Origin of the sequence: Streptomyces inhibens, from assembly GCF_022221585.1 — a bacterium.
Lineage (GTDB): Bacteria > Actinomycetota > Actinomycetes > Streptomycetales > Streptomycetaceae > Streptomyces > Streptomyces inhibens.
The window spans coordinates 402668-516380 of sequence record NZ_CP084681.1 but is presented as its reverse complement, the minus strand read 5'-3'; the positions used below and the strand labels follow the sequence as shown (position 1 = coordinate 516380).

The following is a 113713-nucleotide window of genomic DNA, read 5'->3' as shown; positions in this document are numbered from 1 at the left end:
CTTCCGGCGAGCCGGTCATGGGCTCGTCCGGCCCTGACTTGGCACGCTGGCCGTGGCCGCGGTGGGGCAGGCTGGTACGCTCCGGGACGCGTTCGGTCGGCCGTTGCGGCCAGGCATGGCTATCGGCGGACGCCGTTCGCGGTTGCCGGTTCGTTGAGCGTCAAAGGTGGGCCGATGTCCTGGCCGGTTGTCACAGTGGTTGATGCGTGCGTGCGGCGCGACGGCCGGGGCGGTAGCCCCACGGCCGTCACCGACGACGACCCGGCGGCGACGGACGCGGACCGGCGTGCGGTCGCTGCTGCGGCCAGCACCTCGCACGCGGCGTTCCTAGGCCCAGGGCGGACGCCGGACGGTGGCTGGCCGGTCCGGTTCTTCACCGCCACCGCCGAACTGTCCGGCTGCGGCCACGGCACCGTTGCCGCGCAGGCCGTTCGGTTGACCCGCACCGCGCTGGGCGAGCTGAACGACCGCCAACACACCGGCGGGCGCACGTTCGACACCGTCGCGATCCGCCGTCCCGCCGGCATCGAGGTGTGGTTCGACCAGGGCCTCGTCGCGCTGCGTCACCCGGCACCGGACGAGCGCGCCGCGATCGTCGCCGCGCTCGGGCTCACCGCGGACGATCCGCATCCGACCGACGCGCCACGGATCGCCGCGCCCGGCGCACCACGCATGCTGGTACCGGTCCACGACCGGTCGGCGCTGCTCCGAGTCCGCCCACACCTCGGCAGGCTGACAGCGGCGTGCCAGCGGTACGGGCTCCTCGGCTGCTTCGTGTACGTACCGCCGGTGGGCGACCGACCGGGTGCGGCGCGGATGTTCGCGCCGGCGATCGGTGTCGACGAGGACGTCGCCAACGCCAACAGCACCGGCTGCCTGGCCGCCCACCTGCTCGACACGACAGGGGCGCAGACGGTCGCGATCGAGGTGGAGCAGGGCGACACCCTCGGTCGACCGGCCAGCGTGCTCGCTTCGGCCCGACGCGGGCCGGCGGGCATCACGACCCGGGTCGGCGGGTTAGCGGTGGTCCGCGACGGACACTGAGGCGACGACTAGGTGGGGAATGGAGCCCGCATCGCCGGCGGCCGGATCCGGGGCACGGAAGGTGCGACGGTACGCCGACGGGGCGACTCCGGCCTCCGCCGCGAGGTGCCGCCGCAGCGAGGTGGCGGTGGCGAATCCGACCTCGTGGGCGACGCGTTCCACCGGCAGATCGCTGGACTCCAGCAGGTGCCGTGCCCGCCGCAGCCGCTGCGAGGTCAGCCAGCGGCCGGGGCTCAGACCGGTCTCCTCCTTGAAGCGCCGGGCGAAGGTACGGGTGCTCATCGCCGCGTGCGCGGCCAATTCGTCCAGCGACAGCGGCAGTTCAAGCCGCTGCAATGCCCAGTCGCGGGTCGGCCCGGTGCCGGTTGCGCCCGTCGGCGGCAGTGGCCGCTCGATGTACTGTGCCTGCCCGCCGTCCCGGTACGGCGGCATGACGCAGAAGCGGGCGACCTGGTTGGCGACCTCGGTGCCGTGGTCCTGGCGCAGCAGGTGCAGGCAGACGTCGAAGCCGCTGGCCGCCCCCGCTGAGGTCAACACGTCACCGTGGTCGACGAAAAGAACGCCGGCGTCGAGCTCGACCCGGGGGAACAGTTCCCGGAAGCGGTCGCTGAGCGCCCAGTGGGTGGTGGCCCGACGCCCATCGAGGAGACCGGTGCCGGCCAGCAGGAAGGCACCGCTGCAGATCGACACCAGACGGGTGCCGGGCCGGACCCTGGAAAGCGCGTCCAGGGCCTTCGAGTCCGTGGCGGCGGCCGGGGCCTGGGTGATGGCGTACCCAGGGATGATCACGGTGTCCGCCTCGGCCAGCACCTCAGGGCCGTGCCCGGGGGTGACGGTCAGGTCCGAGACGGTGCGCACGGGCTTCCCGTCCACGCCCGCGGTCACCACCTCGTAGCGGCCACCGGCGGAGCCCAGGACGTGTTGAGGTATGCCGAGTTCGAAGGGGTAGATCCCGTCGACTACGAGGACGACCACCTTGTGGGCGGCGGGCCGCGGTTCTGGGCGCATCGCGCGATCCGGTTCGGCGGTGCGACCGGCTAGGTCGCGGGCGCCGGGAGTACCGGGGGCGGCATGGTGGACGGGCATGGCGAGAATGTATCGGAGGCTGACCTTTCTGCCATGGCCGAGGCCGGCTCGAACGGCAAGGATCGAGGCATGACCTCGACGGAGGCATTTGAGAACCTCGCCCCGGGCCGTCGTCGGGATCGAGCAATCTGAGTGTCAATTCGAAGTCGGACGTGTCCGGCCGAGCACAGGAGGTTTCCATGGCCAAGGGCTACTGGGTCAGTGTCTACCCCGCCATTTCCGACCCTGAGGGGCTGACTGACTACAACGAGCTGGCGGGTCTGGCTGTCCGGGCTGGGGGCGGGCGCGTCCTGTCCAATTTCGGTCGAGTCGTCGCCCACGAGGCCGGAATCACCGAACGCGTCGTTCTGATCGAGTTCGACGGCTTTGAACAGGCGGTCGCGGCATACGAGAGCGAGGCATACCAGAAGGCGCTGGTGGCCCTCCCCGACGGCTTCGAGCGCGACTTCCGCATCGTCGAAGGCATCGACTGACCGGCGGGCCCAGCCATCGCTGGGCATCCGTCACCTGATACGCCCACGGTGCTCAACGACGACTCACGAGACGAGGTCCGGGCCGGCTGGACTGTCTCGCTGACCTTGTCGACGAAACTCACGCTCGCCCGAAGCGAACCGCGAACCGCTTCTCACACGACAGAACGGTCCAGCGAACACACGGCTTCGATGACCAGGGGCGCATCCTGCATCCATCTGGGCTGTAACCGCCCGAAGGCGTCCGGGCCATCACCGCAGAGCGGGCTGACCCGACCGGCTCGCGACCGTGTGGCACAGGTTGAAGATCAAGGCGAGGCGCAGCGGGTCAGCGACCGCGGATGACACAGGCGCAGCCTGGGAAAGCCCAGGTCAGTCCAGGGCCCCGTCGTCCTCGTCCAGCTCGGGCGCATCCGGGTCGCGCAGCGGGCGCAGGTCCCGGCAGGGGCTGCTGGCCTTGTCGACCGCCTGGGCCTCCAGCTGGCGCACCACCGCCGTCAGCAGCGCGGTGCGCCGCGGTTGCGGCGCCCGCTCGATCGTCTGCGCCTTGCTCAACTGCCCGTAGCGGGCCAGCGCCGAGACCCCGGGCAGCAGCCCCCGGTTCTTGCGCAGCCACGTCACCGCGTGGTTGAACAGCGCCACCGGCCCCTCGGCGTGCGTCCACGCCCGCCCGTACAGGAAGCTCCGGAACTCCCGGCCCCACTTCCGGTCGGTAAAGTCCCGGTACTTGAACCGCTCCTGGATCTCATCCGCGTGCTCGTACACCGTCGACCTGCGCTCGGGGTACCGCTTCACGCACGAGGAGTCCTCGATGCCGAGCTGCCCGGCGAGGTGCTCCACGACCTCCCACGGCACCGCGAGCGGATCCTCGCCCAGGAACCGGCCGATGTATCGGACCGTGCAGATCTGCACCGCCATACCCAGACGGTGCGCATCCGTACGACGCCGCGCGATCAGATCGCGGTCGCCATCGTCGAGGAAGAAGAACCGCTCCAGCTCCGGACGCGTGGGCACCGCGGTGAACGTCCCGTACGCCTCGGCCTGCTCGTCAGTCAGAATCTCCACCGGCACGAGCCGGACCGTAGCCAGCGGCGACGAGCAACCGGCGGCTTTCCGTGAACCCCAGCAGCAGCCGCATCCGGTGTGCTAGGGCCTGTGTGATGTCGTGATCAATCTTGCGATCCGGATCCGCCCGGAAGGCGGATCCGGTAGGAAGACGGTCGTGACGCGTAGCCACAGCCGAGCTGCCACGCCATCGCGACGGCCGAGTGTGGGGTGGTCAACCGGCGCCGTAGGGGAGCGGCCAACAGTAGCCCAACTCGACTAATCCCTGGCCAGCTTGAGCAAGCCACCTCCACGAAACTCTGGTGCTCCAGCCGTAGATAGCGATCGTGCTGGGTGATGGCCGGTGCGGAGATCGATGCCGGGTGGATGGGTGAGTTCGCCGCTTGGTATCGGACTCGCCGACGGTGGTGGTTCCCCTGTCAGTCTTGCTGTGGTGGTTCCTCGATGGGGAACAGGATCGGGCTCAGCAGATGAAGGCGGCGGTCCGGTGCGGGGGTGTTGTCGATCCTGGAAGCGATGACGCTGCGCACCTCGCGGATGAGATCAGCGAGTTCCTCTTGGTTGAGCCAGAGCGGGATCTGGCGGTAGCCCACTGAGTCGGCGGTCGGGTCTGCGTGATCCCGATCGAGGTAGGCGTTGAACTCGGCGTGCAGGGCGGCCATGGCTGCTGTGAACCCGTGGCGGTGGTCTTCGAGTGACATCGACGCGGCTGCGTCGGCGTCGATTGTCGCCCGCTCGCGGCGCAGGTGGTAGTGGCGTTCGACGGCGCCGTGCACCCGCTGTTCGCCGACGACTTCCAGTAGCCCTGCCTCGGCCAGCAGCCCGACATGCCGGTACAGGGTCGTCTTGGGGATGTCGGGCAGGCTCGCGCACAGGTCGGAGGTGGTGCGCGTGCGCCCGCCGGAGAAGGCGTGCACGATGCGCACCCGCACTGGGTGCAGGAGCAGGTCAAGCGTGTCCACCAGGCCACGATCCCACATCTGGTACTGTTCCCAAAATTGGGAATGCAGCCGATGTGAGGAGTCAGCGATGCAGGACCGACCGTCCGGGAGGCGCTCCGGTGCGACGACGACCGAGGAAGTGCCACCCCTGGGGGAGTACTACGAGGTGGAAGGCCGGCGGTTGTTCCTGCACCGCCTGGGCAGCGGGAGCCCGTCGGTGGTGTTCCTGCCCGGTGGCGGCACGGCCGGTCTGGACTACTGGAACGTCCAGGCGCGGGCCGCCGAGCTCACCACGAGCGTGGTCTACGACCGGGCCGGAACAGGGTGGAGTGATCAGGTCGAGCTGCCGCGCAGCTTGGCCGAGGTGACCGACGAGCTACGCCGGCTGCTGCGGATTGCCGATGTTCCCGCCCCCTACCTGATGGTCGGCCACTCCCTCGGCGGCCTGTATGCGCGCCACTACGCGCAGCGATTCCCGGAGGAGGTGTCCGGCCTGCTCCTGCTGGACCCCGCACACGAGGACTACAACGCCTACATGCCCAAGGAACTGGTCGAGCAGTGGGAGTCATGGGACCCTGACCAGTCGCTTCCGGACGAGTTGCCCGACGAACTTGTGCAGCTCTACCGTGGCCTGCTCGCGCAGGAGATGGCCGACTGGCCGGAGGAGATCCGCGCGCCGCTCATCGAGCGCCACGTCAGTCCGCAATGGCTGCGTACCGGTTTCCAGGAGGCGAAGAACGTCGATCAGCTCTATGACGAGCTACGGCATGCGGGCCCGCTTCCCGATGTGCAGCTCATCGTCCTCGCCGCTATGGACATCGATGCCTTCAAGAAGGCGGTGTCGGTGGGCGAGTCCGAATCCCTCCTGCACGAGGAGATCGATGGCAAAGCGCGGCTCTATGCGGCGTTTGCCGGATCAGCCCCACGTGGCGAATGCCGTCTCATCGACGGCGCCGGACACGTCACCCTCCACTGGCGTCGCCCCGACGCCGTGCTGCAAGCGATCCAGGACCTGCTGGACAGGTGACGACCGAAAGGCCGGTGCCACGTCAGGCGAGGTGGATGGTAGCCATCTCGCCTGACAGACAGGCCGGATAAGGCGCGGCCAAGTGGGACGCCGACCAGGTGCCTGACGACGTGCGCGCATACGTGGCGGACCACCTGCACGACGAGCAGGCGGTGCTGGTGGTCGACGCGACAGGACACGTGACAAAGGGCACCGACACGGTCGGCGTCCAGCGCCAATTCACCGGCACCGCGGGCGGGATCGAGAACGCCCAGGTCGCCGTCTGCCTGGTCTACGCCGGCCGACGCGGGCCTGCGGCAGTGGACCGGGAACTGTACGTCCCGCGCTCGTGGACGTCCGACCCCGCCCGCTGCCGGGCCGCGGGGCTCGGCGAGGACATCGCCTTCGCGACCAAGCCGGAGTTGGCTACCCGCAAGAAACCGATTCTTGGACGCCGGCCATCACGCATCATGGGTCACGGGCGACGAGGTCTGCGGCGGCAATCCGACGCTACGGGCCGCGCTGGGGGAGCGCGGCATCGGCTACATACGTGCCGCCGCCTGCTCCCATGAAGCGACCACCCCGGCCGGGAAACTCCGGGCGGACGCCCTGGCCAACATGCTCCCCAAGCGGGCCTGGCAGAAGTTGTCCGCTGGAGCGGTGGTAAAGGGGCATCGCTTCTATGACTGGGCGGTCATCGACCTCGCCCACTCCGCTCCCGGCAGCCGCCAGTCGCTGATCCGCCGCAACCGCACCACCGGCAAGCTCGCCTACTACCGTTGCTACTCACTTCAACCCGCGCCCCTGGCAACCCTGGTGAGGGTCGCCGGATCAAGGTAGAGAGTGGACGCACCGACCGGACGCTGCCCCGTAACTCCTTGACGATCTCGGTACTGCCCGCCCCTGGACGAACATATCGACCGCTTCCATCCGGATCCGCTCACGGAACGCTTGCCTCTCCGCGGTAGGCCCCTGCCGTGCGAATACCTCATACATCCGGCATACCTCCATGAACTCCAACCGTCTGCACCTATGACAACCCGCCTGCAAACTGAGTAACCGGCCACGCCGCATACACCGAGTTAAGAATGTCTCGTGGAGATGTTCTCCCCGTCCTGTTCGGCTAAATTGCTTGGAGAAGTTGATCTAGGTCTATGGCCCAGTTGGCGCACGACGCGGACGGCATCACTGGGGGATGATTGATGAGTGCGGGGGGCAGCGGTATGCAGATTGAGGATCCAGTTTCACTGCGCGCGGCCGGCACGGGTGCTCTGGAAATGGCGGGGGAACTGCACGCCAAAGGCAATCACGGCTCCGAGGCGACGTCATGCGCCGTCGCATGGTTCCTCGATCCGTTCTGGTTCGGCGAGTTAGGCGGTGCCCTACTGGATGTCTCGGAGAGATGGGAGGAGCAGACCAAAGTGCTGGTCGGACTGTGCCGCGACGTTCACGCCAATTGCACCGAGACAGCCAACAATTACACTAAGGCTGAATCGGCCAATACGGAGACAATGAAGTCGGTGGCCCCGCTGCACACCCCATTCGGCTGAGGCGAGAGTTTCGATGATTGATTACGAGTCACTTTTCAATCTTCATCTGGGCGATCTGCGGGCCGCGGTCGAAGCCTGGGACAAACAGATCCGGATCCTCCAGAGCATGGATACCGAATACACCGACCGGGTCTTCAGGCCATTCGACAAGGCGGGCTGGTCGAGTACGGACTTCACCTCGACCGTGGCTCGGATGCGTGTCGCCGGCGTCAACAAGGAGTTCAACGACGCGGTACGGGAAGCCCAGGGCATACGTGGCATCCTCTGTGACACCCACGACAAGCTGAGGCAACACAAGGAAGAGCTGCATCGCATCGTCGAGGAGGACGCGCGGAAGTCGGGGCTGGCGGTCGGCACCAACAGCGGTGGGTACGTCAAGGTCACCCCACGTCAGGACGCAGCCACGGACCCCGACATCCACGACGAGGGGGAACGGGACAAGGCCGTAGCCGACCAGCAGGCGGGGATCGATGATGTGGTGGCACGTATCGAGAAGGTCCTCAGGGACGCCACCGACACCGAGGAGTCAGCAGCCGCGGCGCTGCGCCGCAACCTCGGCAAGAAGTCCGAAGGCTTCAACGACAAGGTGTCGACGTCCCTTGCGGCCGACGAGACCGCTCGCGGCAAGCGTGCGTCACACCTGCTGAAGAAGCTCGACAGCCAGGACGGTCTGTCGCAATCCGAGCTCAAGGAGCTCGAGCGGCTGATGGACGAGGGCAAGCATTCGGAGAAGTTCAGCCAGAAGGTCCTCAAGGATCTGGGCCCGGAAGGGACGCTGAAACTCGCCGACAAGCTGGACCAGATCCAGCATGCGAAGTCCGACTACGACAAGGGCGAGCGGAACTCCTATGCCTCTCTCGAGCGTGACCTGGCCGACAACATCGGCACTGCCAACCAGGACGAGGCGTTCTCCGAGCAGTGGCGCAAGGACATGCGCGAGCTCGGCGCCGAGCCGGTCGACGGCAACCGCCTGCCCTCTGCGGACCGACCCCCGCTCGGCTACCAGGCATTGTCCAACCTTCTCAAGCATGGCAGCGACTACCCGCCGCACATGATGACCGGCCTGACCGACGACATGATCGAGGCCGAGAAGAAGGACCCGAACCTGTGGGACAGCAGCCGCCACCTCACCCGCGGGATGGAAGACAAGGTCCCGGTCCCCAAGGTCAAGGACCCGGTGGACGACATGCTCGGCATCATGAGCCGCGACGATCCCCACACGGCCACGCAGTACCTCGACCCGGAATCCGAAACCGGTAAAGGCCATCTCCAATACCTCCTCAAGGAACGGGACTGGCCCAACGTCAACGACGACATCACGTCAACAGGCGAGGACCACCACACCGAGGAGACCGAGGCCCCTAACAACCGCCGCGGCTTCGGCGACGCACTGCGCGCCGCCACCACCGGTGACGAACCCTCCGTGAAGGTGATCGACCCGGACGGCAAGCACACGGCGGCGCAGGCGCGCATCATGCGCGATGTCATCAATAACTTCGACGGCGGTCCGAACCACGAGGAAGTAACGGAAAATCTGAGACAGCCGCTGGCCAAGGCGTTGGCCGGCTACACCGGCGACACTCACGAGATCCTCACCAACGACAATGACGAATTCTCCCGGCAAGAGCAGATTCGCGACAAGCACGGGAAGTTCCACGGCGACGGCCTCTTCAGCAACGCCGAAGGGTCACATGTCTCGCCGGACCGTGGCTCGCTCATCCGGTTCATGCGAGGACTCTCCGAAGAACCAGACGCCTACGGGACGATACGCAAGGCGGAGACGGCACACATCGCCGAGCAGATGGATGCCGTTCACGGCCGGACAGCGCACGACATCCGGGAACCTGCCGAGAGAGGCGCATCCGTGCTGGGCACATACGACGCCATCCGCGACGACACGATCCGCGACAAGGGCGACGACGCCAATGCCAAGACCGACTGGGATGCCAAGGTTCTGTACCACGTCATCGGTGCACCGGTGACTCCGATCAAATGGGCGGGAGACGGTGCACAGCGCCTGGTCGACATGTGGACAACCGACATGGCAAACGAAGCCAAGGGCGAGATGAACGACGAGGTCGCGGCCGAAATCGCCAGGAGGAACCTGGATGCGGAGCGGGAAATGCAGCGTCACGTAGCTGACTGGGCGGATACGAAAGGCCCCGGCGCGGACGACGACGACATCAACAAGCTGCAACGGACGATGGACGGCGCTCGCTATACACAGAAACAGTTCGCAAACGAGCAGCTGGGGCGCTAGTGACGAAGAAAACTCGCCGCATCTTCATCGCCTCGCTCGCCATTCTGGGGTGCGTGGGCGTCACCGCCGGCGCCCTCTGTTACGGCGGCGTGTACGACAACTGGCGTGACGACCAAGCCATGTCACGCGCATGCGACGGCGTTCTGCCGCAGGGTGAGATCAAGCAGCTGCTGGGCTCGGAACATCTCCGTGAAGATGCACGTCCGAAATCGGCTGAAGAACTGCTCACGTCTTGCCGGCTCAGGGTGTCGGACGACAAGGACCCCTACGGGACGATCAGCGTGACGGTCGGCTGGAGCGGTGGAGCATCCGACCTGCTGCTCCATCTCGACCGGCAGGTCACCTACAGCGGCACCTCCATGCTCTCCCCCATAGGTAACGGCTGGCGGGGGGTCCTCAATGCGACCACCCCCGCCAACCCCAAGGCCACCGTCGTGCTGAGCTGTGACAACAAGAAGAACGACAGCCTCGTCGTGCAGGCTGACGCCTTCTCCGTCGACTCGTACGGAATGAGCAAACCGGACCAGCAAGCCCGGTTCGCTCGTTTCACCACGGGGACAGCCAAGGCAGCAGCCGCTAAATGGGGATGCAAGACTGCGTTGGGCAGGAAGGTGAGGAACCTGCCCATGCCTCTGCCCACGCGCCGCGCCGAACCCCTTCCCGCCCGTCAGGCGAAAGGAACGTGCGCGGGCCTGGCCCCGGACACCCCGGTCGTCGAAACGGGCACCTCGCCGGACGCCCCTGTTGAAGACTGCTTCGTCAACAAGAGACGGGACGAACTTGCGAGACCCGGCAACGATCACGGCAGTCGGCAGTACCGACTCGCCGCCTACTACGGCCCGTTCGTGAACGCCGCCCTGACGGAGACCTCCAACAGCGACCGCATCAACGGCCCCAGCGGCAGCTCAGACGGCGTCCGCTGGATCACCGTCGACTGCCCGACCCGACAGGGGGGCACAGCGCTGTTCACCATCGAATCGATCGCGGATGTGAAGCGGTCCCCGAGCCTGAACATCAAACACGAGCGCGCCGCTCTCAAAGCATTCGCGACGAAGTCCGCCGCGCGGCACGGTTGTCAACAGCCGCAATACTGAGGTTTGCAGTTCGGGTTGGCGTCATGACGGGGCCGGGATCAGAGCACCGGGGGACGGGCGTAGCGGTGGCAGCGGGGCAGGCAAGTGGTGGGTGCCGAGCAGGCGTGGGCTCGCTATCGTGGCGCTGGCGCTCGCGCTCGTCGCAGGTGGTGGCTAATCGACCGAGCCGCTGTGGCAGCCCTGGTGGGACGCAGCGGCGCTGTGCGGTGGTCAGCGTTCCCACGTCTTGCAGTCGTTGCGGTTGCCCGGCCAGGGCGCGGCCGACGGCGATGACGAGCCGTGTATCGGCGTCGGTGACGACCTGGTGGTCGGTAGAACGGGGCGTCCTCGAAGTCTGGGTTCGTCCGCGCGATTTCTCCGTAGCGCCGGGCGAGCATCCCGACGCCGCTGTGGGGAGCCATGACGCTGTGGACCGTGACGATTGGGCGTTGGAACAGGAAGGAAGGGCTCTGGGCAGGTTCTTTCCTGGGAGTCGTAGCGGCTTGGCAAGGGGGCCAGTCGGCCGTCTTTCGTCTGCTGGCGGACGATTTGTGCAATGGCGGGGAAGAGGGCGGGCGACATCGGGATGACGCGCTCGCGGTTCTTTCCGCGGCCCCCACGCCATCAGCGCCGAAAATGCGTGTCTGGGCCTCGCCTGCTCTACCTGGCGCCACCCACGACATCACAGCCGCCCGCACCCACCGCGTCATCGACGCACTGGCCGAGGCAGGCATCAAGCGCTTTGCGGACAAGGGATATCAGGGTGCGGGAGGTACCGTGGTCGTCCCCTTCCGCGGCAAGCACCGGAACCGCCGGCAAGCAGGCGGTCAGGGCGCCATGGTGAGGTTGGCGGCCACCACGCCGTCGCCGCCCAGTGCCGTGCACTCCGCCGTCATTCGCGCGAGGGCCGCATGCCGTGCTGCGAGTGCCTCGGCCGTACGCGCCGCCGCCACCGGTGGCAGCCCCCCTGATATCCCCCCGCTCATGGACACCCACTCCGTTCCCCCGGGCCGAGCCCTGAGTGAGCGAGTTTAGGGTGCGGGGCTGACAACACCCCGCGCGGGAGGGCTACTTCAGCTCGAGTTTGCGTACCCGCCCGCCTGGAGGATCTGACGGTTTGTGAACAGCGCCGCGCCCGCTACGGGTCCCGTTTCACGGGCCGTCACATCAAAGAGACGTCAAGACGCCTGGTGGCGGCTTGGCGTGTCCCCGGCGGTGAGGTTGGCTCGGGATCCGGGGGGCGGGAATGGCGCGTTGGGAGCAGTCGGTAGTGACCGGGCGTCACCGAGTAGGCGGGACGCGCCTTGTGCGGCCTCGCCAGAGCTGGGTGCGGCCGGGCGGCCCCGGTACCCCGGTCCGTCGGCTGGTCGTCCTGCTGCTGATTCCGCCGTCCGCGCTCACCCTGCTCGTCGCCGGGGCGCTGGCGCCGTTCGGTCGGATGATGATGCTCACGATCGTCCTGACGGCGGTTGCCGTCACCGGTCTGGCCGCGGCGGTGTTCTGGGCGTTCCCGTCGACGGTTCCGGACCCGCCAGGGGTGCTGCTGTGGCCGGCATTCGGCTTGGTGCTCGCCCCTGTGGTGCTGGCCGCGCTGGCGACACACGCGTATGTGCTGGAGGTGCGCGGGGTGACGCGGCCAGCCGTAGTCGCGCGGGTCGTCGAGCACCACGGGAAGTCCACCTCGTACGAGTGCATCATGCGTTACGGGGGTGGGGCCCAAGGGCCGGTGAGCATCTCCTGCGAGAACAATGACCGGGCCGGCGATGAAGTGCGGGTGGTCTGGGATCCGGAGGGGGCAGTCAAACCGGAATTCGAGCGGGATGTGGGGGACGCGTCGTGCTATGCGGACTTCGCCATGGCCGCAGACGTGCTGGTGATGTGCTTGGCCGATGGGGTGGCAGCCGTGGGATTCGTCAGACGGCACACCGAAGCCCGCCGCCGTGCCGTGGCAACTCCCGGCGGCATCGGAGCCGTTGCCCGTACACCACAACTCGCACCGGATGGGTCGGCGGACGATCCGGACCGCTCTGTGCGATGCGGATGCGTTCCATGACCCTCCAGCTGCGCGCAGTCGTTGACGGTCCCGTCGGTCACCGCAAACGCCAGCGGCAGCCTGTGCCCGTCATAGGCCAGATGGACCATTGTGGTCAGTCCGCCGTGGGACCGTCCGAGCACTCTTCACCGCCCCACGCCCCTTTTCTCGCGCACCGGCCGCCTGATCACGAGCCCACACGATGGTGGAGTCAACGCACACGATCAACCAGCCGGCCTCGCCTACCGCGCATCCGACGGCTGCTGGACATGGCCCAAGAGCCGGTCCCACTTGGCATCGGCCGGTCATCGGCGGGGAACCGCTCATAGACCGTCTTCCGCGGCCCATAGCGCTAGGGATGGTCCCGCTGTGACCCCCGTGGACAACTCGCCGCTGGTTCCGGACCAGGCAGCCCATCCGCGGCGGAGCCAACGACGACCGAGGAGGCCGGTTCGGAGTGAACGGACCGCGACGGCACCCTCACTTTGACAAGCATGACCTAATAGCTCGACTTCATGAGGTGAGCGGAGAGTTGCGTCCGGGGCGGGGGAACTTCGCTCCCTGGGTGCCTGTCTCTCGGGGGCCAGCGCTTCCCGAAAGTTGCCAGACTATGAGAGACCGATCCAGTGCTACCGTGCTCGCCACAGTCATGGTGTGGGGCGGTGTTGCCGCCTTCGAAGCGTGCCTGCTGTTGCGCTTCGCGGGCCCCCGCACCTCGTGGGGACTTGCTGATGTGTGTGGCGGTTTCCATGGCTGGAGTGTTGCTGGGATGGGTCCGTGTGGACGCCCTTCGGCGGAATATTGTGAACCTCCCTCATGTGCCGGCACCACCACGCCCTTCCGGCATGCGTACGAGGGGTACATGGTGGCCGGATCGAAGCCTGCGAGCGGGCTTGGGCGCGTTTGCAGCGGTGATTCTCCCTCTCCAGTTGCTCTATATCTGGGTGCTTGACGGTTCCGCGATGCTGCCGGGTCGGCTTAGTGAGAAGGGGCACCACCTCACCGTTCCGGTGGTGCTGGTCCTGGTGGCGGTATACGCGGTGCACATCGCCGTGTGGGTTCTGCCCCTCCGGCGGTTTCGACGGTACCCAGTCGACGGTGATGAGACGAAAATCGCGGAAATCGTGGAAAACGCGGTGTGCGAGGGTGCGGCGCGTGCGCTGCCGGTCGTTGTCAGCGGTGCAGGGGCCGGCGTACACGCACCCCAGCCGTCCAGTCACACACCTGCGAACCGGCGGCGTCCGCAATACTCCTCCATGCTTCGCCTGTGGGCTTACGGGGGTGAGCGGGAGCTGTTCATCGACCGGCCCGTCGACGTCGAGCCTCTCGGGGCCGCGCTGCATGGGCGGCAGGGCTGGCTCTACTGGGCCCCGACAGGCCTGGAACGTCCCGGATGGACGGTACCGGCCTTCCTCGTCCTGGGGGACGGACGCTTCATCAGGGGATGGACACACGGCGCTCTCAACGCTCCCGTGCCGCAGGGCGAACAATTCCATGACCCGGACCCGCAACACTGGCCGGAGGTACGACCGATGGAGCCTGCCGTGCTGCGTCCACAGCCGGTCCTGGCCGGGACGTTGTGCTTTGGCCTGGCGCTGCTGGGGGTGTGCGCAGTGTCGGTGGGCGCTGTCGCCGGTGTCGATGCGGGGCTTCAACTCGCGATCGTTCACGGGGCTCCGCTGTTGATCCCAATGGGACTCCTTCTCAACTGGGTGGTGCGGGCTGAGCGGCTCAAGGGGTTCGCTCCGCCGATGGCACTGCGAATGTTTGCTGCCGGCGCTTCCCAGGCTGCGGGGAATCGTTCGACCGCGGCGGCCGGTTACACTCCACCGCCCCCTCCAGCTCTTCCGCCGCAGCTGCGTACACCACCCACAGGCAATGACCGGGAAGATGGCGATAGGACATCCTGATCTAGAGGCCCGCCAGGCATCCCCGGGACACCGCAGCCGGCATCGTTGGCGTCGGCCGCTCGGCCGTCAGGACCTGGGCGAAACGCCACGTGAACTTCCCGATAATCGAGCTGCTGAGGGGAATCGGCGACAGGAGTATGAAGTACGTCCCGCCCTCCGAGTTCCTGGACCTCGCTCACAGCAGCCGAACAAGTAACGCGACGGAACCCGCCCCGCAATATCTCGTCGCCCCGTGGTCCTCCTACGAGTGGACGATCGGTGATCTGGCGACGCTGTGACGGGGGATACGGAGCGGGGGTGGGGGCGTGGATAGGGTCCGTGTTCATGACATTTGCGGGATCCGGCAATGACCAGGGAAGCCTGCTCGGGCGAGGCGGCGGTCCGGCCGCTCGCCGCCGGGGCGGTCCGGGCGGGTACGCACTCGGGGCCCTCGGCTTCCTTCTGGCCTTCGCCTTTTGCTACTACGGCGCGACCAACGCGGTCGTCGCCGCCGGGCTCGCGGGCACCCACGGCACGCTGACCGTGAGCGCGTGCCAGCAGCATTCGGGCGGAGCCCACTCCGGTCCGTCGCGAGACTGCGAGGGGATCTTCCGACCGGACGGTGACCGAGGGCCGGACGGCGACCGGGCTGGCGATCAGCGGGGTGGCGAGGACGGCGGCGGACGGGACTCGCGGGCGCATATCGCGTCATGGACGGCGCGGCCGGGCGAGGTGATCGAGGTCCGGCAGGGCACCGGCGAGTATCTGCGCCCCGGCCACAGCTCGCCCTGGGGGTTTCTCGCCTTCGCCTTCGCAGGGCTGCTGCTGGCCTCCGTCATGCTGCCCGTCGCCGTCCGTGGAACCGGGCCGCGGCGGGCGCTCAAGGAGGGCCGCAGTCTCCTGATCGAGGTGCGCGGGACGTGGACCGGCAGAATCTCGAAGTGGCTGGCGATCAGCGGCGCCGTCGGCTTGGCGGTTGACATCCTTCTTGCCCTTATCCTCCCATAAGACGTATCAAGCGGAATCATCATGTGTCGGCCGTGGCGAGGGAGTTGGGCGCCATGATGAGGCCTCGGGCACTGGCAGACTGGCCCGGCGGATCAAGCTTGGCGAGCCTGGGAAAGAAGCACCATCAGTCGTCGCCACGCTGGTGAAGTGGCGGTGATGTTGGCGTTCATGAGGGAGAGCGTTCCGGCGCTGGGCTGTTGGTGATCTGGCTGCTGCGCCTTCCAGGTCGCCATGGCAATAGCAAGGTCGGGCAGTCTGGGGTCGTCGGGTTCCCAGTCCATCGCTTCGTCACAGGCCAGATAGAGACGCCGGAACTCTGGGTCGGCGAGCGCCCTGTCCTTCGCAGCAACCCAGTCCGGCACTGATTCCGGTGCCAGCGCCACCAGCATGATCCAGGAGTCACGTTCGATGCGCACCGTCCGCTCGCTGACGCCGAGGGTGCGCATCCGGTCGAGGATGTCGATGACCTCGGAGGGCAGGAAGAGGTGGTCTCCCGCGGCCAGTTCCGCGATGCGGCGCCGATGGCGGGTGAGCTCGCGGATCTTCACTTCCAGCGTCTGGTCGATCTCGGTGATGGCCTCGGCGAATTCCTCGGGCTGGGCGGCGAGGAGTTCGTCGATGCGGGCCAGGGGCACACCGGCGTCGGCCAGGGTCTTGATGCGGATCAGGTCCACCACGGCTTGGGCGTCGTAGCGCCGGTAGCCGGAGGCGTCCCGCTCGGGTTCGGCGAGCAGGCCGCGCTGGTGGTAGTGGCGTACGGCCCGCACCGTGACCCCGGCGCGGGCCGCCAGCCGGCCGATGGTGAGCATCGGCGCTCCTTTCAACACACCCGTTGCCACAGATCGCGGACGGCCTGGGTTACGGCGTCCGGGCAGTCCGTGGTGATCGTACTGTGGCGGGCTGCGCTCAGAATGCGGTGCTCGCCGTGCGCCACGGACGCGGCGAGGGCGTCGTAAAGTCGCCGCTTGCCCGCGTACACCTGCCGCAGCTTCTTCGGAGACATGAGCAGACGCATGCCGGGATCGACGCCCATTGCGGTGAGCGCGATCAGCGGCGTGTCAGGCGCTGGGCCGCCGGCCTTGAGCTCGTCGAGCCATTCCGGCTGGTTGCTGCGCTCCAGGGCACCCGCCCGCTGCGCCGCCATGGTGAGGTGGTGCGCAACCAGGGGCTCGCGTATTTCGCGTGGCCACGATGTGAACATCCGCCGGTACATGCCCCGCGACAGTAGGGAGACCAGCCGCAGCGCCGCCGTGCCCGAGACCTTCTGAGGGCGCAGCTGCGGCATGTAGGTCTCCCAGTCCTCGACGATGCCGTCGAGATAGACCACGCCCGCTGCCTCCTCAGGGAACAACTGCACGAAGCGGCGGGCGTAGGCGCAGCCGAGAGAGTGCGCGACGAGCACGTAAGGGGCCGGCACATCTGCGGCGCGCAGCAGTTCCCTCAGTTCGACGGAGACCTCGGCCAGGGTGCGTGGCAGATCGGCAGGGTCGCTCCATCCCGTGCCGCCACGGTCGTAGAGCACGGAGGTGGTGAATTGGCTGATCCTGTCGTGGATGTTGAGGTAGTCCAGGCCGATCGCGCTGGCACCGGGCAGGAAGACCACGGCCGGGCCGCCGCTGCCCGAGCGGTGAAGGAAAAGGCTGCGTCCGTTGATGTCGTAGAAGTGTCCCAGCGGGGCCTGACGCGCAGGGCGTGTGGTGGTGTTCATGGAGCGATGGTCCAACCCTGACGCAGGGGCAAGGTCAAGCCGCCCGCAAAACCCGATGCTGCGCGCCAGGCCGGCCGAAGGCTTAAGTTGCGGGCACCGGCGCAGACCTGCACAGGAGCCGGCGTCCAACAGCGTGACCAGCCTTGACGGGTGGGCCTGGGTGATATCGGCTCAGCTTCCCGGCAAGGTGGGATTGCACAACAAAAAACGTCGTCCGTTGCCGTTCGTGATGACCATGGACTTCACCGCGTACCTTCTGCCCGGCTTGCCGGAGGTGAGCTGCACTCGTTCCTTGCGGCCTGTGGCCGGGCGGCGCACCCGGTGGCGCAGGTGAACCAGACTGTCCAGCAGCCGGTCGACGAAGGCCGGCTGGTGTTTGGCTCCGGTCCCGATCGCGTGATGACGAGGCCATGCCGTGAGCGCGATACCTGACTTCTGCCGGTGTCCAACCAGCCTATGTTGGCGACGAGTTCGGCAATCACCGCAGGGGTTGTCTTCGTCAGCTGTCGACATTGGATCACCGCTGCACGTGCCCGGTGCCCACCACGCAAGGCCAGCTTGGCCGTATGGGGCTCTCGCCGACCTGCCGTCACATCAGATTGCGTTCGGGGTTGCCGACTGGCGGCGGAGCGGGAGGAGGGACAGGGAACTGTGCGGCTTGCTGCTGGCGGAAGCGTACGAGCAGCTCCTGGTTCCTCCGGTGCCAGTTCTTGAGGTAGCGGGGCCCGATGACGGCTGCTACGAGACACACGAGTCCACCCGTGATCGCCAGCACAGTGAGTGCCAGGGAGCCGCGGGCAATCCAGGCGAACGCGAAGAGGGCGGCGGCGGCGAGGCAGCAGCTGATGATGAGCTGGGATGGGTGCCAGCCCTCGCATGCCTTGAGGTTTCTGCGAACCCGCGCGGCGCGCTCTGGATGGATGTATGCAGGATCGTAGGGCATCGTCGCAACCCAAGGGGGCGCGTAGGGAAGCCAGCTGCCTGTGGACTGCATCCGTGCCAGTGTGGCCATGGCTCGACGCCTTGCCGGTGGGCTGTCGTCGCGGGTCAGAGTCAAACGGAAGTCGCCGCCACGTCCGTAAGACTCGTAGCTGTCGAGTTCGTATCCGAGCTCTGAGCCGATCCACATGGCGCGGTCGGCCCGGGAGGTCTGGAAGCCGGTAAAGGTCAGTTTCACTGTGGGTCGGCCGTCGAAACGAGCGACTATGTCGGCGTCTTGCATATGTGACCGTCCTCCTCCTGCAGGAGCGCCGCTTTCGTCGCTCCCGGTGCCCACCCCGCAGCAGTTCTGACGCGCCGGTGACCCGTATCGCGTGAGCAGACGGGCCGTGCTGCCCCTGTCTCGTAAATTGCGCCGATGATGCCGGCGACTGAGAAGTTACCGTTCTCCCCGGCCTCGCAGGCACGTGCGGATCGACACCGGTGACCGGCAGCAACACGAGTCACGCCTGTCAAGTCAATTGGCGACGCCGTTCGCAGCGAAGTCAACCCCCGGTTTCGCCAGTGCCGCCGCATCCACTAACGACTCATTTTCTGGCATGGGTACCCTCCTCCTGCTGTAATGAGCGGCGATCGTGTGGCGCTGAAATGGCCGTGTCATGGGATTCTAGAAGTGCAGTGATCTTGAAGACGGTGGCCCTGGGCGTTCTTGTCGGAACCTTTATGTCGAGAGTGCTGCTACGACCGGGTCCAGTCGTCGGAGCGGGAGGAAGATGGTGTTCCCCCGTCACGGCGAGGTGAGGGGTGGCCCGTTCGGGCCAGGTTGCAATCTGGAAGCGGTCGACGCAGCCGGGGTGCCCGAACGGCTCCTGCCAGGTCACCGCGTACGCTTCCGGTGGGGCCTACTCCGCGCTCGTCCGTAGCGCGCACCGTAATGCGCGCGTGGCGCGAAGGGGCCCACATGCTGCTCCATGAGCACCATCATCACCACCGCGAAGGGCACGCTGATCACGATCAGGGCAAGTCCCACGGGGTGGTTGGGGTTGTAGACATACCGGTGCGTTCCCAACTTGCTCTTCTTGAAGACCGGCTCATCGTCTTGATTCATGGTTCGGATCCTCACCAACTGGTGAATCGCTGCTTCGCAGTTCCGCGGACGAGTACGACCAATGTCCAGAGGACCTCCGATCGGTCCCCAAGCCGCTGGCCACAGGGGCGATCGGCATCGAGAATCTTGCAAGTGACCGACAACCGCGACGACGCAGACCGCATATTCATCTACAGCAAGTGGGGAGGGCGCTACGTCTACAACTGGAACAACCCCATCGGCCTCGCTCTCATCGTCGGCTCGCTGCTGTTCGCCATCGGCGGCCTGTACGTGCTCTACCACCCGGGTCTTCTCAACGGCTCCAGCACCTGGGACGGCGGTGAACTGCGGTCCGCCGTGAAAGCGGCGAGCTCCGAGCTGTCGAGCGAGGCCAAGTTCGGTCCCGGGACCATCAACTACGAGGACATCCTGCGGGCCTCCATCGCGGAGCACGGCCACAGCTCCGAGGACGCGCTGACCATCACGCTCGCTTCCGAGCCGGCGCAGGACGCCATGTTCTACGGGGGAGTGGAAAAGGCCGACTACACCGTCACCGCAGACGGCACGGACACCGCCTTCTGCCTCAACGCCTACGCCGTGAAGCGCAAGCGGGCGATGGACTACGACTACATCACCATCTCCGTCGGCGACGGCGCGTGCCCTGCCCGCTGATGTCAGTGTGCACTGCTTCGACGCGGGCCGGCTTCTGGTGAGTCTCGCCCGGCCATCTTCGGCTTCTCGTCCTTTTGCCGCTACCGACGGAGTCGATCGCGCATCGCGACCAGTCCAGCTCTCCGTGGGCGCCGAGAACCACTCGCCGGAACTGCACCGCTATCTCGTCCGGCACCAGCCGCTCCACCGGGTCTTCCACAGGTTGGTCAGCGAACGCCATAAGAATCGAGGTCAGGGCGACATCAGGCATGGCGAACGGCGCACTCCGGGTACCTGGTGGCGAGCGGTTGTCTGTTCGCGGGGCTGGGCCCGGGCGGTGCTGACCATGCTGATGCCGCATGTGCCTGCGGCTCTGACGTGGGCCACCGCTGTGCTCCGCCTCCTCAGCCTCATGGTTTCGGTACTGCCGATGGGCCGGGTGAAGGGGCCAGCCGTGTTGGCGCACCGTCCCCGGCTCCGCCGTACCGTCACGGGGCGTGGGGGCCGAACGCGGCGACACGATCACTGTTGTGGCGGACCCCGGGGAGCGAGTCGCGCCCCGTCTCTGCCCGGCGGATGTTGACGAAACCATGCGAACCGTTGTGTTCTGCGCCTTGTCGCTGCTGTCCATGGTGAGCGTCATGGTGCTGGCTGTCCGTCATCGAGGACATCACCCCGGAGCAGGCCGCCGGTGAACCAGAGGCAGCCCGACCGGTGGACGCCCGAGCACGCACGACGCCGCAAACGGGACGGCGAAGTCAATCCTGCCTTGCCGCTCAACTCCCCTCCGTATAAAGAACCCAACAAGAACGCGACAAGAAAGGTTCCGGCCACCCTTTTGATGATCATCTCTCCTTAAGCTCGATTGGTGCGACGGTTCCTCAGTGTCATGAGGGAACTAAAGCAGCGTCATGCCGTCGGTCGTTTCAGGAACAGTCAGGGGGGCTCATGTCCAAGAATGAGTCGTTAGTGGATGCGGCGGCTCTCGCTAGCCTGTCGAAGAGCTTCGAGAGCCACGGGTCGGACCTGGAGAGCTATATCAAGGAATTCCAGGGGAAGACCGACGCCGAGGTCATTCATGACGGATTCGGCGTTCTCACCGAATCCGAGGAGGTCACCTCGGCATATATCGAGATGTCCGCCGACATGGTGGAGACGCTGAACGAGCTGCGCAAGCACCTCGACCAGATCAGTGAGGGGCTGCGCCAGGTCCAGCAGAACGCCACGGCGACGGACGAGTCCCTGTCGACCGGTTTCAACCAGGGGCGTCACGCATGAGCGGTGACGAGTCCGTAGCGGAGCAGGTCTTCGAGGCCGGCCTGGAGATCGTCAATCCCGGCGGTGATCCGGACACCCTCCGCTCGGCCGCCAAGGGCTGGCGGGACCTCCACGACAACCTCCAGAGCATGTTCCAGGCGCTGGACCGCGATGTCCAGCGGACCCTGGATTCCGGGTGGCGGGGCCCGGCGGCCGACTCCTTCGCGGAGCACTGGAAAAACCTCAATGCGGGGATGGACAAGTCCCTGCCGCAGTTGCCGCAGGCGGCAAAGGGCCTCGACGACGCCGCGGACGCCATCGAGGAGATCAACAGCGAGATCCACGAGATCTACCTGGAAATCGGTATCTCGATCGGCGTCTCGGTCGGCATGTCCTTTCTCACCATGGGCTTCTCGGCGGCCGCGGGGGCCGCCCGAGCGGCCCAGCTGGCGACCAAAGCCGCCAAACTCGCCAAAACGCTTGGCACGCTCCTGAGGAAGGTCAGCCAGCTGTTCAAGTGGCTCTCCCGGATGGGGAAGGAGCACCGCTTTTTGAAGAACGTTCTGGTCAACTGGGCCAGCAACACCGGCGGCACCGTCATCACCAACGCCCTTACCGGGCAGAAGACCGACGTGGGCGACGCGGTGTGGCAAGGCGGCCTGGCCTCGCTCGTCGGCACGGGGCCGGGACTGGGTGCCGCCCGCGGCATGGCCGCTCTGGGCAGAATGGCTGGGGAAGCGGAGGGCACAGCCGCCAAAGCGTTCAGTCGATTCGCTGGGTCCGGGTGGACCCAAGATGTGGTGGGAGGCGGTGTCGGCAGCATCGCCGGTGGTCTGGCCGTGGACGGCGTCAAAAAAGCCAACGGCGAGGACGTCGAGTTCGGCTGGGATGCCGCCGTCAACGGCGTTACAGGCGGCGCGGGCGGCGCCGCCGTCCACGGCGTGAACACGCAGGTGCCATCCGGTCGGGGCCCGCACTTCCCGATTGAGGGTATTGCCCAAGGAGTCAGCTACGGCGTCGGCGGAGCCATCGCCAAGCCAGTGCACGACGCCATTTGGCCGCCTGATGAGAAGCCGGACGACGCGAAGGGAAAAGCCGCCGACACGCCGCAGGGCCCGAAGAAGGGGTCAGTGAAGGACGTTTTCGGGTGAGAGAGCGGGACCTTGGAACCGCTGCGGCGTCGGTGCTGGCATGGGCCGGTGCTGCGGCATTCCTGATCTGTCTGCTGGTGCGGAAGATCGCGCCGTATCCGCGCTGGGATCTGCTGGCCTGTTTGGCGTTCTCCGCAGTGGCGTTCCTGGCCTGGTGGCTGCGAGCAACCGGACGATGGCGTTCCCGGCTGGGGAGGGTCGTACCCGCGGCGCTCGGCCTGGAGATGGGCCGACAGTGGTGGCCACCGCTGCGCCTCGTCTATACGACCGTCGCGGCTTGCGCCTTGCTCGTCCCCTTCTTTCTGCTGAGTTTTTCGACGGAGCAAAACTCCCCCCAACTGGCCGCCATCACCCAGCGCGACTACCGCTATGCGCCCGTCACGATCACGAAAATCCATCACACACACCAGAATTCATCCAAGACCGGCACGACGTACACCTCGGTGGTCACCGTCGAGGCGCCGGGAGACGGCAAGCACGGCAAGGCACTGCGTTTGAAAGGGAAGACGACAGCCTATGGCCGGTTGACAACCGGTGACCGGATAGGTGGGCTCTACGCCCCGGATGTACCGTCCCTGGGAATCATCCTGACCCCCCGTCGGCACCTCGCCTCCCTCCTGGGAGGCCCGGCGTCACCAGGCGAGATGACTCTCCTGGCCATCTACAGCGCCATCCCCATCGGCCTGTTCCTTATATGCGCCAAGCCCAGGGCGAAACCGATGACTCCAGAGTCGGTGCTCGGAGGCACACCGGGGCGCAGGCTACGAGTGCACATCGCGGGAGCGAACGCCGGGCAACGCCTCACATCGCCCGATCCCAAGAAGGACTCCCGCGACCCTGATATACGGCTGTCCCCCGCGTTGCGCCTTTCGTCGTCCGAAGGCTGCCGTGACCTGTTCATCGACCGGTGCCTGGACCCTCATGCCCTTGCAGGAGCCCTCGAAGGCCGGGCCGGGTGGCTCTACTGGGCGCCGAAGGCGGAGCATCCTCCGGACTGGTGCGTCGCGGCTCTGCTCGTCCTTGATGACGACCGGTACGTCTGCGGATTGACCCCTCAAGGAAGTGCGGACCTTCCTGAGGGTGCGTCGGTGGACCTGCCCCTCCCGGATGCCCGTCCGTTGCGTGCGGTGGGGCCGTATGCGCTGTGGCAGCCGGCCGTGCACGGACCGGGGATGTGCGGGTTCGGCCTCGGCTTCCTCGCCGTATGCCTGATTGTCGCGGGGGTCGACTACGACGGCGGGCCGCTGTTGAGCATGTGCTTTATCACCGCCGTGGGAGGACCGATGACGGGACTCCTGCTGATCCACCGTCGGCGCACGGCCTACTTGCGGCGGCTGGCACGCGGGCCTGACGAGGCGGATGAACGCGCCCCGGCCCACGATAACCACGGTAAGCAGTAAGCACTGTGCCAGATGTGAAGGATGTATTCGGGTGAGGGAACGAGACCGCATGGTGGCGGCCGCCTCGGTAGTTGCCTGGACAGGCGTTGCCGCGTTTCTGGTTTGCCTGGTGGTGCGCAAGGTGGCCCCGTATCCCCGCTGGGATCTGCTGGCCTGTCTGACGGTGTCGGCGGGAGCGGTCCTGGCGTGGTGGCTGCGGGCGAGCGGACGACCGGTAGACACGGAGCGTGTGGCGGCGGCCTTGGGACAGTCCGCCCCGGCGGGGCGGCGTCGGACCAGGTGGTGGCCCGAGAGCCGGTTCCAGCTCGTCCTGCTCGCCTTGGTGGCGCTGACGCTGCCGCTCGTCATGCTGTTCCTCTCGACGAAGGCCAGCACACCGCAGCTGGCCGCGATCAGCGCCCACGGCCCGCGCATCGCGGAGGTGACCATCACTCAGGTTCACCGCTCCGTCCTGAAGACCGGTAAGAGCTCCAGCCATTACGAGTCCGAGGTCACGGCGACGGCGGTGGGCGGCGGCCGGTCCGGGAAGGAGAGTCTGCGGCTCGAGGGCACCCTGAAGACCCCTGAGCCGCCGCACCCGGGCGACCGGTCCCCGGGCCTGTACGCTCCGGACGACCCCGCTGCCGGGGTCATCATGGACAGCCGCGCCGAGCTGCGCTCGCTTCTCGGCGGACCCCCCGGGCCACAGGAGCTCATGGTGCTGGGGGTCTGCGCCTTCTTCACTCTGGCCGGTGCCGCAGGGGCCCTCCGTACCCGTGCCGCCGCGCGCGCCACGGCGGGCGTATTCGGCGCCGGTGAAACCCGAATGCTTAGGGTCCGCGTCGTCGGCGCCGGTGCGGGTGACCGGCTCTGGCGCCCCACCACCCTCGATGGCGCCAGGCGACCCACGCCGCTCCTGACGCCCTCGCTGCGTCTCGCCTCGTCGAGCGGAGGCCGTGATCTGCTGCTCGAACGGTGCCTCGATCCCGTCCCGCTCGCAGCGGCCCTCAGGGAAAGTCAGGGTCGGCTGTACTGGATGCCCAGGGCGGGAGACCAGCCCGAATGGTCCGCCCCCGCCCTGCTCGTCCTGGATGACGGCCGGTACGTACGGGGAGCGACCCCCCTCGGCACGTCTCTGGACGCCGCGTCGGGTGAACCGGTTGCCGGCCCCCGTCCCGTCCCGGAACCCTCCCGCCCGGCACTCCCGTACGCGGTGTGGCAGCCACAGGTACACACACCGGGCGCAATCTGCTTCGGTGCCGCCTTCCTCGCCGTGGTGCTGCTGGTGTCGGGGGGCGGATACGGCTGCGGGGCGCTGCGCACCGTATGTCTCCTGGTCGCCGCGGCCGGGCCGCTCGTGGGGGTGCTGGCGATCGGGCATCGGCGTACGCGCTATTTGCGCCAGTTGATGCAGAAGACACGGCAGCGGGTATGACGGAGACGGTCGTCACGGTTGCCCAGCCACCCTGGTGGGGCGCCGCTCCGGTCGGCCGCCGCCCGCCGCCCGGTAGCGGTGCACGAGCGCAACGGCCATCGCGCCCTCGCCCACGCCGGAGGCCACCCGCTTGATCGACTGGGCGCGTACGTCGCCGGCCGCGAACACCCCGGGCACGCTGGTCTCCAGCAGAAGGGGGTCGCGCTCCAACGGCCAGGAGGACGACGAGGACGACGGCTTGCCCGAGTGCATGAGGTCGGGGCCGGTCAGGATGAACCCGCGTTCGTCGCACTCCACGACACCGTCCAGCCAGCCGGTCCGCGGCCGCGCTCCGATGAAGGTGAAGATGAATCGTGCCGCTTCCTCGGTTTCGCTGCTTGTCCGGTCGTTCCGGAGTGTGATGCGTTCCAGGTGACGGTCGCCATGGAGGGCGAGGAGCCGGGTGCTCAGGCGCACCTCGATGTTGGGGGTCCGGCGTATCTCGTCGACGAGGTACTGGGACATCCCGGCTTCCAGTGAGTCGGCGCGCACGAGGACGGTGACCTTGGCCGCGTACTTGGCGAAGTGGATCGCGGCCTGGCCGGCCGAGTTCGCGCCGCCGACGATGAAGACGTGGTGGGAGATGCAGGAGCTGCTTTCGGTCGTTGCGGCCCCGTAGTACAGGCCCTCGCCCTCGAAACGGTCCGCGCCGGGGACGTCCAGGCGGTTGTACGACACTCCGGTGGCGAGCAGCACGGTCTCGGCGCTGATTTCGGAGCCGTCGGCGAGGGTGAGGATGCGGGCGGGGTCGGCCCGGCGCAGTCCCACGACCTCTACGGGGTGGAGCAACTCGGCGCCGAACCGGGCCGCTTGGCTCACCGCGCGTCGGGTCAGGTCGCCGCCCGACAGACCGGCCGGAAACCCCAGGTAGTTCTCGATGAGGCTGGAGGTTCCGGCTTGACCGCCGGGGGAGTCGGCGTCGAGGAGGAGGGTGGAGAGGCCCTCGGAGGCCGCGTAGACCCCCGCGGCAAGTCCGGCCGGGCCTGCGCCGACGATGACGGTGTCGTAGTGCGGGCGGGAGGCGGTGGTGGAGAGGCCGAGCTGATCGGCGAGTTGGGTGGTTCCGGGTGCCGAGAGGACGGTGCCTTCGGGGAAGACGACGAGGGGCAAATCGGGGTTCGGGGTGGAGTGTTGGTCGATGAGCCGTTGCGCTTCCGGGTCGGTCGCCACGTTCAGGAAGAGGAAGGGCTGGCCGTTGCGGGTGAGGAAGTCGCGTACGGCGTGGGTGCGGGCCGACACGACATGGCCGGCGACGCGGATGCCCTGATACGCGGGGCGGTAGGCGGCGAGCCAGTCGGAGAGCAGGTCGTCGAGGACGGGGAAGAGCCGTTCGGTGGGCGGGTCCCAGGGCTTCATGAGGTAGTAGTCGAGGCGCACTTTGTTGATGGCGGTGATGGCGGCGTCGGTTTCGGCGTAGGCGGTGAGGAGAACCCGGCGGGCGTCGGGGAATCTGCTCACGGCTTCCAGGAGGAAGTCGACGCCGGTCATGTCGGGCATCCGCTGGTCGACGAGGAAGAGTGCCGGATCGTGGCCCCGTTCGTCCAGGGTGTCCAGGACCTTCAGCGCTTCGCCGGCGGAGGAGGCGCCGAGGATCCGGTAGCGGTCGGCGTAGACGCTGCGCAGGTCGCGGCGTACGGCGCGGAGCACCTGGGGGTCGTCGTCCACCGCGAGGATGACCGGTTTGCCTGCCTCGTTGGCTGGGGCCGCGGACGGGGGCGCGGTCACCGGGACGCCTCTTCGGTGAACTCCAGGAAGAGCTGGTCCGGGAAGCACCAGCCCCAGTTCTCGTCCGGTTGGGCGGAGACGACGACAGGATGACGGGTGGACTCGTAGTGGCGGCTCGCGTGCCGGTTCCTGGAGGAGTCGCAGCAGCCGATGTGGCCGCAGGTGAGGCAGCGGCGCAGGTGGACCCATCCGTCGCCGGACTGCAGGCATTCCTGGCAGCCGTCGGACGACGGGGCGGCCATGGTGGTGATCTGGTCGAGGTGTGAGCAGGTGGGCATGGGTGTCTCCGTCAGGGCAGCGGGACAGGGCGAAGCAAGGTGGGGCGAAGGCAAGGGCCGGGGCACAGCGGTGTTCTGTCGCACACCGCTGTGCCCCGCCGAACGATCGATCTGGCGCGCTACGCGCTAGGCCAGGGTTTCCGTGAAGTGCCGGGCGGCGATGTCCGCGGCCTCGGTGACCTTGGCGTCCTGGTCGTAGAAGTCGAACTGGGTGCCGCTCGTCCAGACGAGCCGCTTCGGGCCGTCGAGGGCGTCGTAGAACTTCTCCGCCCCTTGGGGAATCGCCCCGTCGCGGCTGTGCACGAGCAGTGTCGGCGCCTTGATGCGGGAGGCAGCCGGGTGCGGGTCGAACGTCAGCCACTGCGGCCAGGACATCACGGCGAACCGGTTGTCCCAGGAGGGCAGGGCCCCGCGCTTCTCGTCCAGGTAGTAGTCGAAGGGACCGAACATCGCCGCCTGGGGGTCGGTGGTGCTGACGGCCGGCACGTACTGCGGGGCCTCTCCGTTCTCGAACCGGGCGAGCGCATCGAGGCCGAGGTCCATCTTCTTCTGCACCTCATCGGTGCCTCCGTAGATGTCGCGTACGAGGTCGGCGTCGTGCAGCCAAGGGGCGATCAGCGCCAGACTGCGGACCCGCGGATCTTCTGCGGCGTTCATGGCGGTGTATCCGCTGCTCGCGCACACCCCCAGCGCGCCGATGCGGCCGGGGTCGACGAGTGCGTGCCGGGCGAGGAAGGTGATGGCGTTGTGGATGTCGTCGGTCTTGCGGGCCGGAGACTCCAGTTGGCGGGGCCGGCCGCCCGACTCGCCGAAGCCCGTGAAGTCGAAGGCCAGCGAGAGGAAGCCCGCCTCGGCCATCCGTTGTGCGTAGACCGCCGGCATCTGTTCCTTGACGGTCGTCCAGGAACCGGTGACGACGATCGCGGGCCCAAGGCTCTGGCCCTCGGGCCGGTCGGGCCGGTACAGGGTTCCGACGAGGGTCTCGCCGTCGCTGTCGAAGGTGACCCGCTCCGTGCGTACGGTGTGTGTCATGCCGCCCTCCCGTCGATCGCCCGCAGAATCTGGGACGGATCGGTGTACGACTTCCAGCGCACGATCTTGCCGTCGCGCACCGTGAGCCTCTGGATGAACTCGATCTCGAAGGCCTGGCCCGTCTTCTTGACCACGGACTTTTCGTAGAGGATGCCGATGGCCTGGTCGCCTTCGACGATGAGCTCGACGAGTTCTTCGGTGCCCACGTCCACCACGTCCAGGAAGACCTTCAGGCTGTCGAGCACCGCCGCCGGACCGTGATACGTGCCGATCCACGGCATACGGTCGTTGTAGCCGGGCACCGGCGTGTAGTTGACCCACTCGATGTCGTCGGCCAGATATCCCAGCGCCCGGTCGGCATCGCCGCTGGTGAGCGCGGAGAACCAGCCGGTGGCGGTCTCGCGTGTGGTGCGGGTCATCGCGTGGTTCCTTCCATGATCTGCCGGTTGCCGGTGGCCCAGTCGGCGGACATCGTCAGCCCGTCGATCCGCCATCCCGCCGGGGTGCGGCGCAGCGTGAACCGGTAGTGCCCGCCGAGCGTCCACAGGGGACCGCCGAGCGCGTTGGGCTGCAGGTGGGTGGCCTGGAAGTCCGACGTGGCGACCGCGGTGTCGCCCGACGCACGCACCAGGTGGTTGGTGAGCAGATGCTGGGTCGAGGCGAGGCCGGAGAGGTGGGTCCGCCAGGCGTCAATCAGTTCGTCGGCGGCCATTTCGGCCGGCTCGCCGCCGTTCAGGCTCGTGTAGTCGACCTGCACCTTCTCCGCGAAGACGGCGGAGCGGAGCAGCTCCCACTCGCGTTTGTCGGTGTGCCAGCACATCCGGGTGCACACCTTGGTGATGTCGAGGCGGTCCTGGAGATCCGCCTCGCTCATCGGGCTCCCTCGCGACTGGTGATCCAGTTCTCCTTGAGGAGGAGTGTGTGGACGTAGCGCGGTTCGGTGAAGAGGGTGAGGTCGGCGAGCATGTCTCGGTACTCGGGGGTCTCCCGGGCGGCCTCGAAGGCCGGTACGTCGTCGAACCAGAGCTGGTAGGCGGCGTCCAGTACGGCCTCGCCCACGCCGTAGAAGGCGTCACGGGTGTGGTTCTGGGTGTACTTGCGCAGGCCCGGGATCTTCTCCGCCAGCCGGGCCTGCCGGGTCAGGCTGCGCTCCCGGAATCCGCTGAGCGGCAACCCTTCGCGGCGCTTGACGAGGATGAGCACCTTGGTCAGGGCGTCGTCGGCGTCGTCGCCGGGCACGATGACGTGGGCATCGGTGTCCAGCACCACGGTGCGCCAGAAGGCCGCCCAGCGGGGCTCGTCCAGGCGCGCGCCCTCGAGGAACTCCGGGCTCTGCAGGGAGGCGAGCTGCTCCTGCTCGTTCTCCAGCCAGATCTCGGCCACCCCGCTCCACAGCGGGTCGTCCTCGTCGCCGGGCCGGGGGATGCGGGTGTCGACGCAGTACCGCTTGATCTGCGGGATCTTGACCGCGTACCGGACCGCGTGCTGCTCGACCCAGTAGCGCTGGAACTCCTCTTCTGACATGCCGGGCTTGGGGTGGGCCAGGATGATCTGGTGGATCACGTAGGTCTCCTTGAGGGATGAGGGTTGAACTGTCAGACCCGGTAGTGGGCGTTGACGTCCTCGGCGAAGCCCAGGTAGTCGCGCAGCGGCCAGACCACCTCGAACTCCAGGTACTCGCGCATGGGCAGCCGGCCCAGTGCGGTGCGGTCGAGCTCCTCGGCGTCCTCGCAGTTCACGACCGCGATGACCCGCTTCTGGGCGGCGACCTTCCAGATGCCGACGACCATGCCGGAGTCGATCGTTTCCTTGGCGTGGACGGTCTCCTGGGCTTCGACCTCCCAGAGTTCGTCCAGGGAGAGGCGACCCTCGTGGTTCCACTTCATCTGTACGTAGAACAGCACGGTGGCTCCTTGTCAGGTGGTGGGAACGGCAGCGGCCTTGCCGGCGGTGGCCAGGGTGTGGGTGAGGGGGTGTGCGGAGCCGAGGCTTTCGCGGGCGATGTCGGCCGGCGTCTTGCCGTCGTGGCCGACGAGGTCCCGTCGTGCGCCGGCGTCGATCAGGACCCGGGCGCATTCCTCGTAGCCGTGCCAGAGAGCGTCGTGCAGCGGGGTGTAGCCGTTGGTGATGCCCTGGAAGTCCAGGTCGATGCCGGGCGCGTCGACCAGCAGGGCGGTGATCCCGGCGCGGCCGTTGTAGACGGCTTTGTGCAGCGGTACGGCGCCGAAGGTCGGTTCGGTGGCATTGACGTCGGCGCCGGCGGCGAGCAGCTCGCGGGCGATCTCCTCGTGGCCGTCGCGGCAGGCCACCAGCAGTGGGGTGTGGCCGTCGTTGAAGCCGTTGACCACCGGGAAGCGAGCGTCGACCTCGGCGCCGTCGGCGAGTTGCTTCCGTACCGCATCGAGATCGCCGGCGACCACCGCGCCCATCAGCTGCTGCGCTTGTGCTGCGTCGGTGTCGCGCTGCGTGCGGTCCGTCAACAGGCTTTCCGCAGCGAGCAGCTTGTCCTTGCCGCGGGTGTTGACGTTCAGCTCGTACGCAAAGTGTTCGCGCATGGAGAAGCCGTAGTGCGTCGACAGGTTCAGCCCGGCCTGATGGTCCAGGAGCACGGCCACGACCTCCGGCCACTTGTACCAAAGGGCGTCCATGAGCGGGGTGTGTCCCGTCGTGGGCGCAACGGCGTCCACAAAGGCGCCCGCCTCCAGCAGTACCCGGACGGTCTCGGGATCGCCTCCCTGGACGGCCTTGTGCAGGGCCGTCCCGCCGCCGCGGGAGTCCGCGGTGTACAGGTCGGCCCCGGACCTCAGGAGAAGCCGTACGGTCACTGCGTCCCCACCGGAGGCGGATGGCGCGCATCGCCCATCTGCCGCCCGAACTGGGCTACGCCACCGTCGAAGCACGGGCCCAGGAGGTGGCCCTGCGCGATCTGCTGCGCACCGGCGACCGCGAAGAGCGGGGCTACGTCATCGTGGACCCCGATGCCTTCGACAGCATCTCCCACGCCCGCGCCGCCCGTATCGCACGGGAAGAGGGACTACGGGCCGAGGCGTTCGGCAACGCGGGGCGATGGCGGTTCGCCGAGACTGTCATCGAGGACGTCACCTCGGAGTGACTCGGAGTGACCGGGCCTCGACGACATCCTGATGTGATGCAGAACCCAGCACATACCGGCGCCCGGCCTGCAGCACGACGTCGGGTTCGGGGGCTGCGGCGCACATCGAACGGGTCTCAGCGACACGCTGACGCCGAGCACGCCAAGGAAGTGGCGGCTCGGCGCCCGAACACACGGCGCGGTCAACTTTCCGCCGGGCGCACGGTCCACCAGAGCGGACCCCGTCGGCCTCGTCGCGGCCGTACGCGAGGTGCTCAGCTCGCGGTGAGGTGCTGCCAGGGGCGGACGAAGTCGTGCAGGGCGCTCTGCGCGGCCGGGGCGATCATCTGGTCGTTGACCGGGGCGCCCGCGGGGTGAAGGAAGTGGTCGAGGCCGGGCAGGATCCGTAGCCCGGGACCGGTGGTGCGGGCCGCGGCCAAGGCGGTGAGCAGTGGCGGCGTGGTCCGGCACGGCACGTTGATGTCCGCGGTGCCACAGGTGACCAGGGTGCGGGTGCCGTGGGCGACGCGCCGGGCGATGTCCGGCGGATAGATGGCGTCGTCGCTGCGGACGAACGTGGCGTTGTACGGACCGAACAATCCGTTCAGCAAGGAGGCGATGAACGGCAACAGTCCTGAGGTGTCCACCTGGCGCTCGGCGCGGAAGTCCGCGATGGCCCGGGATACGCCTGTCTTGTTGAACTGCGCCTGCTTGGGGCTGAGTTCACCCGCTGCGACGAGGCGGTCCAAGGTGCCTGCGAGTTGATAGTCGATCGCGTCCAGGAGTCGTGTGTCCTGCGGGGCGATGAGCGCGAGCCCGGCGGGCTTCGTCCGTACGGCGCGGCCTACGAGCAGGGCCTGGAGGCCTCCCTCGCTGTGCCCGACGATGAGCAGCTCGTTCGGGTCGGCCTCGGGCTGGGCGCGCAGGGCGTTGTACGCGGCCACGGCCTGCCTGGTGTACGCGGCCATGTCGATGTGGTCGGAGTTCTTGTACCGGCCCCATCCGGTACGGCCGGTGCCGTACTTGTCGAAGCGCAGGCTCATCACGCCGTCGTCGCCGAGGGTGCTCGCGAACAGGGCGAGGGTGTGCGGGGTGGTCGCGGGCGGCTGGTCGCCGTTGCGGTCGGTCAGGCCGCTGCCGGGGATCAGCAGGGCGGCGGGGAGCCGTTGGCCCGCGCGATGGGCGGGGATGTGCACGGTGCCGTACGTGGTGGTGCCGTCGGCAGTGAACCGCACTTGGCGATCGCCGGCGGGGATGAGCGGTGTGGAGCGGGTTGATGTGGCGGCTTCAGCCGTCCCTAACACCGGCCCGGTCGTGGCGATGGCGACCGTGGCCATGAGTACGGCCAGTGTGCAGCGCCGCCAGGTGGTAGTGCTCCCACGCATGTGTTCTCCCAACAGGTTGAGGATTCAGGAAAGGTGGTGGTCCCCTGTGTGACTCCGCCAGACGTCAGCGGACGATCAGCGGCAGGGCGAGCGGCAGGCCCACGATGAGCGCGAACAGCAGCAGCGCGCGTGGATTGCCGAAGTTGAGGGTCCAGCCGAAACCGGACCGTTTCTCTACGAGCAGCGCGGGATCGGCGCGGTTGACGTAGAGCGATCCCGCGCCGCGCCAGTGCCGGTCGTCGTCGCGCCGGACCACACCGGTGTTCTCCTCCGGTGCCCCGTCGCCCCCGGCGGGCAGTCGGCTGCCCCCTTGCCCGGTACGGACCGCCACGCCGACGACGACGGCGAGACCGACCAGGATCGGCAGCATCACGAGTACCGGCGACAGCTTCTGGTCGGCATGCCAGATCGGCCAGGCCCCGGCGAGCATCGACAGGTCGACGCAGGCGGCCAGCACCAGCAGGGAGATCACGGCGCGCACCGAGAAACGGCGGTGCCTGCGCGCGGAGTCGGCCGGTCGCGCCGGGTCGAGTTCCGGCCGGGTGCGGAACGAGAACCAGGCCAGTACCAGGATCGTCGCGGTCACCCCGGCTTGTACGAAGACCGGGAAGAACACGCTGCCGACCGACTTGGTGGCGAAACGGTCGGGGATGCCGGAAGCGTTGAAGTGCACCGCGAGACGGTCGGGTACCGACGGGTACAGGACGATGGAGGTCACCATCGTGCCTGCCACGATCAGCAGTGCCGGGATTGACCAGAGCCACGGAAAGGGTTCCGGATCGGTGCGGAGCGAGGTGTCGGTCACCACGCCCTGGCGAAGGCCGCGGTACCAGTCCTCCTCCCGCTTGGCCGCCGCGACCGCCACCCGGGCCCGGTTGAAGGCGGCCAGGCACACGGCGAGGATCAGTGCCGCCGTCACGCCGGGCCAGACCGGATGGGGCGTGGCCGACAGTCCGACGTTCAGAGCGACCAGCGCTCCGCCGGCCGTGCCCACCAGCCATCGATAGCGCTTGCGTTGCTCTGCGATCACCGGAGCGTCCGCCCGCGCGGCGGGTATGCGCACTCCGAAGGGCAGCGTCGGACTCGTCAGCGAGGGGGTCAGCCACGCCACTGCCAACACCACCAGTGGTATGGCCGCGTTGACCAGTAGTGCTCCGCTGTTCATGACGCCGAATCTCCTTGCTCTGCGCCGTGGTCGGCGCCGCCTGCGGTACGTGCGGATGACGTGAACGAGGTCAGGACGGATCCGCAGCTGTCCAGAACCGCTGGATCGCCGACGCCGTGGGCGACCGCTTCGGCGAGCAGCGTCCGCAGCCGTTTCTCCCACTCGTCGGTGAAACCGGGTTCCGGCGGGCCGGTGCGGGCGTCACGCTGCACCAGGGCGCCGCTCTTGCGGTTGATCCGCAGGAGGCCCTCCCGCCGCAGCAGGTCATACGCCTTGTTCACGGTGTGGAAATTGATGCCCAGATCGACGGCGAGCTGCCGGGTCGAGGGCAGCGAACTGCCTTTGACCAATTCGCCGGACGCGATGGCCTCAACGATCCGGTTCCGGATCTGCTGGTAGATCGGCACCTCGCTGTCCAGGTCGAGGCTGAGGATCACGTCGGACTCCCACTGTCGTTCTGTTATAGCTTTTATAGAACAGTACAGCGACCCACGGCATGGTGGGGAGCGTTAAGGACCCGACAAGGCTTCGGTTCAACGCGCCTTGGGTGATGAGGAGTTGCCTCCCGACCTCGACGATTTCGATGCGTTTCGACGGGTTGGAGGAGGCTCTCTCGCGGAGTGACACGATCGGTGCCATTGGGTCATACGCAATCTTGATGCCGAACTGTTGTGCGCACCGGAACCGCGCGCCCCACCCCGGCAATCTTGACGACGTGACGTCAACTCTCCATCTGCGTATGCCATTCGGACAGCGCTCGCAGCACATGGTGATCTGCGGAAACGACGGACTCGCGCACCGTCTGGCGGTGACGCTGGATGCTGTCTGCGGTGAGGCGGTCACCGTTGTACTGCCCTCGGGGCGCGACGGCCATGCGCCGGAGATCGCCGCCCTGCACCGTGATCCGCAGTCACCGGTGGAGCTGCTGGTGGCCGCCCACCCGGACGAACAGACACTGCGCGCCGCCGGGGTGGAGCGGGCGGCCGCGCTCGCCCTGACCTACCGCGACGACCAGGTCAACGTGACCGCAGCCCTGCTCGCCCGCACTCTCAACCCGACCATCCGCCTGGTCATCCGCATGTACAACCGAGAGCGCGGCAGCCATCTCGAACGACTGCTGGACCGGGCCGTGTTGGCAATCGGCCGGACCGATGACGCGTCGCTGGACATGTCCACCACGGTGCTGTCCGACACCGACACCGCGGTCCCGGAGCTGGTGTCCGCCGCGGCGGTCGGTCAGGGACACACCCTCCAGGTCGAGGGCCAGGTCTTCCGCGGTGTCGTACGCCCTGCACGCACCCCTCTCCGGTCGGCCGACTTGGCCACGCTGGCCGTACTGTCCGGCGCCCATCAGGACGACCCGGCGAGCGAGGACAGCCCCGAGACGCCGGGTGAGGAGGGCACCCAGCTGCTGCCCGACACCTTCACCGCCTACCACCGGCAGTTCACCCACGGCCGGCTGATGCTGGAGGAGGTGACCCATCACCACCCGCCCGAGGCGCCGCCGCGCGACCGGCGCGGTTACGGGGCCTGGCTGCGGGACCGGCTGGCGCATCTGCCGTGGAAGGTGTTCCTCTCCCGCGAGGTGCTGGCGGTCTTCGGGGTGCTGGCGGCGGTGGTGCTGGTGCTGGCAGGGGCTACTGCCCTGTTCGAGTCCGAACCGCTCTGGAAGTCGCTCTATCTGCCGCTGCTGGACATCTTCACCATGGGCGACCCGGCGACCGACGAGTCCCCGGCCCGACGGGTGCTGCAGCTGATCGCCGGATTCGTGGGGCTGGCCGTACTGCCGCTTGTGGTGGCCGCCACGATGAAAGCCACCGAGGCGTTCCGTACGGCATCGGTCGGACACCCTCCGGGCGAGGACCTCACCGATCACATCGTGCTGGTCGGCCTCGGCAAGATCGGCACCCGCGTCCTGGCCCAACTGCGCACCACCGCACACCAGATGGTCGTCGTAGAGCGTGATCCGCACGCCCGCGGTGTCGCTCTCGCCCGTGAACTCGGTGTGCCGCTGCTCCTGGAGGACGCCGGCACCCCCGGTGTCCTCGACCGGGCGCGCATCCGGCAGAGCAAGTCGCTGCTGGTTCTCACCCGCGACGACGGCGAGAACCTCGACATCGCGATGGCCGCCCGCGAGAGCAACCCCCAGGTGCGGGTGGTGATGCGGCTCTACGACGATGACTTCGCCGCCACCGTCTCCCGTACGATGCGCGCCTCCTACCCCGACGCCACCACCCGCAGCCGCAGCGTCTCGGCGCTCGCCGCACCGTCCTTCGCCGCCGCCATGATGGGCCGTCATGTCCTGGGCGTCATGCCGGTGGAACGCGGCTCCCTCCTCTTCACCACCGTGGACGTCGCCGGCCACCCGGAGCTGGAGGGCCGCTCCCTCCACCAGGCCTTCCGCGAGAACGAATGGCGGGTGCTGGCGATCGGCTCCGCGGCCGCGCCCCCTTCCTCTGCCTCGGGCGACACGCTAGGCGGCCTCCGTCTCGACCGGCCGGGCTTCGACTGGCGGCCCTCTCACGGCAGGGTCCTGCGCGCTGGTGACCGGGTCGTGGTGGCGTCCACCCGCCGCGGCCTGGACTTCCTGATGACCGGTGTGCAGCCGCATCGGGCGGACCCGCGTACGTGAGCGTGCCCGGGGATGCCCGGGTCGATTACGAAGTGACCGCGGCCGGAAGGTCGGGCTTGGCCAGCTGGTGTCCGGCGGCGGTGGGGACGGTGAGGACCATCGTCATACCGCCGCCGGGCGTGTCCTCGGCGGTGAGGGTGCCGCCAATGGCCTCCGCGAAGCCGCGGGCGACTGCCAGGCCAAGGCCGACACCCGCGCCGCGCGGCGCGTCACCGTAGCGTTGGAAGGGCTCGAAAATACGGTCCTTGGCGTCGTCGGGGACTCCGGGGCCGCGGTCGGCGACGCGTAGTTCGACGCGGTCGCCGAGTGCGCTGGCGGATACGAGTACGGGCTCGCCTTCGGGGCTGTACTTCACCGCGTTCTCGACGAGGTTGGCGACCGACCGCTCCAGCAAGCCCGGGTCGACGGCGACCATCGGCAGCTCTTCGGGGATGTCGAGGATGACGCTGTCCTCGGGTACGCCGCCGAGCGCCATCGGCACGACCTCGTCGAGGTCGATTTCGCGGATCAAGGGCGTGACGGTGCCGGTCTGGAGGCGGGACATGTCGAGGAGGTTGCCGACGAGGTGGTCGAGGCGGTCGGCGCCCTCTTCGATGCCCGCGAGCAGTTCGGCCTGGTCCTCGTCGGACCATTCGATGTCGTCGGAGCGCAGGGAGGTGACGGAGGCCTTGATGCCTGCCAGTGGTGTGCGCAGGTCGTGGCTTACAGCGGCGAGCAGGGCGGTGCGGATGCGGTTGCCCTCGGCCAGCTTCCGGGCTTGCTCGGCCTGGGACTGGAGACGCTGGCGGTCGAGGACGACGGCGGCCTGCGCGGCGAAGGCCGCGAGCACGCGCCGGTCCTCGGCGGGCAGCACGCGGCCTGTCAGCGCGAGGGCCATGTGATCGCCGACGGGCATGTCGACGTCCGCGTCCTCGGGGCGTGACAGCGGACTGACGTCGCCCACACTGCCCGAACAGGTCCAGGGCGCCGTCTCGCTCTCCCGCTCCAGAAGCGCTACGGCCTCCATCGCAAACGTCTCGCGCACCCGCTCCAGGAGGGCATCCAGTGTGGTCTCGCCGCGCAGCACGCTGCCCGCCAGAAAGGAGAGGATCTCGGACTCGGCACGCAGCCGGGCCGCCTGATGAGTACGCCGGGCCGCGAGATCGACGACGGACGCGACCGAGATCGCCACCATCACGAAGATGACCAGAGCGAGGATGTTCTTGGGGTCCGCGATGGTGAGGCGGTGCACCGGTGGCGTGAAGAACCAGTTCAGCAGGAGAGAGCCGACCAGGGCCGACGCAAGCGCCGGCAGGAACCCGCCGAGCAGCGCCGCCGCCACCGTGAGCATCAGGAACAGCAGCATGTCGTTGGCGAGGCCGAGGCTCGCCTCGACGTACAACAGCAGCAAGGTCAGCAGGGCCGGGCCCGCCGATCCGACCAGCCAGCCCCAGATGATCCGGGACCGTCCGAGCCGTGCGCCGCGGGCGACAGGCAGTCCGCGGCCCTTGGCGACCTCCTCGTGCGTGACGATGTGGACATCGAGGTCGGGTCCCGAATCGCGGGCGACGGTCGCGCCGACACCGGGGCCGAAGATGTACTGCCATGCCTTGCGCCGGGAGGATCCCACCACGATCTGGGTGGCGTTCACACCGCGGGCGAATTCGAGCAGGGCGGAGGGGATGTCCTCGCCCATGACGTGGTGGAAGGTGCCGCCCAGGTCCTCGATGAGGGTGCGCTGGACGGCGAGTTCCTTGGGGGAGCCGGCGGCCAGTCCGTCGCTGCGGGCGATGTAGACGGCCAGTACTTCGCCGCCGGCGCCCTTCTCCGCGAGCCGGGCGGCGCGCCGGATCAGCGTACGGCCCTCGCTGCCGCCCGTCAGGCCGACGACGATGCGCTCCCGCGAGCCCCAGATCTTCGAGACCCGGTGTTCACTCCGGTACTCCTGCAGGTACTCGTCGACCCGGTCGGCCACCCACAGCAGCGCCAGCTCGCGCAGCGCGGTGAGGTTGCCGGGCCGGAAGTAGTTCGACAGGGCCGCGTCGACCTTGTGGGACTTGTAGATGTTGCCGTGTGCCATCCGGCGGCGTAGCGCCGTGGGTGACATGTCGACGAGCTCGATCTGGTCGGCGCGGCGTACCACCTCGTCGGGGACGGTCTCCTTCTGCCGGATGCCGGTGATCGACTCGACGATGTCACTGAGCGACTCCAGGTGCTGGATGTTCACCGTGGAGATCACATGGATCCCGGCTTCCAGCAGCTCTTCGATGTCCTGCCAGCGCTTCTCGTTGCGCGATCCGGGGACGTTGGTGTGTGCGAGCTCGTCGACCAGGGCCACGGCCGGCCGGCGTGCCAGGACCGCGTCGATGTCCATCTCTGTGAAGACCGTGTCGCGGTACGCCAGCTCCTTGCGGGGGACCTGTTCCAGGCCGTGCAGCATCACCTCGGTACGCGGCCGGTCGTGATGCTCGACGAAGGCGACCGCGCAGTCCGTACCGCGCTCCACGCGCCGATGTGCCTCGGACAGCATCGCGTACGTCTTGCCGACGCCGGGTGCCGCGCCGACATATATTCGCAGCTTGCCGCGTGCCACGTGGTCCCGCTCTCTGTGTCGTGCCGGTGATTCTTCGGTTGAGGGTTGAGGCCATCATGGTCAGGGGTCGAAGCGGTATCCCATGCCGAGCGCGGTGAAGAAGTGCCGCGGATGTGCCGGATCCGCTTCCAGTTTGCGCCTCAGCTGAGCCATGTAGACGCGAAGATAGTTTGTCTGGGTGCTGTGGGACGGACCCCATACCTCTTGGAGCAGCTGCTGCTGGGAGACGAGCCGGCCGCTGTTGCGTACGAGCACCTCCACCAGGTGCCACTCGGTCGGGGCGAGTCGGATGTCGCGCCCTTCGCGCCGGGCCTTCTTGGCGAGGAGGTCGATGGTGAAGCCCTCGGTCTCGATGACCGCGGTGCCGACGGCCGGCTTCCCGGCCTCGGCCCGGCGAGCCGCGGCGCGCAGCCTCGCCAGCAGCTCATCCATGTCGAACGGCTTGGTGATGTAGTCGTCGGCACCCGCGTCGAGTGCGGTGACCTTCTCCTGGGAGGTCCGGCGAGCGGAGACCACCAAGATGGACGCCCGGCTCCAGCCCCGCAACTCCTTGATCACATCGTTGCCGTCCATGTCCGGCAGACCGAGGTCCAGCAGGACGACATCCGGCGGGCGTGCGGCGGCGCGGCGCAGCGCATGTGCCCCGTCGGGTCCACGTCGTAGCCGCGCGCCTTCAGATTGATCTCCAGAGCCCGAACGAGCGGTGGTTCGTCCTCGACCACCAGCACCCGGGTCATCGGTGTCACCTTTCTGTACGCACGTGGCGCCGCAGGGCGGCCGGCTTCCGACGGCCGCCCGCGGCACGATCACTTCTGGGCGAGTTCCTTGAGCGCGATGTTCAGCTTGAGGACGTTCACCGAGGGTTCGCCGAGGAAGCCGGCGGTCCGGTCCGCGGTGTTGGCCTTCACCAGCTTCTCGACCTGCGCGATGCCCACCTTGTTGGCCTTGGCCACCCGCTTGACCTGGATCTCGGCGTACTCGGGGGAGATACCGGGGTCGATGGCGGAGGACGAACCGGTGACCGCGTCCTTGGGGACCTCGGACTGCGGCACGCCGTTGAACTCGGCGACCTGCTTCTTCGCCGCCTTCACGTTCTTGACCAGCGTGGGGTCGCTGGCACCGAGCTGGCTGGAGCCGGTGGCCATCGGGTCGTAGTTGCTGTTGGACGGGCGGCCCTGGAACCACTTGGGATCGGGCTTGTCCGTCCCCTTGATGTTCCAGCTCTGGCCGATGAGCTCGGAGCCGACGACCTTGCCGTCGACCTTCACCTCGGAACCGTTGGCCTTGTCATGGAAGAGGCCCTGCGCGATGCCGGTGACGGCCAGCGGGTAGATGACGCCGCAGACGACCGTCAGGACCAGCAGGATGCGCAGCGACGCCCACGCAAGGCGGAGGGTGCTTGCTACGGAGTTGTTCATGGCGATCAGCCGATTCCGGGAATGAGGGTGATGAGCAGGTCGATGATCTTGATGCCGATGAACGGGGCGATCAGTCCGCCCAGGCCGTAGATGCCGAGGTTGCGGCGGAGCATCTTGTCGGCGCTCATCGGCCGGTACTGCACGCCCTTCAGGGCCAGCGGTACCAGCGCGATGATGATCAGCGCGTTGAAGATGACGGCGGACAGGATCGCGGACTCGGGCGAGGCCAGGCCCATGATGTTGAGCTTGTCCAGGCCGGGATAGGCGATCGAGAACATCGCCGGGATGATCGCGAAGTACTTCGCGACGTCGTTGGCGATCGAGAAGGTGGTCAGCGCACCGCGTGTGATCAGGAGCTGCTTGCCGATCTCGACGATCTCGATGAGCTTGGTCGGGTTGGAGTCGAGGTCGACCATGTTGCCGGCCTCCTTGGCGGCCGACGTACCCGTGTTCATCGCCACGCCGACGTCCGCCTGGGCCAGCGCCGGTGCGTCGTTCGTGCCGTCGCCGGTCATCGCGACCAGCTTGCCGCCGGCCTGCTCGCGCTTGATGAGCGCCATCTTGTCCTCGGGCGTGGCCTCCGCGAGGAAGTCGTCCACGCCCGCCTCGTCGGCGATGGCCTTGGCCGTCAGCGGGTTGTCACCCGTGATCATGACGGTCTTGATGCCCATCCGACGCAGCTCGTCGAACCGCTCCCGCATGCCTTCCTTGACGACGTCCTTCAGGTGGATGACACCCAGGACTCGGGCGCCCTTGTCGTCCTCGATGGCGACCAGCAGCGGGGTGCCGCCGGCCTGCGAGATGGCGTCGGTCAGCTGCTGGGCGTCCTCGGCGACCTCGCCGCCGTGCTCCTGGACCCAGGCGATGACCGAACCGGATGCGCCCTTGCGGACCTTGCGCCCGTCCACGTCCACACCCGACATCCGGGTCTGGGCGGTGAAGGGCACCCACTCGGCGCCGGTCAGCTCGCCCTGGTGGCGCTCGCGCAGCCCGTACTTCTCCTTGGCGAGCACGACGATCGAACGGCCCTCGGGCGTCTCGTCGGCCAGCGACGACAGCTGCGCGGCGTCCGCGACCTCCGCCTCTGTCGTGCCGCGTACCGGAACGAACTCGGAGGCCTGACGGTTTCCGAGGGTGATCGTGCCGGTCTTGTCCAGCAGCAGCGTCGAAACGTCTCCGGCCGCCTCGACGGCCCGCCCTGACATGGCGAGGACGTTGCGCTGGACGAGCCGGTCCATGCCGGCGATGCCGATGGCCGACAGAAGGGCGCCGATAGTCGTCGGGATCAGGCAGACCAGCAGCGCGGTCAGCACGATCAACGACGTCTGCTTGTCCGCGCCCGCGTAGAGGGCGAACGGCTTCAGCGTGACGACCGCCAGCAGGAAGACGATGGTGAGCGACGCGAGCAGGATGTTCAGCGCGATCTCGTTGGGGGTCTTCTGCCGTGCGGCGCCCTCGACGAGGTTGATCATCCGGTCGATGAAGGTCTCACCGGGCTTCGTCGTGATCTTGATGACGATGCGGTCCGAGAGCACCTTCGTGCCGCCGGTCACCGCGCAGCGGTCACCGCCGGACTCCCGGATCACCGGAGCCGATTCACCCGTGATGGCCGACTCGTCGACCGACGCGACGCCTTCGACGACATCGCCGTCACCGGGGATGATGTCGCCGGCCTCGCAGACCACCAGGTCGCCGATGCGCAGCTCGGTGCCCGGGACCTGCTCCTCCGCCTCGCCGTTGAGTCGGCGCGCGACCGTGTCGGTCTTGGCCTTGCGCAGGGTGTCGGCCTGCGCCTTGCCGCGGCCTTCCGCGACCGCCTCCGCCAGGTTGGCGAAGACGACGGTCAGCCACAGCCAGGCCGCGATGACCCAGCCGAACCAGCTGCCCGGGTCCTTGAGCGCCAGAACGGTGGTGACCACCGAGCCGACCAGGACCACGAACATCACCGGGGACTTGACCATCACCCGCGGGGCGAGCTTGCGCAGGGCGTCGGGCAGCGACTTCACCAGCTGCTTCGGGTCGAACAGACCCGCGCCCACCCGCCCGTCGTCCTTGTGCCCGGTGGGCACATCGGTGTGCGGCGCCCGGGTCGGAGAACCCGTCGAGCTGGCAGCCATGTCGTCCTCGTGCTTCATTGTCTCGGTGGTCATGACGTCAGCCCCTCGGCGAGCGGGCCCAGGGCGATTGCCGGGAAGTAGGTCAGACCGGTGATGATCAGGATCGTGCCGACCAGCAGCCCGGCGAAGAGCGGCTTCTCGGTACGCAGGGTGCCCGCGGTCTCCGGGACCGGCTTCTGCTCGGCGAGCGAGCCTGCCAGGGCAAGCACGAAGACCATCGGCAGGAACCGGCCGAGCACCATGCACAGACCGAGCGTGGTGTTGAAGAACGGCGTGTTGGCACCGAAGCCCGCGAAGGCCGAACCGTTGTTGTTCGAGGCCGACGTGTAGGCGTACAGCACCTCGGAGAAACCGTGCGCCCCGATGTTGGTCATGGCTTCCTTGCCGTCCGGCAGAGCCATGGCGACAGCCGTGCCGATCAGCACCAGCGCCGGGGTGATCAGGATGTAGCAGGCCGCGAGCTTGATCTCACGAGCGCCGATCTTCTTGCCCAGGTACTCGGGCGTACGGCCGACCATCAGGCCGGCGATGAACACCGCGATGATCGCCATGATCAGCATGCCGTAGAGACCGGAGCCGGTACCACCGGGCGTGATCTCGCCGAGCATCATGCCCAGCAGCAGTACGCCGCCGGACAGGCCGCTGAACGAGTCGTGGAAGGAGTTGATCGAGCCGGTGGAGGTCATGGTCGTGGAGACGGAGAACAGCGACGAGGCGCCCTCGCCGAAGCGCTGCTCCTTGCCCTCCATCGCGCCGCCCGCCAGCTGCGAGGCGGTGCCCGGGTGGGCGTACTCCAGCCACGTCACGGCGAGGACGGCGCCGAACCAGATGACGCCCATCGCGGCGACGATCGCGTAACCCTGCTTGATCGAACCCACCATCTTGCCGAAGGTCCGCGGCAGCGAGAACGGGATCACCAGGAGAAGGAAGATCTCCAGAAGGTTCGTGAAGCCGTTGGGGTTCTCGAAGGGGTGGGCAGAGTTGGCGTTGAAGAAACCGCCACCATTCGTGCCCAGGTCCTTGATGGCCTCCTGGGATGCCACCGCGCCCGGGCTGATGGCCTGCTTGTCGCCGGCGAGGGTGGTGATGTGGTGGATGTCGCCGAAGTTCTGGATCGCACCGCACGCCACGAGAATGATCGCCGCGATCACGGAGAGCGGGATCAGGATGCGGACGGTGCCGCGCACCAGGTCGGACCAGAAGTTGCCCAGGTCACCGGTGCGGGACCGGGCGAAGCCACGCACCAGAGCCACCGCGACGGCCATCCCCACGGCGGCGGAGACGAAGTTCTGCACGGCCAGACCGGCGGTCTGGGTGACATGGCTCATGGCCACCTCACCCGAGTACGACTGCCAGTTGGTGTTGGAAATGAAGGACGTGGCCGTGTTGAAGGCCTGGTCCGGGGTGATCGGCTTGAAGCCGAGCGACAGCGGCAGCTTGTCCTGTACGCGCTGCATCACGTACAGGAAGAGCACGCCGACCGCGGAGAATATGAGAACGCCGCGCAGGTAGGCGGGCCAGCGCATCTCGGCGTCGGGGTTGGCGCCGACGCTGCGGTAGATCCACTTCTCTGCGCGCAGGTGCTTCTTGGAGGAGTAGACGGCGGCCATGTAGTCGCCGAGCGGGCGGTGCACCAGGGCGAGCGCGCCGATGAGCGCGGTGACCTGGAGTGCATCAGCAAGAACGGGGCTCATATCTGCGGCTCAGAACCTCTCCGGGAACACAAGGGCGAGGACGAGGTGGCCCAGCAGGGCGACGGCCACGATCAGGCCGATGAGGTTTTCGGCGGTCACAGCTTTGCCACCCCTTTGGCGGCAAGGGCCACCAGTGCGAATACCGCGATCGTGGCGACGACGAAGGCCACATCGGCCATCGTGAACTCCTGGGAAGAGGCTCGGTGGAACGGACCAGGAGAGGGAATCGCGCCGGTGGCTGGTTTTCGCCCCTCGTTGACGGGGCCCTTACGGCCGTTAGTGCAACATTGACGAATCTCTAACGCCTATGAGGCAACCTGCGGAGGCACGGGATCGGAACCGACTCAAGCCACGGCGGATGCCCGAGCAGGGTGCCGCAGTCGAAGCGGCACCCTGCCGGCTCGAAGACGTCGATGAACTTGCTGCCGGACCTGCTCCACTACCGTCTGCGGTGACCCGCCATGCGCGAGGCACGTGGTGTCGTGCAGGTGCTCCAGATGATCCGCGTTCGGCACGGCGATCACCCGGAGCCGCCAGGCGCGGGGGCGGCGAGCTGCGACAGATGAGGCTGACGGTCAGCAGCAGGGACGCTGTCTGGATGTCATCGGTGTCGGCAATGGCGAACCGCTGATAGGGCTTGGTGAGGAAGAGGTCGAACCAGCCGACGGACCACGGGGGCCGCAAAGAACCGCCGCGGCGCAGCGGTTGCCGGTGGCGGAGACCGCCGCCACCGCCACCACGAAGATCAGCGTCAGATTCGTATGCGACATGCTCGTACGGAAGAGGACGAGCACATGAGGGACGACGGAGGTGACGCAGCACCTCCGCGCATCGAACCCGGGATGGTCAGTCCGCCAACTCCCGTGTGTCGAGCGGGCGTTTCCAGACGTTGCGGCGGTGTACGGCATCGAGTGCGTGGTGCAGGGGAGAGGGTGGCACGGTCAGCACTGGGCAGCAGGCGCGTGCGACGCAGTATCGGGCGACGGAGGGCCACACCGCCCGGCGCAGCTTGCCGCGCGCTCCGGCTCCGATCACCAGGAGATCGTCGGTCCGGTCGGCGGCCTCCAGCAGGACCTTGCCCGGTTTGCCGAGGACGACCAGGGGCTCCAGTGATACCCCGGGACCGGCGCTGCCGAAGGCGGCGTCCAGCGTGCTCAGCAGGCGCTCACACGCCATCTGGCGCCAAGCGGCCATGGGCGCAGGGCAGGACCCGCCGCGATGGGCGATGTCGCCACCGGGCGGCTCCCAGGCCAGTACGGCCCGCAACTCGATGCCGGCGGCGCGAGCCTCGGCGGCGGCCCGGTGCAGAGCCGTCAGGCTCCCCAGCGAACCACTCACGCCGGCCACGACGCGTCGATCGCCGGGTCCGCCCATAGGGCCACGCTCCTTGTCCTGTGTCGCGTTTTTGTCTCGCGTTTCGCGTTTCTGTCTCGGTTCATCGAAATGCCGCTGGTGGGGCGATCGCGACTTGTTGGCGTTCCCCTTACGCGGGGACGAGAGACCCTGACGGCTCCATGACGACAGCGGGCAAGTGGACGAGCCCTCTCATCGGCGGGGTTCCGCGCAGCGACGGGGATGGGGCTCGCCCCGATGACGGCGGACGGGTCAGAGTTGCGTCAACGTCTTCGAACGCAATCGCGGTATTTGCCGACGTGAAGTGACGATGCTCCGGAGAACCTCGCACGCCGTCCGGTGTCACGACTGCCATGCCGTAAGACGCCCTTCGCGGTGCCGCCCGACGTGCAGCATTCCCGAAGAGAAGTACGTGTTTTCCGAAGAGGGGTACGTGGAGGAGTACGTGATGGCGCGGGGCAGCGATGCGACCGATGGGCCGGGCTTGCGTCCCGGCAGGCTCAAGGTCTTTCTCGGGGCCGCGCCCGGGGTGGGCAAGACCTTCCGGATGCTGGACGAGGGCCGGCGCCGGGCAGCGCGCGGCACGAACGTGCTGGTGGCCTTCGCGGAGTGTCACGGTCGTGCATCCACCGAGGCGATGCTCGAAGGGCTCGACGTACTGCCGCGAGTGACGCGCAGGCATCGCGGTACGGACTTCTCCGAGCTCGACCTCGATCTGGTGCTGGAGCTCCGTCCGCAGGTGGTGCTCATCGACGAACTCGCCCACACCAACGCCCCGGGCGGCCGTCACACCAAACGCTGGCAGGACATCGAAGAGCTGCTCGGCGCCGGGATCGACGTGGTCGCCACGCTCAACATCCAGCACCTGGACTCTCTCAGCGATGTGGTCGAGAAAATCACCGGTGTGCCGCAGCACGAGACCGTGCCCGACGAATTCGTCCGCCGCGCCGACCAGATCGAGCTGGTCGACCTGCCGGCCGAGGGGCTGCGGCGCCGTATGGCGCACGGCAACATCTACCCGCCCGAGAAGGTCGACGCGGCACTGTCGCACTACTTCCGGCTCGGGAACCTCACCGCGCTGCGGGAGCTGGCGCTGCTGTGGGTGGCGGGTCGGGTGGACGAAGCGCTGCGGAAGTACCGGGACGAGCACCACATCGGCCGGGTCTGGGAGACCCGCGAACGCGTGGTGGTCGCGCTCAGCGGCGGCCCGGAGGGCGCGACCCTGATCCGCCGCGCGGCCCGGATCGTGGACCTCCCCCGAACTCTCCACTCCGTTCGGGGCACCCCCGTCTCCGGCGGTGACCTGCTGGCCGTCCACATCACCCGCAGCGACGGACTTGCCGGCTCCTCGCCCGCCGCGCTGGCCGAGCAGCGGCAGCTCCTGGAGAGTCTCGGGGGCAGTTACCACTCGGTGGTCGGTGACGATGTGCCCGCCGCTCTGCTGGACTTCGCCCGGGCCCAGAACGCCACCCAACTGGTCGTCGGAGCCAGCCGCCGCGGCAGGTTGCTGCGCGTGCTGACGCCCCGCGGCGTGGGCGAGACGGTCGTCGAGCTCTCCGGTGACATCGATGTCCACACGGTCACCCACGAACACGCCGGTCAGGGAAGAAGACGGACGGTCCTCGGTAGCGGTCTGCCGCGCCCGCGCCGGGTGGCCGGCCCGGTGGCCGGTCTCGTACTGCCCGTACTGCTGACGCTGGTGCTGCGTGGCATCTCCGGCCCGCTCGCACTCAACCTCACCAGCGAGGCGCTGCTCTTCCTGCTGACGGTGCTGGGTGTGGCCTGCATCGGTGGCGTGGTCTCCGCGCTGCTCGCCTCGGTGACGACCTCGCTGCTGCTGAACTACTACTTCATCCCGCCCATCGGCCACTTCACCTTCGCCGAGGCCAATATCGTCGTCGCCCAGGCCGCCTTCACGATTGTCGCCGTCACCGTTGCCGCGATCGTCGACCGTTCACTGCGCCTGAGCCGGCGGGCCGCGCGGGCGACCGCGGAGGCCGAGACCCTGACTTCGTTGGCGGGCGACATCCTGCGAGGGGACCGGGCCGTACCCGCACTCCTGGAACGCACCCGCGAGACCTTCGGCATGGACGGCATCGAGCTGCGGCCCCGAGCGGGGGAGCCGGCGCCCGGTGCCGCAAGCGACCCGGCCCCGGACCATGAAACCAAGGTCGCGATAGGGGACGACAGCGTGCTGGTGCTCAGCGGGCGCCGCCTGCCCGCCTCCGAACACCGTGTGCTCACGGCCTTCGCCGCGCATCTGACCGCAGCCGTGGAGCGCGCCCGGCTCGCCGACGCCGCGGCCGAGGTCGAGTCGGTCAAGGCGGCCAACCGGATGCGTACCGCACTCCTCGCTGCGGTCGGACACGACCTGCGTACGCCCCTGGCCGGCAGCTGGGCCGCGGTCAGCTCGCTGCGCAGCCGCGATGTCGACTTCTCGCCCGAGGATCGCGAGGAACTCCTTGCCACCGCCGAGGAATCCCTGGCCAAGCTCAGCCGCCTGGTCGACAACCTCCTCGACATGAGCAGACTGCAGGCGGGTGCGCTGACCCTGCGCCTGGAGCCCATCGCGCTGACCGAGGTGCTCCCTACAGCGCTGGACACGCTGCCCGACTCACCTCCGCAAGTGCTCGTACAGGTGGTGACCCAGGGGCTGGAGACCGCCCCCGATGTGCTCGCGGACCCACCGCTGCTGGAACGCGTCATCGCCAATCTGGTGGCCAACGCGGTACGCCATTCGCCCGCCGGGCACCCGGTGACGATCGGCGCCAGCGCGCTGGCCGGGCACGTGGAACTGCGGGTCATCGATCGTGGTCCCGGCATCCAACTCGCTGACTGGGAGCGCGCGTTCGAGCCCTTCCAGCGACTCGGCGACACCGACAACACCACCGGCCTCGGGCTCGGCCTCGCCCTCTCCCGCGGTCTCACGGAGGCGATGGGCGGCACACTCAGGCCCGAGGACACCCCCGGAGGCGGCCTGACGATGGTTGTCTCGCTGCCGGCCGCACCGGCCCCGGTCGCGATTTCCGCCGGGCAGGAAGGCCGTACATGAGGGATGAGACATGCGACATAAGGCGTGAGGCATAAGGCGTGAGACATCAGGCGCGAGCCGGACGGACAAGTTCCGGCCCACGGCGTCAGTTCGAGATGAGCGACGCGGATGGCTGGCCCGCTCCCTCGGCATCGATGACGAGCACCTGGCGCACCGGCTCGTCGGGTGTGCTCAGCGCCGTGGCCATGCTCCGGGCGGCCCGTGCTCCGGGGACATCGAAGGCGGCGACGTCTTCCCGTGCGCCGAGGGCGTACGCCACTCGGGCAGACTGCCAGCGGAGCGGGACCTGTCGTCGCTGGACGACGTAGATGATCGCGTCGAGGTCGGTGGGGGCCACGGCGGCGTCGCGCAGGGTGCGTCGCGCGGCGAATATCGCTCGATGCAGGGGTTCTGAGGGCGGGAGTTCCAGCGGGGAGCCATCCGAGGTGGTGGATATTCGGGGCGTGTGCGCCGTGTGCGCCGTGTGCACGTCGTGGACTGTCATGTTGTCCCTCCCCGTTGTTCCCTGCATCGCTTCGCGTCGAATCGCCTCGTGAACGAGCCACGCACCAGGCCGCGCGCAGCCGTGTAGGGGCCGCGCGCAGGGCCTGTACGGACCCTGACTCCTCCGGCTTCCCCTGCCTGGCTTGTTTTCAGTGGTGGCGGCCGGTGTTCTTGATGTGTTCCAGACGGGGCGGAGGGGAGCCCGACCGTGCTGTCACGGCGGCCCGCGGCTCCCGGCTTGCTCAGGCCTTTCGGAGCTGCGCCACCGCTGCACGAGCGGCGCGGTATGTCCGAGCCCGTAGCGGGGACAGCTGTCCGACCGCGTCCTCCAACCAGCGTGGATCGCCGAGCCGCTGCGCCGCACCGGCCTCGACTGTCTGGCGGAGCAATTCGCCCGCCAGCAGAACCTCGCTCCAGGTGTAGCACCGGTCGTGATGGCTGAACGGGGCTGTCCAGTCCTCGTACGGGTGCCGCAGTGTCGCCCTCAGACCGGAGCCGGAGGCAGGGACCACTCCAGGGCGGAGGGCGGTCAGCACGCCGAAGGTCTTGGAGCTGGACCAGCGTCCGGTCGTGACCAGCAGTCTCAACGTCATGAACCTGGACCACGGCACGAACTGGCCCTTCGACGCTGTCACTCGGTGGTGGGCTCCCTCGGCACCGAATTCCAGATACGCCCCGCCCTGGCGTTGAGGATCACCGATGACCCATCGGTCGTCGAGCCGTTCCAGCGGCCCCAGACGCTCGCTCATGATCCCCGTCCCCCGTCGGCCGGCAGTTGGTCTCTCCGACCGGGAACGGTGGCCGAACCTGCCTCCGGAGGCGGTGCGGAGACTCCTGGGCGCATCTCATCGCACGGGGAACCAAGACAGGCGCCCGCATACATGCGCCGCGGACGCGGTCCAGTCGGGTGCATCCGCCGTTGGAATTCCGTTAGGGACCGGCCGCGATGTTCGTACGCCACCGTGTCGGCCGACACGGTGGAGTCGGTCGGGGGTGGGCAGAGATTCGAGGAGGTCCCTGATGTGCGGAGACAAGATGCCGGCGGTGCTGTCGTGAGCGTGGAGCGCGTTGTCGGGCTGCTGGTGGCGGCGTCACTGGTCGGGCTCCTTGCGATCGTCGTCAAGTTCCCGGACCGGTTCTGAGGCCGTCGTATGCCGGTAATCGGGAGCCTTACGGGTCCTTGGATCATTCGTCGCCGAGTCCGGCGTCTTCGAGGTCCGCGACCGCAGTCCGCAGACGCGCAGGTCGTGGCCGATGGGAGCGAAGACGACCTCGGGCTCGGGTAGCAACCTGGGTACCTTTCCCACTTGGGTTCCTGGTATGGCGCCGCGGCCGGTCAGCGGCCGGCAATGGCGATCACGATGCCTGCGGCGGCCGACAGCACCGCCGCCGCCCCACTCCCGATGTAGAGCCAGCCGAGCAGGGTCAGCACCGTTCCCCCCGGCCGCCGGTTCAACCGGAGCGGGAGACCCCCGCTCACGGAAACCTTGCTCGACCACCCCACGCACACCATCACCAACAGGAAAGCGGCTCCCCACACGATCGCGAAGGCACCCGCCAGATCCAACGCCGCACCGGCTGCCAGCGGCCGGATGTAGCTGCCATCCGACTCGCGTTGCAGGCTGATGGGCTTGCCGAGCTTGATCCGTGCATCAGTGAGGTGCGCCGCGCGATCGGTGAATCCGCCGTCTGCTGCGACGAACGTCCCCGTACAGGCGCGCGACGTGCCGCGACCCGCTGGAACGGTGTGGCAATGCGTGGCGGAAAACGTCCCGGGCGTCCCGGACAAGGCGGTCGCGTAGCGGAAGTCGTTCAGCGGCATGCGCAGCAGCAAGCCCGCTAGCGAGATGATCCCGAGTACGAGGAGCGCACCGATCGCATTGAACGCGCGGCTCGGCGACGACGTCCCGGCAGCTGTGGCCTCCGTGCCTGGGTGGGTTTCGGTCACCGTACCTGGCTGCGGTGCGGTGACCGTACATGCCCCGGGGGCAGTGTCTTTACGTGGTCGCTGCCGTGCGTCGCCCGGCCGCACCGCTCTCGCGTACCGCCCCATATCTTCTCCCCGTGTGTCGCACTTGCATGTCCCCGATCAGGCGCCCACCACAGTGCTCACAGCAGCCCGGAAGCTTTGAGGACCGCGCGCGCCTCCTGCCCGTCGATCCGGTCCGCCAGCTCCTGTAGCACGTGCGTACCGTGGCGCAGCGTGCCGTGTTCGAGAGAGCGGCGGACTCCGGCGTCGAGCAGGTGCCAAACGAGCGGATTGGCGTCCAGGACCCTGCGGTCCAATTCCAGCCACCGTCCGTGGGCGTCCCGTAGGACGAGGTGCGCGGCGATGCCGCCGTACTGCCGCACCGCGACCAGCGCGTCGGTACGCACCCGGCGCTCGCCCATGAAGCCCCGTACGGCCAGCCACCCGTCGCCTGCGGTCACGCGCGACGGCAGAAAGATGGCGAGGACGCCGATCCCGAGCACGGCCCAGAGTCCGGTGCGGGGCAGCGTGAGGCTGCCCGCGCCCCAGTCGAGCAGCATGAGCAGACCGACGAACGCCAAGGAGTAGTGCACGGCGCGCCGGGCATCCGCACGCCAGTGGCGGTCGACGGCTGTGTCCGGCCGCCCGGCGTGCGCCGCCGCGGCGGGAGCGGTTCGCCGTCCCATTCCGCCGACACTAGGCAGGATGCGCGTGGGCGTCGGCTCTCCTGACGACTCCTTGATGTCGTGTCGCCTGTCTTTATCGCATCCTTCACACGAAGTCGCTGTGTGTGTTCAGCCGACGTGGACGCGGGGGCGGCGCTCGCGGTCGGGTTCGGCCTCGCGCAGGACCTCGCGGGTGACGGGTGCGACCTCGCCCTGGCCGAAGAGGAAGAAGCGCAGGAACTGGGCGAAGGGATTGCCTTCGGTCCACTCGAAGTAGATGTGCGGCCGGGCTCCGGTGGCGTCCCGTACGTGCAGCAGCAGGGCGGCGAGCGCGTTGGAGATGGTGGAGCTCTCCAGGCACAGCACGCGGTAGCGGCCGTGCAGCACCTCGCCGCGGACCCGCAGCTCGCTCTCGAATTCGGAGGGGTCGCCCACGGTGACCTCGACGAAGATGAAGTCCTCGGACGCCGGGAGGTCGTTGTCGGTGCGGATCTGCTGGAGCTTGTCGCGGTATTCGGCCACGTCCCGCTGGTCGGGCTCGTTCGCGATGAAGCGGACCTTGCGGTGCGCGATGTCGCGGATGAAACGTGCTGCCATGTCGTCGAGCACGACATCGGTCACCCGCAGTTCGAAGGCGCGGGCGAGGCGGGAGAGGAACGAGACGAGGATGATGCCGGCGATGAAACAGGCGCCGATCTTCACACCGTCCGGCCGCTCGATGACGTTCACCACGGTGGTGTAGAGGAAGACCAGGGAGATCACGGCGAAGCCGATGGTCCAGCCGCGCTGACCGGCGCGGTGTGCGGCGATGGTCACGGCGATGGCGGCGGAGCTGATGAGGACCAGTACGCCGGTGGCGTAGGCGCCGCCCTGGGCGTCGACGTCGGCGTTGAAGATCCAGGTCACCAGGAACGCGACGAGGGTGAAGACCAGCACCATCGGGCGCACCGCCCGCGCCCAGTGCGGCGCCATGCCGTACCGGGGCAGATACTGCGGCATGAGGTTGAGCAGTCCGGCCATGGCGGAGGCGCCGGCGAACCAGAGGATGGCGATGGTGGAGATGTCGTAGACGGTGCCGAAGGCGGAGCCCAGGTACTCGTGGGCCAGGTAGGCGAGGGCACGGCCGTTGGCTTCGCCGCCCGGCTTGAACGCACCCTCCGGGATGAGCAGGGTCGTGATGAAGCTGGTGAGGATCAGGAAAGCGCTCATGATCACGGCGGCGGTGGTGAGCAGCTTCTTCGTGCCGCGGATCCGGCCTGTAGGACGCTCTTCGGTGTCGTCCGGGGCGCCCTCGACGTGCGGCATGACGGCGACGCCGGTTTCGAAGCCGGACAGGCCCAGCGCCAGCTTCGGGAAGACCAGCAGAGCCACGCCGACCATGGCGACGGCGTTGCCGTGCTCGATGGTGAGGGCGTGGGACCAGTCGGTGACCACGTGCGGGGCGGTGGCCACATGCCACAGGCCGACGACGACCACGACGACGTTGAGCGCGAGGTAGAGACCCACCAGGGCGACCGCCACCCCGATTGCCTCCAGGAAGCCCTTGAGGAAGACCGCGCCGAGCAGGGCGACCAGGACCAGGGTGACGATCATCTGCTGGTTGTGCAGGACGCTGTTGACGTGGGGGTTCTCCACCAGGTGGGTGGAGGCGTCGGCCGCCGACAGGGTGATGGTGATGAGGAAGTCGGTGGCGGCGAAGCCGAGCAGGGTGAGGACGAACAGCTTGCCTTTCCAGAAGGACAGCAGCCGCTCCAGCATCGCGATCGAGCCCTGGCCGTGCGGGCTCTCCTTCGCCACCCGCCGGTAGACCGGAAGCGCGCCGGCGAGGGTCACGATGACCAGGACGATGGTGGCGATCGGCGACAGCAGGCCAGCGGCGAGGGCGGCAATACCGGGCTGGTAGCCGAGGGTGGAGAAGTAGTCCACACCCGTCAGACACATCACCCGCCACCACCGCTGCCCCTTGTGGGCGGCCTGTGGGCCGGCGTGCGGACCGGGATGGCGCTTGGCCATATCGGTCAGGCCTTCCAACATCCACGCACGCAGCCGATGCCGTACTGAGGCCCCGGACGAAGAATCCGCAGGGGCGGAGGCGGCCATCGTGTGCTCCTGTCGTACCGCGAAAAGATTTCAGCCATCGACGCGATGGCCGCGTCAGGCTACACAACACCCGCGGCGTTTTCGCCACGGTGTTCGGCGATGCGACACGCTGTGTCCCTGGAACGGTGGTCAGTACGCCGGGGCACGGCGGAGCGGAGAAGGACACGGCGGGGGTGGGCCGGTCCTATGGAAGGGCTTGGCCTCAGGGTTTGATGGCCGAGGTGCGCAGCATCAGATGGCACGGGTGCTCCTCGCCGTTGCGGAGGAAGGTGATCCGCATACGGATCTCACATGCCTTGGCCGCCAGGGCGGGCTGTGCGGAGATGCTGCCGTCGGTGTGTGTGCCGTCGTCGGCGGCTCCGTAGGCGCCACCCCAGTCGAAGTACTCGTTGCCGACGTCGTCCATGGCCTCAAGGGCCAGGAGCACGGGGGCGTGGTCGGCTGCGTCCGGCAGGGGTGGGGCGATCGTGTAGTGGAGGGTGAAGGAATCGTCCCGCCGTTTCAGGTCGTGGACGGACAGCTCGTGGGCGCCGTCGAGGATCCTCACCGAGGCGAGGGGGGTGCGATGCGGCTTCATGGCGGCTCCTGGCTTTCGGGTGGTGTTCAGGCGGTGAGACCGGCGACGCGGCGCGCCGGCTGTCCGGTGAAGTAGTGGACGTACTCGTGCTCCAGGCGGAAGCCGGCGGTCCAGGCGAGGAGCCGGCTGGGGCGGTTGTCGCGGGAGCAGGTCCAACTCGGGGTGTGGCCGCGAGCGACGATGTCCTGGCACAGGGCGGTGACGCAGGTCAGGGCGAGCCGCTGGCGGCGGAGTTCGGGGACGGTCGCGCAGGCGACATCCTCGTACGTGGTGCCACCGAAGTAGGTACAGGCCACGGCGAGCGCGCGGTCCTTTGCGAAGGCCGCCCAGCCGTGTCCGGAGGCGGCGAGACCTGCGGGGCCTCCCCAACTGGCGTGAATCCACGCCATGTCGGGGTCCAGCGCGGCGAGCGCCGGAGCGTCCCCGGGTGCCAACCGACGCACCGTCACACTGTGGGGCGGGCGCGGAGGCGATACGGGGACGCGGTGCACGTACGCCATGCGCTCCCACGGTACGAGCAGATCGAAGGCGCTGCCCAGCAGGGGCAGGAAGCGGGCCGGGGCCTGCACATAGTGCGCGGCGAAGGGGGCGAGCGCGATCGGAGCCAGGGTGGTCGGGTCCCCGCGGAGCAGCAGGTGATCGGCGCAGGCTACGACGATGGCACGGGGATCGACCGCGCGGTCGGCCCACCAGCGACCGGCTCCCGGCACCAGCGCATGTTCGGCCAGCGCTGCCGCCCCGGGAAGGCCGGGCGCGAACCAGCGGGAGAGAGTGGGGTGTTGGCCGGGGGAGAGTTCGATCACGGAGACTCCTTGTGGCGGTCGCGGGGTGGTCCGAGCAGGGCGGCCCTGGCGGGGCCGCCCTGCTCGGCGGTCAGCTCTGGCCGGCTTTGCTGCCGTGGTTGGCCTTCTTCTTGTGGCGGGCCTTCTTCTTGCGGGCGCGCTTGGACATGGGCGTGCGGGCCTTTCGATCTGGGTGGTTGCCTGGGGCGCTCGTCAGGCGGCGGCGTTCTTCAGACGCTGTGGCCGACGAGCTGGTCGGCGAGTTTGGTGAGGCGCTTGACGGTGCGTTCCTCCGTCGCGGCCTGGGCGGGCTCGACGCGCTGGTCGCGGTCGTAGTAGGCGCCGTTGACGATCTCGGTGGCCGGGTCGCAGAGGCGTACGACATGGGCAGCACCCTCTGCCGCGGACGCACCACTGATCGCGTAGAGCGAGAGCAGGTCTGTGTCGCAGATGCCCGGGTGGACGGAGACGGCCGTCACCCGCGGGTCGGTGGCGAAGACGGTGAGCGCGAGCTGCGACTGCGCGTAGGCCGCGAGCCGGGAGTAGCGCCGGGCGCGCTGCGGGTCGCTCCACTGGATGGAGGCGGTGCGGTGCAGCGACGAGGAGACGTTGACGACCCGGCCGCCCGGGTCTTCCCCAAGTTCTCGGCTTCGCTCGAACAGGGGAGACCCCATCGTGAGCGCCGGCTCCAGGAGGCAGGTCAGCAGGTAGTGGGCGAGGAAGTTGACCTGGAAGGCGATTTCGTTGCCGTCGGCGGTGAGGGTGTGCCGCTCGGGGGCGGCCGTGCCGGCGTTGTTGACCAGGACGTCCAGGTGGGGGTGCTCGGCGACGACGCGCCGTGCCATGGCCTCGACCTCCTCCAGGCGCGTGAAGTCCGCGGCGAATCCGCACAGTTGGGCCGCATCGATGCCCGCGGTGGCGATGAGCTTGTCGGTGGCGGCCTGGGCGTCCTCGGCGGTTCGGCCGTGTACGAGGACGGTGGCGCCGCGCTCGGCGAGCTGCCGGGCGGTCTCGAAACCGATGCCGGAGGTGGCGCCGGTCACCAGAACGGTACGGGAGGAAAGGTCGAAGACGGACATGATCCAATCCGGATAGGGAGATAGGGAGATAGGGGACAACAGGGGTGGGTGCGCCGAGCCCGGCCCTCAGGGGCGACGGCGTACGGATACGCAAAAGGGGCGCCTGATCAGGTCGCGGCGCCCCGTAGGGATGTAGGAGACGTCTCAGCGAGAGGCGGAGGTCTCCGGGCAGCGCGGCGCACGACGCGGAGCCGCCGGATGAGGCGGACGGTCGAGAAGGAGCCAGGCGCTGTTCACATCACCCATCAAATGCAATGCCGCACACGCCTTCAAGAGTTTCACGCACCTCTTGACGCACCCCTGATGAACTGCGCCTTCGACCGATGATTCCTGACCCGAAGGGTCCTGAGGGCGGTTTCCGGTAGATACTGCTGGGACCGCCCTCTTCTGCATGACCTCACAGAACAGGTGACGTGATGACTTACATCATCCATCAGATAGTTTCGACGACCGAGCTCCTCGTCGAGGAAATTCAAAAAGTCAAGGATGCCCGCGACAAATCCTATCAACGGCGCACAGCAGGAAAGGTTGCCGAGCAGGCTCGCAAGACTGCAGAGAAGTTCTTACAGGACCGCCTGACGGAACTGGACCGCCTCAGCGTCAGCGGCCTGATCACCCCGCATGAATACAAGGCCCGCCGAGTCCAGATTCTGGAAGAGGGCTGAGCGCCCAGATGCCGCCCCCGCCGCCCGTGTCCGGATGAGGGCGGTGCCGGGTGGCGCAGATCGGACAGGTTCTTCCTGAACCGATTGACAGCGTCTTGCACCTCGGCTGGGTGGCCGATTACTACGTCAAGGAGCGGGATCCTAGGTCATCGGCTCGTCACCGCGACAGCGATCAGGGTCACTGAGAGCAGCATGACGAGGGTGCCCGCAGTGATGAACGCGCGGTCCGGACCCGGGCGTTCCAGGTCGTGGACGACGACCGTGCGCGGATCGGCGGGATCATAGAGGATGAGCACGCGGTCGCCGTCGTTGAGCGGGCGTCGGCGGGTCGGGGCCACGGGACAGACGACTTCGATCACTCGGTCGTCGTCCGCGACGAATTGGAGCAGCGGCCGTGGCAGAGCCGGCTCGTCGGAGGTGTATCCCGGAGGCCGCTTGACCAGGGCCTCAACGCGTACGCCTGTCCGCCTCACTCGCCGGGCCTGACGCAGACCGTAGGTGCCCGCGAGCACGGCGAGCAGGCCGCCGAATGCGGCAGTCCCTGCCGGCACGGTCATGGCCCCTGCGTCCACGTCTCTCCGATCTCCGGTAGGCCCACGCCCTCCCGGGTTACGCAAGCACTGCGGGCTCCTCCGCGGCAGCGGCTCGCAAGGAGAGGACCATGGTCAGTCCTCCTCCGGGCGTGTCCTCGGGGGTGAGGGTGCCACTCATCGCCTCGGCCAGGCCCCGGGAGAGCGCGAGCCCGAGTCCCAGTTCAGTGGTGTTGTCGTCGCCCAGGCGCTGGAGATGTTGGACGTTGACAGTCGTGACTATGCCGATCCTGGCTGCGAGCAGCTCTTCGATGTCCTGCCATCGCTTGGCGTTGCGGCCGCCGGGAACGTTGCTGTGGGCCAGCTCGTCGACGAGTGCGACCTCGGGGTGGCGGTCGAGGACGCGGTCGAGGTCCATCTCGCTGAAGGTGCTTCCCCGGTACTCGCGGTACGTCCGGGGCAGTATCTCCAACCCTTCGAGCTTCTCCTCGGTGTGCGGCCGGGCATGGCACTCGGCGTACGCCACCACCACATCCGTGCCGCGGCGGGCACGGCGCCGCCCCTCGTCCAGCATCCGGTAGGTCTTGCCGACCCCCGGGTGCCGCCCCGAGGAACACTTTGAGCTTTCCTGGCCGTACGCCTACGCCTACGCCCACGCCTGGCGTATCGGCTGCGACAACCCTCGGCGCCACCGAAAGCCCCTCCCTCACCGTCCTGCACAGCGGTCCTGTGCAGCCCCACGTCGCCTGGTGCTGCGAGGAGGACCTCGGGTGGCCGAGCGGCATAGGTGGTGTTCCATGGTCACATCAGCCCGGCAAGATCGTGGTTGAGCTCGACGATGTTGACGCTTTCCTGACCCAGGAACCCCAGGACGCGGCCCTGGACGTGGTCGGTGACCAGCTTCTCGACCCTGGCGGGTGTGAGTCGGCAGGCCTTCGCCACCCGGTTGACCTGTTCGTATGCGTATGCCCGGGAGACTGCCGGGTCGAGTCCGGAGCCGCTGGCGGTCACCGCGTCCGCCGGGACAGTCGCGGGGGAGACCTCGTCGAACGCCGCCACGGCGGCGCGGCGTTCCCTGACTGCTTTGATCAAGTTGGCGTTGTTCGGGCCGAGGTTGGAGGCGCCGGAGGCCATCGGGTCGTACCCGCCCACGGAGGGGCGGGGCTGGAACCACTTGGGGTCGGGCCGCAGTTCCTCCTTCGGGTCACCGGGGTTCTTCTTCGGCAGCGCGAAGTTCTGGCCGATCAGGCGGGAGGCGACCGGCTTGCCATTCGTCGTCACGAGGGAGCCGTTGGCCTGGTGGGGGAACACGGTCTGGGCGATACCGGTGACGACCAGCGGATAGACGATGCCCGTAAGCACGGTGAACACCAGCAGCATCCGCAGCGCCGCCAGATGCTGCCGGAGTACGGGAGGGAGGTGGTGGGTGCGCATGGTGGGATCGCCTTCCTCAGCGCAGGCCGGGGATGAACTGGATGACGAGGTCGAGCAGCTTGATGCCGACGAACGGCAGCACCAGCCCTCCCAGCCCGTACATCCAGATGTTGCGGCTCAGCAGATTCGCGGCCGACGACGGCCGGTAGCGCACACCGCGCAAGGCGAGCGGGATCAGCGCGACGATGATCAGAGCATTGAAGACGATCGCCGAGGAGATCGCCGAGGTCGGGCTGTGCAGCCGCATGATGTTGAGCTTGTCCAGACCCGGATAGGCGCCGGCGAACATCGCGGGGATGATCGCGAAGTACTTGGCGACATCGTTGGCGATCGAGAAGGTCGTCAACGCGCCCCGGGTGATGAGCAGTTGCTTGCCGATCTCGACGATCTCGATGAGCTTGGTCGGATTCGAGTCCAGGTCCACCATGTTCCCGGCTTCCTTGGCGGCCGACGTACCTGTGTTCATCGCCACGCCGACGTCCGCCTGGGCCAGCGCCGGCGCGTCATTCGTACCGTCACCGGTCATCGCGACCAGTTTGCCGCCGGCCTGCTCCTGCCGGATGAGGGCCATCTTGTCCTCGGGGGTGGCCTCGGCGAGGAAGTCATCCACCCCCGCCTCCTGCGCGATGGCGCGAGCAGTCAGCGGATTGTCGCCAGTGATCATGACAGTCTTGATGCCCATCCGCCGTAGCTCGTCGAAGCGCTCGCGCATGCCCTCCTTCACGACATCCTTGAGGTGGATGACGCCCAGGACACGGGCGGCCGGGTGGGCGTTCGGGCCTCGGATCACCTCGCCCACGACCAGCGGTGTGCCGCCACTCGCGGAGATGCCGTCGACGAGGTGACCCACATCCGCAGTGGGGTGCCCGCCGTTGTCACGGACCCAGCGCATCACCGCCGTCGCCGCTCCCTTGCGCAGCGACCGGGCGTCTCCGGGGTCACCAGGGTCGGTGAGATCCACCCCGCTCATCCGGCTCTGGGCGGTGAAGGGCACGAACTCCGCCTGGACCAGCTCTCCTTCGCTGCGCCCGCGCAGCGCGTACTGCTGTTTGGCGAGGACGACGATCGACCGGCCCTCGGGCGTCTCGTCGGCGATCGACGACAGCTGGGCGGCGTCCGCGAGTTCCTCGACGCCCACCCCTTCCACCGGCAGGAACTCGGCGGCCTGTCGGTTGCCGAGCGTGATGGTGCCCGTCTTGTCGAGCAGCAAGGTGTTCACGTCGCCCGCGGCCTCCACCGCGCGCCCGGACATGGCCAGGACGTTGCGTTGGACGAGGCGGTCCATCCCCGCGATGCCGATCGCGGAGAGCAACGCGCCGATCGTGGTCGGGATCAGGGCCACGACGAGGGCGACAAGGATGACGATGGACTGCTCGGCCCCCGCGAAGAGGGCGAAGGGTTGCAGGGTCACCACCGCGATCAGGAAGACGATGGTCAGCGATGCCAGCAGGATGTTGAGCGCGATCTCGTTCGGGGTCTTCTGCCGGGCGGCGCCCTCGACGAGCGCGATCATCCGGTCGATGAAGGTTTCCCCCGGCTTCGAGGTGATCTTCACGACGATCCGGTCGGAGAGCACCTTCGTACCGCCCGTCACCGCTGACCGGTCGCCGCCCGATTCGCGGATCACCGGCGCCGATTCACCCGTGATCGCCGATTCGTCGACGCTTGCGACGCCCTCGACCACATCGCCGTCACCCGGAATGATCTGCCCTGCCTCGACGACCACATGGTCGCCCAACCGCAGGTCGGCGCCGGGGACTTCCTCCTCGACGGTGTCAGCCGCGCTCGGCTGCCACCTGGCCAGACGCCGGGCCATCGTGGCTGTCTTGGTCCGCCGCAGGGTCTCCGCCTGCGCCTTGCCGCGGCCCTCGGCCACGGCCTCGGCGAGATTGGCGAAGACCGATGTCAGCCAGAGCCAGGCCGTGATGCCCCAGGCGAAGACGCTGGGCGTCTTGATAGCCGCAAGCGTGGTCAGGACCGCCCCGACCTCCACGACGAACATGACGGGGTTGCGATACATCGTGCGTGGGTCCAGCTTGCGCACGGTGTCGGGGAACGACGTCAGCAGCTGCTTGGGGTCGAGCAGACCGCCCGAGACCCGTTGCCGCTGACGGCCGGTGGACGGCCCGGTCGGCGGGGCGGGAGCGGGAACACCGGTCGTGGACATCAGCGCAGCCCCTCCAGACCTTCTGCGAGCGGACCCAGCGCGAGCGCGGGGAAGTAGGTCAGACCGACGACGATGAGGATCACCCCGGTCAACAGCCCGACGAACTGCGGCCGGTGGGTGGGCAAGGTGCCCGCGGTGACCGGGACGGGCTGTTGCTGGGCGAGCGATCCGGCGAGCGCCAGCACGAATACCATCGGCAGGAAGCGGCCGATGATCATGGCTAGGCCGAGCCCGGTGTTGTACCAGACGGTGTTCACGCTCAGGCCGGCGAACGCCGAGCCGTTGTTGTTGGCAGCGGAGGCGAAGGCGTACAGCACCTCGGAGAAGCCGTGCGGCCCGGAGTTGAGCATCCCCGCCCGTTCGCCGGGGAGGGCCATAGCCAGTCCCGCGCCGACCAGCACGACCACGGGCGTGGTCAGGATGTAGAGCGAGGCGTACTTCATCTCCCGGCCGCGCAGCTTCTTGCCCAGATACTCGGGGGTGCGCCCGACCATCAACCCGGCGACGAAGACCGCGACGATCGCCAGGATCAGAATCCCGTAGAGGCCGGACCCCGTACCACCGGGGGCGATCTCCCCGAGCATCATGTTGAAGATCGTCATTCCGCCGCCGCCCGGCGTGTACGAATCGTGGAAGGAATTGACCGCCCCACACGACGTCAGCGTGGTGGACACTGCAAACAGCGCCGACGCCCAGATACCGAACCGCGCCTCTTTGCCCTCCATCATCCCGTCGGCCGCGTGACCGGCTGCGCTGCTGACGCTGTGCAGTTCGTTGGCGGTCACGATCGCGACAGAGGCGGCCCAGATCAGCGCCATCACGGCGACGATCGCATAGCCCTGACGGTGATCGCCGACCATCTTCCCGAAGGTACGCGGCAGCGAGAAGGAGATCACCAGGAGGAGGTAGATCTCGATCAGGTTGGTGAAGGCATTGGGGTTCTCGAAGGGGTGGGCGGAATTCGCGTTGTAGAAACCGCCACCATTCGTGCCGATTTCCTTGATTGCTTCCTGGGAGGCGACCGGGCCACCGGTGATGCTCTGCCGGCCGCCCGCGATGGTGACGATGCCGTCGACGCCGTGAAAGTTCTGGATGACACCGGCGGCCACCAGAATGATCGCGAACACGAGAGAGGCCGGCAGCAGCAAGCGCACCACGATCCGAGTCAGGTCCACCCAGAAATTTCCGACCTGGTCGGTCTTCCTCCGGGTGAATCCCCGGATCAGCGCGGCGACGACAGCGATGCCCATGGCGGCGGAGACAAAGTTCTGCACCGCGAGACCGGCCATCTGGACCAGGTGCCCCATGGTCGACTCGCCGGAATACGACTGCCAATTGGTATTGGTGACGAAAGATGCGGCCGTGTTGAACGACTGGTCCGGGGTGACCGCCTTCATGCCCAGGGACAGCAGCAGATGATTCTGCAGGCGCAGAAACGCGTACAGGAACAGCACCGAGACAAGAGCGAAGGCCAGCACGCTGCGGAGGTAGACCGACCACTTCTGGTCGGCGTCGCCATGCACCCCGCCCACCTTGTAGATCAGACGTTCAGTCCGCAAATGGCGAGTGGTGGTGAGGATACGGGCCATGTAGTCACCCAGTGGGCGGAACGAAAGGGCCAGGGCAACCACCAGGACCAGGACCTGGAGCCAGCCCGCGAATGTGCCGTTCATCCGGATCTAACCTTCCCTTAGAACTTCTCAGGGAAGATCAGGCAGACGACGAGATAGATCACGAGGCACACGGCCACGATCAGGCCGACGATATTCTCCACACTCACAGCCGTCCGACCCCCTTGGCGACCAAGCCGATAAGGGTGAACACGAGGAGGGTGAGGCCGATATACACAAGGTCCGGCATATGTGGGGACCGCCTATGAATAGCCGCGCCAGTAACTTTCTGACGGTAGCTCAGGTGATTTCGATCGTGGCCTGACGCTCTGCGGCCGATGGGGTGATGGTGCAGCGCAGGGGGCCGGTCGGCACGGAAGCGATCCTGCGGATTTCGCTCGGCTACGTGCGCGCCCCGTACCCGCGGCCTCGCGCCCCCGCCTCGCCACGGCGTGCCACAGTCCGCCCGCCCGCGTCCGGCACGTCACTCAGGGCGGCCGGGTGTCGCGCTGCCCCCAGGCGCAGTCCTCTGGAGCGTGAGCGTCACCACGAAGGCGGGGCCCGTGGTGGTGGCGTCGAAGGTGCCGCTCATGGCTTCGACGAGGTCTCGCGACAGCCGAAGCGCCAAGCTCTCGCCTCTCGTACCCGCCGCCCGGAGACCGGTGGCGGCACCCCACGCACGGGCTTCCGGCCCGAGATCGGGGCAGCCGTCCGTCACCCGGATCTCCAGCCGACCGGACGGCAGGACCTCGGCGGTGAACACCGGAGGCCGGTCCCGCGGACTGTGGCGCAGTGCGTCGGCGCCGAGGGCGGTCAGCACACGGGTGAGGAGGGCGGCGTCGGCAATCACATCGGGCAGCTGTTCCGGCAGGCGCACGGCGATCGTATGGCCGCCGGGCCCAAGGTCGTCCAGGGCCGCGGCCAGCGCCTCGTTGAGGTCGACCGGGCGGAGGTAGAGGTCGAGTGCCCCGGCGTGCAGGCGACTCAGCTCGTCGAGGTCGGTGACCAGCTGTGTTGCGCGGCGCACCGCGGTGCGGGCGGTGTCCACCAGGTGCGCCGTCTCCTGGGAAGAGGGGCCACCACGGCGATCGCCCAAGCGCGCGAGGGCCTCTTCGGCGGTGTGCAGCGGGACCCGCAGGTCGCGGCCCGCTGCGAGAAGCAGCGACGCCCGGGTGCGTTCGGCGGCGGCGAGAGTGTCCGCCTCGGCGGCGGCTCCGGTGATCCGCCCCCGGGTATGCGCCAGCCCCAGCTCGGCCGCACACGCGGCAAGAACACGCTGGTCCTCCGTGCTCAGCCCGGAACCGCGCGCGGCCAGCGTGAGATTCTCATCCACGGGGCTTTCCACATCCGCCTCGTAGGGCTTTTCGGGCGGCCGGTCCCCGGCGCTGGCGACGACGTACCAGCGGGGCTCGGGGGATGCCTCCGGGCCCCGTTCGAGCAGGCTGATCGACGTCAGACCGAAGTTCTCCCGGATCTGCTCGATCAACGCCGGCAATTCCTGGCCACGCATCATGGCGGTGGCCAGACGGCTCAGCGCCCGCGCCTCCGATGTGGCGCGCACGGCCTGATGCGTACGCTGGGCGGCCTCTCCCGCTGCCGTGCCGACGAGAGCGGCCGTGGTGATGAAGACAATGAGCGCGATGATCTCGTTGGGTCGCTCCATGGCCAGCGAGTGCACGGGCATCGTGAAGTAGTAATCGGCCAGCAGCGCCGCGGCGACGGCGGCGAACAGCGCGGGGTAGAGCCCGCCGACAAGGGCCACCACGACAACAGCCAGGAGATAGATCACCAGGTCGCTGGAGAGATCGAGGTGGTTGCGCAGTGCCGCCAACAGGAGAGTCAGCAGGGGCAGCAGCAGCACCGTGCCGGCGAGCGCGGACCAGTACCGTCGCGGACCCGTGCCACGGCTGGGGTGCGGGAGTCTCGGCGCCGCTGCCCCGGCGGCCTCCTCGTGGGTGACGATGTGCACGTCGATGGGGCCGGAACCCTTGATCGTCCGCTCTCCCGTACCGGCGCGCAGCGCGGCGGCGAGACGGCCGTGCCGGCTCGCGCCCAGCACGATCTGGGTGACGTTCTCCGCCTCGGCGAATTGAAGCAGCGCTTCGACAACGTCCTCGCCGGACGCCTGGTGGTAGCTGCCGCCCAAGGACTCCAGGAGGGTGCGCTGGGCATCCAGTGTGGTCGGATCGGCGTCGGTCAGTCCGTCCTCCGGTACGACATGGAGGCCCAGCAGCTCCGTCCCAGGCGTACGGGCGCTGATCCGCGCCGCACGACGGATCAAGGTCTCCCCTTCGGGACCGCCGCTCAGGGCCACCAGAATGCGCTCCCGGGTCTCCCACGGAGCGGAGATGCCGTGTGCGGCCCGGTAGCGCTGCAGGCCCTCCTCCACCCGGTCGGCGAGCCACAGCAGCGCCAGCTCCCGCAGCGCGGTGAGGTTGCCTACCCGGAAGTAGTGGGTGAGGGCGGACTCGATACGGTCCGGCGGATAGACATCGCCGTGCACCATGCGACGGCGGAGCACCTCCGGCGGCAGATCAACGAGCTCGATCTGGTCGGCACGCCGGGCCACCTCGTCGGGCAGCGTCTCGCGCTGCCGGACGCCGGTGATCTGCCGGACCACGTCATTGAGGGACTCCAGGTGCTGGACGTTGAGCGTGGTGACGACATCGATACCGGTGTCCAGCAGCTCCTCGACGTCCTGCCATCGCTTGGCATTACGGGTTCCCGGAACGTTGGAATGAGCCAGCTCGTCCACCAGCGCGACCTGAGGACGACGGGCCAGCACCGCGTCGAGATCCATCTCGCTGAACGATGCCCCGCGATGGACAAGAGCGCGCCGGGGAACCGTCTCCAGACCTTCGGCCATCGCTGCGGTCGGCCGCCGCCCGTGCGGCTCGACAAAGCCCACGACCACCTCCGCGCCGAGCGCACGCAGCCGCTGCCCCTCTTCGAGCATGGCGTACGTCTTCCCGACCCCGGGGGCCGCCCCGAGGTAGATCCGCAACCGTCCACGTGCCACCGGCCGGCTCCTGCCAGGTCACCCGCGTGCTGTCTGCCCTTGCACCTGCAGTGCTCGCGCTCTTCCATGGTGCGCCCCGGGCGTACCACCGTGCCCAGTGAGGCCGCCCGCACCCGCGGATCTGGGCGTGGCGGCCTGTGCGAAGGCCGCCTCGGCACGAGGGTGGTCCGGCGATACGGCGTTGGTGACGGACTGTCACTCCGCCTGCACGTAGGTCGCTGGGGGCTCCAGCGGAGCGTGAGGCGGTCCTGTATGACGATTCCTGCAGTTCGTCTTCGTGTCCGGGGCCGGGTGTGGGCGTTCTGGCCTGTGGCGGCGCGACGTACCGGACCCTGGGGGCGTTCTGCATGCTCGGTGTCCGTACGGCTGGTGCTGGGCAGCTTGCGCAGTGGCGGTACCAGCGGGACCACGGCGAGCTGAGCCCGCCTGGTGCGCGCTGCCGGTTAAGATATTTGCATGGGGACGCAAGTTACGTCGTGGGATGCAGCCGCTGCCGACCGTGCGGTCGCCGTGCTCAAGGCGGTGGCCGATCCTTCGCGCTACCGGTTGTTGTGGGCGCTGTGCGGCCAGGAGCTGCCGGTGAGCGCGCTGGCGGAGCTGCTGGGTGCGCATGTCGCGGCGACCTCCCAGCATCTGGCGAAGCTGCGGGCGGCCGGCCTGGTGGAGTCCCGGCGGGAGGGGACGCGTATCTACTACCGGGCGGGTGCTCGGGTGCGCGGTCTGATGGAGGAGGCGACGCTGGTGGCGAACGTGGCCGTGGAGCAGGCCGCCGGGGAGTCCGGTGCATCGGTCGAGGCTGTGGCCGTCGCGCAGAAGGAGGCGGTGCGCTCGCCGCGGGCCGTGCGTGCCCGGCGGCCGGCCACCGAGCATTAAGGCTGCGTCGCGGGGGCGGCTGGGCCGTTGTCGAGGCGGTATTCCTGCGGGTCGGCGTCGTAGGCGTAGAGCTCGGCGTAGCGGCCCCAGTCGGTGGCGGTCTCCAGCTGCTGGGTGACCTGTTCGCTGGTGTAGTGGTGGGCGAGCAGGTCGCGGAAGAATCCGGCGCGCAGGGTGCCGTCGGGGTTCTGGCGCAGGCTGGTGGTGATCAACCGGACCAGGGGTGCTCCCATGGCGGCCTCGGCGAAGATCGTCTTGGACTGCTGGACGTCGGCGCCGGCGTAGGCGGTGCCGGACTCGGTGAGCAGCAGGTCGTCGTCGCTGACCTTGGCGAAGCCGAGCAGTTCGAGGGCGTCGACCAGCGGGAGCATGTCGTCGACCTCCAGGCCGAGGTCGTCGGCGAGGTCGGCCAGGTCGCAGCGGCTGTCGCGGTGGGCGACCATCTCGGCGAGGCCGGAGAGTCCGTCGACGCTGGCCAGGGGCAGCGGAGTGTTGGCGGTGGTGCGCTTGTCGAACTCGATGCCGTCGGGGCGGCCGGGGATACGCGTCTCCTTGGCCCGTCCCGTCATCACGCGGTAGACGCGGTCGATGAGGTCTTCGAACGCGGCCGAGTTGCGGTCGCGTGGCCGGTCCAAGCCGACCTCGAAGGTCTCCCGGATGGTGCCGTACGGGCGAGAGCCGAGCACGACGATGCGGTCGGCCATCAGGACGGCTTCCTCGATGTTGTGGGTGACCAGGACGATGGCGCGGGTGGGGAACTGTCCGGACTCCCACAACTCCATGAGTTCGCCGCGCAGGTTCTCGGCGGTCAGGACGTCGAGGGCGGAGAAGGGCTCGTCCATCATCAGGACGTCGGGTTCGACGACGAGGGCGCGGGCGAAGCCGACGCGCTGGCGCATACCGCCGGAGAGCTCCTTGGGGTAGGCGGACTCGAAGCCGTCCAGGCCGATCAGGTCGATGGCCTGCCGGGCGGCGTCGGCGCGCTGGTCGGCCGGTACGTTCCGGGCCTCCAGGCCGAGTTCGACGTTTTGCTGGACGGTTAGCCAGGGCAGCAGGGCGAAGGTCTGGAAGACCATGGCGGTGCCGGGGTTGGCGCCGGTCAGCGGCTTGTCCCGGTAGGTGACGGTGCCGGAGCTGGCGGGGACGAGGCCGGCCAGGCAGCGCAGCAGAGTGGACTTGCCCGAGCCGGACTTGCCGAGCAGGGCGACGACCTCGCCGGCGCGCACCTGGAGGTCGATGCCGCCGAGGACGGGGAGTTCGCCGTCGGCGCCCGCGTAGGACTTGGTCAGGCCGACGGTTTCGAGCAGGATCTCGCCGTCGGCGACGCGCGGGGTCTTGGCGGCGGAGAGGGAGTGGGAGGCGTGGCGGGTGCGCAGGTTGCGCAGGGTGTTCAGCACCATGTCGGGCTCCAGAGGAAACGCAGGGAAGTTCAGAGGGCGTAGCGGGTGTCGGCGAGGCGGTAGAGGCGGCGCCAGACGAGGCGGTTGAGGCCGACGACGTACAGGCTCATCACCGCCACGCCCGCGAGCAGGTGCGGGAAGTCGCCGGCGGCGGTGGCCTTGGCGATGTACGCGCCGAGTCCGGTGGCGGTCAGCGTGGTGCCGCCGAAGACGACGACCTCGGCGACGATCGAGGCGTTCCAGGCACCGCCGGACGCGGTGATACCGCCGGTGATGTACGAGGGGAAGATCCCGGGCAGGATCAGCCGCTTCCAGCGCTGCCAGCCGCGTACGCCCAGGTCGTCCATGGCTTCGCGCAGGTCGGTGGGGATGGACATGGCGCCGGCGATGGTGTTGAAGAGGATGTACCACTGGGCGCCCAGCGCCATCAGCAGGATGCCGCCGACGTTGATGGACAGGCCGGTCTTCAGGAAGAACCAGACGGCGAGAGGGAAGAGGAAGTTGGCGGGGAAGCTGGCCAGTACCTGGACGATGGGCTGGGCGATCCGGGTCAGCTTCGGGGAGAAGCCGATCTTGACGCCGATCGGTACCCAGATGATCGTGGCGACGGTGACGAGCAGGACCACGCGGGCGAGGGTGACCAGGCCCAGCAGTAGCGGTTCACCGAAGACGCCCAGGCCGGTGTGGTCGTGGAGGTAGCCGCCGAGGTCGATCAGGCCCCAGAGGATTAGCGCTCCCGCTATGCATGCAAAGGTGATGTCGCCGGTGCGCTGCCGTACCGGGTCCACGGCCAGCGGCCGGTCGTCGGTGCCGAAGACGCGTGCGGCCTGGCTCAGTCCTCGTCCTACAGGCCGTAGCAACGTGCCCAGCAGATGCGGCCAGTTGGAACGGCGCAGGAAGTTCAGCATGACCGAGCGCTGGACCTCACTGGCCTCAGACTGCTCGTTCTTGAACTTCTCCGTCCAGGCGGTCAGCGGTCGCCAGAACAGGAAGTTCACGCCGATGACCATGAGCGCCATGGTGAGGATGGCCCAGCCGACCTTGCCGAGGTCGCCGTCGGTGATGGCGGCCCCGGCGTACGAGCCGACACCGGGGAGCGCGTAGTTCCTGTTGTTGACGCTGATCGCCTCGGATGCGACGAGGAAGAACCAGCCGCCGCCGAAGCTCATCATGCCGTTCCAGACCAGGCTGATCATCCCGGAGGGCAGCTCGACCTTCCAGAACCGCATCCACTTGGTGAAGCGGAAGGACCGTGACAGTTCGTCGAGTTCACGGGGGATGGAGGTGAGGGAGTGGTAGAAGCCGAACGTCATGTTCCACGCCTGCGAGGTGAAGATCGCGAAGATCGACGCGCATTCCAGGCCCAGCATGGAGCCGGGGAACAGCGCGATGAACCCGGTGACGGCCACGGTCAGGAAGCCGAGCACGGGCACGGACTGGAGGATGTCCAGCGCCGGGATCAGGATCCGCTCCAGCCGTCGGCTCTTGGCCGCGGCGTAGGCGTACGTGAAGGTGAAGACGGTCGACAGGGCGAGCGCGATGAACATGCGCAGCAGCGAACGGGCCGCGTCGTACGGCAGCTGGGAGGGATCGGTGTCCACCTGCACCGACTGGCTGGTGGAGAAGCGGACCGTGGTCCCCTGTCCGACCCGCAGGACGAGGTAGAGCAGCACCAGCACGGCGGCGGCCACGACCACGTCCACCCAGGTCATACGGGACAGGCGGCCCGCGAACCGGGAGGGGGGCGACGCCCGCTGTACAGGGCTGCTCGTCCGGAACGACATCACAAGAACCTCCGACCACACTCTGGGCACGGCAGACGTCAAGGCGCGACGATGCGCCCAGGCGGTACCGGCCCGGTGTGGAGAGAACAAGGCAGGAAAAGGGAGGCCGCCGGGGGCTGGAGCCCAGCTCCACACGGTGGCCATGGGCCCGTCACGGCTCGATCGGCCGAGCCGTGGAGGGCGGCGAGATTTTCAGAGACTGCCGGTGAGGCAGCGTGGACTGGGAGGGTCTTCACCCATGGCTGCCTCCGTTAGGTGATGCACTCAGTGGCGCACTGAGTGGTGCAGTTCGTCCGGTACGCCAGGGGCCCGTCCGCGCGGCGCGACGGGCAGCCTGCCGCGAGAAGTCTGCCCCTTCTTGCGTCCATACGCAAATAACCGTATCGGTGCACAGAGGGGCGCGTCGGCGCGTACAGATCTGCGCGTCAGTATTGCGGCAACTAATTGCGCCGCTGTGCAAGTATGGCGTTAGAGTCCAAGGAGACCTGATGGGAGCCGCGCAAGGGGGTGAGACACATGGATCGCAGTCACAGTCGGCCGGGCCGTAGCCGGCCCCGCATCCATCTGTCCACGCACCCTTCCGGCACGCGGTAGCCGCCCACCTCTTCCTTACGCGCCGCCTCCCCGGCCGCCCTGCCGACGCAGGGTGAGAGGAGGTCCCCATGGCTGACCTGACCACGTTCGACTTCGCACTCCGGCTCGCCGTCGGTGTCGCCTGCGGCGCCCTGATCGGCGTCGAGCGGCAGTGGCGCGCCCGCATGGCGGGACTGCGCACCAACGCCCTCGTCGCCGCCGGCGCCACCCTCTTCGTCCTCTACAGCGACGCCGTCGGCGACTCCGGCAGCCCCACCCGCGTCGCCTCGTACGTCGTCTCCGGCATCGGCTTCCTCGGCGGAGGCGTCATCCTGCGCGACGGCGCCTCGGTCCGCGGCCTGAACACCGCCGCCACCCTGTGGTGCTCGGCCGCCGTCGGCGTACTGGCCGCCTCCGGCCGCCTGGAGCTGGCCGTGCTCGGTACCTGCGCGGTCCTCGGCGTCCACCTCCTCCTGCGCCCCGCCGGACGGCTGATCGACCGCGCACCGCAGCACGACCCGGACACCGAAGGCGTCCAGGCCACCGTCCACGTCCTGTGCGACCGGGGCGACGAGACCCACATCCGGGCCCTGCTCCTGCAGTCCCTGGCGAGCGGCGGACTCACCCCCACCGGACTGCGGGTGCGGCGCGAGGACGCCGACACCACCGGGCTGCAGACCGTGGTCGCCGTCACCGGCAACCCGGCCCATGCCCTGGAACAGCTCATTGCCCGGATGTCCCTGGAACCGGGCATCCGCGACCTGCACTGGCACCTGGACGCGACGCCCGCCGAAGCCGAACGGGAGACAGTGGCATGAACGACCATGACCTGACGCGAGAACGCCGCGCCGTATGGTTCGCCGCCCGCTGCCTGGCCGAGGAAGCCCCCGCTCTCACGGCGGCCTCCGCCGGCGCACTCCGCGCCGGCCTGGCCGCCCGCTTCGCCACCCTGCGAAGGGCCGCACTTGCCGCCTCACGGGCGGGTGTCCCGCCACGGGCCATAGCGCAGGACTCCGGGCTGCCCCCGGCCACCGTGCTGCAATGGATCGCGGAGGACAGACGTAGTCACCTCACCGCCAACTCGGGCTGACACAGAGGCACTTGTGCTCAGTGAGGCGGGTGGCGGCGCCACCGACGTCCCTGCGCGGCCGGCCGAACGGTTCCTCAGAGCCAGCCGTTGCGGCGGAACCCGCGGTACATGAGGAAACAGGCGGTGGCCATGCCGGCGAGGACCAGCGGATAGCCGAAGGTCCAGCGCAGCTCGGGCATGTACTCGAAGTTCATCCCGTACACGCCGCAGACCATGGTGGGGACGGCGATGATGGCGACCCAGGCGCTGATCTTGCGCATGTCCTCGTTCTGGGCCATGGACACCTGGGCGACGTTGGCTTCAAGGATCGAGTTGAGCAGCTCGTCGCAGGCGGTGACGTGCTCGTTGACCCGGGCCAGGTGGTCGGCGACGTCACGGAAGTACTTCCGGATGTCGGCGTCAACCAGCTGTGTGGGCTGCTCGGCGAGCAGCTGAATGGGCCGGTCCAGCGGTACCACGGCGTGCTTGAGCTCCAGCAGCTCACGCTTGAGCTGGTAGATCCGGCCGGCATCAACGCCACGTCCCCGGTGGTCCGAGAAGACCTCGCTCTCGACCGCGTCGATGTCGTCCTGCACGGCGGATATGACCGCCAGGTAGTCATCGACGACGTGGTCGGCTACGGCGTGTAGGACGGCGGAAGGGCCCTTGGCCAGGTGAGCGGGCGTCGATTCGAGGCTTTCGCGGAGCGGCCCCAGCGAGCCGTGGCCGCCGTGCCGGACCGTGATGACGAAGTCGGGTCCGGTGAAGACCATGATTTCCCCGGTGTCCACCACCTCGCTCGTCGCGGTGAGCCGGTCGTGCTCGACGTAGGTGACGGTCTTCAGAACGGTGAAGAGCGTGTCGTTGTACCGCTCCAGCTTCGGCCGCTGGTGGGCATCGACGGCATCCTCCACGGCCAGCGGGTGCAGCCCGAAAAGTTCGCCGATCTCGGAGAACTCCTCCTCCGCTGGCTCGTGCAGACCGATCCATACGAAGCCGTTACCGGTCTCGCGGACCTGCTCGATCGCCTTGCGCGCCGGGCAGTGGCTGACCTGGCGCACACCGTCCACATAGACCGCGCAGTTCACGACGCAGTTGCCCAGCGGGGACCGCGCCGGATGGCTGAGATCCACGCCGTGCGGGCGCGTGCTCGGGATGTGGACTGCTTTGCGAAGGTTGTGGATCATCGACACGCTGGCTCCTACAAGGTGGCGTGGTCGCCAGTATGCCGAGCTGGGGAGAGCTGAGCCACGGGTACCCCTCGACGTCGGCTTCACGCGGCTCGCCCCCCGGCAGCAAGGGGCGCCCCTCGTCGTCGAAGAGCACCATGGACCAGCCGTCACCGGCCATGGCAGCCTGAACCCGGTGCTTGCCGGCGTAGGAGACCATGCCCGCATAGCGGGGATTACGCAGCATCTTGGCGATCATCGTCGAGGACCAGGTATGGGCGGCAGGCGGCTCGATTCCTTCGGCATTGAAGGTCTTGGCGATGCTGTAGCCGATTCCCCGGACATGAAGTGCTGGAAGATCCGGACGACGACGTCCGCCTCATCGGGGACCAGCTTTCCCTTGCTCTCGCCTTTGCGGACCCAGCCGTAGGCGATGCGGCCTTGGGTGAGTCCGTTCTGGGCTGCGGAGAGGTGTTGGTGGGCGACGCGGCGGGCGGTGTCCTCGGAGGACTTGAGCGCCATCACGCACATCATGCGGGTCATGTGACGGTCGCTGTCGTTGATGAGGTTCATGCGGCTGCCGGTGGCGCCGGTGACCGGCCGTTTGACGTATTCGACGATGTCGATGAGGTCTTCGAGGTCCCGGGGCTGGCGGACGAGCCGGTCGAGGTCGTAGAAGATGACTCCGTCGATGACGCCGTGGGCGAGGTCGGCGAGCAGCTGGCGGAACTCGGGGCGCAGGACGATCCAGTCGATGGAGCCGTCGGCCTTGATGACTTTGCGCTTTTTGAAGGCCGAGGTGTCGTTCTCCCGGTAGACCTTCGCGAACGGGCCCCAGCGCAGGCGGGTCCTGGAGTCCTCGGCGTCTTCGAGCTGGCGGTCGACGCCTGCTTCGAGGCCGAAGCGGTCGGAGGAGATACGGAGATAGGCGCCTGGCCGTTTGGGGGCGTAGGCGGCCAGGTGGTCGTAGAGGTTGAGGGTGACCTGGCCCCCACGGGCGTGCGCGGGGACGTCGAAGTCCTCCCAGACGGTCACGGCTGTCGTCACGGTGTCGGGCTCCTGGTGCTCGTCGGCTCCGATACCGGGCACTTTCCGTCGCACTCAGGGGTTTGGGGGTGCCGTGGATCCGCTGTAGGATCCGCGGCCGCCCGTGTGGATACTGATCACCATGCGCATTGACTTTGATCCCGCTGCCATGTCCCGCAACGAGTTCTACAAGCTCCTGACCGCGGTGGTGGTGCCGCGTCCGATCGCCTGGGTGTCGACGTACGACCCATATAGTGATTCAGCGAACCTTGCCCCGCATTCGTTCTTCACCATCGCCAGCGTCGCGCCGCCCGTTGTGCAGTTCAGCTCCGTCGGGCGCAAGGACACTTTGCGCAATATCGAGGCGACCGGACAGTTCGTGGTGAACTTCGCGTCGGAGGGGCAGTTCGAGCAGATCAATGACACGGGCACGGACTTCCCGCACGGGGTGAGTGAGTTCGAGGCTGCCGGGGTCGAATCCGAGCCGAGTTTGCGGGTCAAGCCGTTGCGGGTGGCGGGCTCGTCCGTGGCGTTGGAGTGTGAGGTGCACACCACGATCGGGATCGGGGATTCCACCATCGTGTTCGGGCGCGTGGTGCATGCGGTGGTGTCGCAGGATGTGCTGGTCGACGGGCACCCCGAGATCTCCAAGCTCAAGCCGTTGTCGCGGTTGGGCAAGGACGAGTGGGGCACGGTCGGTGACGTACGGGAGATCTCCCGTATCCGGCATGCGGACTGGCGGGGGCCGGCGGGCGATCGGTAGGTAAGGGGACGAGGCGGGCGGAGAGCGCTTCTTCCGGTCCGGGGAAGGTTTCAAGTCGGTTTGTTTGCAGGCTACTTCCGGCTTACCGCGGTGTTTGAGATGTTCGAGACTCTGTCTTGATGGTGCTGCGGTGCTGCGGTGGTTCCGGTGATTGTTCGTGATGAGTGACGGGTTCGACTGACTGGCCGACTGACCGACTGACTGGAGTTGTGGTGAGTGCTCTCGGTTCCGTGTCGAATGGATCGTCCAGTTCCTCGGACGGTTCTTTGGGTGGCTTCTTGGATTCCGGTTCCCGAGAGGGCCGGGGGGTGAGGGCGCCGTTCAGTCGGCGGTTCGGATTACGGGCGGTGGCTGCTGCCGCGATCGCCGGGCCGGCGGTGGCTGCGGCGTACGGGTCCGGGACCGCGTACGCCGCCGACGGCCGGCGGGGGCTGCGGGTGATGACCTTCAACCTGCGGTACGCCTCGGACACCAGGCCGAACTCCTGGGCCGAGCGGCGGCCCGTGATGCGGGCATTACTGCGTCGGGAGGCGCCGCAGCTGCTCGGGACCCAGGAGGGGCTGTACGGGCAGGTGCGGGACATCGCGGAGGATCTCGGGCCGCATTACGACTGGGTGGGGACGGGGCGGGGCGGCGGGAGTAAGGATGAGTTCGCGACGGTTTTCTATGATGTGCGGCGACTCGCTCCGGTCGAGTACGACCATTTCTGGCTGTCCGATACGCCGTATCTGATCGGGTCGACGACCTGGGGAAACACCGTCATCAGGATGGTGACCTGGGCGCGATTCCGGGACGTGCGTACGGGGGGCGAGTTCTATGCGCTCAATACTCATCTCGATCATGCGAATCAGTACTCGCGTGAGCGGTCCGCCGCCCTGATCACCGAACGGCTGCGCGGCCTGGATCCCGTGCTGCCCCGGATCGTCACGGGTGACTTCAATGTCGCGGCACACAAGAATCCCGTGTACGAGGCGATGCTCGACGGCGGATCGCTCGTCGACAGCTGGGACACGGCCGACGAGCGCAGCGCGCAGTACGCCACCTTTCACGGATACCGGCCGCTGGTGCCGGACGGGGACCGGATCGACTGGATCCTCACCTCGCCGGGGGTGCGTACGCGGCGCGCCACGATCAATACGTACTCCGCGCACGGTCAGTTTCCGAGCGATCACCTACCGGTTCAGGCGCTGGTCGAATGGTGAGGGGAGCCGAGCCGCGGATCTGGAGGCCGGCGAGGAGTTCCTGGGTCGCGGCCGCCACGGCGTCCACGGCGTGATCGAACACCTCGTGGTTGTGCGCGGCCGGGGCGCGGAATCCGGAGACCTTGCGGACGTACTGCAAGGCGGCGGCCCGGATGTCCTCGTCGGTGACCTCGGGGGTGGTGGGCGGACGGAGCGTCTTGATGCTGCGGCACATGAGTCCAGTCTGCCTCTCTCGCGTGGCGGAGCTATCCGTCGAGTCCGGTCACCCGCATCGTGATGTTGAGGCGGCCGCTGGTCAGGCCGGTCGCCGGGTCTCCGGTGCCGGGGCGGACCTTGGGTACCCCGTGGTACGCGAAGCGGGACGGCCCGCCGAAGACGAAGAGATCGCCGGACGCCAGCTCGATGTCGGTGTACGGCTTGGTGCGGGTCTCGCTGTTGCCGAAGCGGAAGGTGCAGGTGTCGCCGATGCTGAGGGAGACGACCGGTGCGCCGGAGCGCTCTTCCTTGTCCTGGTGCATGCCGAGTTTCGCCTGGCCGTCGTAGAAGTTGATCAGTGCGGTGTCCGGTGTGTAGTCGTCGCCCGCGGATGCGTCCTGATACGCGGTGACCAGGGCCCGGCGGCCCAACTCGACCATCCAGTCAGGGAATTCGGCGACTTGTGCGCCGTTCACGTCGTCGGCGGTACGGGTGTATGCGTACGGCTGCCAGTGCCAGCCGATGCACACCGTTTGGACGGACATCACGCCACCGCGTGGGAGCTTGGTGTGCCGGATCGGGGCCGGGCCGCGTGCCCAGTCACGGCAGGCGGTGACGAGCTCGCGCTGTTGTGCCAGGGTCAGCCAGCCGGGGACGTGGACGGCGCCGGGGGCGAGTTCCAGGCGGCCCGGGTGGGGACCGGCCCGGTCGGCCGATGAGGTGTGGAGGCCTCCGCCGGTGCCGTCGGATGCTCCGGCACCCGCAGGCTGCCCGACGCCCTCGAAGCCGGGAAGTGGCGTGCTCATCTGCTCCTGCCTCATCGGTACCTATGTACAGCGTGCCACGGGCGGTGAGTCGCCGGTCGGCGGGACCGGTACCCGCTGGGTGACCCAGCCGCGGTCTATCGTCCAGATGCTGCCGCCGTCCGCTGTGGCGCCCCGCATGCCCTGCAGTGTCGCCGGGCCTGCCAGGGCGGGGATACGGGAGTCGCCGAGAGAAGCGAAGCCGTAGGTGCGAGCCGGGTCCCAGTCGGTGCTGTGGCGCAAACGGCGGCTCATCTGGGCCCAGCCGAGTGGTGCGGCGGCCACCACCCAGCCGTCCGGCTCCTCGGCGGTGAACCGGTTGGCCGCCCGTAGCCAGGACGCGGCGACCTCCGGCCAGTCGATCACGGCGAGGACCTCCCGGCCCATGGCACGCCACGCCTCGACGAACGCCGCCGCGGCGGAACACGACGCCGCGTCCCGGCTGTGCCCGACGACCACCGAGGCGATGCGGGTAGGGGGCGGCGCAGTCAACATACGTAGTAGCGCGGCGAGTTCGGCATCGGTGTGCGGATCGGGGGAGGGGAGGTCGCCGTACGCGGCTGCCTCCCCATGGGGAATGAGGGGAGAGGTCGCCGGGGGAGGGGCGGGGAGAGAGGGGAGAGACTTGACGGGCATGGGCCGGGCTCAGACGAGTGTGGGCTGGAGGGCGCCCTCGTGCGTCAGCAGCGCGGTCTTGCGCTCGACGCCCGCCGCGTAGCCGCGCATCGTGCCGTCCGCGCCGATCACACGGTGGCAGGGGCGCAGGATCAGCAGGGGATTCGCGCCGATCGCGGCTCCCAGTGCCCGTACCTCGGCCCGTCGGACGCCGAGGGCCTCGGCGAGCCGGCCGTAGGTGGTCGTGGTGCCGTACGGGACGGCCTCCAGGGCCTGCCAGACGCGCTCCTGGAACTCCGTACCCGAGGTGCGGTACTCGAGGTCGAAGCGGGTGAGCTCGCCGGTGAAGTAGGCGCGGAGCTGCCGGACGGCTTCGGTGAAGGGGCGGGGGTCGCGCCGCCAGTGCGGCTGGACGGTGGCCGCGCCCCGCTGGTGGGGCATGGAGAGGGAGGTCAGGGCAGTGCCGCCGGGGGCGGTGGGCGATTCCTCGCCGACGAGCAGCAGCTCGCCCAGGGGGCTGTCGAGGGTGGTGTAGCTGGTGGTCAGGGTGGTTGTCGTGGGGTGGCTCATGGTGCGTCCTCGTTCGTAGTCCGCGTTCGTACTGGTCGTTCGCAGCCCGCGTTCGTACTGGTCGTTCGCAGTGCTTGTTGGCGCTTTGCGCTTCTGTTCTTCGAGTCTGTGGGTTCGAGGACGCTCGGGCTGGCGGAAATCGGACGTCGCGGTTGCCTGCCGGCTGTCGCCCGTGGCTCGTCGCTTGGGGCCTGTCGTCTGTCGGCATTCGGCCACTGCCGCGTCGAACCGTTGCCCAGTAGGCGGGCGACGGTTCGACGTGCTGGTCTCGATCCAGGAGCTACTTGAGGTCGATCTGGAACACCTTGTCCGAGCCGGGTCCGCCATCGCCGTTGTTGTCGGCGTTGGTGGTGGTCAGCCACAGGGACTTCTTGCCGGGTACGGATTCGACGGTACGCAGCCGCCCGTAGTCGTGGGTGTAGTAGGCCTTGGGGGTGCCCGTGCTGGTGCCGTTGACGGGAATGCGCCAGAGGCGTTCGCCGCGCAGCGCTGCCATGTAGATCGCCCCGTCGGCGTAGGCGACCGCGCTGGGTGAGGCCTCCTCGACCGGCCACTGGCGCTTGGGGTTGGTCATTCCCGAGGTGGAGCACTTGCCCTCGCACTTGGGCCAGCCGTAGTTCTTGCCGGGCTGGATGAGATTCAGCTCGTCGTACTTGCTGTCGCCGAACTCGCCTTCCCACAGGCGGCCTTGGGCGTCCCAGGTGATGCCTTGCGGGTTGCGGTGCCCGTAGGAGTAGACCAGCGAGTCGAAGGGGTTGCCGGGGGCCGGCTTGCCGTCGGGGGTCATGCGGAGGACCTTGCCGTTGAGGGACTTCTTGTCCTGGGCCAGATCGGGGGTCTGGGCCTCGCCCGTTGTGGCGTACAGGTAGCCGTCGGGGCCGAATTTGATGCGCCCGCCATTGTGGTACTTGTTCTTCTTGATGCTGTTGACCAGCACCTTGTAGTCGCCGAGCGTGCTGCCGTCGAAGGTCATGCGCGCGATGCGGTTGCCTTCGGAGGCGGTGTGCATCACGTACACATGGTGGTCGGTCTTCCACGACGGCGAAACGGCGATGCTGAGCAGTCCGCCCTCGCCGCCCGTGGAGACGACGTCGGGGACCGTGCCGATCTCCTTCTTCGTGCCGTCCTGGGCGAGCGTGTAGACCTTGAACGAGTCCCGCTCGGTGATCAGGGCGGAGCCGTCCGGCAGCCAGCTCAGGCCCCAGGGGATGGACCAGCCCGACGAGACGGTCTTGGGAGAGCCGGGCTCGGAGGCGAGGGCGGTGGTGCCGGCGGCGCCGCCCGTACCGGCGGCCGAGAGGAGAAGTCCGGCGGTCAGGGCGGAGGCGGCGACCACGGTCAATGTGGTGTGGCGCGCGGATCGGGTGCGAATGCGCATGGGGGGTCCTCCGGTCAGGAAGATGCGACGGGGCGTTCCCTCGGGGGTGAGCAACCATCAGCGGCGCCGGGCTGATAGGAAAGTTTCCTGTTGGTTCGGGCCGGAAAACTACTGCGCCTCAGGATGGGGGTCAAGTGGCAGGAAGGTAGGAGGTATCTCCCGTCCCTGTAGGGGGAGTTGGTGCCAAAAGATCTTTAGGTGGTGTGTGCATTCTGCGGTCACCCCTATTGAGCAGGAGGATTGCGGATGTTGGGGCGCCTGGACAGCTGCGCAACCGCCCCATAGGTCGGACCATTTTTCGTCCCGCCCATTGACCGCGACCCTGTGGCTGAGGATTCTGCAAGGCAGCAACCTGGCAAAGCAGCAACCTGGCGCGGCGCAACACGTCGCCACGCGAAGTAACGTGACGTCACGCGAAGCAACACGACGAACACATGTCCAACGTGGTCGACGATCCGCCAACGTCCGGCGCCCTGGGGCCGTTGGTGGCCGGACCGGCGTTCTTGCGCGCCTCCCCTCTCCGTGCGAGTAGTGGCAATGGTGCCCTGGCGAGGTCATAGGTCGGTCCGCCATGCCCTCAAGCTGTCGGTCGACAATGGCCTCACGCCCGGAGCGCTGGCCTCACATCTCCACACCTTCTCGCCCTTCACCCCCATACGAAAGGCTGGATCCCGCATGAATCTCCCCATGAATCGCCCCATGACTCCGCCCATGAATTCCGGCATGGCCTCCCGTGTGACGTCCCGTGTGCAAGGCGCTCCGCGAGAGACCTCGGAGGCTCCGGGGACGCCGCAGACCGCGGTCACCGCCCGGCCCGCGGCCTCGCACCGTGAGCCGTCCGCCTGGCAGACGCCGGGTTACACGGTGATCGAGACCGCGCTCGAAGTCACCGCCTACTCGCTCAACGCCCGCTGACCGCCCCGCCATGCTGCTGCAGGTGCTCGGCACCGCGGCGGGTGGCGGAGTGCCCCAGTGGAACTGTGCGTGCCCCGGGTGTTCCGGGGCACGCACCCATCCCGACCGGCGCCGCCGCCATGCCTCGCTCGCCGTACGAGCCGACGACGACCACTGGTATCTGATCAACGCCACCCCCGACATCGCCGACCAGATAGAGAGCACCCCCGCCCTGCACCCGGGCCCCGCGGCACGCCGTACCCCCGTGGCGGGACTGGTGCTCACCGACGCCGAACTCGACCACACCCTCGGCATCGCACGGCTCCGCGAGGCCGACCGGATCGAGGTGCTCGCCACCGGACCGGTTCGTGCGGCGCTACGCGACCGTGCGCACCTCGACGACATCCTTACGCCCTACGTCACCCTGGAATGGCGGGAGTTGGGGTCCGTACCCGTGCCGCTGGGCCAAGGATCCGATATCGAGATCAGCGTCATCCCGGTCTCTGCCAAGCGGCCCCGGTACGCGGCTCCACGCGCGAGTCGAACCTCGGGTTCCGGCGAGGGAGCAGATTCCGGAGAGGGAGCGGATTCCGGCGAGAGAAGGGACTTCGGCAGGGAAGCGGATCACGAGGGGCAAGCGGAGAAGCCCCTCGGAGTCGAGCCCTGGGTGGTCGCCCTCCGGCTGCACGACCGACGTACCGGCGGCACCGCGCTCTACGCCCCCGCCCTCGCCGCCTGGCCCGACGCGTTCCAGGAGGCGCTGGCCGACGCCGACTGCGTACTGCTCGACGGCACTTTCTGGGACGACGACGAGCCGCGTCGCAGCGGCTTCTCCACCCGTACCGCGACCGAGATGGGCCATCTGCCCATCGATGGGCCGGACGGCACCGCCGGCCGGCTGGCGCCGCTCGCCGCCCGCTGCCTCTATACCCACCTCAACAACACCAACCCGCTCGTCGACCCCGCCGCGCCGCAGCACAAGCAGCTGGCGGACCTGGGGCTCGCGGTGGCGGCGGAAGGGATGGAGATCGCCCTATGAGCACGCCGTTCGAGGAACGGCTGCGGGCCGTGGCGCGCGACAGCTACCACGACCGTCACCCGTTCAACATCCGTATGCATGAAGGGACGTTGACCCAGGAGGAGCTGCGTCGCTGGATCCGCAACCGGTTCCACTACCAGCGCCATATCCCCGTCAAGGACGCCTTGATCGTGGCGAAGCTGCGTACCCCGGAACTGCGCCGGATGTGGCTGCGCCGGATCCAGGACCATGACGGGCAGCAGGACGGCGAGGGCGGTATCGAACGCTGGCTGCGGCTCGGCGAGGCGGCCGGGGTGGACCGGTCGTTGCTGATGGACGAGACCGGCGTGCTGCCGGGCGTACGGCTCGCGGTGGATGGCTATGTCAACTTCTGCCGGCTGCGCTCACCGCTGGAGGCGGTCGCCGCCTCGCTCACCGAACTGTCGGCACCGGACATCATGCGCACCCGGATCGACGCCTTCGAGACGCACTACGGCTGGATCGAAGCCGAAGGGCTCAGCTACTTCCGCGGCCGGCAGAGCCAGGGCCGTCGGGACAGCAAGGAAGCTCTGGCGCTGGTCCTGGACTGGGCGCGTACGGAGGCCGAGCAGGATCAGGCGGTCGCCGCGCTGACGTTCAAATGCCAGGTGCTGTGGGCACTGCTGGACGCGGTCGAGCGCGGGGAGCGGCCATGACGGGCTGGCGCCCGGTACTCGCCCCCGCCGTCCATCTGCGTCACGACCGGGTGCGCGACACCGATGTTCTGCTCCTGCCCGAACGCGTGGTGGTGCTGGAAGGGAACGCCGGCGCCGTACTGCGGCTGTGTGACGGGCAGCGCGAAGTGCCCGACATCGTGGCGGAGTTGGCCCGTCTCCACCCGGGCGCTCCGGTGGCGGAGGACGTACCGGAATTCCTCGGGCGGATACGAGAAGAAGGATGGCTGCGATGACCGGAATACGTTCATGGCTGCGATGACCGGAACGTCCTCCCCGTCCGGGGCCCGGGCCCGGTCCCGCCCCTGGGCCCTGCTGGCCGAGCTCACCCACGGCTGCCCGCTGCACTGCCCGTACTGCTCCAATCCGCTGGAACTCACCCGTAGATCGGCGGAGTTGACGACGGACGAGTGGCGGGAGGCATTGCGCCAGGCCGCCGATCTCGGGGTCGTCAGCGCGCATCTCTCGGGTGGTGAGCCGCTGCTGCGCTCCGACCTGGAGGCGATCGTCGCGGCCGCCGACGGTGCCGGGATCCATACCCAGCTCATCACCAGCGGCGTCGGCCTCAGCCGGGCGCGACTCGGCCGGCTGGTCGACGCCGGACTGCGCAGCGTGCAGCTCTCCGTCCAGCACGCCGATCCGAGCGCCGCCGATCTGATCGCCGGACGCCGTTCGTTCGTCGACAAGGAACGGGCCGCCGCGCTGGTCCGGGACTCCGGACTGCCGCTCGGCCTCAATGTCGTGCTGCACCGGCACAATCTCGATGCGCTGGACGAGCTGATCGATCTCGCGCCGGCCTGGGGCGCGGACCGCATAGAACTCGCCAACACCCAGTTCTACGGCTGGGCGTTGCGCAACCGTGCCGAGCTGCTGCCGTCCCGTGAGCAGCTCACCCGCGCGCAGCAGACCGTACGTCGCCGACGTGACGAGCTGGCCGGCACGGTCGAACTGGTCTGGGTCGTCCCCGACTACTTCGACGGCAACGCCAAGCCCTGTATGGGCGGTTGGGGTGCCATCTCGCTCACCATCGCCCCCGACGGCACGACCCTGCCCTGCCCGGCGGCCGCCTCGATCCCCGGTCTCGATGCCCCCAACGTCCGCGACCACCGCCTGGAGTGGATCTGGGACCATTCCCGCGCCTTCACGCTCTACCGGGGCACGGAGTGGATGCGCGATCCCTGCCGTAGCTGTGAGCTGCGCGAGAAGGACTTCGGCGGCTGCCGCTGCCAGGCATTTGCGCTCACCGGCGATGCCGCGGCCACCGATCCCGCCTGTCGGCTGTCGCCGGATCACGCCCTCGTACGCGACCTGGTGGACGCCTCACCCGAGCCGCCGGCCGCTGGACTCGGCCGGCCGCGTAGCCCCGCCCGACGCGCCGCGGTGACCCCGAGAGGAGCGGCAGGAACATGAGCGTCAGAGTCCGTGGAGTGCTGGCGGCCGCCTTGCTGTCGTGTGCGGCGCTGGTCTGTACGGCGCTTGCGGTGCCCAACGGTACGGAGCCCGCGGCAGGTTCAGCGCGCGGTGAGGCCATCGTCGATGCAGGTGATGCAGGTGATGCAGGTGACGCCGCAACCGTCGCCGGCGCGCGCACCCATGCCGCCCGCAGTTACACAAACGCCGACACCAGCGCATTGGGCCGCCCGAGCCCCGACCGCTCCGCCACCGACTGGTCCACAGCCCTGGTCGACTCCACCCTCGCCCGTTACACCCCGGACAAGATCGGCGGCTGGTCCTACCCCGTAGGCCTCTACCTCTACGGCCAGTACCTCGTCTACCAACGCACCCACCAGCAGCGCTATCTCGACTACATCAAGCAGTACGTCGACCGGTTCGTCGACAGCAACGGCAACATCGACCAGAGCTTCAACAGCCTCGACAGCATGCAGGCGGGGCGGCTTCTGGTCATCCTGCACCACGAGACCGGTGCACACCGCTACCAGATCGCCGCACAGAAAATCCGTAAGCGCCTCGACAGCTATCCGCGCACCGCGGACGGCGGCTTCTGGCATGCCACATCGAGCAGCCGGGCGCATCAGCTGTGGGCCGACGGGGTGTATATGGTCACGCCGTTCCTCGTGGAATACGGCAAGGAATTCGGGGACTCGGCGTACGCCGATGACGAGGCCGCCGGGCAACTCGCGGTATACGGCGGACACTTGCAGCATTCGAGCGGATTGCTGAGGCACGCCTACGACGAAGCCAAGACCGCCGACTGGGCCGACACGAAAACCGGACAGGCGCCCGAGCACTGGTGCCGCGCGGTCGGCTGGTACGCCATGGCCGATGTCACGGTGCTGGACGCGCTGCCCGCCGATCACCCGCGCCGTGCCCAGCTCACCGGAATTCTGCGCAAGCTCGCAAGCGGCCTGGAGAAGACCCAGGATCCGTCGAGCGGACGCTGGTTCCAGGTCATGGACAAGGGCGAACGACCCGACAACTGGACCGAGACCTCCTGCTCCAGCATGTTCGCCTTTGCGCTCTCCCGCGGCGTGCAGCGGGGCTCTCTCGACCGGCATTACGCGAAGGTCGCCAAAAGGGCGTATGACGGCGTACTGCAGCGGATCTCGCTCGGCAGTGACGGGCGCACCCATCTCACCGACATCACCATCGGCACCAATGTCGGCGACTACGACTACTACATCGACCGCACCCGGGCCACCAACGACTTCCATGGCCTGGGGGCCTTCCTGATCATGTCCGAACAGTTGCGGGCGAGGTGACACGGAAGGTGAGGATGGGGAAGAGATGGGCAGTCGGTGCCGCCCTGGCCGCTGCGGTCGCCCTCGGAGTCGGACAGCCGTCCGTGGCGAGGACCCGTTCCACAGGGGCTGCCGTACGCACCGGGAAGGCCGACGATTCCGCCGCACGGGAGCGGCAGGCCGGCCGCACCGCCCTACGGGAATTCAACGTCAAGGACCACGGCGCGGCCGGCAACGGCTCGGCCAATGACTCCGGCGCGGACACGTACGACGCACCGGCACCGAACGCCAACGACGATGCGCTGGTCTTCAAGAGCGATTACGCGCTGGGCGCCAAGCTCCCCAACGGGCATGTGGCGGTGCGTGATTCACGACGCTCCGCGAAGTGCGGCAATGCGCTGATGTTCGGCTCGGAGACCTGTGGCGATTTCACGGACTGTCACTTCGACCGGATCGCCATCGTCGGCGCCGATAAGTCCGGGCTCGGCATGGTGTCGATGGACGGGGCGAAGATCCCCGATGTCCACTACCGCGACATCACCATGAAGAACGTCCACTCGCCCATCATGCGGAAGATCGGTACCCGCCCGGCCTTCGGTTGGTACCTCCGCAATGTCGATGGCATCACCGTCCGTGACAGTTCGGTGCGCTTCGCCGCCGATGACGGCCGGCCCGCCGTCATCGCCCATGTCGCGCACAAGCTGACGTTCGATCACTTCACCGCGCAGCGTGGCGGCAAGCGCCCGTACGACCTTGGATTCCCGAGAGCGCGGGCAGTCGGAGGCGCGCGATGACCAGACGCGCGATGACTGAGTGCGCGATGGCCGGGCGGGGCGCTATGGCCGGCCGAGGTGCGAGGCCCGGTCGGCGTATGCGGGCCTACGCGGTGGTCCTGGCCGTACTGGCGCTGCTGCTGGGCGCGCTGGCGCTGCCCGGCACCGCATACGCCGATCTGCAGCACCCGCGGCAGAACTTTCTGCGCGGTTCGGTCTCCGGACTGTTCCTTCACTGGGGCGAGCGGACCGCGCCGCAGCACACCAGTTGCAGTGGCTGGGAGAAGGACGTCACCGCGGGTGGCTGGAGCCCCGACTATTGGGTGAAGGAGGCCGGAAAGCTGCATGCGCAGTATCTCGTACTGGCTTCCTTTCACAGCAGGCTCGGCTATGCCAGGTCATGGCCGTCGAAAATACCGGGCAGCTGCCACACCCGACGGGACTTCCTCGGCGAGCTGATCACCGCGGCCAAGGCAAAAGGCCTGAAAGTCATCCTCTATATGACCGACGATCCACAGTGGCACAACGACGGCGGCCATGAATGGCTCGACTCGGACGGCTACTCCCGCTACAAGGGCCGGAATGTCGATCTGACCACCCGCGACGGCTTCGGGGAATTCTCGTACGAGAACTTCTTCGAGGTCATGGAGCGCTACCCCGAGCTGGGCGGCTTCTGGATCGACAACGACAACGACTACTGGCTCGACCATCACCTCTACGAGCGGATCTACCGGCTACGCCCCCGCTACACCCTCAGCAACAACAATGAGGACACTTCGGTCATGGACATGATCAGCAATGAGCAGAAGACCGGCATGTCTCCCTCGTACGACTACCCCCAGGCGACCTACACCGCAGCTCCCCGGCTGACCGAGGCGGACTTCAAACTCCCCTCCAGCGGCGCCTGGTGGTACGACGGATCCGACCCGGCCGTCGACCGCAGGCTCACCCTCGGCCGTCTGATCACCAACGCAGGTTCCTCCATCAAGGCCCTGATGGCCGAGACTGCGCAGGTCAACGGGCGCTTCCCGGCGAAACAGGAAGCCTTCAACAATTTCGCCGACGGCTATCTGGACGGAATCTGGGAGTCCCTGCGCGGAACCGAAGGCGGCGGCTATCTCCATGGCGGTCTCGCGCCCGGCTTCTGGAACGACGATGCGCACGGTGTCACCACCCTCAGCACCACCGACCCCAACCGCCACTACGTCCATGTCATCACCCCACCCTCGACATCCACCCTCCGCCTCCGCGACAACGGATACCGGGTGGCCGAGGTGACCGACCTGCGGACCGGCGCGCGGATCCCCTTCACCCAGTCCGGCGGCAGCCTGACGCTCTCGGGCCTGGGCGACTGGGACCCGTACGACACCGTCTTCAAGGTCACCACCGCCGGACGCCAAGGGATCCTGCCCGCCACCTCCTACACGATGAGCGCCAGCGCCGCCGCCGACGGCCACCCCGCCTCGGCGGCCGGGGACGGCGACCACCTCACGTACTGGGACAACGACCGCACCCTCCCCGTCTCCCTGACGTACGCTCTCGGCGCCGACCGGAGCGTGCGCTACCTCGGCATCAACCAGCGTGAGGACTCGGTCAGTTACGCCCGCTCGGACACCGAACAGTCCGCCCGGATCAAGGAGTACCGCGTGTATGCGAGCGAGGACGGTACCCACTGGGGGAGCCCCGTGAAGACCGGCACCCTTCCGAGCCACCGCGCCGTCAGCTTTATCGATCTCCCCGCAACCACGACCACCCGTTACGTACGGCTGGAGGTCCGCAGCACGTACGCGGCCGCCTCCGACGCGACGCGCTACCGGCGGCTCCGTGTGGACGAGACCTGGGTCGGGACGCGGTATGCGGCGCCGGTGTCGGGTGGTGGCCGGTGAGCAGTGACTGGTGGCCGGTGGCCGGTGGCCGGAGACGGTATCGACACAACACATGGAAAGTGGTGACCCGATGAACCAGCCCCACCGTTCGCGATCCCTGCCGATCGCGCTCTCCCTCTTGCTGCTCGGCGCCGCGGCGGCCATGGGGGCGGACGGCGCCGCCGCCACACCCCGGGCGGTCGTCCCGATGGCCGCCGCGCCCTACGAATACCTGGGCTGGGGAAATCCCCAGACTCCCACCGACGTCATGGCGGCGACCGGCACCAAAACATTCACCCTGGCCTTTATCCTCTCCGACGGTGGCTGCAATCCGAAGTGGGACGGCAGCCGGGCACTGACCGGCGGCAGCGATGAGTCGGCCATCAAATCCATCCGTGCCAAGGGCGGGGACGTGGTCGTCTCCGTCGGTGGTTGGAGCGGTGCCAAGCTCGGTGAGAAGTGCGGCAGCGCCTCCGCGCTTGCCGGGGCCTACCAGAAGGTGATCGACGCGTACCGTCTCAAGGCGCTCGACGTCGATATCGAGAACACCGAGTTCACCAATGCCACGGTCCGCAAGCGCGTCATCGACGCCCTGAAGATCGTCAAGGCCAAGAACCCCGGCATCATCACCTACCTCACCATGGGCACCACCCCCAACGGCCCCGACAGCAACGGCAAGGACCTCATCAAGAAGGGCGCGGCGGCCGGACTGGACAATGACGGCTGGGTCGTGATGCCGTTCGACTTCGGCGGCCACAGCGGCACCATGGGCCAGGCCACCGTCAGCGCGCTGGAAGGCCTCAAGGCCGCGGTCAAGAACTCTTACGGCTACGGTGACGCGGACGCCTACCGCCACATCGGCGTCTCGTCGATGAACGGCAAGACCGATGACGCCGACGAGACCGTCACCCTCGCCGACTTCCGTACGATCCTGGGCTACGCCCAGCAGCACCACATCGCTCGTTTCGCGTTCTGGTCGGTCAACCGCGATCGCCCGTGCGGCTCCGGCAGCGACGGCGACAGTTGCAGCGGGGTGTCCCAGGATCCCTATGCGTACACGAAGATTGTCGCCAAGTACCTGGGCTGAAGCGGTAATTGGGGATGGCGCTGCCGCCGCGACGTACGCTCACCGAGGCACGACCGCTAACGCCACATCACTAGCGGCCGCACCACTCACGCAACGCCGTTAACTCAGGCTTCCTTGCGGGTTATTCATCAGATGTTGCCGACGAGGTACGGAGGCTACGCCGCCTCAACTACTTCCGTAACCTCCGAGCGCACCGCCATTGTCCAGATCTCCAGCAGCACCGCATACTCCGCCATGTCCTGAGGCGTCCACGCCAAGTCGCGCCGGGCGCGCACAAATCGCCGGATCGATTCGTTCGCCTCGGAAGCAGGAACGGGCGCACCCGTATGGGCAGAAGGAGTTGGGGACATATGAACCATGCTAGGGGCACCCACTGACAACAGAGCCCCGCGTGCGCCGGCCCCAAGCTCTCCGCCCCCGTCACTGCTGGGGCCCGCCACCCCGCCTCAACTCCCTGACCAGCAAAGACCGTCGGCCTTTCGCTCTCCGCCTGCTGTCTGCATGTGTCCATTCCCACACGTTCCGCGATCACCCGCCCGCCGACCATGCGGTGGCCGCATCATCAGTAGGCAGGTTCCGCTCATCAATGGAGGAACAGGCAGAAGGGATGTCCAGCGGGATCAAAGAACACCCGAACATCATCCTGCGGCTGGAATTCGGCTCGCCTCGCGCCCACCGAGACCGCATACGCCTCGGCCTCTACAAGGTCATCGACCCAGATATCGAGATGCAGCATCTTCTGCTGCTCCTCGGGCCGTTCCGGCCACACCGGGGCCCGATACTCGGGCTCCGACTGGAACGAGAGCCCCGTACCCCCGTCCGGGCATCTGAGCAGCACCCAGTCGGGCTCGCTGAATTTCACCTCCCACCCCAGAAGCCGCCGGTAGAAATCCGCAAGCGCCTGAGCATCCGGACAATCCACGACCACCGTCGCAAGTGAGAACCGAGGTCTCCCGGCCACTGCCATCGCTCCCTTCGCAGCACCCGCAGGGCGCTACCTCTATCGGGTGACGTCTTCGGTCCCTGGCTTCCACCGATTCCAGTGGCCCAGGCCCCTCCCCGAGCGCACCACTGTGCCCTCAGGCCCCTCCGTTGTCAGTGGTGACCCGTACGGTGGTTCTTGTAACTATCCGAGCTGCTGGCGCTACTCGGACCCGCCCCGCTCCTGTGACAGCGCACGGGAGCGGGGCACAAGCCGGGTGGTGAACGGGCCTAGGTCGTCCCCGGCCCGACCTGGCGATCCGCCGAACGTTCACTGGTGGTGCACAGCGAGCGAAGGCTCCTGCGGAGAGGTGTGGAGGGGGAGCGTGCCGGACGTGCCCGGATGTCCCGCTCGCAGGCTGCCGCTCGTACCGCACAGTGCCTGCACGAGGTGTGTGTCCATGGCGGCGTCTATCGGACCGGCCTTGGGGCGGTCGTTGCTGTCGAGCTTCTGATAGTGCGTCAGATTATAGCCGAGGGATATCTGACGCCGGCCGTCCGCAGTGGACAGTGACCACGTCATCGCCCCGGGCACAAGGCCGTCGTGCCCCCAGAACTCCCCGCACGGCAAGGCCATTTTGAACAGGCCCAGGCCCAGGCCGTAGCGGACCGCACTGCCTTCCATCGGCACCGTGGTTTTCATCTGCCGCAGCTGGGCCGGCGCGAGGAGGTGACCATGCAACAGTGCGCGGTAGAAGCGATTGAGATCGGCCATCGTCGACACGAGCGAACCCGCCGTCCCGGCCCAGGACAGGTTGTAGACGCTGAAATCGCGCGGCGGGTTGAAGTCGCCGTAGGCAGCCTCGTACATCTTGGCGTGCGGTCCGGTGATGTACGCCGATCGCGGGAAGTAGGTGTGCTGCAGACCTGCCTTCCGGATGACGTGCTCGGTGATGTAGGTCTCGGGGGACTCGCCGGTGATCCTCTGCAGCAGGAGCCCCGCGATCACGTAATTGGTGTTGGAATAGTGGTGAGCCTGGCCAGGACTGCCCAACGGCCTTGCCTTCAGGCCGAGTCGGGCCAGCTCCCTGGGGTCGAACTGGTGGAAGCGGTTGCCCTCCAGGCTCTCGGGCGTCGCAAAGATCGCCCCGCCGTAGTCACCGATCCCGCTGGTGTGGTTGAGCAGCATCCGGACCGTGATCGCGCGGCCACGCTCCCCTGGGACGAGATCGGGCAGATAGCGGCCTATCGGAGCGTCCAGCTCGATGTGCCCCTTGCCGACTTCTTGAAGGACGGCGGCTGCCGTGAAGGTCTTGGTGATGCTGCCGATCCGGTGCCGCATCTGTGGCGTGGTGGGGCGTCCGGTGTCGACGTCGGCGACCCCGGCGGCGCCCTGCCACTGCTCGGTGCCGTCCCGCACCGCCGAATAGGCGCCGTACATCCCCGCGTCATGGAATGCCCTGAGCGTGGCGTCCAGCGCGGCCCGGTCGAGCCCGGCCCGGTCGGCGGGCATCGCGGTGGCATTCCCGGCAGGCAGGGCGGGCGCTGAAGCAGCAGAGGCGGCGGTCGGGACCATCAGTGCGAGTAAGGCGGCTGTGGCGGTCCCGGCCAGCCGCACTCGGCGGCGATGCGCAGGGGTAACAGGCATGGTGTCTCCGTGAGTTGATGGTCTGCGACCGGTGTTCGATCTTCGCTGTTGCGATTCTTGCGGTGGAACAGCGACCAGCCATCAACCCGTGGAACGACCTTGATCCCAAGCACGCATGACAAATGTCAGGTTTACGGGAGCCAGGTCTCCAGGGAGGCGTCCCACCGGCCGGGGAACAGCCGTTCCCGCGTCTTCCTGAGGCGCGGCGGCCGAGGGTGGGCGACGATGGAAGGGCCGAGGTGCGGCGGGCGCGCACAGCAGCGGCGGGGGAGGGGCGTCCGGCACCTGCCGAGCCGTATCGGGAGGCCCCGATGGAGGATTACCCGGAATGCTATGAGCTGGTATTTCAAGCTCCCGCGGTAGAGGACGACGTGGTGATCGTCCGGCGTACCGAGCGGGCAGGAGCGGGCGGGTACCCGGTCTACGAGGACGAGTCGGGGATCGTGCGCGCCGAGATCAGTGACCGGGGTGAGGTCCGCATGCTGGCCAGCGGGGGACATCAGGTTCCCCGGACGCCGATGCTGGCCCGACGGCTCACTCACTGAGTGACAGCCTGCCCGTCATGCTCCGCCGTGCGCTGCCCGCCGTACTGTCGCGATCACGTTGCGTCGTCTACCGATTGCGCCGTGCTCTCGGGCGGGCCGTCAACGGACGAGCGGATCGCGGTTGTCCAAGATGAAACGGGGGGCCTCTCGGTAACCCTTTGTGCGCTGTGCGTCGCGGTGCACATGGCGCCTGGTGCCACCGCTGCGGCGGTGCGGCAGTGCGGCGGCCACGGAGCGTGCGCGGTGATCACGGCGGAGTGCGCACGGTGATCAGAGGCCGCGCAGGTGGGACCGCCGCTGAGGCGTCGGGCGGGCGTCAGGCTCCGCGGGCGTAGCGTCGGCCTCGCTGCCCTCGCTGCTCGTGCCGGTGTCGTCGACGGCACCGTTCTCATCGGGTTCGGATGCTGACTCGGGTTCGAGTCCCCGTCCCAGTCCCGGTCCCTGTCCCAGTTCCTGTTCCCGTCCCGGCTCCGGTTCGGGTTCCGGTCCGGAGTCGGTGGGATGCCCCTGGAGCACAGCCATGGCGCGTTCGAGCGACTCCCCGGTGACCTGCATCCGGATCCTGGCCAATCGTTCCAACTCGCTACGCGACACCACGTCAGCGTACCCGTCGCCACTTCAAACCTCCGCACGACCCAAAAATCGGTGGAGATATGGGAGTTGAATGGTGGCCACCGTTTCCGGCGGGTGGCCGGATCGCACGATTGCAGGAGGCGGGTTGCCGGAAACGGGGCCGGGGGACTGCGACTACGGAACGTCGGTGAGCGCGAGCGTGACCGCCGCTTCGGCGTGCAGTCGGGTGGTCGGGAAGACCGGGACCGGGCTGTGCTCCGGGCCTATGAGCAGTTCGATCTCCGTGCAGCCCAGCACGATGCCCTCGGCTCCGGCGGCGACGAGCTCCCCGATGATGGCCATGAATGACTTCCGGGACTCTTCGTGGACGATGCCGAGGCACAACTCCTCGTAGATCACGCGGTGGACGGTGCTTCGCCCGGCGGCGTCCGGGACGAGCACCTCCAGCCCATGGCTTTCGAGCCGGCCGCGATAGAAGTCCTGCTCCATGGTGAAGGCGGTGCCCAGCAGTCCGATGCGGCGGAGGCCGTTGGCGCGTACGGCATCGGCTGTGGTGTCGGCGAGATGCAGCAGCGGGATGCCGACGGCGGCGGCCACCTGGTCGGCGACCTTGTGCATGGTGTTGGTGCAGATCAGCAGCATGTCCACGCCGGCCGACTCCAGCGCCCTGGCAGCCTCGGCGAGTACCTCGGCAGCCTGCTCCCAGCGTCCTTCGACCTGGAGCTGTTCGATCTCCGCGAAGTCCACGGAGTAGAGCACACACCGGGATGAGTGGAGGCCGCCCAGCCGGTCACGCGTCAGCTGATTGAGTAGCCGGTAGTACTCCGCGGTGGATTCCCAGCTCATGCCGCCGAGCAGGCCGATCGTCTTCATCATCTGATCACTCTCGCACAGACATCATCCGGCTCTACGCTGCCGGGCTCACTATGCCGGGGAAGGTCCGCCGGACTTCGGCGAAGAGGGCGGGGTATGCGCTGCCGAATGCGGCGGCCGCCGCGTAGAGCGCGTCCAGGACGGCCTGCAGCGGATCGTCCTCCACCGCGCCGAACAGCGCCGGGATCGCCATCGCCTGCTGTGACATGTTGTTCCTGGCGCCGTCCATGGACGTCACGGTTGTCGCCGGTACCCGTGGATCGCTGAACAGCCGCTCCCATACGTCGTCCCAGTCGTCGAACGGCGGGGGCAGCCGGCGTCCCACATCGAGGGCGTGCAGGGCGGGTGCGATCCAGTCGACGTCCGCCAGGCCCGCGAGGGTGTACGCGCGCCGGGCCGCCCAGCGTGCGATCTCACGTTGCGTTTCGGGTCCGGCGCCGTCGACCTCGTCCACGAGGAGGCGGTCGAGCCGCACCATGCCGCTCACATTCCCGCTCACCTGCCTGAGCCGGTCGCTGGGCAGTCGTCCTTGCCATTCAAGCTCCTCCGCGCGGCGGCGTTCCTCGTTCACCGCGTGCTCGTGCGCCAGCCGGGCGAGACGCTCGGCCTCCACGCGTTCCTCAGGCGTGGGTGGCGGAGGGAGCTCACGGGCGAAGCTGTGCCAGTATTCGGCGACCTTGCTGGTCTGCCGCACCACCCGGTCCTCAGCGGCCGGCGCCGGCCAGAACTGCAGGAGGTGGCACTCCAGTTGCGGCCCATCCGCCGAGACCGTGTCATGCGATCGTCCCTCGTCCATCCCGGTCCCGCAGTAGCGGACGCGGTAGTCGATCTCGTCGAGATCCAGCCCCCAGGCCTTCTCCCCGGCCCATTGCAGCAGCAGTACGTCCGGCGAGACCGGTCGGAAGGAGACCTCGACGATGTCCTGCCATTCGTCCGTCAGGTCCGGTGCGTGGTCGTGGAGTTCCACGGTGAAGCCGATATGCCCGGTGTGTAGTCCCGTCAGCAGATACAGCCCACCGGGGAGTGCGGCGCCGCAGAGCCCATTGGCCTGTCCCGCGAATGACTCCTCGAGGCTCCCGGCGATCGGATCGTCCCCGCTCTCGACATAGAGCTGTCCGTAGTGGACATGCACCACGCCGTCGAACAGCGTGCGTTGCGACACCGTCATTTCCCCCACCCCCGCTGGTCTGGCCATGCGATTGCGCCCGTTTCGGCAACCGCCGTGGCCCTTCCGTCTCTTCGCTACGTACTCAGTGTCGCGCGGGGGTCCGACAATGCCCGTCGGCGATCTTTGATGGATCAGCGCATTGGTCTGGACATGCCCAATGGGGCGCCCATAGCCTGTGGTTGGTCTAGACCGCAGTCACTCCCAGCCGCCGCTCGCCGTCATTCGTGAGCAGGCAGTCCCCCCACAACGGCCGCTCCCCGCCCGGAAATCGGCCGTGCGAAGGAGTCACCGCAATGAGATCACGTATCGCCGCCCTGCTGAGCGCTGCCACCGTGGCCGTGGGCATAGCCCTCGTCGTGCCAACGGCGCCTGCGTCAGCCACGGCGGGCTGCTCCTCCTCCTGTGCCGCCCCGGCCGGCGCGGAGTCGCGAGCCGAGGGGTTCGTCGTCAGTGAGGCGCAGTTCAACCAGATGTTCCCGAACCGGAATTCGTTCTACACGTACAGCGGACTGACCGCTGCCCTGAGCGCCTACCCGGAGTTCGCGAACACCGGGAGCGACACGGTGAAGCGTCAGGAGGCCGCGGCCTTTCTCGCGAATGTCAGCCACGAGACCGGCGGCCTCGTCCACGTGGTGGAGCAGAACACCGGGAACTACCCCCACTACTGCGACGCGAGCCAGCCGTACGGGTGCCCTGCCGGTCAGGCCGCGTACTACGGCCGCGGGCCGATCCAGCTCAGCTGGAACTTCAACTACAAGGCGGCCGGCGATGCCCTCGGCATCGATCTGCTGAACAACCCCTATCTGGTCGAGCAGGACGCCGCCGTCGCCTGGAAGACCGCGCTCTGGTACTGGAACACACAGACCGGTCCGGGCACCATGACCCCGCACAACGCGATGGTCACGGGCGCCGGCTTCGGCGAGACCATCCGCAGCATCAACGGCTCCCTCGAATGCAACGGCGGCAACCCCGACCAGGTGCAGAGCAGGATCAACAGTTACAAGAGCTTTGTGCAGATCCTGGGGACCACACCTGGCGACAACTTGAGCTGCTGACGCGGGGTTTGGGCCGACAGCGCGGTCGGTAGGGCCGACACGGCTGTCGGCGGAACGGCACCTTGGCCGGGGCCGGGCTCGTTCGGGCTAGATGTGCCAGCGCACCGGGAGCTGCTCCGTACCCCGGATGACCATCCCGGTGCGCCACGTCAAGGCGTCGGCCTCGGCGTCCAGAGCAAGGTCCGGGCAGCGCTCCAAGAGGGACCGGATGGCGATCCGGGCCTCCAACCGAGCCAGCGGCGCGCCGAGGCAGAAGTGGATACCGTGCCCGAAGGCGGCGTGTCCGCGGGCGTCGCGGGTGATGTCGAAGTCATCGGCGGCGGCGAAGCGTTCGGGGTCCCGGGACGCGGAGGCGAGGCTGATCAGCACGGTTTTGCCGGCGGGGATCAGCGTTCCGCCGATCTCGACCGGCTCTGCGGTGAAGCGCGATGTGGCCGTCTCCACCGGGCCGTCATAGCGGAGCATCTCCTCGACGGCGTTGTCGAGGAGGGAGGGGTCGGCCCGCAGAGCGGCCAGTTGGGCTGGGTGCTCCAGCAGGGCTCGTACCCCGTTGGACAGCAGGCTGACCGTCGTCTCATGACCGGCGACCAGCAGCAGGAACGCCGTGCCGACCAGTTCCTCCCGGGAGAGCTGGTCGCCGTCCTCGTCGCTGGTGCGGATCAGCGCGCTGAGCAGGCCGTCCCCGGGGGCCTTGCGCTTGGCCTCGATCAGGCCGACGAGATAGTCGGACATCGCCACCGTCGCCTCCCGCACCGCCTCCTGGCCGGTCGGCGCGATGAGCTCGTTCGACCAGGCGCGAAAGGCCTCCCGGTCCAGGGAGGGGACGCCGATCAGTTCGCAGATGACGGTCATGGGCAGCGGGAAGGCGAGCGCCTCCACGAGGTCGGCCCGGCCGTCGGGCGCGTCGAGCATGGCGTCGAGCAGCTCGTCGGTGATCTGCTGCACCCGCGGCCGGAGCGCCTCGACACGCCGGGACGTGAACTCCTTGGCCACCAGCTTCCGTAGCCGGGTGTGATGGGGCGGATCCGCGTCCAGCATGTTGGTGAACAGCGCCGACTCGTCGCCCGCCTCGCTCTGCAGACCGGCGCCGAGCCAGTCCTTGTTGAGGCGAGGGTCGGTGAGCGCGGCCCTGACCGCCTCGTGGCCGACGACCAGCCACAGCTCCTGGCCGCTGGGGATGCGCACATGGTGCACCGGCCCTTGGGCGCGCAGTTTGGCGTAGTACGGGTAAGGGTCCGTGGTGAAGTCCCGACCGTAGGCGCCCAGATCGATGATGTCCGGCATGCGTTGCCTGTCCCTTTCGACGATTTCCGATGGTGCACTTCGCCCGGCATTGCGCATCACCGTACGTACGAGGCTCCGGCGTCAACATCGGCCCAATGGAGGAGCCGCACCGCTCCGTGTCCTCCCTTTGCAGTGCTCCGGCCTCCGCCGTGGGGACAGGCGCCCCGTCGTCCCAGGTAGGGGTGCCCCGCCGTCAGCAGCGGGCGTGCGCGGTGATGTCCGCGCTGAACTCGTCGATCATCGCCGGGGTGACGGTCGGCCGGCACTGGGCGATGGCGGCGAGATAGTCCTCGGTGCTCGCCCCGAGGCGCCCGTGAGGGCCCGCGCCGACGCCGATCGCCTCCAGGTCCCGCTCGAACGAGGCCTGCGCGGCCACCCGGGCGGCGTGCTCGATGTCGGCCGGGGTGAACAGCTCGGTGGCCGCCACCAGCTTCGCCACATCCACAGCGGCCCGGCCGTCCGTGTAGCGGGACCAGATCGCCGAGCGGGCCGCCGGGTCCGGCGTACCGATCGGAATCAGGTAGTCGAACCGGCCGGGGCGCAGGAACGCCGGGTCGAGCGAACGGATGGAGTTGGTCGCACACACCAGCAGCCGTTCGTCCCGCTCCCGGAAACCGGGTATGAGCTTGAGCAGCTCATTGGTCACCCCGTGCAGCCCACCCGGCTGCGCGGGCTCGCTGCGGACCGGCGCGATCTCCTCGACCTCGTCGATGAAGACGAGCACCCGCTCCAGCTCCGCGATCCGGGCGAACGCGCTGCGCAGCGCCGCCGCGAGATTGCCCTCATCGGCCAGCCGGGACGGCAGCAGCTCGACGAACGGCCAGCCGAGCCGGGCCGCGATACCCCGGGCGAAGGTGGTCTTCCCGGTCCCCGGCGGGCCGAACAGGGCGATCGCCCGGGGCGGCCGGACCCCGTGCCGGGCGGCGCGCTCCGGCTCCGCCAGCGGCAGGACGACGCGCCGCTCGATCAGGTCCTTCTCCGCTTCCATGCCGGCCACCTTGGCCCACAGGTCGGCGGGCAGGAACCGCCCGCCGAGGTCCTCCAGGAGGCTGGCCGCGGGCCCGTGGTGCGGTTCGACCTTCTCGAAGTAGGCCACGGCAGGCTGGCGCGTATAGCCCGCGTTGAGCAGCCCCTCCCCGAGCAGGTCCTCCTCGGGAAGTACGTAGGCGATACGGCTCACCCGGGCCGCGATCAGCCGTCGCTCCAGCTCCACCAGAAGCGCACTCGCCAGCCCCCGGCCACGCCAGGCCGAAGAGATCGCGATCCGCATCACCCAGCCCCGCTCACCCGCCACGCACGCGAGCGCCATCCCGATGGGAGTGCCCTGGTGGACGGCCACCACGGCGGGCTGCCGCGAGGTCAGCGCACTGATGCACTCGGCGAGCGAGAAGACGGACTCCTGCCCGAGCTCGGCCGTGGAGTCGATCAGATGGACCACTTCGGCGAGATCGTTCTCGCGGTAGTCGTGGATGAGCCAGTTCACCGGTACCGCCCCTCAATGGTGATGTTGGTGATGTGGTGGCAGTGAGGCTAGGGGCGGTAGGGGAGCGGGTCCTGCTCCACGGTGAACAAACCACGGCGCGGACCGCTACGGTCCGTATGTAGCCAGATCCACCGGATCCGCCGTCGGAAGGCGGCATGCGGTCGCGCGAGCCGCTCGGCCGGCGGCTCGACGATGGGTCCGCCGCTCGCCGGGGTGTCGTCGCCATGTCTTCGCGGTGCCGTCACGGATGTCCGGGAAGCCTGTCCGGCACGCCTGTGACCGGCGGAAATTGCTGGCTCGGGCGGCTTGCCCGATGACATGCTGTGTGGCGTGAACGGACCCCAGACCCACTTCAGCTTCGCCCCTGAGCTGCACCTTTTCGTCGCGGCAGAGCACAGCGCCGCCCGTACACCCGTGGTGACCGACGGGTCATCGACACTCGGCCATGTCGTCGAGTCGCTCGGCGTCCCGCTCACCGAGGTCGGGCGACTGGTCGTGGACGGTGCTGAAGTGTCCGTCTCCCACATCCCGCGCGCCGGCGAGAACATCGAGGTGTACGCCATCGAGCGTCCGCAGCGGATCCCCGGCGCGCCGCTGCGGTTCCTGCTCGACGTCCACCTGGGCACGCTGGCGCGCAGGCTGCGACTGCTCGGTGTCGACGCGGCGTACACCAACGAGGACCCCGGCGATGCGGCGCTGGCCGCGCTCTCCGCGAAGGAGCGGCGGGTGCTGCTCTCCCGGGACCGGGGGTTGCTGCGACGTCGGGAGATCTGGGCGGGCGGGTTCATCTACAGCGACCGGCCCGACGACCAACTCCCCGACGTACTGGGGCGCTTCGCCCCCACGCTCGCTCCATGGACGCGCTGCACCGCCTGCAACGGCCCCCTGACGGACGCCGACAAGGACTCGGTCCGCGAACACCTCCAGCACGGCACTCAGCGTACGTATGACGTCTTCGCGCAATGCACTGCCTGCGGCCGCGTCTACTGGCGAGGTGCGCACCACGCCCGGCTCGAGGCGATCGTCGAACAGGCGCTCCGCGACAGCGCCACCTGAACCACATGGCGGCGCGACCCTCGATGTTTCCTGCGAAACCGGAAACCGCCCGCCGGCTGAGCCCATCGGCCGTACGAATTCAGCAATCCGGGTGAGAGTCTCCTCGGTGTTCGTATGCAGATGGCCCGTCATCCCCAGGGGCGGGGTGGCGGCGATAGGGCAGCGGTGTCGTCGACGAAGAGCGGTCCGGGGCGATGCGTCACCAGGCCGCTTCGCCGGTGCGGCGCCGCCGCTCAGGATCTGGTCGTCATTTCGCCGAACACGGCGGCGGGCAAGGAGTGTTGGGCGATGCCCGGCCGGCCACTCATCTTCCGGAGAGCTCTTTTCCGTGATTCGCGGCCAACGGACGCTGTCGCGAGGGGAGTTCGCTGCACTTGATGAGTTCTCGACGAGTTCTCGACGAGTGCGGCGGGCCCATCGAGCCGGACGGTCCGGGCTATGGCTCCCCATTCCGTACGGCCGCGCCGCCGCGGTGGCGAGCTCTCCGGGCAGGAACCCGAGCGAGGAGCCGCTCGGCGGCTCGCGGGCACCATCCATGTCCGCATGCGCCGGGCCGCACCGCACGCGGCAGAGCGAGCAAGGCTGTCAGCGGCTCTCGGCGTGTCGCGGAGAGAGCCGCTCTCCGCGCTCGGTTCAGCGCTGAATCGGCCCGCCAGGAACGCCCCTAGCCCACTCGTTACGCGACACGCCGACGACGCGCGCCATCCAATGGGTGAATCCTCCGCCTTCCGCCACTCGAAGAGCCCACGGCGTACCTCGAATGCGACATTCTCCGGTGGTGCGCGGTCGCAATCCGGCTGACGGTGATCACGTCGCCACTGCGATCCGATGAGCCGACAAAGAGTCAGCCTTCGCAGTCGCGCCGAAAGGAACATGTCCCCATGCGCACTGCTCGCACCCTGTTCGCCTCGGCCGCCATTACGGCGGTCCTCGCAATCTCTGCTCCTGCAGCGAACGCCATGATCACGGAGGACATTGCCTCGGACAGTGGTTCTTCCTCCAGCAACCTCGACCACGACAGGAACGGCGACCGTGACCGGGACCACGGCCGTGACAACGGGCGTGACAACGGCCGCGACCGTGACCACGGCCGTGGCGGTGGCCGCGACCACGGCCGTGACAACTGCTGGGACCGCGGTCGGGACCACGGCCGTGGCGGTGGCCGTGACGGCGGTCGTGACGGCGGTCGCGATGGTGGCCGTGACGGTGGTCGCGACGGCGGTCGCGACCACGGCGGCTACGGTCGCGACCACGGCGGCTACGGCGGCTACGGCCGTGGCCACTGCCGTGACGGCCGGAGGCCGAGCGGTGGCGTGCACACCGGTGGCGGCGCCATGGCCAAGATCGTGGTCGGTGACTGGGACCAGGGCGGCGGCTACGGCGACGACCACGGCCGTGACGGTGGCCGGGACCACGGCCGTGACGGCGGTCGCGACCACGGCCGCGACGGTGGCCGCGACCACGGCCGTGACGGTGGCCGTGACGGTGGCCGTGACGGCGGTCGCGACCACGGCCGCGGTGGCTACGGCGACCGCGACCACGGTGGCTACGGCGACCGCGACCACGGTGGGTACGGCGACCACCGCAGGCCGCACGGCGGCATTCACACCGGTGGAGGCGGCCTGGCGACCGGCGGTGGCATGGCTGCCGGCTCCGTGCTGATGCTCGGTGGGCTGGGCGCCGGTGCCTATATGCTGCGTCGCCGCACCGCCTCGGGCTCTGCGGCGGTCTGATCAGGCTGCCCCCTACGGAGGCCGCAGTGCCGTCGCGGCCACCGTTCCTCGTGGACGGTGGCCGCGGCGATTGCGTTTCCGCCGTCCCCTCACGCCTCGCCGTTGCCCGTTCATGAAAGGCACCGTTACATGACCGCCCAGCAGTCGCCCCAGCGGAATACGAACCCACCCCGGACCGCCCCCGCGTCCCGCCCCATCGGCCGCGGCCTGCTGTGGTCCGCGGCGGCGTTTCTGCTGGGCTCCCTCCTCGTCTACAACTCCGTTGACACCTCGGCAGACTCCAAGCCGCAGTCCCACTCCGCAGTGGCCGTCTCCGCCACGCCCAGGGCAACCTCCTCCGCGGCCGCCCAGGCTCCCGGTCTGGCCCTGTCCCGTTCCGCGCCGAAGCGGCTGTCGATTCCGGAGATCGCCGTCGACGCACCCTTCACCCCGTTGACCATCGGGCCGACCGGACAGCTCAATGCGCCGCCCCCGAACGACAGGAATCTCGTCGGCTGGTACAAGGACGGCGCGTCGCCGGGCGAGCGCGGTTCCTCCATCCTCGCCGGCCATGTGGATACCAAGACCGGACCGGCGGTGTTTTTGCAACTGGAGTCACTCAAACCCGGCAGCACGGTCAACATCACCCGCGAAGACGGCGTCGTGGCGACCTTCAAGGTCGACACCGTCGAGACCTTCAACAAGGCGAACTTCCCCAGCGACCGGGTCTACGCCGATGCTCCGACCGCGCAGCTCCGCGTCATCACCTGTGGCGGCGCGTACGACAGGAAGGTCAAGGACTACGTCGACAACATTGTGGTGTTCGCCCACCTCGCGTCGTTCAGACGCGCCTGACAAGGCTCCGCCCCGCACCTGATCGCTCCCGCGAGGGGAGCGGTCAGGTGCGCGCGTTCAACCGGTCGACGGAGCGGTTGACGGCGGGGCGGCCGCTCCGGTGGGCGGACCGTCGCAGAAAAGGGGGCCGTGGAAAGGCCGATGACGCCGGCTCACCTGTCCGGCGCAAGCGCCCGGGACTTATCGCCGGACGCTTGAGTCCCAGCGCCAACCGGTGAGGCGAGGACGCCCCGACAGCTCGGTGCGTCCGGTCGCCCACAGCATGGTGAGCCAGGGGTCGCCGCCTTGCGGGGCGTCCGGGAACAGCCGGGCGAGCACCCGCGCGCACAGATCGGCAGGCGGGCTCCAGGCGAGACCGAGCCCCGCCGCCAGATCATGGGTGTGCACCAGGGTCTCCACGACCCCCATCGCGGCGAAGCCCTCGGCGTCCGACACCCCGAACACATGGTGGGCGCGGACCTCCGGCGGTGTCGTACGCACCATGGCGACCAGCAGTGCGCCGCTCGCCTCCAGCACCTGCAACAGCCCGGCGGGCCCCGCCGCACGGTCGGCGTGCACGGCGTTCGAGGGGCCACCGGGCCGCCGGCTCTCCCATACGAAGGGCACGTTCCCGTCCAAGGGCGGCTTCCTGGGTCCCAGTTGGACGGCGTACGCGAAGAGGTCGTCACTGAGGTGCTCGACGGTCTCCCAGCAGTCCCACTCCAGCGATCCGGCCTTGTCGGCCCAGGCCGCCGGGGGCGCTTCGCGCAGTACGGTCACGGCGAGCTGCACGGCACGGTCGAGATCGTCCGCGGTGACGGGGGACAGCGGGAGTGCGGCTTCACTTGATCGGGACATGCGGGGACCGTACCGCGCACGAGGGAGAGTCGCAGACGCCGGGCCTGCTGGTGGCCGTCGCGAGGAACTGACGGTCTATCGTGGGCGCATGTCCGCCCCTGAACTGATCCGAATCGTCTCCCGCGACTCGCCCATGGCCCTGGCCCAGGTGGAGCGCGTCCGCGCCGAACTCGGTGCGCTGCACCCCGGTATCGCCACGGAGGTCATCCCGGTCAAGACGACCGGTGACCGCTGGATGGGTGCCCTCTCCCAGGTCGAGGGGAAGGGGGCGTTCACCAAAGAGGTCGACGCCGCCCTCCTGGCCGGTGAGGCGGACCTCGCGGTGCACTGTGTCAAGGACATCCCGGGCGATCGCCCGCTGCCGGCCGGCACGACCTTCGCCGCCTTCCTGGAGCGCGACGACGTCCGCGACGCGCTGATCCACCCGGGCGGGCTCACCCTCGACGAACTCCCCGCGGGAACCCGGATCGGCACTTCGTCGGTCCGCCGGATCGCCCAGCTCGCCGCCTCCCACCCCCACCTGCAGTGTGTGCCGATGCGTGGCAATGCCAACCGCCGGATGGAGAAGCTCGCGGCCGGCGAGGCGGACGCACTGCTGCTGGCCGTCTCCGGTCTTGAGCGGATCGGCCGTACGGACGTGATCACCCAGATCCTGTCCGTGGACGAGATGTGCCCGCCCATCGGCGCCGGTGTGCTCGCTCTCCAGTGCCGCGAGGGGGACACCGACACCATCGACGCCGTCAGCGGCCTGGGCCACCCCCGGACGTTCCAGGAGACGACCGCCGAGCGCATGCTGCTGCACGTCCTGCAGGGCCATTGCAACAGCCCGATCGCCGGTTACGCGAGGACCGACCGCCGCGGTGAACTGTCCCTGCGGGCCTGTGTCTTCACACCGGACGGCAAGACGGTCCTCAACGCCCACGAATGGGCCGGACCGCTCACCCCGGAGACGCTCGGCACGTCCGTGGCGGTCGCGCTGCTGCGTCAGGGCGCGCGCGAGCTGATCGACGGCATCGCGCACTGAAGCCCGTGCCCCCGGAGGGCCGGTGGGCCGAGCAGACGGCCGTCACCCGGCTGCGCACCGCCCGTGCAGGCCCGCTGGTCTCCAGGACCGGCTGCTAGCCGGCGGCCCGCCCCGGGATGGTGCCGGCCGCCTGTTGGAGGGCCTGCCGGCAGGCCTGGACGGCGGGGTGCCGGCTGCGGCCGCGGCGCACCGCGGTGAAGAGTCTGCGTGCCCGATGGCCTCGGGGGAGCTCCTGCAGGGCGACGGTCGCCGGCCGGTCGTGCCATACGAGGTCCGGGAGCAGCGCGGCGGCGTGGCCCTGCTCGACGAGCCGGAGGTGGAGGAGGAGGTCGGTGGACTCGAACCGTACGTCAGGCTCGAAATTCGCGTTGCGGCACAGCGTCATGGCCCAGTGCCGGGCGGCGGTGCCCTCCGGTTCCATGACCCATGGGTGCCCGGACAGTGCGCGCAGCCGCGCCGTCGGCCCTGCGGCGTCCGCCGAGTCCCTGTCCGCCGGGTGCGGCTGAGCCAGCCGCAGCGGATCGTGGCACAGGTCCTCCTGCTCCAGTTCGGCCGGCCGGGGGTTGGGGTTTCCGGGGTACTCCTCGGCGATGACCAGGTCGAAGTCGCGGGCCAGCAACGCCGGCAGCGCGTTCTCCGGCTCCATCTGCGTGACATGCACCCGTAGCCCGGGGTGGACATCGCGCAGGAGCGTGAGCGCGCGGGGCACAAGGGCGAGGGCCGCGGTCTGGAAGGACGCGAGGCGCAGCGTGCCGGTGAGATCGGTGAGGGAGGTGGCGATCTCCGCCTCGGCACGTTCCAGGCGTTCGAGCACCGCCTCGGTGTGCGCGACGAGGATCTCCGCCTGCTGGGTCAGCCGCACCCGCCGGCCCACCGGCTCCAGCAGCGCCACCCCGACCTCGGACTCCAGCTGCGAAAGCTGCTGGGAGATGGAGGACGGGCTGTACGACAGCGCGGCTGCGACGGCGGCCAGTGTGCCGCGGTGTTTGAGCTCACGCAGCAGCCGCAGTCGGTGAAGGTCGAACATCGGCGGGTCTTTCCTTCCGGGCCGGGCCGGGCCGGTGCGCAGGGAACCTGAGGCCCCCCTCGGGCGATTGGTCACTATCGCTGATGAATATAGATCGGAAACATTTGCTGGACCGAGCTATGGGGTGGGCCCCACGCTGTTCCTGTGTCTGAGATTGCTTCGATTTCTTCCCTCCGCCCTTCGCAGCCCTGGTTCGCACGCTCCGGCGGCCGGGCCTGGACCTGTCCGCCCGCCCCCGCGGCGGTGTACGACTTCCACACCTCACTGCCCGAATACGCACCCACTCCGCTCGTCGAACTCCCCTCCCTGGCCGCCGAGTTGCATATCGGCCGGGTCTTCGTCAAGGACGAGTCGTGCCGGCTGGGCCTGCCCGCGTTCAAGGCGCTGGGCGCGTCCTGGGCGGTCCACCGGACCCTCGCCGAGCGGGCAGCCGAACAGGTGCCGGCCGGTCCGGTCACGCTCGTCACCGCCACCGACGGCAATCACGGCCGTGCCGTGGCCCGAATGGCCCGCCGGCTCGGGCAGCGCGCCCACGTCTTCGTACCGCAGGGTGTCCATCCGGCCGCAGTGGCCGCCATCGCCGCCGAAGAGGCGCAGGTCACCCAGGTCGCCGGCGGCTACGACGACGCGGTACGGGAGGCAGCCCGTGCGGTGGCCGGCGCGCCGGACGCGGTCCTCGTCCAGGACACCGCCTGGCCCGGCTACGAACAGATCCCGAGGTGGATCGTGGAGGGCTACTCGACCCTCTTCGCCGAGGTCGACGCCCAACTGGCCGTGGCAGGCGCCGAGTTGCCCGGACTCGTGGCCGTACCCGTCGGGGTGGGCTCGCTCGCCCAGGCCGCCGTCACCCACTACCGCAGCCGCCCCGCCGGCCCGGCCCCCGCGGCCCTGCTCGCCGTGGAGCCCGAGACGGCGGCCTGCGCCCTGGCCGGCCTCGTCCAGGGGGCGCCGGTCACCGTGGCGACCGGCGAGACCACCATGGCGGGCCTGAACTGCGGCACCCTCTCCGCCCTCGCCTGGCCCTACCTCCGCGACGGGCTGGACGCCGCCATCGCCGTCACCGACGCCGACAGCGCCCGCGCGGCCCGTGACCTCGCCGCCCTCGGCGTCTCCTCCGGCCCCTGCGGCGCCGCCTCACTCGCCGGTGTCCGCGCGGCCCTCACCGGCGACGGCGCCGACGCCCGCCGCACCGCCCTGTCGCTCGACCCCGCCGCCACCCTCGTCCTGCTCAACACCGAGGGCACCGCCGCCAACCCGCACCACCAGGAGAACCCGTCATGACCAACCCCGACCTGATCAACGTCAACGGCGACCGCCTGTGGCAGTCCCTGAAGGACCTCGCCGAGATCGGCGCGTACGAGGACGAGCGCACCGGCCTGCACGGGGTGAACCGGCTGGCGCTCACCGACGCGGACGCGGCCGGGCGGCGCCTGGTCATCTCCTGGATGGAGCAGGCAGGGCTGTCCGTACGCATCGACAGGATGGGCAATGTCTACGGTCGCCGGGAAGGTACCGACCCCGCCGCCCGCCCCGTGCTGACCGGCTCCCACATCGACAGCGTCGCCACCGCCGGCGCATTCGACGGCTGCCTCGGTGTGCTCGGCGGCATCGAGGTCGTACGCACCCTCAACGAGCGCGGTATCACCACCCGCCGCCCCCTGGAGGTCGCCGTCTTCACCGAGGAGGAAGGCGTCCGGTTCGGAACCGACATGCTCGGCAGCGCGGTCGCAGCCGGCCGCCTGTCCGCGGCCTACGCGCACGCCCTGACCGACCGCGACGGCGCCACCCTCGGCGACGAGCTGGCCCGCACCGGATTCGCCGGCCCCGTCGACGAGCGTCTCGACGCCCCGCACGCCTATGTGGAGTGCCACATCGAGCAGGGGCCCGTCCTCGCTCGGGCCGGGGTCGAGGTCGGCGTCGTCACCGGCGTCCAGGGCATCTCCTGGCAGGAGATCACCTTCCACGGCCGCGCCGCACACGCCGGTACCACGCCCACGGAACTGCGCGCCGACGCCGGACTCGCGGCGGCCCGGCTCATCGTGCGGCTGCGCGCCATGGTCGACTCCGGCTCGTACGGCGAGCTGCGCGCCACTGTCGGACACCTCATCGTCCACCCGGACCTCACCAATATCGTCCCGGCCCGCGCGGAGCTGACCGTCGACCTGCGCAACCCCGACGACGCCGCCATGGCCCGCGCCGAGGAGGATCTCGCGGCCTTCCTCCGGACCCTGGAAACCGGGCAGCCGGGACTCTCGATCGCCACCCGCCGGATGGCCAGGACTGCCCATGTCCCCTTCGACGAGGGCGTACAGAAGGTCATCGCCCGGGCCGCCGACGACCACGGTCTCGCCCATATCTCCCTGCTCTCCGGTGCCGGACACGACGCCCAGGAAATCGCTGCCCTCTGCCCCACCGCCATGATCTTCGTCCGCGGCGAGTACGACGGCATCAGCCACAATCCGCGTGAGTACTCCACTCCCGAGGCCTGCGCGCATGGCGTCGATGTGCTGGCAACCGCCTTGCTGCGCCTTGCCGACGAGGAGTGATCGCCGGGGCAGTGGCTGTGCCCCACGGGTTCTGCCGCCGATGGAGTCCGGTGGGACACGCGCCGGCCGCCACGCGTTCATGAGGTGCCACAACACCCCGCGAACAGGGCCGAATTGGGGAACTGTCGGGCTTCGGCCGCCGACGTGCGGAGTGGTTCCTTGACCGTGTACGGGCAAGTCGTGCGCTGAAATCCGTTAGGGTGCCGCCGTTCAGCGGTGACCGGGGAGACGGGGGAGCACGGATGGCCGTGCGCATTCACTTCAGCGTGGAAGATCTTGCCAGGACGTATGTAGCCGAGCGGCCCGACCCGCTGTGGGAGGTGCTGCTCAGTCTGCATGTGCTCCAGGGTCGCCACGGGGCCGCGACGTTCACCCGCTGGCGGCAGCGGACGCTGTCCCGGCTCGACGGACCGGCGCGCGGACTGCTCGCACTCGCGCCACCACGCGGCTACAGCCCCGACTTCCTCACCCCCGACGCGTCCGCCCGCGGCCTGGAGGAGGGCCTGCAGAGTCTGGCGGCCACCTCGCGCGCTCGGCTTCGCACCGACCTCGGGCGATTCGCTCGTGCCCACCAAACCCCTTTGTGGATACGCGAGTTGACCGGACGCAATCTTCCTCGGATCGCGGACGCGGTGCGCGACTACTACACCGCGGCCATCGAGCCGTACGAGACCCAGCTCCGCAGTCATGTCGAGGCGGACCGGTCGGTGCGCAGCCAGGCCCTGCAAGGGGGCGGAGTGCAGCGGCTGCTCAGCACCCTCAACCCGGAGCTGTGCTGGCAGTCGCCCGTACTGGAGCTGCGTACCGCAAGTGCGGATCGCGAACTCCACCTGGGCGGGCGCGGATTGCGGCTGATCCCGTCCTTCTTCTGCTGGCGTAGCCCCATCATGCTCAGGGACCAGGAGCTGCCGCCGGTCCTGGTCTACCCCATCGAGCGCAGCCTGGGGTGGGACAGTGGCGCCGGCCGCGTGACGGAAGGGGTGACCCAGGGCCGTGACAGATGGATCTCGGCGCAAGGACGGCCGCGAGTCATGGACCGAGAGTCATGGGTCGCAAGTCATGGCCCGGTGGCCTCCTCCTGGGCCGCCGTCCGTCCCAGCGGTAGCGGGCGGTCGGGCTCCCACGGCACCACCACGACCTGATCGTCGTCCTCGTAAATGATCCTTCCCGGGTTCGCGGACTCGATCCGCTCACAGGGCACTTCATGGTGGGCCAGCAGCTCCAGGTAGCCGTCCACCCGGTCGATGAGATGTACGGCCGTGGTCTTGAACCACGCCACGGCGCCCGGGTGCAGTTCGCGATCGTAGACCGTGGGGTCGAGGTCGGAGGGGTTGGCGTAGTTGGCGTCGTACCAGTCGTTGCCGGTGCGCCAGATCCGGTACTGCGCTTCGCTGAGCCTGCCGTCCCGCGCAAGCCCGTTGGCGAGGGCGAAGATGCCGGGGAAGTGGCCTCTCGGGCTGCGCGTGGTTCCCTGGAACCGTACGTACAGCGGCTCGTTCACGTGGTTGCCTCCAGCTTCTGTTCTGTTTTCTGCTGTTCTCTTCTGTAGCGGGCGTTTCGGCTGGTCGGTTTCCCGTGGGGCGTCCGTCAGGTCCGCGACCACTGCCGCATGGTCGGAGGGCCACACGCCATCGATGGGCGCGTCGCCCGCACGCCGGATGGAGCGGACGGCGCCGAGAGCGCCGGGCCCCGGTGGTCCGATGTGGATGTGGTCGACCCGTACGCTCGGGTCGCCGCCGGGCGCGATGTACGGATTCGCCGCATCCCAAGTGGCCGAGGGGGCCGCCGGATCGGCGTACTCCCAGGCGTCCAGGAGGACCTGGCCGGGAACGGCGGGGGCGGTCTTGTAGCCGCCGAGCAGCCGGATCTCGTCGGAGTCCGGCCAGGCGTTGAAATCGCCGGTGACCACCGGCGGAAAGCCGGTCCCACCGCGGTGAGCGGCGACGAATGCGGCCAGCGCCGTGACCTGTGCGCAGCGTACGGCCGAGGCGTGCAGATCCGAGGTCAACTGAGTGGTGAAGAACGGCACTTGGTGTGTCGGCGCGTCCACCCGTGCGTAGAGGGCCAGCCGGCCGTCGTCGTCGCCCTCCGCCGAGGGCAGCCGGGCCACCGCGCGGTCGATGAGGGGCCAGCGGCTGAGCACGGCGTTGCCGAAGTCCAGCGTCGAGTCACCGAGCCGATTCTGCCATCGCTCGGGCGCCGTTGAGGCGGCCCACGTCCAGTGCATATCGAGCTCTTGGGCGAGCCATTCCGCCAGATTCTCCCCGCCGCCGGCCCACACCTCCTGTAACCCGACGATGTCGGGCCGCAGGTCGCGCAGCGTCGTGAGAATGGCCTTTCTGCGCTGTTCCCACGGGCCGAACCGCCACCACACATTCCATGTCACTACGCGCATCTGCTGCCCCGCCCCCGTCTCTCCGTGGTCTCTCTGGTCTCCCCGGGCTCCTCGGTCTCCCCAGGTCCGTCGGTGCAATCCTGCAACAGGGCGCGGTGGCATGGGGCGACGAGATGGCCGTAGGCTCCGCCGCCTGCTCCATGCAGCCGGGGTGGCGGCGCGTCACATGCCCTCATCGGCAGCGCGGCTGGAACATGGCGGGAATGTGGACGAAATCGAGTAGAGACGGCAAAAGGGGCGGCCGACGGGAGCGCTCGTTCGGCGGCTGGTGTGTGGCGTTTCCCCGCCGGGTGCTGATCGTGGCCGGACTTCTGTGCATCGTGTTCGCCTGCGCGGCGTCAGGGTTGTCCGAGCGGCTCTCCGTCGGGGGATTCACCGCGTCCGGGACGCCGTCTGCGCGGGCCGAGGCGTGGGCGACTCGCTTCGGGGCCGATCGGCCCGAACTTGTCCTGGTCCTGCGGCCGTCCCGGCGCGCGCTGGACAGCCCGGCGGTGCAAGCGGCGGGACGTCGTATCACGGAGCGGCTGGCCGCCGAGCGGGGCGTGTCCCGGGCGCGCTCGTACTGGACCGAGGCGGACGAGGCGTTGCGTTCGGCCGACGGCCGCTCCGCTCTCGTGCTGGCCGATCTGTCCGGCAGCGAGACCGACACCGCCCGCACGGCGCAGCGGCTGGTGCCGCGCTACACCGAACACGGGAGCCTCTTCGCGGTCCGGGCCACCGGGCCCGCCTGGAGCCTCGCACAGTCCACCGAGCAGGCACGTACGGACCTGGTGCGGGCCGAGCTGATCGCGGCTCCGCTGACGTTCGCGATCCTGGCCCTGGCGTTCCGGTCACTGGCGGCGGCGCTGCTGCCGGTGGTGGTCGGCGGGCTGTCGGCCGTGGGCGCCCTGGCCGTCCTGCGGGCGCTCACCGCCGTCACGGATGTCTCGGTATTCGCCGTCAACCTCGTCGGCGCACTGGGTTTTGGGCTCGCGGTGGACTACGCGCTCTTCATCGTGGCCCGGTTCCGGGAGGAACGGGCGCGCGGACTCGTGCCGCGCGCGGCCGCGCAGGCCAGTGTGGCCACGGCCGGGCGTACGGTCGCGGTATCGGCGGGCACGGTAACCGCGGCCCTGGCGGCGCTGCTGGTGTTTCCCTTCTCGTTCCTGCGCTCGATGGCGTACGCAGGCATGGCGGTGGTCGTCCTGGCGGCGCTGACGGCGGTCGTCGTGCTGCCGGCCGTTCTGGCGTGCTGGGGACCGCGGGTGGAGTCACTGGATCCGCTGGCACGCGTGCGGTGGGCGCCGCCGCCGACGATCGGCCGGGACAGTCCGCTGTGGCGTGCCGTGGCCCGGGCGGTGACGCGGCGCCCGCTGTGGTGGGGAGCGGCCTGCATGCTGCTGCTCACGGTGATGGTGCTGCCCTTCGGGCACGGGCGTCTGGGGCTGGCCGACGAGAGGATTCTGCCGACCGGCGTCGAGGCCCATGCGACGGCCGATCTCGTCCGCCGGGAATGGGGCACGCCTCCGGAGGGCACCTTGGCGGTGGTACTGCCGCGGGCCGATCCGGACGTCGACAAGGCGGCGCTCGATGCGTACGGGCGCAGGCTGTCCGCGCTGCCGGGTGTCCGCGGTGCCGTGACGGTGACGGGACGGTACGTGGGCGGCCGACGGGTGGGCGAGGCTCGGTCGCAGCGCGCCCTTCCCGATCCCCGTGCCCGTTCCCATCCCCGTACGCCACCGCCCGACCGCCGAGAGCGCGGCACCGTGGCGACGGTGTCGATGGTGCCCGACCCACAGTCGGAGCGCGCGGCCGACCTGGTCCACGCGGTGCGCGGTCTGCCGTCCCCCGGCCCCGGGCATGTCGCCGGCTGGGCCGCACAAGTCGTCGATGCCCGCCATGCGTTGACGAGCCGACTGCCGCTGGCGGCGGCGCTGATCGCGGCGGGGACCATGACCGTGGTGTTCTGGTTCACCCGCAGCGTCGTGATCCCGCTGAAGGTTCTCGCCGTGGCAGCGCTCAGCCTTACCGCGGCGCTCGGGGGCATCGTCCACGTCTTCCAGGACGGCCATCTGCGCTGGCTGGTGGGTGACTTCACCGCCACCGGCACGCTGGACATGACCATTCCGTTGCTGCTGTTCAGCGTGGCATTCGGCCTGTCCGTCGACTACGAACTGTTTCTGCTCTCCCGTATCCAGGAGCACTACCGGGCCACCGGAGACAATACGGAGGCGGTCGTCCACGGCATTGCCCGGACCGGCCGCCTGTTCACCGCGGCCGCCCTCGCCGTGGCCGTGGCGATGGGTGCACTCGCCTCCTCGGGCGTGCTGCTGCTCAAGGAGCTGGGGTTCGGCCTCGCGCTGGCCGTTGTCGTCGATGCCACGGCGGTGCGGGGCGTGCTCGTACCGGCGGTGATGCGACTGGCCGGGCGCGCCAACTGGTGGGCCCCGGCCCCTACCCGGTCGCCTCGACATCGACGACGTCGCGGCCCACAGCCCCTCGCGGACCCGGACACCAGCGCTCCCGCCAGTGTTCCTGTCGGCCCCGGACAGCCTCCGGCCGCTCCACCGCCTACGCCTGCCCAAGCACCCCAGCAGTGACGGTCGGACGACTGCTTCCGCCGGCTACGGCTGTCGCGTGGGTGGGGGAGCGGACACCACTCACCCGGCCGTGGTCCGAGCCTCCTGTGCGGCCCCGCCCGCGATGCCGGACGGCGACCGGAGCGCGTCGACGAATTCGGCCGCCTCACCGAGCGTCGTGGCGGGACGCAGGTCGGCCTCCCCGGTCACGCCGAGGCGTTCGGACATGACGATGGCGAGTTCAAGGAGCGCGAGTGAGTCGACCTCAAGCTGCTCGAAACTCACATCGGGCCGCAGATCAGCCGGCTCGACGCCGAACGTCTCCGTCAGCGCCTCGCAGATCGCGGTGTAGGAATCAGACATGAGCCGTCACGGCTCCCTTCGGTGCGGAACCGGCAGATGAAGTACCGGCGGGTGAAGTGCTGGCGGGTGAAGTGCTGTCAGGCGATGTGCCGGGAGGTGAAGTGCCGTCAGGTGAAGTACCGGCGGATGCGGAACCGGCAGACGAAGAGGACGCCGTCATGCCCGAGCGCACGTACTGCGCCGAGAGCTCCGCCGGCGGCTCCAGGCCTGCCGTCGCGGCTTCCAGCCCGGACCGGTCGTAGCCACGGCGGGACCACCAGTACGGATCCAGCCCGGCGGCCAGTCGCATCAGGGACCGGTCCAGGGGGCTCATTCGCTCCGGGGTGAGCTCCGGATCCAGTTCGACGTCGAGCCAGTCGCACGACTCCAGGGCGATCTGCATCAGCCACGGCACCGAACTGTCTTGAGGGTGCGATACGTGATAGGTCGTCACCAGCAGGCCGTTCGTCCGGTCCAGGCCACTCGGGTCACCCTGGCTGCTGTGACTGCTGTGACTGCTGTGACTGCTCGGGCCACTCGGGCTGTTCACGCCCTTCGCGCCGCCCACGCCACCTGCCTCGTCCGGCTCGCGAGCGGCGCATCGCAGCATCGCCGCCACCGCCCAGTCGACCTGCAGCAGATTGACGACGGCATCCGGCCGACCCGGCACACGCGCCCTATAGGGGAACGTCACGTCCTCGGCAGGCACACCGGATGCGCGTAGGACGAGCGCGGGCCCCTGCCGCCCGAGCAGGCTCGTCCGCGCAGCCTGGACCGCCAGCCAATGCCGTGGCTCACCCGTACGAGCGGACCGGTCGGTCACCAGCAGACTCGGGCGGAACACCACCGCCGGCCGACCCTTTTCCTGCGACCAGTCACGCACCAGTACTTCCGCGCGGTATTTGGACTCCTCATACAGGGTGGCGAACCCGTACCGCTCGTCCAGCGTGTCCTCGAGCACAATGCCCTCGCGCCGTTCGCCGGCGACGAACGCGGTACTGATGTGAAACAGCCGCGTCTCGCGCGCACCGGCATCCAGCAGCTCCAGGACGCGGCCCGTGCCTTCCACATTGGATCGGTGCAGCGCCGCCACCGGTCCCAGCGGGCTGGTGTCGGCGGCGCAGTGCCACAGCTCCTGGGTCTGACGCGCCAGGGCGTGGTGGTCCTCGGCGGACAGGCCCAGCCGAGGCGCGGGCAGATCGATCTTGACCGGGGTCACCCGCCGCTGGAACTCGGCCTCCTCCCAGCGGGCACCCGTGCTGCGCACCGCCCGCGACAATCGCTCCCGAGCCGTGGCCGGATCATCCCGTACGAGGGCGCAGACAGGGCGGTCGTCCCTGCGCAGCAGCGCGGCAAGCAGATGTGCTCCGAGAAAGCCGGTGGCACCGGTGACCGTGATCAACGATTCACTCCTTCGACCGCGTGCCGGCCACGACACGGCAGGGCCGCCGAGCCACGCACCACAACACCCGCTTACTGGCGATTGTCTTATTTATACGCGTATGTCGAGTTGTTGGTGAACAGGCACACAGGCGCCATCGAGCATTCGCGTGAACTCGCGGGAGCGGGAGCCGCAGCGGGATCCGCAAGGGCGGCAAGGACGGCAAGGGCGACGGCGGCCGCAGCAGTAGCGGTCGCAGCCGTCGCGGAGCGTGGACGCGGCCCCGTGCCCAGCCGC

General features: G+C 68.5%; 100 protein-coding genes and 10 pseudogenes. 44 read left to right on the top strand and 66 right to left on the bottom strand.

Annotated elements, in window-relative coordinates; all coding sequences use genetic code 11:
• The first annotated feature begins 174 nt into the window (after positions 1-174).
• Positions 175-1044 (top strand): PhzF family phenazine biosynthesis protein, encoded by an 870-nt coding sequence (locus KI385_RS02465; protein ID WP_238570587.1) that lies wholly within the window; start codon positions 175-177, stop codon positions 1042-1044.
• Here KI385_RS02465 and KI385_RS02460 read toward each other — a convergent pair.
• Positions 1018-2130 (bottom strand): GlxA family transcriptional regulator, encoded by a 1113-nt coding sequence (locus KI385_RS02460; protein ID WP_425356851.1) that lies wholly within the window; start codon positions 2128-2130, stop codon positions 1018-1020. The genes KI385_RS02465 and KI385_RS02460 overlap by 27 nt on opposite strands.
• A gap of 179 nt (positions 2131-2309) precedes the next feature.
• On the opposite strand from KI385_RS02460, the gene KI385_RS02455 reads away from it, so the two are divergent.
• The gene (locus KI385_RS02455; protein ID WP_012891307.1) at positions 2310-2603 is read left to right on the top strand and encodes a DUF1330 domain-containing protein; all 294 of its coding nucleotides are present in this window, start codon (positions 2310-2312) and stop codon (positions 2601-2603) included.
• A 531-nt stretch (positions 2604-3134) separates the two neighbouring features.
• On the opposite strand, the pseudogene KI385_RS02450 reads toward KI385_RS02455, so the two are convergent.
• Positions 3135-3671 (bottom strand): annotated as a pseudogene (locus tag KI385_RS02450) (DUF4158 domain-containing protein); the annotation flags it as partial.
• 413 nt (positions 3672-4084) lie between these two features.
• Positions 4085-4645 carry a helix-turn-helix domain-containing protein gene (locus KI385_RS02445; RefSeq protein ID WP_342593420.1) on the bottom strand — a complete coding sequence of 187 codons (561 nt, stop codon included), beginning with the start codon at positions 4643-4645 and terminating at the stop codon, positions 4085-4087.
• Positions 4646-4694: 49 nt separating this feature from the next.
• On the opposite strand from KI385_RS02445, the gene KI385_RS02440 reads away from it, so the two are divergent.
• The 6 genes and pseudogenes from KI385_RS02440 to KI385_RS02415 form a co-directional block, all read left to right on the top strand.
• Positions 4695-5633, top strand: a complete 939-nt coding sequence (locus KI385_RS02440; protein ID WP_238570585.1) for an alpha/beta fold hydrolase — start codon at positions 4695-4697, stop codon at positions 5631-5633.
• 77 nt (positions 5634-5710) lie between these two features.
• A pseudogene (locus tag KI385_RS02435) lies at positions 5711-6449 on the top strand (IS701 family transposase); the annotation flags it as partial.
• Between the two features lie 386 nt (positions 6450-6835).
• Complete coding sequence (locus KI385_RS02430) at positions 6836-7162, top strand: hypothetical protein (RefSeq protein ID WP_238570584.1); 327 nt, start codon at positions 6836-6838, stop codon at positions 7160-7162.
• A 13-nt stretch (positions 7163-7175) separates the two neighbouring features.
• The gene (locus KI385_RS02425) at positions 7176-9422 is read left to right on the top strand and encodes a hypothetical protein (protein WP_238570583.1); all 2247 of its coding nucleotides are present in this window, start codon (positions 7176-7178) and stop codon (positions 9420-9422) included.
• Positions 9422-10516 (top strand): hypothetical protein, encoded by a 1095-nt coding sequence (locus tag KI385_RS02420; RefSeq protein WP_238570582.1) that lies wholly within the window; start codon positions 9422-9424, stop codon positions 10514-10516. Before KI385_RS02425 ends, KI385_RS02420 begins: the two co-directional genes overlap by 1 nt.
• A gap of 621 nt (positions 10517-11137) precedes the next feature.
• Positions 11138-11296: pseudogene (locus KI385_RS02415) on the top strand (IS5/IS1182 family transposase); the annotation flags it as partial.
• A 26-nt stretch (positions 11297-11322) separates the two neighbouring features.
• On the opposite strand, the gene KI385_RS02410 reads toward KI385_RS02415, so the two are convergent.
• The gene (locus KI385_RS02410) at positions 11323-11481 is read right to left on the bottom strand and encodes a hypothetical protein (protein ID WP_238578086.1); all 159 of its coding nucleotides are present in this window, start codon (positions 11479-11481) and stop codon (positions 11323-11325) included.
• Positions 11482-11801: 320 nt separating this feature from the next.
• On the opposite strand from KI385_RS02410, the gene KI385_RS02405 reads away from it, so the two are divergent.
• The gene (locus tag KI385_RS02405) at positions 11802-12548 is read left to right on the top strand and encodes a Coa1/Tim21 domain-containing protein (protein WP_238578085.1); all 747 of its coding nucleotides are present in this window, start codon (positions 11802-11804) and stop codon (positions 12546-12548) included.
• Here the strand turns inward: KI385_RS02405 and KI385_RS02400 are convergent.
• Positions 12484-12959, bottom strand: a pseudogene (locus KI385_RS02400) (transposase); the annotation flags it as partial. The gene KI385_RS02405 and the pseudogene KI385_RS02400 sit on opposite strands and share 65 nt — an antisense overlap.
• A 497-nt stretch (positions 12960-13456) precedes the next feature.
• Here KI385_RS02400 and KI385_RS02395 point away from each other — a divergent pair.
• The 3 genes from KI385_RS02395 to KI385_RS02385 all read left to right on the top strand — a co-directional run bounded on the left by KI385_RS02395 (position 13457) and on the right by KI385_RS02385 (position 15424).
• Positions 13457-14437: a hypothetical protein gene (locus tag KI385_RS02395; protein WP_238570581.1), complete on the top strand. Its 981-nt coding sequence runs from the start codon at positions 13457-13459 to the stop codon at positions 14435-14437.
• Positions 14438-14526: 89 nt separating this feature from the next.
• A complete protein-coding gene (locus KI385_RS02390; RefSeq protein ID WP_238570580.1) occupies positions 14527-14715 on the top strand; it encodes a hypothetical protein in 189 nt (62 codons plus the stop codon).
• Positions 14716-14761: 46 nt separating this feature from the next.
• On the top strand, positions 14762-15424 hold the full coding sequence (locus KI385_RS02385) for a hypothetical protein (protein WP_238570579.1): 663 nt from the start codon (positions 14762-14764) through the stop codon (positions 15422-15424).
• 92 nt (positions 15425-15516) lie between these two features.
• Here KI385_RS02385 and KI385_RS02380 read toward each other — a convergent pair whose 3' ends face one another.
• The 5 genes from KI385_RS02380 to KI385_RS02360 form a co-directional block, all read right to left on the bottom strand.
• Positions 15517-16233 carry a MerR family transcriptional regulator gene (locus KI385_RS02380; protein ID WP_238570578.1) on the bottom strand — a complete coding sequence of 239 codons (717 nt, stop codon included), beginning with the start codon at positions 16231-16233 and terminating at the stop codon, positions 15517-15519.
• A gap of 11 nt (positions 16234-16244) precedes the next feature.
• Positions 16245-17132, bottom strand: a complete 888-nt coding sequence (locus KI385_RS02375; protein ID WP_238570577.1) for an alpha/beta fold hydrolase — start codon at positions 17130-17132, stop codon at positions 16245-16247.
• Positions 17133-17303: 171 nt separating this feature from the next.
• Positions 17304-17645 (bottom strand): hypothetical protein, encoded by a 342-nt coding sequence (locus tag KI385_RS02370; protein ID WP_238570576.1) that lies wholly within the window; start codon positions 17643-17645, stop codon positions 17304-17306.
• 76 nt (positions 17646-17721) lie between these two features.
• A complete protein-coding gene (locus tag KI385_RS02365) occupies positions 17722-18354 on the bottom strand; it encodes a hypothetical protein (RefSeq protein ID WP_238570575.1) in 633 nt (210 codons plus the stop codon).
• 594 nt (positions 18355-18948) lie between these two features.
• Entirely contained in the window at positions 18949-19179 is a 231-nt protein-coding gene (locus tag KI385_RS02360) for a hypothetical protein (protein WP_238570574.1), read from the bottom strand.
• Positions 19180-19311: 132 nt separating this feature from the next.
• Here KI385_RS02360 and KI385_RS02355 point away from each other — a divergent pair, with 132 nt between their 5' ends.
• The 5 genes from KI385_RS02355 (at position 19312) to KI385_RS02335 (ending at position 25031) form a co-directional block, all read left to right on the top strand.
• Positions 19312-19830, top strand: a complete 519-nt coding sequence (locus tag KI385_RS02355) for a hypothetical protein (RefSeq protein ID WP_238570573.1) — start codon at positions 19312-19314, stop codon at positions 19828-19830.
• A 927-nt stretch (positions 19831-20757) separates the two neighbouring features.
• On the top strand, positions 20758-21087 hold the full coding sequence (locus KI385_RS02350) for a hypothetical protein (protein ID WP_238570572.1): 330 nt from the start codon (positions 20758-20760) through the stop codon (positions 21085-21087).
• A complete protein-coding gene (locus KI385_RS02345) occupies positions 21084-22217 on the top strand; it encodes a WXG100 family type VII secretion target (protein ID WP_238570571.1) in 1134 nt (377 codons plus the stop codon). Before KI385_RS02350 ends, KI385_RS02345 begins: the two co-directional genes overlap by 4 nt.
• Positions 22214-23617, top strand: a complete 1404-nt coding sequence (locus KI385_RS02340; protein ID WP_238570570.1) for a hypothetical protein — start codon at positions 22214-22216, stop codon at positions 23615-23617. Before KI385_RS02345 ends, KI385_RS02340 begins: the two co-directional genes overlap by 4 nt.
• A 31-nt stretch (positions 23618-23648) precedes the next feature.
• Entirely contained in the window at positions 23649-25031 is a 1383-nt protein-coding gene (locus KI385_RS02335) for a hypothetical protein (RefSeq protein ID WP_238570569.1), read from the top strand.
• Between the two features lie 12 nt (positions 25032-25043).
• On the opposite strand, the gene KI385_RS02330 is transcribed toward KI385_RS02335, so the two are convergent.
• The 8 genes from KI385_RS02330 to KI385_RS02295 form a co-directional block, all read right to left on the bottom strand.
• Entirely contained in the window at positions 25044-26795 is a 1752-nt protein-coding gene (locus KI385_RS02330) for an NAD(P)/FAD-dependent oxidoreductase (RefSeq protein WP_238570568.1), read from the bottom strand.
• A complete protein-coding gene (locus KI385_RS02325) occupies positions 26792-27073 on the bottom strand; it encodes a UBP-type zinc finger domain-containing protein (RefSeq protein WP_238570567.1) in 282 nt (93 codons plus the stop codon). Before KI385_RS02325 ends, KI385_RS02330 begins: the two co-directional genes overlap by 4 nt.
• A gap of 126 nt (positions 27074-27199) precedes the next feature.
• Complete coding sequence (locus KI385_RS02320; RefSeq protein WP_238570566.1) at positions 27200-28105, bottom strand: alpha/beta hydrolase; 906 nt, start codon at positions 28103-28105, stop codon at positions 27200-27202.
• Positions 28102-28524, bottom strand: coding sequence for a nuclear transport factor 2 family protein (locus KI385_RS02315; RefSeq protein ID WP_238570565.1), 423 nt, complete (start codon positions 28522-28524; stop codon positions 28102-28104). The genes KI385_RS02320 and KI385_RS02315 overlap by 4 nt, the downstream gene beginning before the upstream one ends.
• Positions 28521-28979, bottom strand: coding sequence for a nuclear transport factor 2 family protein (locus tag KI385_RS02310; RefSeq protein WP_238570564.1), 459 nt, complete (start codon positions 28977-28979; stop codon positions 28521-28523). Before KI385_RS02310 ends, KI385_RS02315 begins: the two co-directional genes overlap by 4 nt.
• Positions 28976-29668 carry an EthD domain-containing protein gene (locus KI385_RS02305; RefSeq protein WP_238570563.1) on the bottom strand — a complete coding sequence of 231 codons (693 nt, stop codon included), beginning with the start codon at positions 29666-29668 and terminating at the stop codon, positions 28976-28978. Before KI385_RS02305 ends, KI385_RS02310 begins: the two co-directional genes overlap by 4 nt.
• A gap of 32 nt (positions 29669-29700) precedes the next feature.
• Complete coding sequence (locus KI385_RS02300) at positions 29701-30009, bottom strand: muconolactone Delta-isomerase family protein (RefSeq protein ID WP_238570562.1); 309 nt, start codon at positions 30007-30009, stop codon at positions 29701-29703.
• A gap of 12 nt (positions 30010-30021) precedes the next feature.
• Positions 30022-31005: an ankyrin repeat domain-containing protein gene (locus tag KI385_RS02295; RefSeq protein WP_342593419.1), complete on the bottom strand. Its 984-nt coding sequence runs from the start codon at positions 31003-31005 to the stop codon at positions 30022-30024.
• Between KI385_RS02295 and KI385_RS02290 the strand changes: the two genes are divergently transcribed.
• A complete protein-coding gene (locus tag KI385_RS02290) occupies positions 30951-31217 on the top strand; it encodes a hypothetical protein (protein WP_238570560.1) in 267 nt (88 codons plus the stop codon). The two genes, KI385_RS02295 and KI385_RS02290, sit on opposite strands and share 55 nt — an antisense overlap.
• Before the next feature lie 254 nt (positions 31218-31471).
• Here the strand turns inward: KI385_RS02290 and KI385_RS02285 are convergent, their stop codons facing one another.
• The 3 genes from KI385_RS02285 to KI385_RS02275 all read right to left on the bottom strand — a co-directional run bounded on the left by KI385_RS02285 (position 31472) and on the right by KI385_RS02275 (position 34183).
• Positions 31472-32581 carry an alpha/beta hydrolase family protein gene (locus KI385_RS02285; protein WP_238570559.1) on the bottom strand — a complete coding sequence of 370 codons (1110 nt, stop codon included), beginning with the start codon at positions 32579-32581 and terminating at the stop codon, positions 31472-31474.
• Positions 32582-32645: 64 nt separating this feature from the next.
• Entirely contained in the window at positions 32646-33746 is a 1101-nt protein-coding gene (locus tag KI385_RS02280) for a DUF1648 domain-containing protein (RefSeq protein WP_238570558.1), read from the bottom strand.
• A complete protein-coding gene (locus KI385_RS02275; RefSeq protein WP_238570557.1) occupies positions 33743-34183 on the bottom strand; it encodes a GntR family transcriptional regulator in 441 nt (146 codons plus the stop codon). Before KI385_RS02275 ends, KI385_RS02280 begins: the two co-directional genes overlap by 4 nt.
• Before the next feature lie 302 nt (positions 34184-34485).
• Here KI385_RS02275 and KI385_RS02270 point away from each other — a divergent pair, with 302 nt between their 5' ends.
• The gene (locus tag KI385_RS02270) at positions 34486-36378 is read left to right on the top strand and encodes an NAD-binding protein (protein ID WP_238570556.1); all 1893 of its coding nucleotides are present in this window, start codon (positions 34486-34488) and stop codon (positions 36376-36378) included.
• 25 nt (positions 36379-36403) lie between these two features.
• On the opposite strand, the gene KI385_RS02265 is transcribed toward KI385_RS02270, so the two are convergent.
• The 7 genes and pseudogenes from KI385_RS02265 to KI385_RS02235 form a co-directional block, all read right to left on the bottom strand.
• Entirely contained in the window at positions 36404-38950 is a 2547-nt protein-coding gene (locus KI385_RS02265) for a sensor histidine kinase (RefSeq protein WP_238570555.1), read from the bottom strand.
• 60 nt (positions 38951-39010) lie between these two features.
• A pseudogene (locus tag KI385_RS02260) lies at positions 39011-39687 on the bottom strand (response regulator).
• 69 nt (positions 39688-39756) lie between these two features.
• Entirely contained in the window at positions 39757-40368 is a 612-nt protein-coding gene (kdpC, locus tag KI385_RS02255; protein WP_238570554.1) for a potassium-transporting ATPase subunit KdpC, read from the bottom strand.
• 5 nt (positions 40369-40373) lie between these two features.
• Complete coding sequence (kdpB, locus tag KI385_RS02250) at positions 40374-42518, bottom strand: potassium-transporting ATPase subunit KdpB (protein WP_238570553.1); 2145 nt, start codon at positions 42516-42518, stop codon at positions 40374-40376.
• Positions 42515-44179, bottom strand: a complete 1665-nt coding sequence (kdpA, locus tag KI385_RS02245; protein ID WP_238570552.1) for a potassium-transporting ATPase subunit KdpA — start codon at positions 44177-44179, stop codon at positions 42515-42517. The genes kdpB (KI385_RS02250) and kdpA (KI385_RS02245) overlap by 4 nt, the downstream gene beginning before the upstream one ends.
• Positions 44180-44188: 9 nt before the next feature.
• A complete protein-coding gene (gene kdpF / locus KI385_RS02240) occupies positions 44189-44278 on the bottom strand; it encodes a K(+)-transporting ATPase subunit F (protein ID WP_238570551.1) in 90 nt (29 codons plus the stop codon).
• A gap of 747 nt (positions 44279-45025) precedes the next feature.
• Positions 45026-45553, bottom strand: a complete 528-nt coding sequence (locus KI385_RS02235; protein ID WP_238570550.1) for a universal stress protein — start codon at positions 45551-45553, stop codon at positions 45026-45028.
• Positions 45554-45980: 427 nt separating this feature from the next.
• Here KI385_RS02235 and KI385_RS02230 point away from each other — a divergent pair, with 427 nt between their 5' ends.
• On the top strand, positions 45981-48584 hold the full coding sequence (locus tag KI385_RS02230; RefSeq protein WP_238577540.1) for an ATP-binding protein: 2604 nt from the start codon (positions 45981-45983) through the stop codon (positions 48582-48584).
• A gap of 85 nt (positions 48585-48669) precedes the next feature.
• Here KI385_RS02230 and KI385_RS02225 read toward each other — a convergent pair whose 3' ends face one another.
• From KI385_RS02225 to KI385_RS02185, 9 genes are all read right to left on the bottom strand, one after another.
• Entirely contained in the window at positions 48670-49068 is a 399-nt protein-coding gene (locus KI385_RS02225; protein WP_238570549.1) for a hypothetical protein, read from the bottom strand.
• A gap of 241 nt (positions 49069-49309) precedes the next feature.
• Positions 49310-49816 carry a hypothetical protein gene (locus KI385_RS02220; protein WP_238570548.1) on the bottom strand — a complete coding sequence of 169 codons (507 nt, stop codon included), beginning with the start codon at positions 49814-49816 and terminating at the stop codon, positions 49310-49312.
• 587 nt (positions 49817-50403) lie between these two features.
• Entirely contained in the window at positions 50404-51015 is a 612-nt protein-coding gene (locus KI385_RS02210) for a hypothetical protein (RefSeq protein WP_238570546.1), read from the bottom strand.
• A 161-nt stretch (positions 51016-51176) separates the two neighbouring features.
• Positions 51177-51722, bottom strand: a complete 546-nt coding sequence (locus KI385_RS02205; protein ID WP_238570545.1) for a hypothetical protein — start codon at positions 51720-51722, stop codon at positions 51177-51179.
• Positions 51723-51830: 108 nt separating this feature from the next.
• Positions 51831-53801, bottom strand: a complete 1971-nt coding sequence (locus KI385_RS02200; RefSeq protein WP_238570544.1) for an APC family permease — start codon at positions 53799-53801, stop codon at positions 51831-51833.
• Between the two features lie 202 nt (positions 53802-54003).
• A complete protein-coding gene (locus KI385_RS02195) occupies positions 54004-54378 on the bottom strand; it encodes a hypothetical protein (RefSeq protein WP_238570543.1) in 375 nt (124 codons plus the stop codon).
• A gap of 26 nt (positions 54379-54404) precedes the next feature.
• On the bottom strand, positions 54405-55181 hold the full coding sequence (locus KI385_RS02190; RefSeq protein WP_238570542.1) for a GNAT family N-acetyltransferase: 777 nt from the start codon (positions 55179-55181) through the stop codon (positions 54405-54407).
• Positions 55182-55251: 70 nt separating this feature from the next.
• Positions 55252-55329, bottom strand: coding sequence for a 50S ribosomal protein bL37 (locus tag KI385_RS44890; protein ID WP_483439812.1), 78 nt, complete (start codon positions 55327-55329; stop codon positions 55252-55254).
• A 61-nt stretch (positions 55330-55390) separates the two neighbouring features.
• Positions 55391-56239, bottom strand: a complete 849-nt coding sequence (locus tag KI385_RS02185; RefSeq protein WP_238570541.1) for an SDR family NAD(P)-dependent oxidoreductase — start codon at positions 56237-56239, stop codon at positions 55391-55393.
• A 416-nt stretch (positions 56240-56655) separates the two neighbouring features.
• Between KI385_RS02185 and KI385_RS02180 the strand changes: the two genes are divergently transcribed.
• Entirely contained in the window at positions 56656-56904 is a 249-nt protein-coding gene (locus tag KI385_RS02180) for a hypothetical protein (protein ID WP_238570540.1), read from the top strand.
• Between the two features lie 146 nt (positions 56905-57050).
• Here the strand turns inward: KI385_RS02180 and KI385_RS02175 are convergent, their stop codons facing one another.
• The 7 genes and pseudogenes from KI385_RS02175 to KI385_RS02145 form a co-directional block, all read right to left on the bottom strand.
• Positions 57051-57461 (bottom strand): DUF3592 domain-containing protein, encoded by a 411-nt coding sequence (locus tag KI385_RS02175; RefSeq protein WP_238570539.1) that lies wholly within the window; start codon positions 57459-57461, stop codon positions 57051-57053.
• Positions 57462-57672: 211 nt separating this feature from the next.
• A pseudogene (locus KI385_RS02170) lies at positions 57673-58090 on the bottom strand (histidine kinase); the annotation flags it as partial.
• A gap of 145 nt (positions 58091-58235) precedes the next feature.
• Complete coding sequence (gene kdpC, locus KI385_RS02165; protein ID WP_238570538.1) at positions 58236-58868, bottom strand: potassium-transporting ATPase subunit KdpC; 633 nt, start codon at positions 58866-58868, stop codon at positions 58236-58238.
• Between the two features lie 16 nt (positions 58869-58884).
• Positions 58885-61035 (bottom strand): potassium-transporting ATPase subunit KdpB, encoded by a 2151-nt coding sequence (gene kdpB, locus KI385_RS02160; protein ID WP_238570537.1) that lies wholly within the window; start codon positions 61033-61035, stop codon positions 58885-58887.
• Positions 61035-62708: a potassium-transporting ATPase subunit KdpA gene (gene kdpA / locus KI385_RS02155; protein WP_238570536.1), complete on the bottom strand. Its 1674-nt coding sequence runs from the start codon at positions 62706-62708 to the stop codon at positions 61035-61037. Before kdpA (KI385_RS02155) ends, kdpB (KI385_RS02160) begins: the two co-directional genes overlap by 1 nt.
• 17 nt (positions 62709-62725) lie before the next feature.
• Positions 62726-62815 (bottom strand): K(+)-transporting ATPase subunit F, encoded by a 90-nt coding sequence (gene kdpF / locus KI385_RS02150; RefSeq protein ID WP_238570535.1) that lies wholly within the window; start codon positions 62813-62815, stop codon positions 62726-62728.
• A gap of 314 nt (positions 62816-63129) precedes the next feature.
• Entirely contained in the window at positions 63130-65664 is a 2535-nt protein-coding gene (locus KI385_RS02145; RefSeq protein ID WP_238570534.1) for a sensor histidine kinase, read from the bottom strand.
• A 456-nt stretch (positions 65665-66120) separates the two neighbouring features.
• On the opposite strand from KI385_RS02145, the gene KI385_RS02140 reads away from it, so the two are divergent.
• On the top strand, positions 66121-66537 hold the full coding sequence (locus KI385_RS02140; RefSeq protein WP_238570533.1) for an ArsR/SmtB family transcription factor: 417 nt from the start codon (positions 66121-66123) through the stop codon (positions 66535-66537).
• On the opposite strand, the gene KI385_RS02135 is transcribed toward KI385_RS02140, so the two are convergent.
• Together KI385_RS02135 and KI385_RS02130 are read right to left on the bottom strand one after the other, a co-directional pair.
• Positions 66534-67937, bottom strand: a complete 1404-nt coding sequence (locus KI385_RS02135) for an ABC transporter ATP-binding protein (protein WP_238570532.1) — start codon at positions 67935-67937, stop codon at positions 66534-66536. The genes KI385_RS02140 and KI385_RS02135 overlap by 4 nt on opposite strands.
• A gap of 29 nt (positions 67938-67966) precedes the next feature.
• Complete coding sequence (locus KI385_RS02130) at positions 67967-69649, bottom strand: ABC transporter permease (protein ID WP_238570531.1); 1683 nt, start codon at positions 69647-69649, stop codon at positions 67967-67969.
• Positions 69650-70383: 734 nt separating this feature from the next.
• On the opposite strand from KI385_RS02130, the gene KI385_RS02125 reads away from it, so the two are divergent.
• Positions 70384-71112: an MgtC/SapB family protein gene (locus KI385_RS02125; protein WP_238570530.1), complete on the top strand. Its 729-nt coding sequence runs from the start codon at positions 70384-70386 to the stop codon at positions 71110-71112.
• Positions 71109-71384 carry a hypothetical protein gene (locus tag KI385_RS02120; protein WP_238570529.1) on the top strand — a complete coding sequence of 92 codons (276 nt, stop codon included), beginning with the start codon at positions 71109-71111 and terminating at the stop codon, positions 71382-71384. Before KI385_RS02125 ends, KI385_RS02120 begins: the two co-directional genes overlap by 4 nt.
• A gap of 74 nt (positions 71385-71458) precedes the next feature.
• Here KI385_RS02120 and corA read toward each other — a convergent pair whose 3' ends face one another.
• Both corA and KI385_RS02110 read right to left on the bottom strand, forming a co-directional pair.
• Positions 71459-72550 (bottom strand): magnesium/cobalt transporter CorA, encoded by a 1092-nt coding sequence (gene corA / locus KI385_RS02115; protein ID WP_238570528.1) that lies wholly within the window; start codon positions 72548-72550, stop codon positions 71459-71461.
• A gap of 444 nt (positions 72551-72994) precedes the next feature.
• Positions 72995-73567: pseudogene (locus tag KI385_RS02110) on the bottom strand (recombinase family protein); the annotation flags it as partial.
• 133 nt (positions 73568-73700) lie between these two features.
• Here KI385_RS02110 and KI385_RS02105 point away from each other — a divergent pair.
• Together KI385_RS02105 and KI385_RS02100 are read left to right on the top strand one after the other, a co-directional pair.
• Positions 73701-74321 carry a flavin reductase family protein gene (locus tag KI385_RS02105; protein ID WP_238570526.1) on the top strand — a complete coding sequence of 207 codons (621 nt, stop codon included), beginning with the start codon at positions 73701-73703 and terminating at the stop codon, positions 74319-74321.
• 347 nt (positions 74322-74668) lie between these two features.
• On the top strand, positions 74669-75523 hold the full coding sequence (locus tag KI385_RS02100) for an endonuclease/exonuclease/phosphatase family protein (RefSeq protein WP_238570525.1): 855 nt from the start codon (positions 74669-74671) through the stop codon (positions 75521-75523).
• Here KI385_RS02100 and KI385_RS02095 read toward each other — a convergent pair.
• The 5 genes from KI385_RS02095 to KI385_RS02075 form a co-directional block, all read right to left on the bottom strand.
• Positions 75453-75737: a DUF2277 domain-containing protein gene (locus tag KI385_RS02095; RefSeq protein WP_238570524.1), complete on the bottom strand. Its 285-nt coding sequence runs from the start codon at positions 75735-75737 to the stop codon at positions 75453-75455. The two genes, KI385_RS02100 and KI385_RS02095, sit on opposite strands and share 71 nt — an antisense overlap.
• A 31-nt stretch (positions 75738-75768) precedes the next feature.
• Positions 75769-76524, bottom strand: coding sequence for an alpha-ketoglutarate-dependent dioxygenase AlkB family protein (locus tag KI385_RS02090; RefSeq protein WP_238570523.1), 756 nt, complete (start codon positions 76522-76524; stop codon positions 75769-75771).
• 21 nt (positions 76525-76545) lie between these two features.
• Positions 76546-77157 carry a hypothetical protein gene (locus KI385_RS02085; RefSeq protein WP_238570522.1) on the bottom strand — a complete coding sequence of 204 codons (612 nt, stop codon included), beginning with the start codon at positions 77155-77157 and terminating at the stop codon, positions 76546-76548.
• A gap of 9 nt (positions 77158-77166) precedes the next feature.
• Complete coding sequence (locus KI385_RS02080; protein ID WP_238570521.1) at positions 77167-77706, bottom strand: methylated-DNA--[protein]-cysteine S-methyltransferase; 540 nt, start codon at positions 77704-77706, stop codon at positions 77167-77169.
• 280 nt (positions 77707-77986) lie between these two features.
• Positions 77987-79084 (bottom strand): PQQ-dependent sugar dehydrogenase, encoded by a 1098-nt coding sequence (locus KI385_RS02075; protein WP_238570520.1) that lies wholly within the window; start codon positions 79082-79084, stop codon positions 77987-77989.
• 837 nt (positions 79085-79921) lie between these two features.
• Between KI385_RS02075 and pqqA the strand changes: the two are divergent.
• From pqqA to KI385_RS02030, 8 genes and pseudogenes are all read left to right on the top strand, one after another.
• Positions 79922-79999 (top strand): annotated as a pseudogene (gene pqqA / locus KI385_RS02070) (pyrroloquinoline quinone precursor peptide PqqA); the annotation flags it as partial.
• A gap of 10 nt (positions 80000-80009) precedes the next feature.
• A complete protein-coding gene (locus KI385_RS02065; protein WP_238570519.1) occupies positions 80010-81017 on the top strand; it encodes an MBL fold metallo-hydrolase in 1008 nt (335 codons plus the stop codon).
• A complete protein-coding gene (pqqC, locus tag KI385_RS02060) occupies positions 81014-81691 on the top strand; it encodes a pyrroloquinoline-quinone synthase PqqC (protein ID WP_238570518.1) in 678 nt (225 codons plus the stop codon). The genes KI385_RS02065 and pqqC overlap by 4 nt, the downstream gene beginning before the upstream one ends.
• Positions 81688-81945 carry a pyrroloquinoline quinone biosynthesis peptide chaperone PqqD gene (gene pqqD, locus KI385_RS02055; RefSeq protein ID WP_238570517.1) on the top strand — a complete coding sequence of 86 codons (258 nt, stop codon included), beginning with the start codon at positions 81688-81690 and terminating at the stop codon, positions 81943-81945. The genes pqqC and pqqD overlap by 4 nt, the downstream gene beginning before the upstream one ends.
• A 22-nt stretch (positions 81946-81967) precedes the next feature.
• On the top strand, positions 81968-83119 hold the full coding sequence (gene pqqE / locus KI385_RS02050; protein ID WP_238577539.1) for a pyrroloquinoline quinone biosynthesis protein PqqE: 1152 nt from the start codon (positions 81968-81970) through the stop codon (positions 83117-83119).
• Positions 83116-84429, top strand: coding sequence for a glycoside hydrolase family 88/105 protein (locus tag KI385_RS02045; RefSeq protein ID WP_238570516.1), 1314 nt, complete (start codon positions 83116-83118; stop codon positions 84427-84429). The genes pqqE and KI385_RS02045 overlap by 4 nt, the downstream gene beginning before the upstream one ends.
• 266 nt (positions 84430-84695) lie before the next feature.
• A pseudogene (locus KI385_RS02035) lies at positions 84696-87067 on the top strand (discoidin domain-containing protein); the annotation flags it as partial.
• 70 nt (positions 87068-87137) lie between these two features.
• Entirely contained in the window at positions 87138-88133 is a 996-nt protein-coding gene (locus KI385_RS02030) for a chitinase (protein ID WP_238570513.1), read from the top strand.
• A gap of 583 nt (positions 88134-88716) precedes the next feature.
• On the opposite strand, the gene KI385_RS02025 is transcribed toward KI385_RS02030, so the two are convergent.
• Positions 88717-89100, bottom strand: coding sequence for a VOC family protein (locus KI385_RS02025; RefSeq protein WP_238570512.1), 384 nt, complete (start codon positions 89098-89100; stop codon positions 88717-88719).
• A 285-nt stretch (positions 89101-89385) separates the two neighbouring features.
• Positions 89386-90702, bottom strand: coding sequence for a serine hydrolase domain-containing protein (locus tag KI385_RS02020; protein ID WP_238570511.1), 1317 nt, complete (start codon positions 90700-90702; stop codon positions 89386-89388).
• 311 nt (positions 90703-91013) lie between these two features.
• Between KI385_RS02020 and KI385_RS02015 the strand changes: the two genes are divergently transcribed.
• The gene (locus tag KI385_RS02015) at positions 91014-91247 is read left to right on the top strand and encodes a DUF6296 family protein (RefSeq protein WP_238570510.1); all 234 of its coding nucleotides are present in this window, start codon (positions 91014-91016) and stop codon (positions 91245-91247) included.
• 270 nt (positions 91248-91517) lie between these two features.
• Here KI385_RS02015 and KI385_RS02010 read toward each other — a convergent pair whose 3' ends face one another.
• The 3 genes from KI385_RS02010 to KI385_RS02000 all read right to left on the bottom strand — a co-directional run bounded on the left by KI385_RS02010 (position 91518) and on the right by KI385_RS02000 (position 93861).
• Positions 91518-91841, bottom strand: a complete 324-nt coding sequence (locus tag KI385_RS02010; RefSeq protein WP_238570509.1) for a hypothetical protein — start codon at positions 91839-91841, stop codon at positions 91518-91520.
• Positions 91842-91994: 153 nt separating this feature from the next.
• A complete protein-coding gene (locus tag KI385_RS02005; RefSeq protein ID WP_238577538.1) occupies positions 91995-92693 on the bottom strand; it encodes an aspartate/glutamate racemase family protein in 699 nt (232 codons plus the stop codon).
• A 34-nt stretch (positions 92694-92727) separates the two neighbouring features.
• A complete protein-coding gene (locus KI385_RS02000) occupies positions 92728-93861 on the bottom strand; it encodes a hypothetical protein (RefSeq protein ID WP_238570508.1) in 1134 nt (377 codons plus the stop codon).
• 293 nt (positions 93862-94154) lie between these two features.
• Between KI385_RS02000 and KI385_RS01995 the strand changes: the two genes are divergently transcribed.
• The gene (locus tag KI385_RS01995) at positions 94155-94916 is read left to right on the top strand and encodes a chitinase (protein ID WP_238570507.1); all 762 of its coding nucleotides are present in this window, start codon (positions 94155-94157) and stop codon (positions 94914-94916) included.
• Between the two features lie 87 nt (positions 94917-95003).
• Here the strand turns inward: KI385_RS01995 and KI385_RS01990 are convergent, their stop codons facing one another.
• Together KI385_RS01990 and KI385_RS01985 are read right to left on the bottom strand one after the other, a co-directional pair.
• The gene (locus KI385_RS01990; protein WP_238570506.1) at positions 95004-96200 is read right to left on the bottom strand and encodes a cytochrome P450 family protein; all 1197 of its coding nucleotides are present in this window, start codon (positions 96198-96200) and stop codon (positions 95004-95006) included.
• Between the two features lie 193 nt (positions 96201-96393).
• Positions 96394-97683 (bottom strand): bifunctional GNAT family N-acetyltransferase/ATP-binding protein, encoded by a 1290-nt coding sequence (locus KI385_RS01985; protein ID WP_238570505.1) that lies wholly within the window; start codon positions 97681-97683, stop codon positions 96394-96396.
• Positions 97684-98001: 318 nt separating this feature from the next.
• Here KI385_RS01985 and KI385_RS01980 point away from each other — a divergent pair, with 318 nt between their 5' ends.
• The 3 genes from KI385_RS01980 to KI385_RS01970 all read left to right on the top strand — a co-directional run bounded on the left by KI385_RS01980 (position 98002) and on the right by KI385_RS01970 (position 101306).
• On the top strand, positions 98002-98739 hold the full coding sequence (locus tag KI385_RS01980; RefSeq protein ID WP_425357055.1) for a Mut7-C RNAse domain-containing protein: 738 nt from the start codon (positions 98002-98004) through the stop codon (positions 98737-98739).
• An 881-nt stretch (positions 98740-99620) separates the two neighbouring features.
• A complete protein-coding gene (locus KI385_RS01975) occupies positions 99621-100472 on the top strand; it encodes a hypothetical protein (RefSeq protein WP_238570503.1) in 852 nt (283 codons plus the stop codon).
• Between the two features lie 129 nt (positions 100473-100601).
• Positions 100602-101306, top strand: a complete 705-nt coding sequence (locus KI385_RS01970) for a class F sortase (RefSeq protein ID WP_238570502.1) — start codon at positions 100602-100604, stop codon at positions 101304-101306.
• 180 nt (positions 101307-101486) lie between these two features.
• On the opposite strand, the gene KI385_RS01965 is transcribed toward KI385_RS01970, so the two are convergent.
• Complete coding sequence (locus KI385_RS01965) at positions 101487-102143, bottom strand: maleylpyruvate isomerase N-terminal domain-containing protein (protein WP_238570501.1); 657 nt, start codon at positions 102141-102143, stop codon at positions 101487-101489.
• An 88-nt stretch (positions 102144-102231) separates the two neighbouring features.
• Between KI385_RS01965 and hemC the strand changes: the two genes are divergently transcribed.
• Entirely contained in the window at positions 102232-103167 is a 936-nt protein-coding gene (hemC, locus tag KI385_RS01960) for a hydroxymethylbilane synthase (protein WP_238570500.1), read from the top strand.
• Positions 103168-103261: 94 nt separating this feature from the next.
• Here hemC and KI385_RS01955 read toward each other — a convergent pair whose 3' ends face one another.
• Positions 103262-104194 (bottom strand): LysR substrate-binding domain-containing protein, encoded by a 933-nt coding sequence (locus KI385_RS01955; protein ID WP_238570499.1) that lies wholly within the window; start codon positions 104192-104194, stop codon positions 103262-103264.
• Between the two features lie 144 nt (positions 104195-104338).
• On the opposite strand from KI385_RS01955, the gene KI385_RS01950 reads away from it, so the two are divergent.
• From KI385_RS01950 to KI385_RS01940, 3 genes are all read left to right on the top strand, one after another.
• Positions 104339-105475 (top strand): diaminopropionate ammonia-lyase, encoded by a 1137-nt coding sequence (locus tag KI385_RS01950; RefSeq protein ID WP_425356850.1) that lies wholly within the window; start codon positions 104339-104341, stop codon positions 105473-105475.
• Positions 105472-106740: a M20 family metallo-hydrolase gene (locus tag KI385_RS01945; RefSeq protein ID WP_238570498.1), complete on the top strand. Its 1269-nt coding sequence runs from the start codon at positions 105472-105474 to the stop codon at positions 106738-106740. Before KI385_RS01950 ends, KI385_RS01945 begins: the two co-directional genes overlap by 4 nt.
• A gap of 242 nt (positions 106741-106982) precedes the next feature.
• Positions 106983-107882, top strand: a complete 900-nt coding sequence (locus KI385_RS01940) for an ArsR family transcriptional regulator (protein WP_238570497.1) — start codon at positions 106983-106985, stop codon at positions 107880-107882.
• Here KI385_RS01940 and KI385_RS01935 read toward each other — a convergent pair.
• The gene (locus KI385_RS01935; RefSeq protein WP_238577535.1) at positions 107798-108241 is read right to left on the bottom strand and encodes a hypothetical protein; all 444 of its coding nucleotides are present in this window, start codon (positions 108239-108241) and stop codon (positions 107798-107800) included. The two genes, KI385_RS01940 and KI385_RS01935, sit on opposite strands and share 85 nt — an antisense overlap.
• An 81-nt stretch (positions 108242-108322) precedes the next feature.
• Positions 108323-109135: pseudogene (locus KI385_RS01930) on the bottom strand (endonuclease/exonuclease/phosphatase family protein); the annotation flags it as partial.
• Between the two features lie 203 nt (positions 109136-109338).
• On the opposite strand from KI385_RS01930, the gene KI385_RS01925 reads away from it, so the two are divergent.
• Positions 109339-111714: an MMPL family transporter gene (locus KI385_RS01925; RefSeq protein WP_238570496.1), complete on the top strand. Its 2376-nt coding sequence runs from the start codon at positions 109339-109341 to the stop codon at positions 111712-111714.
• A 60-nt stretch (positions 111715-111774) separates the two neighbouring features.
• Here the strand turns inward: KI385_RS01925 and KI385_RS01920 are convergent, their stop codons facing one another.
• Both KI385_RS01920 and KI385_RS01915 read right to left on the bottom strand, forming a co-directional pair.
• Entirely contained in the window at positions 111775-112056 is a 282-nt protein-coding gene (locus KI385_RS01920) for an acyl carrier protein (RefSeq protein ID WP_128510200.1), read from the bottom strand.
• Positions 112049-113437: an SDR family oxidoreductase gene (locus tag KI385_RS01915; protein WP_238570495.1), complete on the bottom strand. Its 1389-nt coding sequence runs from the start codon at positions 113435-113437 to the stop codon at positions 112049-112051. The genes KI385_RS01920 and KI385_RS01915 overlap by 8 nt, the downstream gene beginning before the upstream one ends.
• Positions 113438-113713 lie beyond the last annotated feature (276 nt).

Bases quoted from the DNA above. Each gene is read 5' to 3' on its own strand.
- KI385_RS02120 (WP_238570529.1), top strand. From the start codon at position 71,109: ATGAACGACCATGACCTGACGCGAGAACGCCGCGCCGTATGGTTCGCC.
- KI385_RS02445 (WP_342593420.1), bottom strand. From the start codon at position 4,645: ATGTGGGATCGTGGCCTGGTGGACACGCTTGACCTGCTCCTGCACCCA.
- kdpB (WP_238570537.1), bottom strand. From the start codon at position 61,035: ATGTCCACGACCGGTGTTCCCGCTCCCGCCCCGCCGACCGGGCCGTCC.
- KI385_RS02465 (WP_238570587.1), top strand. From the start codon at position 175: ATGTCCTGGCCGGTTGTCACAGTGGTTGATGCGTGCGTGCGGCGCGAC.
- KI385_RS02460 (WP_425356851.1), bottom strand. From the start codon at position 2,130: ATGCCCGTCCACCATGCCGCCCCCGGTACTCCCGGCGCCCGCGACCTA.
- KI385_RS02235 (WP_238570550.1), bottom strand. From the start codon at position 45,553: ATGGGCGGACCCGGCGATCGACGCGTCGTGGCCGGCGTGAGTGGTTCG.
- KI385_RS02045 (WP_238570516.1), top strand. From the start codon at position 83,116: ATGAGCGTCAGAGTCCGTGGAGTGCTGGCGGCCGCCTTGCTGTCGTGT.
- kdpA (WP_238570536.1), bottom strand. From the start codon at position 62,708: ATGAACGGCACATTCGCGGGCTGGCTCCAGGTCCTGGTCCTGGTGGTT.
- pqqC (WP_238570518.1), top strand. From the start codon at position 81,014: ATGAGCACGCCGTTCGAGGAACGGCTGCGGGCCGTGGCGCGCGACAGC.
- KI385_RS02285 (WP_238570559.1), bottom strand. From the start codon at position 32,581: ATGCGTGGGAGCACTACCACCTGGCGGCGCTGCACACTGGCCGTACTC.
- KI385_RS02090 (WP_238570523.1), bottom strand. From the start codon at position 76,524: ATGAGCACGCCACTTCCCGGCTTCGAGGGCGTCGGGCAGCCTGCGGGT.
- KI385_RS01955 (WP_238570499.1), bottom strand. From the start codon at position 104,194: ATGTTCGACCTTCACCGACTGCGGCTGCTGCGTGAGCTCAAACACCGC.
- KI385_RS02085 (WP_238570522.1), bottom strand. From the start codon at position 77,157: ATGCCCGTCAAGTCTCTCCCCTCTCTCCCCGCCCCTCCCCCGGCGACC.
- KI385_RS02125 (WP_238570530.1), top strand. From the start codon at position 70,384: ATGGCTGACCTGACCACGTTCGACTTCGCACTCCGGCTCGCCGTCGGT.
- KI385_RS02345 (WP_238570571.1), top strand. From the start codon at position 21,084: ATGAGCGGTGACGAGTCCGTAGCGGAGCAGGTCTTCGAGGCCGGCCTG.
- pqqD (WP_238570517.1), top strand. From the start codon at position 81,688: ATGACGGGCTGGCGCCCGGTACTCGCCCCCGCCGTCCATCTGCGTCAC.
- KI385_RS01945 (WP_238570498.1), top strand. From the start codon at position 105,472: ATGACCAACCCCGACCTGATCAACGTCAACGGCGACCGCCTGTGGCAG.
- kdpC (WP_238570538.1), bottom strand. From the start codon at position 58,868: ATGCGCACCCACCACCTCCCTCCCGTACTCCGGCAGCATCTGGCGGCG.
- KI385_RS02135 (WP_238570532.1), bottom strand. From the start codon at position 67,937: ATGGTGCTGAACACCCTGCGCAACCTGCGCACCCGCCACGCCTCCCAC.
- KI385_RS02225 (WP_238570549.1), bottom strand. From the start codon at position 49,068: ATGACAGTCCACGACGTGCACACGGCGCACACGGCGCACACGCCCCGA.
- kdpC (WP_238570554.1), bottom strand. From the start codon at position 40,368: ATGAACAACTCCGTAGCAAGCACCCTCCGCCTTGCGTGGGCGTCGCTG.
- KI385_RS02360 (WP_238570574.1), bottom strand. From the start codon at position 19,179: ATGAATCAAGACGATGAGCCGGTCTTCAAGAAGAGCAAGTTGGGAACG.
- KI385_RS02200 (WP_238570544.1), bottom strand. From the start codon at position 53,801: ATGGCCGCCTCCGCCCCTGCGGATTCTTCGTCCGGGGCCTCAGTACGG.
- KI385_RS02000 (WP_238570508.1), bottom strand. From the start codon at position 93,861: ATGACGGTGTCGCAACGCACGCTGTTCGACGGCGTGGTGCATGTCCAC.
- KI385_RS02230 (WP_238577540.1), top strand. From the start codon at position 45,981: ATGGCGCGGGGCAGCGATGCGACCGATGGGCCGGGCTTGCGTCCCGGC.
- KI385_RS02430 (WP_238570584.1), top strand. From the start codon at position 6,836: ATGCAGATTGAGGATCCAGTTTCACTGCGCGCGGCCGGCACGGGTGCT.
- KI385_RS02350 (WP_238570572.1), top strand. From the start codon at position 20,758: ATGTCCAAGAATGAGTCGTTAGTGGATGCGGCGGCTCTCGCTAGCCTG.
- KI385_RS01920 (WP_128510200.1), bottom strand. From the start codon at position 112,056: ATGTCTGATTCCTACACCGCGATCTGCGAGGCGCTGACGGAGACGTTC.
- KI385_RS02380 (WP_238570578.1), bottom strand. From the start codon at position 16,233: ATGCTCACCATCGGCCGGCTGGCGGCCCGCGCCGGGGTCACGGTGCGG.
- KI385_RS02005 (WP_238577538.1), bottom strand. From the start codon at position 92,693: ATGAAGACGATCGGCCTGCTCGGCGGCATGAGCTGGGAATCCACCGCG.
- KI385_RS01940 (WP_238570497.1), top strand. From the start codon at position 106,983: ATGGCCGTGCGCATTCACTTCAGCGTGGAAGATCTTGCCAGGACGTAT.
- KI385_RS02385 (WP_238570579.1), top strand. From the start codon at position 14,762: ATGACATTTGCGGGATCCGGCAATGACCAGGGAAGCCTGCTCGGGCGA.
- KI385_RS02370 (WP_238570576.1), bottom strand. From the start codon at position 17,645: ATGTCGACAGCTGACGAAGACAACCCCTGCGGTGATTGCCGAACTCGT.
- corA (WP_238570528.1), bottom strand. From the start codon at position 72,550: ATGATCCACAACCTTCGCAAAGCAGTCCACATCCCGAGCACGCGCCCG.
- KI385_RS02375 (WP_238570577.1), bottom strand. From the start codon at position 17,132: ATGAACACCACCACACGCCCTGCGCGTCAGGCCCCGCTGGGACACTTC.
- KI385_RS02095 (WP_238570524.1), bottom strand. From the start codon at position 75,737: ATGTGCCGCAGCATCAAGACGCTCCGTCCGCCCACCACCCCCGAGGTC.
- KI385_RS02175 (WP_238570539.1), bottom strand. From the start codon at position 57,461: ATGACCGTGCCGGCAGGGACTGCCGCATTCGGCGGCCTGCTCGCCGTG.
- KI385_RS02270 (WP_238570556.1), top strand. From the start codon at position 34,486: ATGCCATTCGGACAGCGCTCGCAGCACATGGTGATCTGCGGAAACGAC.
- KI385_RS02130 (WP_238570531.1), bottom strand. From the start codon at position 69,649: ATGACCTGGGTGGACGTGGTCGTGGCCGCCGCCGTGCTGGTGCTGCTC.
- KI385_RS02195 (WP_238570543.1), bottom strand. From the start codon at position 54,378: ATGAAGCCGCATCGCACCCCCCTCGCCTCGGTGAGGATCCTCGACGGC.
- KI385_RS02015 (WP_238570510.1), top strand. From the start codon at position 91,014: ATGGAGGATTACCCGGAATGCTATGAGCTGGTATTTCAAGCTCCCGCG.
- KI385_RS02280 (WP_238570558.1), bottom strand. From the start codon at position 33,746: ATGAACAGCGGAGCACTACTGGTCAACGCGGCCATACCACTGGTGGTG.
- KI385_RS01975 (WP_238570503.1), top strand. From the start codon at position 99,621: ATGCGCACTGCTCGCACCCTGTTCGCCTCGGCCGCCATTACGGCGGTC.
- KI385_RS02105 (WP_238570526.1), top strand. From the start codon at position 73,701: ATGCGCATTGACTTTGATCCCGCTGCCATGTCCCGCAACGAGTTCTAC.
- KI385_RS02320 (WP_238570566.1), bottom strand. From the start codon at position 28,105: ATGACACACACCGTACGCACGGAGCGGGTCACCTTCGACAGCGACGGC.
- KI385_RS01965 (WP_238570501.1), bottom strand. From the start codon at position 102,143: ATGTCCCGATCAAGTGAAGCCGCACTCCCGCTGTCCCCCGTCACCGCG.
- KI385_RS01970 (WP_238570502.1), top strand. From the start codon at position 100,602: ATGACCGCCCAGCAGTCGCCCCAGCGGAATACGAACCCACCCCGGACC.
- KI385_RS02220 (WP_238570548.1), bottom strand. From the start codon at position 49,816: ATGAGCGAGCGTCTGGGGCCGCTGGAACGGCTCGACGACCGATGGGTC.
- KI385_RS02020 (WP_238570511.1), bottom strand. From the start codon at position 90,702: ATGCCTGTTACCCCTGCGCATCGCCGCCGAGTGCGGCTGGCCGGGACC.
- KI385_RS02425 (WP_238570583.1), top strand. From the start codon at position 7,176: ATGATTGATTACGAGTCACTTTTCAATCTTCATCTGGGCGATCTGCGG.
- KI385_RS02180 (WP_238570540.1), top strand. From the start codon at position 56,656: ATGACTTACATCATCCATCAGATAGTTTCGACGACCGAGCTCCTCGTC.
- KI385_RS02080 (WP_238570521.1), bottom strand. From the start codon at position 77,706: ATGAGCCACCCCACGACAACCACCCTGACCACCAGCTACACCACCCTC.
- hemC (WP_238570500.1), top strand. From the start codon at position 102,232: ATGTCCGCCCCTGAACTGATCCGAATCGTCTCCCGCGACTCGCCCATG.
- KI385_RS01995 (WP_238570507.1), top strand. From the start codon at position 94,155: ATGAGATCACGTATCGCCGCCCTGCTGAGCGCTGCCACCGTGGCCGTG.
- pqqE (WP_238577539.1), top strand. From the start codon at position 81,968: ATGACCGGAACGTCCTCCCCGTCCGGGGCCCGGGCCCGGTCCCGCCCC.
- KI385_RS02025 (WP_238570512.1), bottom strand. From the start codon at position 89,100: ATGGCAGTGGCCGGGAGACCTCGGTTCTCACTTGCGACGGTGGTCGTG.
- KI385_RS02325 (WP_238570567.1), bottom strand. From the start codon at position 27,073: ATGCCCACCTGCTCACACCTCGACCAGATCACCACCATGGCCGCCCCG.
- KI385_RS02075 (WP_238570520.1), bottom strand. From the start codon at position 79,084: ATGCGCATTCGCACCCGATCCGCGCGCCACACCACATTGACCGTGGTC.
- KI385_RS02205 (WP_238570545.1), bottom strand. From the start codon at position 51,722: ATGGGACGGCGAACCGCTCCCGCCGCGGCGGCGCACGCCGGGCGGCCG.
- KI385_RS02455 (WP_012891307.1), top strand. From the start codon at position 2,310: ATGGCCAAGGGCTACTGGGTCAGTGTCTACCCCGCCATTTCCGACCCT.
- kdpB (WP_238570553.1), bottom strand. From the start codon at position 42,518: ATGACCACCGAGACAATGAAGCACGAGGACGACATGGCTGCCAGCTCG.
- KI385_RS01980 (WP_425357055.1), top strand. From the start codon at position 98,002: ATGCTGTGTGGCGTGAACGGACCCCAGACCCACTTCAGCTTCGCCCCT.
- KI385_RS02315 (WP_238570565.1), bottom strand. From the start codon at position 28,524: ATGACCCGCACCACACGCGAGACCGCCACCGGCTGGTTCTCCGCGCTC.
- KI385_RS02065 (WP_238570519.1), top strand. From the start codon at position 80,010: ATGCTGCTGCAGGTGCTCGGCACCGCGGCGGGTGGCGGAGTGCCCCAG.
- KI385_RS02365 (WP_238570575.1), bottom strand. From the start codon at position 18,354: ATGCAAGACGCCGACATAGTCGCTCGTTTCGACGGCCGACCCACAGTG.
- KI385_RS02290 (WP_238570560.1), top strand. From the start codon at position 30,951: ATGGCGCGCATCGCCCATCTGCCGCCCGAACTGGGCTACGCCACCGTC.
- KI385_RS02310 (WP_238570564.1), bottom strand. From the start codon at position 28,979: ATGAGCGAGGCGGATCTCCAGGACCGCCTCGACATCACCAAGGTGTGC.
- KI385_RS01925 (WP_238570496.1), top strand. From the start codon at position 109,339: ATGTGGACGAAATCGAGTAGAGACGGCAAAAGGGGCGGCCGACGGGAG.
- kdpA (WP_238570552.1), bottom strand. From the start codon at position 44,179: ATGAGCCCCGTTCTTGCTGATGCACTCCAGGTCACCGCGCTCATCGGC.
- KI385_RS02185 (WP_238570541.1), bottom strand. From the start codon at position 56,239: ATGTCCGTCTTCGACCTTTCCTCCCGTACCGTTCTGGTGACCGGCGCC.
- KI385_RS44890 (WP_483439812.1), bottom strand. From the start codon at position 55,329: ATGTCCAAGCGCGCCCGCAAGAAGAAGGCCCGCCACAAGAAGAAGGCC.
- KI385_RS02440 (WP_238570585.1), top strand. From the start codon at position 4,695: ATGCAGGACCGACCGTCCGGGAGGCGCTCCGGTGCGACGACGACCGAG.
- KI385_RS02410 (WP_238578086.1), bottom strand. From the start codon at position 11,481: ATGAGCGGGGGGATATCAGGGGGGCTGCCACCGGTGGCGGCGGCGCGT.
- KI385_RS01990 (WP_238570506.1), bottom strand. From the start codon at position 96,200: ATGCCGGACATCATCGATCTGGGCGCCTACGGTCGGGACTTCACCACG.
- KI385_RS02030 (WP_238570513.1), top strand. From the start codon at position 87,138: ATGAACCAGCCCCACCGTTCGCGATCCCTGCCGATCGCGCTCTCCCTC.
- KI385_RS02140 (WP_238570533.1), top strand. From the start codon at position 66,121: ATGGGGACGCAAGTTACGTCGTGGGATGCAGCCGCTGCCGACCGTGCG.